Annotated in this window: 99 protein-coding genes and 1 tRNA gene (2 of these 100 only partly in view); 68 read left to right on the top strand and 32 right to left on the bottom strand. The window is 41.5% G+C overall.

What is annotated here, in order from left to right; genetic code table 11:
* From SALWKB2_RS04480 to SALWKB2_RS04470, 3 genes are all read left to right on the top strand, one after another.
* Window positions 1-596, top strand: the 3' portion of a protein-coding gene (locus tag SALWKB2_RS04480) for a basic amino acid ABC transporter substrate-binding protein (RefSeq protein ID WP_025330484.1). It extends 208 nt beyond the left edge of the window; only the last 596 of its 804 coding nucleotides appear in the window; its start codon lies off the left edge, out of view; the stop codon is at window positions 594-596.
* 184 nt (window positions 597-780) lie between these two features.
* The gene (locus SALWKB2_RS04475; RefSeq protein WP_025330483.1) at window positions 781-1782 is read left to right on the top strand and encodes a 2Fe-2S iron-sulfur cluster-binding protein; all 1002 of its coding nucleotides are present in this window, start codon (window positions 781-783) and stop codon (window positions 1780-1782) included.
* 7 nt (window positions 1783-1789) lie between these two features.
* Window positions 1790-3373 carry a phosphoethanolamine transferase gene (locus tag SALWKB2_RS04470; RefSeq protein ID WP_025330482.1) on the top strand — a complete coding sequence of 528 codons (1584 nt, stop codon included), beginning with the start codon at window positions 1790-1792 and terminating at the stop codon, window positions 3371-3373.
* Between the two features lie 222 nt (window positions 3374-3595).
* On the opposite strand, the gene clpA is transcribed toward SALWKB2_RS04470, so the two are convergent.
* Together clpA and clpS are read right to left on the bottom strand one after the other, a co-directional pair.
* Window positions 3596-5890, bottom strand: coding sequence for an ATP-dependent Clp protease ATP-binding subunit ClpA (clpA, locus tag SALWKB2_RS04465; RefSeq protein WP_025330481.1), 2295 nt, complete (start codon window positions 5888-5890; stop codon window positions 3596-3598).
* Window positions 5891-6035: 145 nt separating this feature from the next.
* Window positions 6036-6341, bottom strand: a complete 306-nt coding sequence (gene clpS / locus SALWKB2_RS04460; protein ID WP_025330480.1) for an ATP-dependent Clp protease adapter ClpS — start codon at window positions 6339-6341, stop codon at window positions 6036-6038.
* A gap of 226 nt (window positions 6342-6567) precedes the next feature.
* Between clpS and SALWKB2_RS04455 the strand changes: the two genes are divergently transcribed.
* On the top strand, window positions 6568-6771 hold the full coding sequence (locus SALWKB2_RS04455; protein WP_025330479.1) for a cold-shock protein: 204 nt from the start codon (window positions 6568-6570) through the stop codon (window positions 6769-6771).
* A 308-nt stretch (window positions 6772-7079) separates the two neighbouring features.
* On the opposite strand, the gene SALWKB2_RS04450 is transcribed toward SALWKB2_RS04455, so the two are convergent.
* The gene (locus tag SALWKB2_RS04450; RefSeq protein WP_038648796.1) at window positions 7080-8300 is read right to left on the bottom strand and encodes a uracil-xanthine permease family protein; all 1221 of its coding nucleotides are present in this window, start codon (window positions 8298-8300) and stop codon (window positions 7080-7082) included.
* A 201-nt stretch (window positions 8301-8501) separates the two neighbouring features.
* Here SALWKB2_RS04450 and SALWKB2_RS04445 point away from each other — a divergent pair.
* The 6 genes from SALWKB2_RS04445 to SALWKB2_RS04420 all read left to right on the top strand — a co-directional run bounded on the left by SALWKB2_RS04445 (window position 8502) and on the right by SALWKB2_RS04420 (window position 14931).
* Window positions 8502-8577, top strand: a tRNA-Thr gene (locus SALWKB2_RS04445).
* A 442-nt stretch (window positions 8578-9019) separates the two neighbouring features.
* Window positions 9020-10753, top strand: coding sequence for an MFS transporter (locus SALWKB2_RS04440; RefSeq protein WP_025330477.1), 1734 nt, complete (start codon window positions 9020-9022; stop codon window positions 10751-10753).
* Between the two features lie 17 nt (window positions 10754-10770).
* Window positions 10771-12030 carry an HlyD family secretion protein gene (locus tag SALWKB2_RS04435; RefSeq protein WP_025330476.1) on the top strand — a complete coding sequence of 420 codons (1260 nt, stop codon included), beginning with the start codon at window positions 10771-10773 and terminating at the stop codon, window positions 12028-12030.
* Window positions 12027-13421 carry an efflux transporter outer membrane subunit gene (locus SALWKB2_RS04430; RefSeq protein ID WP_025330475.1) on the top strand — a complete coding sequence of 465 codons (1395 nt, stop codon included), beginning with the start codon at window positions 12027-12029 and terminating at the stop codon, window positions 13419-13421. The genes SALWKB2_RS04435 and SALWKB2_RS04430 overlap by 4 nt, the downstream gene beginning before the upstream one ends.
* Before the next feature lie 145 nt (window positions 13422-13566).
* A complete protein-coding gene (locus SALWKB2_RS04425) occupies window positions 13567-14406 on the top strand; it encodes an RnfABCDGE type electron transport complex subunit B (protein WP_038648793.1) in 840 nt (279 codons plus the stop codon).
* A 90-nt stretch (window positions 14407-14496) separates the two neighbouring features.
* Window positions 14497-14931, top strand: a complete 435-nt coding sequence (locus SALWKB2_RS04420; protein WP_080690442.1) for an META domain-containing protein — start codon at window positions 14497-14499, stop codon at window positions 14929-14931.
* Window positions 14932-15066: 135 nt separating this feature from the next.
* Here the strand turns inward: SALWKB2_RS04420 and fumC are convergent, their stop codons facing one another.
* On the bottom strand, window positions 15067-16455 hold the full coding sequence (gene fumC / locus SALWKB2_RS04415; protein ID WP_025330473.1) for a class II fumarate hydratase: 1389 nt from the start codon (window positions 16453-16455) through the stop codon (window positions 15067-15069).
* 371 nt (window positions 16456-16826) lie between these two features.
* Between fumC and SALWKB2_RS04410 the strand changes: the two genes are divergently transcribed.
* Window positions 16827-18596 (top strand): cation:proton antiporter, encoded by a 1770-nt coding sequence (locus tag SALWKB2_RS04410; protein ID WP_038648789.1) that lies wholly within the window; start codon window positions 16827-16829, stop codon window positions 18594-18596.
* A 205-nt stretch (window positions 18597-18801) separates the two neighbouring features.
* Here SALWKB2_RS04410 and sbmA read toward each other — a convergent pair whose 3' ends face one another.
* From sbmA to SALWKB2_RS04385, 5 genes are all read right to left on the bottom strand, one after another.
* Complete coding sequence (sbmA, locus tag SALWKB2_RS04405) at window positions 18802-20004, bottom strand: peptide antibiotic transporter SbmA (protein WP_025330472.1); 1203 nt, start codon at window positions 20002-20004, stop codon at window positions 18802-18804.
* 483 nt (window positions 20005-20487) lie between these two features.
* Complete coding sequence (locus SALWKB2_RS04400) at window positions 20488-21216, bottom strand: 5'-methylthioadenosine/adenosylhomocysteine nucleosidase (protein WP_025330471.1); 729 nt, start codon at window positions 21214-21216, stop codon at window positions 20488-20490.
* A 146-nt stretch (window positions 21217-21362) separates the two neighbouring features.
* The gene (recD, locus tag SALWKB2_RS04395) at window positions 21363-23144 is read right to left on the bottom strand and encodes an exodeoxyribonuclease V subunit alpha (RefSeq protein WP_025330470.1); all 1782 of its coding nucleotides are present in this window, start codon (window positions 23142-23144) and stop codon (window positions 21363-21365) included.
* Between the two features lie 35 nt (window positions 23145-23179).
* Window positions 23180-23875: a lipoprotein-releasing ABC transporter ATP-binding protein LolD gene (gene lolD, locus SALWKB2_RS04390; protein ID WP_025330469.1), complete on the bottom strand. Its 696-nt coding sequence runs from the start codon at window positions 23873-23875 to the stop codon at window positions 23180-23182.
* Complete coding sequence (locus SALWKB2_RS04385; RefSeq protein ID WP_025330468.1) at window positions 23868-25118, bottom strand: lipoprotein-releasing ABC transporter permease subunit; 1251 nt, start codon at window positions 25116-25118, stop codon at window positions 23868-23870. The genes lolD and SALWKB2_RS04385 overlap by 8 nt, the downstream gene beginning before the upstream one ends.
* 470 nt (window positions 25119-25588) lie before the next feature.
* Here SALWKB2_RS04385 and SALWKB2_RS04380 point away from each other — a divergent pair, with 470 nt between their 5' ends.
* Window positions 25589-28366 (top strand): flavocytochrome c, encoded by a 2778-nt coding sequence (locus SALWKB2_RS04380; protein WP_025330467.1) that lies wholly within the window; start codon window positions 25589-25591, stop codon window positions 28364-28366.
* A 24-nt stretch (window positions 28367-28390) separates the two neighbouring features.
* The gene (locus SALWKB2_RS04375; protein ID WP_025330466.1) at window positions 28391-29359 is read left to right on the top strand and encodes an FAD:protein FMN transferase; all 969 of its coding nucleotides are present in this window, start codon (window positions 28391-28393) and stop codon (window positions 29357-29359) included.
* Between the two features lie 75 nt (window positions 29360-29434).
* Here the strand turns inward: SALWKB2_RS04375 and hisC are convergent, their stop codons facing one another.
* The 5 genes from hisC to SALWKB2_RS04350 all read right to left on the bottom strand — a co-directional run bounded on the left by hisC (window position 29435) and on the right by SALWKB2_RS04350 (window position 35374).
* Window positions 29435-30493, bottom strand: coding sequence for a histidinol-phosphate transaminase (gene hisC, locus SALWKB2_RS04370; RefSeq protein WP_025330465.1), 1059 nt, complete (start codon window positions 30491-30493; stop codon window positions 29435-29437).
* Window positions 30494-30574: 81 nt separating this feature from the next.
* Window positions 30575-32110 carry a SulP family inorganic anion transporter gene (locus SALWKB2_RS04365; protein ID WP_100126285.1) on the bottom strand — a complete coding sequence of 512 codons (1536 nt, stop codon included), beginning with the start codon at window positions 32108-32110 and terminating at the stop codon, window positions 30575-30577.
* A gap of 29 nt (window positions 32111-32139) precedes the next feature.
* Window positions 32140-33327 (bottom strand): 5-(carboxyamino)imidazole ribonucleotide synthase, encoded by a 1188-nt coding sequence (locus tag SALWKB2_RS04360; RefSeq protein WP_025330463.1) that lies wholly within the window; start codon window positions 33325-33327, stop codon window positions 32140-32142.
* Window positions 33328-33807: 480 nt separating this feature from the next.
* Window positions 33808-34398: a ricin-type beta-trefoil lectin domain protein gene (locus tag SALWKB2_RS12700; protein ID WP_038648785.1), complete on the bottom strand. Its 591-nt coding sequence runs from the start codon at window positions 34396-34398 to the stop codon at window positions 33808-33810.
* A gap of 28 nt (window positions 34399-34426) precedes the next feature.
* Window positions 34427-35374: a class I SAM-dependent methyltransferase gene (locus SALWKB2_RS04350; protein ID WP_025330461.1), complete on the bottom strand. Its 948-nt coding sequence runs from the start codon at window positions 35372-35374 to the stop codon at window positions 34427-34429.
* Window positions 35375-35799: 425 nt separating this feature from the next.
* Between SALWKB2_RS04350 and SALWKB2_RS04345 the strand changes: the two genes are divergently transcribed.
* The 8 genes from SALWKB2_RS04345 (at window position 35800) to SALWKB2_RS04315 (ending at window position 46239) form a co-directional block, all read left to right on the top strand.
* On the top strand, window positions 35800-37131 hold the full coding sequence (locus tag SALWKB2_RS04345) for a DEAD/DEAH box helicase (protein WP_025330460.1): 1332 nt from the start codon (window positions 35800-35802) through the stop codon (window positions 37129-37131).
* A gap of 296 nt (window positions 37132-37427) precedes the next feature.
* Complete coding sequence (locus SALWKB2_RS12265) at window positions 37428-37568, top strand: hypothetical protein (RefSeq protein WP_157785008.1); 141 nt, start codon at window positions 37428-37430, stop codon at window positions 37566-37568.
* Between the two features lie 1187 nt (window positions 37569-38755).
* The gene (locus SALWKB2_RS04340) at window positions 38756-39295 is read left to right on the top strand and encodes an RNA pyrophosphohydrolase (RefSeq protein ID WP_025330459.1); all 540 of its coding nucleotides are present in this window, start codon (window positions 38756-38758) and stop codon (window positions 39293-39295) included.
* 127 nt (window positions 39296-39422) lie between these two features.
* The gene (locus SALWKB2_RS04335) at window positions 39423-41399 is read left to right on the top strand and encodes a DNA topoisomerase IV subunit B (protein WP_025330458.1); all 1977 of its coding nucleotides are present in this window, start codon (window positions 39423-39425) and stop codon (window positions 41397-41399) included.
* 608 nt (window positions 41400-42007) lie between these two features.
* On the top strand, window positions 42008-42370 hold the full coding sequence (locus SALWKB2_RS04330) for a roadblock/LC7 domain-containing protein (RefSeq protein ID WP_025330457.1): 363 nt from the start codon (window positions 42008-42010) through the stop codon (window positions 42368-42370).
* A gap of 446 nt (window positions 42371-42816) precedes the next feature.
* Window positions 42817-43314 carry a PAS domain-containing protein gene (locus SALWKB2_RS04325; protein WP_025330456.1) on the top strand — a complete coding sequence of 166 codons (498 nt, stop codon included), beginning with the start codon at window positions 42817-42819 and terminating at the stop codon, window positions 43312-43314.
* Between the two features lies 1 nt (window position 43315).
* Window positions 43316-44062, top strand: coding sequence for a phosphate/phosphite/phosphonate ABC transporter substrate-binding protein (locus tag SALWKB2_RS04320; RefSeq protein WP_025330455.1), 747 nt, complete (start codon window positions 43316-43318; stop codon window positions 44060-44062).
* A gap of 776 nt (window positions 44063-44838) precedes the next feature.
* On the top strand, window positions 44839-46239 hold the full coding sequence (locus SALWKB2_RS04315) for a DHA2 family efflux MFS transporter permease subunit (RefSeq protein WP_025330454.1): 1401 nt from the start codon (window positions 44839-44841) through the stop codon (window positions 46237-46239).
* A gap of 253 nt (window positions 46240-46492) precedes the next feature.
* Here SALWKB2_RS04315 and SALWKB2_RS04310 read toward each other — a convergent pair whose 3' ends face one another.
* On the bottom strand, window positions 46493-47887 hold the full coding sequence (locus SALWKB2_RS04310) for a nucleobase:cation symporter-2 family protein (RefSeq protein WP_025330453.1): 1395 nt from the start codon (window positions 47885-47887) through the stop codon (window positions 46493-46495).
* Window positions 47888-48111: 224 nt separating this feature from the next.
* Here SALWKB2_RS04310 and dapA point away from each other — a divergent pair, with 224 nt between their 5' ends.
* From dapA to SALWKB2_RS04250, 12 genes are all read left to right on the top strand, one after another.
* A complete protein-coding gene (gene dapA / locus SALWKB2_RS04305) occupies window positions 48112-48987 on the top strand; it encodes a 4-hydroxy-tetrahydrodipicolinate synthase (RefSeq protein ID WP_025330452.1) in 876 nt (291 codons plus the stop codon).
* Between the two features lie 46 nt (window positions 48988-49033).
* Window positions 49034-50182 (top strand): outer membrane protein assembly factor BamC, encoded by a 1149-nt coding sequence (bamC, locus tag SALWKB2_RS04300; protein WP_025330451.1) that lies wholly within the window; start codon window positions 49034-49036, stop codon window positions 50180-50182.
* A gap of 746 nt (window positions 50183-50928) precedes the next feature.
* A complete protein-coding gene (locus SALWKB2_RS04295) occupies window positions 50929-51171 on the top strand; it encodes a hypothetical protein (RefSeq protein ID WP_025330450.1) in 243 nt (80 codons plus the stop codon).
* A 193-nt stretch (window positions 51172-51364) separates the two neighbouring features.
* Complete coding sequence (locus SALWKB2_RS04290; protein ID WP_025330449.1) at window positions 51365-51604, top strand: NGO_0222 family membrane protein; 240 nt, start codon at window positions 51365-51367, stop codon at window positions 51602-51604.
* Window positions 51597-52208 (top strand): RdgB/HAM1 family non-canonical purine NTP pyrophosphatase, encoded by a 612-nt coding sequence (gene rdgB, locus SALWKB2_RS04285; RefSeq protein WP_025330448.1) that lies wholly within the window; start codon window positions 51597-51599, stop codon window positions 52206-52208. The genes SALWKB2_RS04290 and rdgB overlap by 8 nt, the downstream gene beginning before the upstream one ends.
* A complete protein-coding gene (gene hemW, locus SALWKB2_RS04280; RefSeq protein ID WP_025330447.1) occupies window positions 52201-53400 on the top strand; it encodes a radical SAM family heme chaperone HemW in 1200 nt (399 codons plus the stop codon). Before rdgB ends, hemW begins: the two co-directional genes overlap by 8 nt.
* Window positions 53401-53430: 30 nt before the next feature.
* Window positions 53431-53817: a RidA family protein gene (locus SALWKB2_RS04275; protein WP_025330446.1), complete on the top strand. Its 387-nt coding sequence runs from the start codon at window positions 53431-53433 to the stop codon at window positions 53815-53817.
* Between the two features lie 60 nt (window positions 53818-53877).
* Entirely contained in the window at window positions 53878-54696 is an 819-nt protein-coding gene (locus SALWKB2_RS04270; RefSeq protein ID WP_025330445.1) for a symmetrical bis(5'-nucleosyl)-tetraphosphatase, read from the top strand.
* 257 nt (window positions 54697-54953) lie between these two features.
* The gene (locus SALWKB2_RS04265; RefSeq protein ID WP_025330444.1) at window positions 54954-55502 is read left to right on the top strand and encodes a hypothetical protein; all 549 of its coding nucleotides are present in this window, start codon (window positions 54954-54956) and stop codon (window positions 55500-55502) included.
* Between the two features lie 231 nt (window positions 55503-55733).
* Window positions 55734-56267, top strand: a complete 534-nt coding sequence (gene hslV, locus SALWKB2_RS04260) for an ATP-dependent protease subunit HslV (RefSeq protein WP_025330443.1) — start codon at window positions 55734-55736, stop codon at window positions 56265-56267.
* Between the two features lie 57 nt (window positions 56268-56324).
* Window positions 56325-57662: an ATP-dependent protease ATPase subunit HslU gene (gene hslU / locus SALWKB2_RS04255; RefSeq protein ID WP_025330442.1), complete on the top strand. Its 1338-nt coding sequence runs from the start codon at window positions 56325-56327 to the stop codon at window positions 57660-57662.
* An 86-nt stretch (window positions 57663-57748) separates the two neighbouring features.
* Window positions 57749-58336, top strand: a complete 588-nt coding sequence (locus SALWKB2_RS04250; RefSeq protein ID WP_025330441.1) for a biotin transporter BioY — start codon at window positions 57749-57751, stop codon at window positions 58334-58336.
* Between the two features lie 103 nt (window positions 58337-58439).
* Here the strand turns inward: SALWKB2_RS04250 and SALWKB2_RS04245 are convergent, their stop codons facing one another.
* Window positions 58440-58778, bottom strand: a complete 339-nt coding sequence (locus SALWKB2_RS04245; RefSeq protein WP_025330440.1) for a P-II family nitrogen regulator — start codon at window positions 58776-58778, stop codon at window positions 58440-58442.
* A gap of 166 nt (window positions 58779-58944) precedes the next feature.
* Here SALWKB2_RS04245 and purL point away from each other — a divergent pair, with 166 nt between their 5' ends.
* From purL to SALWKB2_RS04165, 16 genes are all read left to right on the top strand, one after another.
* Window positions 58945-62880: a phosphoribosylformylglycinamidine synthase gene (gene purL / locus SALWKB2_RS04240; protein ID WP_025330439.1), complete on the top strand. Its 3936-nt coding sequence runs from the start codon at window positions 58945-58947 to the stop codon at window positions 62878-62880.
* A 19-nt stretch (window positions 62881-62899) separates the two neighbouring features.
* Entirely contained in the window at window positions 62900-63406 is a 507-nt protein-coding gene (gene luxS / locus SALWKB2_RS04235) for an S-ribosylhomocysteine lyase (RefSeq protein ID WP_025330438.1), read from the top strand.
* 386 nt (window positions 63407-63792) lie between these two features.
* Window positions 63793-66072 (top strand): class 1a ribonucleoside-diphosphate reductase subunit alpha, encoded by a 2280-nt coding sequence (gene nrdA, locus SALWKB2_RS04230; protein ID WP_025330437.1) that lies wholly within the window; start codon window positions 63793-63795, stop codon window positions 66070-66072.
* An 86-nt stretch (window positions 66073-66158) separates the two neighbouring features.
* A complete protein-coding gene (nrdB, locus tag SALWKB2_RS04225) occupies window positions 66159-67292 on the top strand; it encodes a class Ia ribonucleoside-diphosphate reductase subunit beta (protein WP_025330436.1) in 1134 nt (377 codons plus the stop codon).
* Window positions 67293-67347: 55 nt separating this feature from the next.
* Window positions 67348-67659: a class I ribonucleotide reductase maintenance protein YfaE gene (gene yfaE, locus SALWKB2_RS04220; protein ID WP_025330435.1), complete on the top strand. Its 312-nt coding sequence runs from the start codon at window positions 67348-67350 to the stop codon at window positions 67657-67659.
* Window positions 67660-67738: 79 nt separating this feature from the next.
* Window positions 67739-68470, top strand: a complete 732-nt coding sequence (pdxJ, locus tag SALWKB2_RS04215; protein WP_025330434.1) for a pyridoxine 5'-phosphate synthase — start codon at window positions 67739-67741, stop codon at window positions 68468-68470.
* A 29-nt stretch (window positions 68471-68499) separates the two neighbouring features.
* Complete coding sequence (gene acpS, locus SALWKB2_RS04210) at window positions 68500-68886, top strand: holo-ACP synthase (RefSeq protein ID WP_025330433.1); 387 nt, start codon at window positions 68500-68502, stop codon at window positions 68884-68886.
* Window positions 68883-69674, top strand: coding sequence for an NUDIX domain-containing protein (locus tag SALWKB2_RS04205; protein WP_025330432.1), 792 nt, complete (start codon window positions 68883-68885; stop codon window positions 69672-69674). Before acpS ends, SALWKB2_RS04205 begins: the two co-directional genes overlap by 4 nt.
* A gap of 87 nt (window positions 69675-69761) precedes the next feature.
* A complete protein-coding gene (locus tag SALWKB2_RS04200; protein WP_025330431.1) occupies window positions 69762-70202 on the top strand; it encodes a hypothetical protein in 441 nt (146 codons plus the stop codon).
* Window positions 70203-70292: 90 nt separating this feature from the next.
* Window positions 70293-70598 carry an accessory factor UbiK family protein gene (locus SALWKB2_RS04195; protein ID WP_025330430.1) on the top strand — a complete coding sequence of 102 codons (306 nt, stop codon included), beginning with the start codon at window positions 70293-70295 and terminating at the stop codon, window positions 70596-70598.
* Between the two features lie 11 nt (window positions 70599-70609).
* Window positions 70610-72106, top strand: a complete 1497-nt coding sequence (locus SALWKB2_RS04190; RefSeq protein ID WP_025330429.1) for a YifB family Mg chelatase-like AAA ATPase — start codon at window positions 70610-70612, stop codon at window positions 72104-72106.
* A gap of 104 nt (window positions 72107-72210) precedes the next feature.
* Window positions 72211-72915, top strand: coding sequence for an SPOR domain-containing protein (locus tag SALWKB2_RS04185; protein ID WP_144353283.1), 705 nt, complete (start codon window positions 72211-72213; stop codon window positions 72913-72915).
* A 29-nt stretch (window positions 72916-72944) separates the two neighbouring features.
* A complete protein-coding gene (locus SALWKB2_RS04180) occupies window positions 72945-73640 on the top strand; it encodes a thiol:disulfide interchange protein DsbA/DsbL (RefSeq protein ID WP_025330427.1) in 696 nt (231 codons plus the stop codon).
* 98 nt (window positions 73641-73738) lie between these two features.
* The gene (locus SALWKB2_RS04175; RefSeq protein ID WP_038648776.1) at window positions 73739-74557 is read left to right on the top strand and encodes an undecaprenyl-diphosphate phosphatase; all 819 of its coding nucleotides are present in this window, start codon (window positions 73739-73741) and stop codon (window positions 74555-74557) included.
* Between the two features lie 151 nt (window positions 74558-74708).
* Window positions 74709-75860, top strand: coding sequence for an ATP phosphoribosyltransferase regulatory subunit (locus SALWKB2_RS04170; protein WP_025330426.1), 1152 nt, complete (start codon window positions 74709-74711; stop codon window positions 75858-75860).
* Between the two features lie 36 nt (window positions 75861-75896).
* Window positions 75897-77189, top strand: a complete 1293-nt coding sequence (locus SALWKB2_RS04165; RefSeq protein WP_025330425.1) for an adenylosuccinate synthase — start codon at window positions 75897-75899, stop codon at window positions 77187-77189.
* Window positions 77190-77324: 135 nt separating this feature from the next.
* Here SALWKB2_RS04165 and SALWKB2_RS04160 read toward each other — a convergent pair whose 3' ends face one another.
* Complete coding sequence (locus SALWKB2_RS04160; protein WP_232616984.1) at window positions 77325-78467, bottom strand: D-alanyl-D-alanine carboxypeptidase family protein; 1143 nt, start codon at window positions 78465-78467, stop codon at window positions 77325-77327.
* Between the two features lie 199 nt (window positions 78468-78666).
* On the opposite strand from SALWKB2_RS04160, the gene ilvA reads away from it, so the two are divergent.
* Window positions 78667-80199, top strand: coding sequence for a threonine ammonia-lyase, biosynthetic (ilvA, locus tag SALWKB2_RS04155; RefSeq protein ID WP_025330423.1), 1533 nt, complete (start codon window positions 78667-78669; stop codon window positions 80197-80199).
* Between the two features lie 161 nt (window positions 80200-80360).
* Here ilvA and recR read toward each other — a convergent pair whose 3' ends face one another.
* From recR to dnaX, 3 genes are all read right to left on the bottom strand, one after another.
* A complete protein-coding gene (recR, locus tag SALWKB2_RS04150) occupies window positions 80361-80966 on the bottom strand; it encodes a recombination mediator RecR (RefSeq protein ID WP_025330422.1) in 606 nt (201 codons plus the stop codon).
* A 386-nt stretch (window positions 80967-81352) separates the two neighbouring features.
* Window positions 81353-81694: a YbaB/EbfC family nucleoid-associated protein gene (locus SALWKB2_RS04145; RefSeq protein WP_025330421.1), complete on the bottom strand. Its 342-nt coding sequence runs from the start codon at window positions 81692-81694 to the stop codon at window positions 81353-81355.
* A gap of 57 nt (window positions 81695-81751) precedes the next feature.
* A complete protein-coding gene (gene dnaX, locus SALWKB2_RS04140) occupies window positions 81752-83710 on the bottom strand; it encodes a DNA polymerase III subunit gamma/tau (protein ID WP_025330420.1) in 1959 nt (652 codons plus the stop codon).
* 675 nt (window positions 83711-84385) lie between these two features.
* Between dnaX and SALWKB2_RS04135 the strand changes: the two genes are divergently transcribed.
* Window positions 84386-85543: a hypothetical protein gene (locus SALWKB2_RS04135; RefSeq protein WP_025330419.1), complete on the top strand. Its 1158-nt coding sequence runs from the start codon at window positions 84386-84388 to the stop codon at window positions 85541-85543.
* Between the two features lie 348 nt (window positions 85544-85891).
* Here the strand turns inward: SALWKB2_RS04135 and mltB are convergent, their stop codons facing one another.
* The 5 genes from mltB to rpsF form a co-directional block, all read right to left on the bottom strand.
* On the bottom strand, window positions 85892-86971 hold the full coding sequence (gene mltB / locus SALWKB2_RS04130) for a lytic murein transglycosylase B (protein WP_025330418.1): 1080 nt from the start codon (window positions 86969-86971) through the stop codon (window positions 85892-85894).
* A gap of 116 nt (window positions 86972-87087) precedes the next feature.
* Window positions 87088-87543, bottom strand: coding sequence for a 50S ribosomal protein L9 (gene rplI / locus SALWKB2_RS04125; RefSeq protein ID WP_025330417.1), 456 nt, complete (start codon window positions 87541-87543; stop codon window positions 87088-87090).
* Between the two features lie 15 nt (window positions 87544-87558).
* Complete coding sequence (gene rpsR, locus SALWKB2_RS04120) at window positions 87559-87789, bottom strand: 30S ribosomal protein S18 (protein ID WP_025330416.1); 231 nt, start codon at window positions 87787-87789, stop codon at window positions 87559-87561.
* Window positions 87790-87794: 5 nt separating this feature from the next.
* Window positions 87795-88091 (bottom strand): primosomal replication protein N, encoded by a 297-nt coding sequence (priB, locus tag SALWKB2_RS04115; RefSeq protein ID WP_025330415.1) that lies wholly within the window; start codon window positions 88089-88091, stop codon window positions 87795-87797.
* A gap of 19 nt (window positions 88092-88110) precedes the next feature.
* On the bottom strand, window positions 88111-88494 hold the full coding sequence (gene rpsF, locus SALWKB2_RS04110; RefSeq protein ID WP_025330414.1) for a 30S ribosomal protein S6: 384 nt from the start codon (window positions 88492-88494) through the stop codon (window positions 88111-88113).
* A gap of 318 nt (window positions 88495-88812) precedes the next feature.
* Between rpsF and SALWKB2_RS04105 the strand changes: the two genes are divergently transcribed.
* The 11 genes from SALWKB2_RS04105 (at window position 88813) to SALWKB2_RS04055 (ending at window position 100902) form a co-directional block, all read left to right on the top strand.
* A complete protein-coding gene (locus tag SALWKB2_RS04105; RefSeq protein ID WP_051506413.1) occupies window positions 88813-90252 on the top strand; it encodes a mechanosensitive ion channel family protein in 1440 nt (479 codons plus the stop codon).
* Window positions 90239-90682, top strand: a complete 444-nt coding sequence (nudB, locus tag SALWKB2_RS04100) for a dihydroneopterin triphosphate diphosphatase (protein WP_038648771.1) — start codon at window positions 90239-90241, stop codon at window positions 90680-90682. The genes SALWKB2_RS04105 and nudB overlap by 14 nt, the downstream gene beginning before the upstream one ends.
* Window positions 90683-90704: 22 nt before the next feature.
* Window positions 90705-91460, top strand: coding sequence for an endonuclease/exonuclease/phosphatase family protein (locus SALWKB2_RS04095; protein ID WP_038648768.1), 756 nt, complete (start codon window positions 90705-90707; stop codon window positions 91458-91460).
* 232 nt (window positions 91461-91692) lie between these two features.
* The gene (locus SALWKB2_RS04090; RefSeq protein ID WP_025330410.1) at window positions 91693-92295 is read left to right on the top strand and encodes a LysE/ArgO family amino acid transporter; all 603 of its coding nucleotides are present in this window, start codon (window positions 91693-91695) and stop codon (window positions 92293-92295) included.
* A gap of 361 nt (window positions 92296-92656) precedes the next feature.
* Window positions 92657-93664 (top strand): porphobilinogen synthase, encoded by a 1008-nt coding sequence (gene hemB / locus SALWKB2_RS04085; RefSeq protein ID WP_025330409.1) that lies wholly within the window; start codon window positions 92657-92659, stop codon window positions 93662-93664.
* Window positions 93665-94685: 1021 nt separating this feature from the next.
* Window positions 94686-95576, top strand: coding sequence for a ubiquinol oxidase subunit II (gene cyoA, locus SALWKB2_RS04080; RefSeq protein WP_025330408.1), 891 nt, complete (start codon window positions 94686-94688; stop codon window positions 95574-95576).
* Window positions 95577-95595: 19 nt separating this feature from the next.
* A complete protein-coding gene (gene cyoB / locus SALWKB2_RS04075; RefSeq protein WP_025330407.1) occupies window positions 95596-97581 on the top strand; it encodes a cytochrome o ubiquinol oxidase subunit I in 1986 nt (661 codons plus the stop codon).
* Window positions 97581-98192, top strand: a complete 612-nt coding sequence (locus SALWKB2_RS04070) for a cytochrome o ubiquinol oxidase subunit III (protein ID WP_025330406.1) — start codon at window positions 97581-97583, stop codon at window positions 98190-98192. The genes cyoB and SALWKB2_RS04070 overlap by 1 nt, the downstream gene beginning before the upstream one ends.
* Window positions 98189-98521, top strand: a complete 333-nt coding sequence (cyoD, locus tag SALWKB2_RS04065; RefSeq protein ID WP_025330405.1) for a cytochrome o ubiquinol oxidase subunit IV — start codon at window positions 98189-98191, stop codon at window positions 98519-98521. The genes SALWKB2_RS04070 and cyoD overlap by 4 nt, the downstream gene beginning before the upstream one ends.
* Window positions 98522-98530: 9 nt before the next feature.
* Window positions 98531-99421 carry a heme o synthase gene (gene cyoE, locus SALWKB2_RS04060; protein ID WP_025330404.1) on the top strand — a complete coding sequence of 297 codons (891 nt, stop codon included), beginning with the start codon at window positions 98531-98533 and terminating at the stop codon, window positions 99419-99421.
* A gap of 95 nt (window positions 99422-99516) precedes the next feature.
* Complete coding sequence (locus tag SALWKB2_RS04055; RefSeq protein ID WP_202806260.1) at window positions 99517-100902, top strand: MFS transporter; 1386 nt, start codon at window positions 99517-99519, stop codon at window positions 100900-100902.
* A gap of 136 nt (window positions 100903-101038) precedes the next feature.
* On the opposite strand, the gene SALWKB2_RS04050 is transcribed toward SALWKB2_RS04055, so the two are convergent.
* The gene (locus SALWKB2_RS04050) at window positions 101039-102769 is read right to left on the bottom strand and encodes a cation:proton antiporter domain-containing protein (RefSeq protein WP_025330402.1); all 1731 of its coding nucleotides are present in this window, start codon (window positions 102767-102769) and stop codon (window positions 101039-101041) included.
* Window positions 102770-103100: 331 nt separating this feature from the next.
* On the opposite strand from SALWKB2_RS04050, the gene SALWKB2_RS04045 reads away from it, so the two are divergent.
* Entirely contained in the window at window positions 103101-104039 is a 939-nt protein-coding gene (locus SALWKB2_RS04045; protein WP_025330401.1) for a Dyp-type peroxidase, read from the top strand.
* Between the two features lie 104 nt (window positions 104040-104143).
* Window positions 104144-105646 carry a cation:proton antiporter gene (locus tag SALWKB2_RS04040; protein WP_025330400.1) on the top strand — a complete coding sequence of 501 codons (1503 nt, stop codon included), beginning with the start codon at window positions 104144-104146 and terminating at the stop codon, window positions 105644-105646.
* Window positions 105647-105711: 65 nt separating this feature from the next.
* On the opposite strand, the gene thrC is transcribed toward SALWKB2_RS04040, so the two are convergent.
* Together thrC and SALWKB2_RS04030 are read right to left on the bottom strand one after the other, a co-directional pair.
* Complete coding sequence (thrC, locus tag SALWKB2_RS04035; protein WP_025330399.1) at window positions 105712-107127, bottom strand: threonine synthase; 1416 nt, start codon at window positions 107125-107127, stop codon at window positions 105712-105714.
* 38 nt (window positions 107128-107165) lie between these two features.
* Entirely contained in the window at window positions 107166-107513 is a 348-nt protein-coding gene (locus SALWKB2_RS04030; protein ID WP_025330398.1) for a hypothetical protein, read from the bottom strand.
* Window positions 107514-107681: 168 nt separating this feature from the next.
* On the opposite strand from SALWKB2_RS04030, the gene SALWKB2_RS04025 reads away from it, so the two are divergent.
* The 4 genes from SALWKB2_RS04025 (at window position 107682) to recX (ending at window position 111384) form a co-directional block, all read left to right on the top strand.
* Window positions 107682-108995, top strand: a complete 1314-nt coding sequence (locus tag SALWKB2_RS04025) for a replication-associated recombination protein A (RefSeq protein WP_025330397.1) — start codon at window positions 107682-107684, stop codon at window positions 108993-108995.
* Window positions 108982-110052: an aldose epimerase family protein gene (locus tag SALWKB2_RS04020; protein WP_025330396.1), complete on the top strand. Its 1071-nt coding sequence runs from the start codon at window positions 108982-108984 to the stop codon at window positions 110050-110052. The genes SALWKB2_RS04025 and SALWKB2_RS04020 overlap by 14 nt, the downstream gene beginning before the upstream one ends.
* Before the next feature lie 157 nt (window positions 110053-110209).
* Window positions 110210-110917 carry a phosphoglycolate phosphatase gene (locus SALWKB2_RS04015; protein WP_038648761.1) on the top strand — a complete coding sequence of 236 codons (708 nt, stop codon included), beginning with the start codon at window positions 110210-110212 and terminating at the stop codon, window positions 110915-110917.
* Window positions 110914-111384, top strand: a complete 471-nt coding sequence (recX, locus tag SALWKB2_RS04010) for a recombination regulator RecX (RefSeq protein ID WP_025330394.1) — start codon at window positions 110914-110916, stop codon at window positions 111382-111384. Before SALWKB2_RS04015 ends, recX begins: the two co-directional genes overlap by 4 nt.
* Window positions 111385-111533: 149 nt before the next feature.
* Here the strand turns inward: recX and panS are convergent, their stop codons facing one another.
* The 4 genes from panS to lpdA form a co-directional block, all read right to left on the bottom strand.
* Window positions 111534-112487: a ketopantoate/pantoate/pantothenate transporter PanS gene (gene panS, locus SALWKB2_RS04005; RefSeq protein WP_025330393.1), complete on the bottom strand. Its 954-nt coding sequence runs from the start codon at window positions 112485-112487 to the stop codon at window positions 111534-111536.
* 32 nt (window positions 112488-112519) lie between these two features.
* A complete protein-coding gene (rpsT, locus tag SALWKB2_RS04000) occupies window positions 112520-112786 on the bottom strand; it encodes a 30S ribosomal protein S20 (RefSeq protein ID WP_025330392.1) in 267 nt (88 codons plus the stop codon).
* Between the two features lie 121 nt (window positions 112787-112907).
* Window positions 112908-114035 carry an AI-2E family transporter gene (locus SALWKB2_RS03995; RefSeq protein WP_025330391.1) on the bottom strand — a complete coding sequence of 376 codons (1128 nt, stop codon included), beginning with the start codon at window positions 114033-114035 and terminating at the stop codon, window positions 112908-112910.
* Window positions 114036-114311: 276 nt separating this feature from the next.
* On the bottom strand, window positions 114312-115343 hold the 3' portion of the coding sequence (lpdA, locus tag SALWKB2_RS03990; protein WP_025330390.1) for a dihydrolipoyl dehydrogenase. The gene runs 720 nt beyond the window's last position; 1032 of the gene's 1752 nt are visible here — the last part of the coding sequence; its start codon lies beyond the right edge, outside the window; it ends in the stop codon at window positions 114312-114314.

Genomic DNA, 115343 nt, shown 5'->3' with positions numbered 1-115343 from the left:
TTGACTTGCTTACAGCAATGGCTAAAGCCGGTAATTTCAAAATACAGTTTAAAGACCAGCCCTGGGATGGTCTGTTTGCCAGCTTGAATAATGGCGATTTAGATATAGTAGCTTCCGGGGTAACCATCACTGATGAACGTAAACAAAGTATGACTTTCAGCGATCCGTACTTTGATATTTCTATGATGGTACTGACACCAAAAGCAAAAACCTTTCATTCTCTGGCTGAATTAAATAATATGCAACGCGTAGCTGTTGCAAGTGGTCAGACCGGTGATCTGGCAGTTCAGAAGATACTTGGTGCCCAAAGTACCAAAATTGCCCGTTTTGACAGTGTACCTTTAGCCATTAAAGAGCTGGAAAATGGCGGAGTTGAGGCCATGGTATCAGATGGTGCTGTTATCAGTAATTATGTTAAAGCCAACGGTGCTGATAAATTTACTATTAATAAGGTACCGGAATTCGGTGTAGACCATTATGGATTCGTGGTACGCAAAGGTGATACAGCCACAGTAGAAAAACTGAATGATGCATTGAAAAAAATTCGTGCCAGTGGCGAGTACGACAAAATTTACGCCAAATACTTTTCCAACTAAATCTTTCCCTGCCTTTTCAGGCAGTATTCATGATAAGCCTGTTATTTAGCATAACAGGCTTTTTTCATTAAACAATAATGTAATCTGCTCTGCGGTATTTATTATCACTTTTTACCTCCTGATTTGGCTTTTATCTGGCAAGGTTCTAAAATAATCGTTTCCTTTAAAATAATACAAAACAGATATGAGTTATCGGATAACTGTTTTACCGGCAAGTGAAACTTTTTACGCAAAACAAGGGGAATCACTGCTTAATGCGGCTATTGAAAACGGTATTATGCTGCCGCATGCCTGTAAAAGTGGCTGTTGTGGTGCCTGCAAGGCGCAACTGACCGAGGGCAAAACTACTGAAATCAATTCACAGGCGGCCTTGAACAGTAAAGACAGCACTCAGCAGGATATTTTATTATGCTGTCAGAGTGCTGAAAGTGATATAACACTTTATCTACCCAATTATCAGGGTAAAAATAATCAGCCGGTTCAAACGCTGAATGCGCGGATTGATGATATTCGCTACTGTGCCAATGTAGCCATTGTTACCCTGAAACTGCCGCTAAAAAAACAGTTTAACTTTACAGCCGGACAATATGTCGATATTGTTCTCGCTGATAATTTACGCCGCAGTTACTCTATCGCCGGTTTTAATACCGATACTCGTCAACTGGTTATTCATGTCCGCCGCCATACGGGTGGTGTTTTTTCTGAACAATTATTTGACGGACGGCTTCAGCAAAAAGATATTATTCACATTCACGGACCTTTAGGCAGCTTTCAACTGAGTAAACAGCAAAAACCATTAATTATGCTGGCTTCTGGTACTGGTATTGCGCCAATTGAAGCTATGCTGAATACTTTGGCTGAACAGCAATACCGGCAGGCTATCCATGTATACTGGGGAGTAGCCGCAGAAGAAAATTTGTACGATGCTGCCTTATTGGACAATCTCTGCGCCGAATTGGTACAGGCAAAGTGGACTGCGGTACTGTCCCGTCCAGAATCAGCCTGGAAAGGAGCTCGAGGGTATGTACAGGATATTGCTTTAAATGATTATCCTGACATGAGCAACCATGAAGTATATGCATGCGGACATCCGCAAATGATTGCCAGCGCACAATCCTTATTCCTCAAACAGACTGCTCTGGCAGAAACAGCTTTCTTTGCCGATAATTTTACTCCTGCATCCTGAGTTATTTATGAAACTGACACCTCGTAAACATTATCTGCTGATGATTGTGTTATTACTTATTTACAGTCTGGTAATGATTTATGCGCTGGCTTATCCGCCGAATCCTAACCGGATTATTGAAACCTGGCTGCTTATGCTGCTTTTACAGCGTTTCTTCCCGAGTATATGGCGCTGGCTGATGTGGTTAAGTGCGATTATTATTCTCTTATACCACCCTACTGCTACTCTGTATGGCCGGCCAAGTTTCGGCATTGTTGCTTCGTTATTAAGCACAACCGCCAGTGAAGCAAGTGAATATATTGGTGCTATTCCATGGCACACTTATCTTGCTACTATTTTACTGGCTGCCGTTCCGCTGTTTATTGTTCGTTTCAATCATCAAGCCGCAGCACCTCGCTGGCGTTTTTACTGGAGTATTCCGCTGGTACTGATTCTGATGGTAATGACAGTACAGACAGCACGTAAGGGCTATACAACCGGTGGTTTTGCGTTGCGCGCACAGCCGGTGGAATTTTTAGCAGATGCCTATCTGAAACCACGAGCCTATTTTGCTGAACTGGCAAAAATGAAGCAGGATTTAGCCAAACCTGACAACTGGCAAATCAGCAGTAGCCATCAGATTTATCGTAACTATGTACTGATTATCGGCGAAAGTGTACGTGCAGACTATATGCATCTGTATGGCTTTAAATATGCAGATACACCATTTCTGGATAAACATGCCAATATTGTTATGGATAATATGCTGTCTGCCGGACCCAACACACCTATTTCATTATTACACGGCTTAACGCTAAGCCATGGCAAACCTTTCAGCATTCAGAATAATATTATTACTCTGGCTAAAAAAGCCGGTATGGATACTGTCTGGTTATCTAATCAGGGGGCTCTCGGACAATACGATACATCAATTTCCACTATTGCTCATCAGGCAAATCAGGTGACTTTTCTGAAAACAACCGGATACGATTTTGGTATACGCAGCTTTGATGATCAGCTTATTGCACCGCTGCAAAAAGTTTTAAATCAGCCACTGCCTGCGAATCGGTCACGGCTGATTGCGCTGCATATCATAGGTTCTCATCCTAATCCGTGCGACCGTCTTCCACAACCAGCGCATCACTATGTCGATAATAACAACAGTAACTGCTATATTGACACTATCCGGCAGACAGACAATTTACTAAGTCAGATATATAGTGCATTACAGCACAGCGGTCAGCCATTCAGTATGTTGTATTTCAGCGATCACGGTTTAAGTCACGATAAAAACAGTTATGAAAAAAACAGCCTCGTGCGTTCTGAAAGTATTCTTCGTCATAATGATCACTTCTATCAGAACTACCACGTACCATTAGTGATTATCAGCAGCAATGAAACCGGACAATTACGTAACAAAGCACGGCGCAGCGGTTTAGAATTGCTGGATGGAGTTGCACAATGGCTGGGAATCAGCACCCCGCAACTGCCGTATAGTAAACAATTTTTCAGTGAAACGGACAGTACTCAGCTAGAGGTTCTGGATCTCAATCAGCGGTTACAACCTGTAGATAAGCTGCAAAACGATCCTCTCCCTGCACAATTGCAGTGACAATTACATAAAAAAACAATCTCTCTGTTTTTTTACAAAGCAGAGAGATTAAATTTTTCAAATAATTTCAGATTAAAGCTTTACATTTGATATGAATCAAAACACTTCTGAACAAAAACATTATAATGAATTTACTTTGATTGGTTTCCTCTTGATGTGTGTGTTTAAGTGTGGCTCTTCGCCACACTTTTTTTTATCTTAATTTTGACATTCTTAACATAATTATTCAATTGTTACTGATTCAAATTTGTTCTGATCAGCTTCCTGAGAATCCGCAAAATCCAGTACTACTTCATCTGACTGCGGAAGATAATCTATAAGCACAGCACCGCCCTCACTTAACCTTCCGAACAGCAATTCATCTGCCAGCAATTTACGGATACGTTCCTGTATCAGACGATGCATCGGACGCGCACCCATTGCTGCATCAAAACCATTTTTAGCCAGAAAAACACGCAGAGCCGGTGTAAATTCTGCCACAACCTGTTTAGACAATAACTGCTGTTCCAGAGCCAGCAAGAACTTATCAACCACTTTCGCAATAATTTGTTCATCCAATGCCTTAAATGGAACAATAGCATCCAGGCGATTGCGAAATTCAGGAGTAAAAGTATTCTTAATAGCAATCAAACTGTCAGACTGTTCACGCTGACCGGTAAATCCAAGATTCGGTCTGGCAAGCTCGGCAGCACCTGCATTAGTGGTCATAATGACAATTACATTACGAAAATCCGCACTACGTCCATTATTATCTGTGAGTTTGGCATAATCCATCACTTGTAACAGCACATTAAATACATCAGGATGGGCTTTTTCAATTTCATCCAGCAGTAACACACAATACGGCTGTTTATTCACCGCGTCAGTTAACAATCCACCCTGCTCGTATCCAACATAGCCCGGCGGTGAACCAATCAAACGCGAAACTGCATGCCGTTCCATATATTCAGACATATCAAAGCGTAGTAATGGTAAATCCAGCAACTGCGCCAGCTGTCTGGCAACCTCAGTTTTACCGACGCCGGTAGGCCCGGCAAACAGAAAACTGCCAATCGGCTTATCAGCCGGTTTCAAACCGGAACGAGCCATTTTTATTGATGCAGCCAGTACATCAATAGCCTGATCCTGTCCAAAAACTTTTGCTTTCAGGTTATCGGCCAGAAAACGCAATACCTGCTTATCATCATGAGAAACAGCAGTTTCCGGAATACGTGCCACCTTAGCGACAATAGCCTCAATCTCAGCCCGTCCGATAACTTTACGCTGTCTGGATTTCGGCTGAATTTTTTGTGCAGCAGCTGCCTCATCAATGATATCAATCGCCTTATCAGGCAGAAATCGCTCGTTTATATAGCGTGCGGATAACTCAGCAGCAGCCTGTAATGCTGCACGGGTATAACGTACCTGATGAAAGTGCTCAAATGCCGGACGTAAGCCCTGCAATATCTGTACCGTTTCCGGTACGGAAGGTTCTACTACATCTATTTTCTGAAAACGCCGGCTTAATGCATGATCCTTATCAAAAATAGTACGGTATTCCTGATACGTAGTGGCACCAATACAGCGCATACTTCCTTTAGCTAACGCGGGCTTAAGCAGATTGGATGCATCCATTGTCCCGCCGGACACACTGCCAGCTCCGATGATGGTATGAATTTCATCAACAAACAACACAGCTTTATCCAGCTCACTTAATTCTTTGATTACTGCTTTCAGGCGTGCTTCGAAATCACCACGATATTTGGTACCGGCCAGCAGTGCGCCCATATCCAGAGAAAAAACTACTGACCCCTTAATAGATTCAGGTACCTTTTCATTCACCAGCAGATAGGCCAGTCCTTCTGCCAGAGCAGTTTTACCTACACCAGCCTCACCTACCAGTAATGGATTGTTTTTGCGCCGTCGACACAATGTCTGAATCAGACGCTGCATTTCTTCATTGCGTCCGATTAACGGATCAATACGTCCGGCCATTACCTCCATATTAAGATTCACTGTATACAGTTCGAGTGCTTTTGCCTCTGCTTTGGCTGCTTCTGTTTCATTATTCTGCTCGGTATTTTTATCCTGAGAAAAACGATGATTACCCAGTGTCAGATATCGCAGCACATCCAGACGGGTTACTGATTGCGATTCAATAAAATAGACAGCATGACTGTCTTTTTCCGACATTATCGCAACCAATACATCAACCGGCGTTACCTCTCCTTTTGCCTGAGCCGCACGTACATGCACGATAGCCTGCTGTAAAACCCGCTGAAAACCCAGTGTAGGCTGTAATTCAGACTGTTCCAGCTCATTATCCGGCAAAACCGGAGTGTTTTCATAAATACTCTGTTGTAACTGTTTAGCCAGCAAATGATTGTCTACACCCACAGCCTGTAATACTTCACTAACATCTTCACTTTGTTGCAACAGGCCGAGCAATAAATGTTCCACTCCAATAAATTCGAAGGCACGGCTACGAGCCTCGGCATAAACATATTGCAGAATTTTTTCAAGCTGTGCCGAAATCATATCCGACCTCCTGACAAAGTAACGTTATCAATAGCGACTGCAACCAATTTTATTCACTTGTATAAACAACATGAAGCATACACGATAAAATTCAAGTAGCGCCCGCAGAACTAATATTTCACCCGTAATTACCCAAACAGGCAATTCAGGCCTCTTCTACCAAACACTGTAAAGGAAAACCGGCTGCTTCCGAGCGTGACAAAACCTGATTACATTTTGTTTCTGCAATATCTTTTTGAAACACACCGCATATCCCGCTGCCTGATTCATGCACCATCAGCATAATAGCTATGGCCTGCGTATGTGGTAAATGAAACACATCCATTAAAATTGCAATTACAAAGTCCATTGTCGTGTAATCATCATTCAGCAAAACCACTTTATAGCGCTTTGGCGGCATTATCATGGATTTCTGGCTCTGGCTAACAATTTGTATCTTCGAATTTGACATTGTCTATTAATCTACATGTATCTGTGGGTTTTTAGTAACGGTTTTAATAATTTTATCATTTTTCGGTAAGCTTGCTTGACGTTAGTTCTTAACCTATGTAAAAAGACTACTTAACAAGTCAGACATAGACTGCCAGACAAACTGTTGTACAGTCGTTCACTATTTTTTTGGCCTTTTTGTGTCGTAAACTTGTTCTTTATTTTGTTTTTTATGTATAGGAAGTTTCATGGCAACTGGTATTGTTAAGTGGTTTAACGACGCTAAAGGTTTTGGTTTTATTACCCCAGATGAAGGTGGCGAAGATTTGTTTGCACATTTCTCTGCAATCAACATGAATGGTTTCAAAACCTTGAAAGAAGGTCAACGTGTATCTTTTGATGTGACCACCGGTCCAAAAGGTAAACAAGCGGCTAATATTCAGGCAGCTTAATCTTAGCCGGTTGTCCGGTTAGTCTAAAATAGCGGCAAAAGCCGCTATTTTCTGTTTGAAATTGAAGAAATTGTCTTTTGCAGGATAATGATCTAAATATTTATCTGTATCATTAATCTCTATTTAACTGGCCGTTGATATTCAGACAGTTAATATTCCTGCACGTAATTTGTCCTGAAATTCCTGTATCTGAATTGATATATTTCTTACTGAAACTATCTTAGAAGACAGAATTAATATCCAAATACAAAAACCGCAGCAATAAACAAGCTGCGGTTTTTTACAGGATAAATCGTTTAAATAATCTATCAGGACTGAACAGATGATTTAGCCGGTAACAGCAAATTAAGCACAATCGCCAGTAAAGCGCACAGACCCACACCAGCAAAAGCCATCGTACCAATCTTCACAACCATACCACCGATACCGACAGTTAGTACGGAACTGACAATCACCAGATTACGCGGTTCCATCAAATCCACTTTGGCATCAATCAGCGTTTTCAAGCCTAATGAAGCAATAGTACCAAACAGCAACAACATAATCCCGCCCATTACCGGCAACGGAATAGAGCTGAGAAAAGCATTAAACTTACCAAAAAAAGCCATAAAAATTGCAAAAACGGCTGCCCAGGTCATAATTACCGGATTACTGTTTTTAGTAATCATCACCGCGCCGGTAACCTCTCCATAAGTAGTAACCGGAGGGCCGCCAATCAGACCGGCCACACATACACCCAAACCATCACCCAGCAAAGTCCGATGCAAACCGGGGTCTTTGACATAATCGTGGCCTGTTACCTTACCAATCGCCATGATTCCGCCAATATGCTCAATAGCTGGTGCGATAGCTACGGGCAGCATAAACAGTGCAGCCTGCCAGTTAACCTCAGGTGTAGCGAAATGCGGCACAGCAAACCAGGGTGCCGCTGCCATGGCACTGGTATCTACCATACCGGTAAATAAGGCCATAATATAACCGGCAGCCACACCGATCAGAATCGGAATCAGCCGCATCATTTTGCTGCCGAATACTGTAACAATAACCGTTACAGCAAATGTGAAACCGGACAAAAATAATGAATGAGCGTAATCAACCACCTGCTTATCACCGGATCTGCCCATAGCCATACTGCTCGCTACCACAGCCACCGATAAACCTATCACCATAATCACCGGACCAATGACCACTGGTGGCAGTAAACGATGTACTGAAGCCAGACCGCGCCATTTAATTAATGCGGCAAAAACAAAATACATAAAGCCGGCAGCAAACAGACCAAACATAGTTGAACTAAGTCCCCATTCCTGCATGGCATAAATAATCGGTGCAATAAACGCAAAAGAGGAACCAAGATAAATCGGTACTTTACGTTTAGTACAAAGTTGAAATAATAAAGTACCTATACCTGCACCCATTAATGCCAGTGCCGGATTCAGCCCTGTCAGCAACGGTACCAGAACCATAGCACCAAATGCTACAAACAGAATTTGCGCGCCGGCAAGCGCGAGTTTCAAATGGTGTCCCACCCTGACACTCCCGATAAATAAACAAAACCCTGTATTATAATATAGGACGTTATAAAAAATAGTTATAGTTTGTCGCCGTCAGGCTAAAACTTGAATATTTTAATTAATCGTTAAAACAGCAGTTTAATTGTAAATTTAAAAAATAATCACTAAAAGGGCTTGCACGATTTAATTTTATTGCGCATAATGCGCTCCTCTTTCGCCGGCATAGCTCAGTTGGTAGAGCAGCTGACTTGTAATCAGAAGGTCCCGAGTTCGACTCTTGGTGCCGGCACCAGTTAAAAACAAAAAAGCATAATCTCAGGATTATGCTTTTTTGTTTTTAACGACCATCTACTCTTCTGAATTTTTATTAACAAAATAAGTTAATACTTATGAGTGATTATCACTCATGTCTGCCTCTAAAAAATCAATCAGTAATTACTGAACTTTCGTCCTATCCTGCATTAAACTAATATGCGGTCTTGTCTGTTTTAATTATCGTATATTTATGTAATCGTAATTTATCTCAATCACTTGAGATTTATTTACAGACACAATGGTTTTATATTTATACAATGATAAATAATTTTAAAAATTAACAATTTATATCCGTTATTCTAAAGCAGAGTTATTATCACAGATATTAAAATATTGTTAGCAGAAACCAAAAATTTGTTTTAGAATACTTACACGCTGAACGTTTTCGCCCATCCATCTGAGTTAATCAGGATTACTGGATGGCATTTTTAATTGTAGCGGCATCAGCATATGTATATTGCAGTAAAAAATCCATGTCTCAAAATACCTATCAGTTAAAACCGCATGAACGCCCCATGATGGCGGGCTCACCGTCATTTCCCGACCATCCGTGGAAAAGGCGATTATGCTACGGCATCATTGGAACAATCGTTGGCTTAACTGCCGGATTTACCAATGGCATGATGCTGGCCAACATTCCCCAAATTCAGGGCTACTTGGGACTGACACCTGAACAGGGCGGCTGGATACAGGTATCCTATTACATGTTCAGCGCCATTATCAGTGTATTACTTTTTAAAATCCGCCAGAATTTCGGGTTGCCGCGTTATGTAGGCTATATCATTCTTGGGCTGATACTGACTAATTGTCTCCAATTTTTCTTTCATGACTATCATATGGAATTATTCGCCCGTGGCATGAGCGGGCTGGTAGGCGGCAGTTTAAACAGTATGGCCATGTATTACATGATGCAGGCAATGCCTGCTATCCATCGTGGTAAAGGCATGATATTCGGGCTGGGGCTTACTCAGCTCAGCCAGCCACTGGCCAGATTTATTTCTCCCCTGCTATTACAGCATGAACAGTTCCAGCTTGTATTCAGCTTTCAGTTAGGTATGGCATTGCTGGTTTGCGGTGCAGTATGGCTGTTACCTATTCCCTCTGGCTATCTGGAAAAATCTTTCGAAAAAATTGATCTGATAAGCTTCCCTTTGCTGGCTGCCGGAATTGCCTTTATTTCTGCAGGAGCGGTACAAGGCAGAATTGTCTGGTGGGACAAAGACTGGATTGGCTGGCTGTTTGTAGCCGGCGTCGTATGCTGTATGCTTTCCGTGATTATTGAATACAACCGCAAACGCCCGATGCTGGATATCAAATGGATGATGCATACCAACGGTATGCTCCAGATACTGATTTTCGGTTCACTGATACGGGTTGCCTTATCTGAACAAAATATGGGTGCGGCCGGTCTGATGACAGCTTTAGGCCTGAGTAATGACCAGATGATACATTTTTATGCGGTTGTTTCCTGTGGTGCTGCACTCGGATTACTTACTAGTGTATTAACATTCAACCCTCTTGATATTAAATTACCTTTGGTCATTTCATTTGCCATTATTGCCATGGCCAGTTTTATGGAAGTTGGACAGAATCAGTGGTCACGACCGGTTAACTTCTATATTCCCGAGTTTATGATTGCCTTTGCTTCGCTGTTTTTCTTCGGACCGGTTATGATGGAAGGACTGATACGAGCTCTTTCCAAAGACCCTGTATATATCATGAGTTTCTCGGCAGTATTCGGTTTTTCACAAACTGTCGGCGGGCTAATCGGTTCAGCGTTACTTAATGCTTTCATTACGATCAGAACACGCATTCATCTGATTAACAGCGCAGACAGTGCATACCTGACAGACCCGTTAGTCAATCAGGCAATTCAGAAGAATGCTCTGGCCAGCCAGCGTTTTAGTTTTGATAGCAGCTGGAATCATGCCTATGGTGTCAGTAAACTGATTCAACAGGACACCATGCTGGCACAAGTGGCTGCTTACAATGATTTATTTGTTTTGGTGGGAATCGGTTCGTTAATCTGCTTTCTGGTTGTCGGCGCACATCGCTGGTGGCATCAGATACACGGTACCAACCCAATCGGGCGTGAACTGAGAAACTATGCGGCTGCCCGCCAGCGTGCAATGCAAGAACCGCCAAAACAATAAAATAAAGAAGGACAATAATGACTGACACACAACAAAACAATCCGGATCAAAATCAGAAAACAACCGGCAATCAAACCGCACAGTCTGCTCCGGTAGCAAGCAAAACCGCTAATGAACAGACATCAGTACAGCCAAATACGAATCAGGCGGGCACAAATCAGCAAAGCAGCTCATCCGCTTCTGCCAGTAAGGCCAATCCCTCACCTGCCCAGCCGGCAGCCAGCCAGTGGCAGCCTCCTAAACGCAAATGGTTTGTAACAGCCATTCTGGTGCTGGTATTAATGCTTGGTGTCCTGATGATTTTACGTGCATGGAAATTACCGCCATTCCGCAACTCAATGGTATCAACTGATAATGCATATGTACGTGGTCAGACTACCATAATTAGTCCTCAAGTAACTGGTTACGTTACTAAGGTATATGTTCAGGATTTTGACGACGTTAAGGCTGGACAGCCACTCATACAGATTGATGACCGGATATACAAACAAAAAGTTGCAGCCGCTGAAGCCGGAATTGGTTTACAGGATAGCTCTTTAGCCAATTACGAACAGAATCGCCGCAGTAAAGAAGCAACTCTGGCAGCCCGTGAGGCAGATATTGCCAATGCTCAGGCGCAACTGGAAAAAGCTCAGGCTGATATGTCCCGGGTAAATATTCTGGTTGCTGATGGTTCGCTTTCCTTACGTGAACGCGACCAGACAAGAGCTGCATTAAAACAGGCTCAAACCGGAGTTGCGGAAGCTAAAGCACAATATCGGGTTGCTCAGGAAGATTTGAAAAGCACTCATGTTAACAAGAGCGGCCTGAAAGCAAACGTTGATAATGCACATGCACAGCTCGGACTGGCTCAGATTGATTTATCCAATACCGTTGTCCGGGCTCCTGAAAGTGGCCGGTTAAGTGAAATCAGCGTCAAAAATGGTCAGCTGGTAAATGCCGGAACACAATTAATGTTTCTGGTACCTGCTCGCAAATGGGTAGTCGCTAACTTTAAAGAGGCACAGACAGCCAATATCCGTGTTGGTCAGCCAGCATGGTTTACAGTGGATGCCCTGAACGGAGCCAGAGTCAAAGGTATCGTAGAAAAAATTTCTCCGGCTGCGGGCAGTGAGTTTTCTGCAATCAAACCAGATACCACTACAGGTAATTTCGTTAAAGTACCACAGCGTATCGCTGTCCGCATACGCATTGATACCAGTAATGATCTTTTTGAACGTCTGCGCCCGGGCATGTCTGTGGTAGTAAGTATAGATACAACCAAAGTGAAAGCATGAAAACACCTTTAATCAGACTATTTACCCTGATTGCTCTATCAGTCAGTGCCAGTGGTTGTATTCCCAGAATTCCGAACATTCCGGCAGCTGCGCGGGTCGATGTTCCGGTACAGTGGCATGAACAGTATCATCACTCCGCTCAAAATGCAGATGCACAATGGTGGACTCAGCTTAATGATCCGGTTTTAAACCGGCTTATCAGTGAAGCACTTGCTAATAACATTGATATCGCTCTGGCACAAACACGAATACAGGAAGCACTCGCTCAGGAACATGCTTCGCGCGCATCCTTACTACCCAGTCTGGAAGCCAGCGGCGGTACTTCACGGCAAAAAAGCCTGAATGCTTTTGGTATTGCTACCATTAACCGGGTAGAACAGCCAACATTTCAGGCTGCATACGAACTGGATGTTTTTGGTCAGAACCGTAATGCATGGAAAGCACGTCGTCTGAACCGGCAAGCCAGTGAAATTGCCGAAGAAGCGACCCGTCTAAGTGTCATTACAACTACGGTTAAATCTTATGTCACTTTACGTGCACTTGATGAAAAGCTGAATTTACTGCAAAAAACTCTGGAAGCGCGTCAGCGAGAGCTAAAAATTGCTCAATCTAAAGCTAATGTCGGCTATACATCCAAACTGGAACTGAATCAGGCACAGGCTGAATATGCAGCCACACTGCAACAGATTCCGATAGTTCAATCCAGTATCAGCCAGCAGGAACATGCTCTGAGTATGCTCACAGGCAGTAGCAGCCGTACCATTGAACGCGGTTTATCCTTATCGGAACTGCATGCACCGGCTATACCTGACATACTGCCTTCTGATTTGATGAAAAATCGTCCGGATATAGTTCAGTCAGCACTATTAATAGCTGCCAGTGATGCCAGTCTGGCTTCGGCTCAGGCACAATTTTTACCTTCCGTGAAAATCAGCGCTACATTCGGCCGTCTGTTTACCACATCACCAATTAAAGAACCGGTTAATTTATGGAGTATAGGCGGCAGTATTCTGGCACCTGTATTCGAAGGCGGACAATTAAAAGCAAATTTTGATCTGAATGTCGCTAAACGTAATGAAGCTGTCTGGAACTATCGTAAAACTGTTCTGACTGCTCTGAAGGAAGTTGAAGACCAATTATCCAGCAGCTATCGCCTGCAGGAACAGGAACAAGCTTTGGAAATGGAAAGAGATGCACTGGCGAATGCCCTGCATCATGCAACAAATCGTTATCGTGCAGGTTATTCTCCTTATCTTGATGTTCTGGACAGCCAGCGCAATTTACTGAGCGTACAAAGTCAGCTGATTCAGAGTAAAGCAGATTATCTGAATTCACAGGTTTCACTTTATCAGGCTCTTGGCGGAGGCTGGACAGCACCTGCAGGTAAATAATTTCAGCAACAACCGCACAGGATTGAATACAAAGCAGAATAAACAGACTATAATATTTAATAAAGTCTGCTTATATGTATAAATTTGCTGTTTTAGCTTTATGTTAGAATAGTTCTTTAAGTATTAAAAACTACGTAGTTTTATCATGTCTATTGCTTCTGAACACATTGACCGGCTTTTACCTCAGACGCAGTGCAGGCAATGTGGATATCAGGGTTGTTTGCCGTATGCTCAGGCATTGAGTCGCGGCGAAGCTGAAATTAACCTCTGTACACCGGGCGGTACTGCTGTCATCAATGATCTGGCTAAACTGTTAAATGTGCAGATTCTACCTCCGGCTGATACACTTAAAGCTGCCCTCCCTAAAGCAATAGCTGTAATTGATGAAACCGAGTGTATCGGTTGTACGGCATGTATTAAAGCCTGTCCGGTAGATGCGATTATGGGCGCAACCAAACAAATGCATACAGTAATCAGCGCTGAATGCAGCGGTTGTGAATTATGTATTGCCCCCTGCCCGGTTGATTGTATCGATATGCAGCCGGTACTTGAACACTGGTTACCACAGGCAAGAACATTGACCGATGAGCAGGAAAGTGACCGTTTTGCCGCTGCTACTCAGGCCAGTCTGCGATTTCAGCATCGTACCGAACGTCTGCAACGCTTGCAGCGTTTAAAAGAGGAGCAACAGTATTCACGTAAACTTAAAGAAGCCAGCACAATACCTTCTGCAACAAAGTCTGCCGGCAAAATTAATCCGGCTGCCCTGATTGCAAAAGCAATGGCTAAAGCACAAACGCAACAGATACACAGAAGAGTGCCTGATAATCAGGACTCTTTTCAGCAGCAACAAATTGCCAAGGCACAGGAGCAGGCTGGTTACCGCCGCGCCATGCGAGATTTACAATATGGGAATGATCAGCAAAAAGCAGAAGCTCTTGAATGGTTACGTTTGTATAAACAACAACGCGAATCCGAACAATAATGCGCAAAATCTGACAAAATTGAATAAAAATGCTAAAATCCTAAAATATGTCAAAATTAATTGGCTATATAAGTAAATGAAATTTAAAAGATGAAGAAACTAACATTCTTTCTGGGCTGTATGGCTGTTTTGCTTATAACTAATGCCTGTGCTTTTGCAGATAAGCCTAATACCAGATTTTTATCCGGTAACTGGGAAATCCGTTCTCTGAATGGTGAACCCACACCAGATACTTCTTCTCGCATTCGTTTTGATCCGAATACACACCAGTATTTTGCTTATTTCGGCTGTAATCATATAAATGGAACCTATCGCGACTATCGTCATACATTGCGATTAAGTCAGCCTTTCGGCATCACTAAACTATGTGCCAATATAGAAGATGAACGGACTGGTACCGGTACATTAGGTTTTGTTAAATCATGGCGTATAATCAATGACACTACTGGTGTACGTCTGCAATTACTGGACAAACACCGCTATGTAAGGTTAGAAGCGCGTTTAATTAAAAATACAGCAAACTAACTAAATTAAACAAAAAATTTATTATCAGATTGTAATCAATTTCAATAGTTTAATCAGACACCTGATAATACTGAGTTTAATATCAAAAAAGCCGCATGGAATTAATTCGATGCGGCTTTTAATCAGATTACACCATTAGTGTGGTGCAATCATATCTTCAGGAATAACCCATTTATCAAACTCTTCTGCTGTCAGAAATCCAAGCTCTATTGCTGCCTGTTTCAAGCTTGTATTCTGTGCATAAGCAGTTTTAGCAATTTTGGCTGCTTTTTCATAACCAATATGACGATTCAGCGCAGTAACCAGCATCAGTGAATGATGTAAATTGGCATCAATTTTCTCTTTTACAGGCTCAATTCCCTGTGCACAACGCAGATTGAAACTATTGCATGCATCAGCCAGTAAACGTACTGATTGCAGAATATTAAACACCAGTACCGGCATAAATACGTTCAGTTCAAAATTACCCGAAGCACCCGCTACTGTAATAGTTGTATCATTACCCATTACCTGAGCAGCTACCATAGTCATAGCTTCGCACTGTGTCGGATTCACTTTACCCGGCATAATACTTGAACCCGGTTCATTTGCCGGAATAGTAATTTCCCCGATACCGCAGCGAGGTCCGCTGGCCAGCCAGCGAATATCATTGGCAATCTTGTTCAGGCTAACTGCCAGAGTTTTCAGGCTTCCAGAAGCGAATACCACTGCATCACGTCCTGCAAGTGCTTCAAATTTATTAGGTGCACTAACAAACGGTAAACCGGTTAACTCAGCCAGTTTAGCTGCTGATTTTTCTGCATACTGTGGATGACTATTCAAACCAGTGCCTACAGCCGTACCACCCAATGGCAATTCATATAACCAGTGTAATGCCTGCTGCAAACGCTCTAATCCATGATCCAGCTGGCTGACATAGCCACTGAATTCCTGACCCAGTGTCAGCGGTGTCGCATCCTGCAGGTGTGTACGACCAATTTTAACAATATCTTTAAAGGCTTCTGCTTTAGAAGCCAGTGTGTCACGTAAAGCCTGTACAGCGGGAATCAAATGCTTATTAATCTGAATTGCTGTAGCGACATGAATAGCAGTCGGAAATGAGTCATTGGTAGACTGAGCATGGTTAACATGATCATTCGGATGTACCGGTTTATAACTGCCACGTGGCTGACCGGCTATTTCATTGGCCACATTAGCCAGAACCTCATTCATGTTCATATTACTCTGCGTACCAGAGCCGGTTTGCCATACTACCAATGGAAACTGGTCTGCCAGTTCACCAGCCAGAACACGTTCAGCAGCCTGTACTATTAAACCGGCACATTCTCCGCTGATACGTTCAAGCTGCTGGTTGGTTAAAGCTGCTGCTTTTTTCACCAAAGCCATTGCCTGTATCATTGCCGGAGGCAAAGTTTCGCCGCCAATATCAAAATTCTGCAGACTGCGCTGCGTCTGCGCACCCCAGTAAACATTTTCAGATACAGCGATTTCACCCATGCTGTCATGTTCAATACGTGTATTCATATCGTCTCCATGATTGTGTGCTTGTATTATTGATGAAAAACAATAATTTGTGCACAAGGCAGGCATTAATTACATTCACAGAAATCCGGAATATACTTAATTCCCATTATAAACATGCATAATTGTGCAGCGATTCAGCCAATTTAGCTACAAATTAATTGTATTTATAAACATAAATTAATATAACCTAAAGATATACATGTTAATTTCCATTAACATGTATTTGCCTGCCAAACAATCAGTCTAAGTTTGATAATCTGTCAATACAAATATCATTTACTTAATACATAATCGTCACTTCATCGAAAATAATAATAGCGAAACAAGTTTGTGGCAGAATAGCAATTCTGAGAACTACACAAATATAAGCAATGGATATCGCTTTTCAGTTATCGATATTACTGGCTCTGGGCATGGGCGCTCAATGGCTGGCATGGTATTTAAAACAACCGTCCGTACTCTTTTTGTTGTTTACCGGAATCATGATTGGTCCGGTTCTGGGCTGGTTTCATCCTGATACTGTGCTGGGAAGTTTACTTTTTCCTTCTATTTCACTTGGCGTTGCCATTATTTTGTTTGAAGGCGCACTGACCCTGCAATTTCATGAAATCAGCCAACACGGACGTGTTGTGCAGAATCTGGTAACGCTTGGAGCAGTGATAACTATTATCGTATTATCGCTGGCGGCATACTGGCTGTTTAATCTGGATTTTCGGGTAGCTCTATTATTTGGCGCACTTGTCTGTGTAACTGGCCCTACTGTTATTGCACCCATGCTGCGCAGTGTGCGTCCTCGTTCGAAAATTGCCAATATTCTGCGCTGGGAAGGGATTATTATTGATCCAGTAGGTGCCATTGCAGTTGTACTGGTATACGAATATATCGTTTCTGACGGACATGAAAATTCTCTATTGCTTTTTAGCAAAATTGTACTGGTAGCATTTATTTGCGGAGGTCTAGGTGCAGTATTTCTTGCCAATGCCATCAAACGCTACTGGCTGCCTGAATATATGCGCAACGTCGTAACATTTGCTTTTGTTTTAATTTTGTTTTCCGTATCCAATTATCTCGAAAGCCAGTCTGGTTTGTTAACCGTTACTATTTTAGGACTCGCTCTGGCAAACTGGCCGCAATTTCCTCGTCAAAGTATTCTTGCATTTAATGAATCTTTAACTTTATTATTTATACCTACGCTGTTCATTATTCTTGCTGCCCGTATGGACGTTACTGCGTTACTGGGTTTAGGCTGGCGTGGGCTGGCTTTGCTGTTTATCGCAATGTTTATTGCACGCCCTCTGGCTGTATGGTTCTCTTCTTTTAATTCCGGCCTAAGTATCCAGGAAAAAATAATGATTAGCTGGATAGGTCCGCGCGGTATCGTCGCTGCATCCATTGCTTCATTGTTTGCATTACGCCTGCAAAATCAACATTTATCCGGAACTGAGCTACTGGCACCAATGGTTTTTCTGATTATTATCGGCACTGTCCTGATACAGGGACTTGGTGCCAAAACCGTTGCCGGTATACTAAAAGTCCGTGAACCCGGTAATAACGGTGTACTGATTGTAGGCAGTAATGAAGTAGCCCTGATGCTGGCTACAACACTTAAGCAGCTTAATATTGATGTTTTAGTTGCCGATTATCACTATGTACAAATTGCCCGTGCGCGCATGAAGGGTTTGCGTACATATTTTGGCAACCCTGTTTCAGAAAATGCACAAACTGAGCTTGACCTGATAGGTATTGGCTATCTGTTTGCTGTTAGCCGAGATAAAGAACTGAATACATTATGTGAACTGCAATTTCGGCATGATTTTGGCGAACAGAATATATATCGCATCCGTTTTAATGAAGAACAGGATTTAACTTCGCGTGCACAAAAACAGTATCAATATGTTTCCCGCCAGCTTTTTGGCAAAGATGTGACTTTCAGAAGGCTGGAAAATATGCTTGGTAAGCAGACAAAAATTAAAATTACCAATATTACCGCTACCTATGATTATCACCAGTATTGTCATGATCATCCGCAGGCTATTCCGCTTTTTTTACAGGATAAAAATAACATTTTGTATATCATCAGCTCTGAATTTCAGCCAGCAACAGCTATTGATAAAAAATTGATTGCACTGGATTATCAATAAAAAAACTCTGCAAATATAATCAAGATTTATTTTGCTTAATTACAACTTGTAAATTTAAATTTGAGAAATATCCAATAAAAATTTCATGTAACTCTTGGTTACATTATCACTAATCTTTCTCTATCGGAATCGGAGCAAAATGATAAAATTCTATGGGTATCCGGTCAGAGCCGGATACCCATAGAATTTTCTAAACAATCAGATATCAATTTTTGTCATTCAGTATAGATTCAAAAGCCTTCAAACGTTTATGAATTGACAGCAATTCAATAATGGTTTTCCATGAATTAATAAGATACTGAAATGATTCACGAACATTATTAAATACGTTAAGAATTTGATTGATTAAGCCCAGAGTCATGGTACCCGCTGCAATGGATGGAAATAACATAACAAGCCCATATATACCATCCAGCTGTAAATACCATATACTCACCATATTGAAATAGGCATAGTGAAAATACAGTCTGTAGTAATTAACCTTTACCCGTTCGAAAAGCTCTTTCAATGTCGCCGGCTGAGCACGTTCACCATCATCTTCCCCATATACCAGCTCTTTACGATATGCAGCTTCTACTTTTTGAATATTAAACTGAAGTCCGGGTAATTTAATACCGACCGCAACTAATAAAACTGTACCAAACAAGGACCAGCCCAGTGCTGCCCAAACCAGTGAATATTTTACTTCACCAATTATTGGTAATGCCGGCACATGGCTGGATAACTGAAACAGTAAAGGTAAAAATGCAATCAATACCATAACCGCCCGCACCAGACTGACACTCAACTCTTCTACAATAGTGGCAAAGCGCATTGTATCTTCCTGAACACGCTGAGAAGCCCCTTCAACAGTACGCAGTTTCGACCAGTTTTCAATATAGTAATAATTCATGGCTGTACGCCAGCGAAATACATAATGACTGACAAAAAAAGTATTTAATACAAATACTGTTACTGCAACCATCGCAATCTGCAAAAATGTTAGTATATTCTGATACAAATCACTGATCGCCCCCCCCCCACTACTGAGCATCTTCTGAATCATATCCCAGAAAGGACCATACCAGGCATTAATCGTTACATTTATCTGTACACTAAACCAGATATTAAAAAGAATTAAAGCAGAACCCCATATTGACCAGCGCTGCCACGGATGTTTTGCTACTACTGACCAGAAAACAGCAAAAATGATTGTAGCCAGCAAAAACCAGAGATAAAACCACAAAAATGCCGGCGACCAGAAACGCGAAAGACCAATAGTCAGAGGTTTGTCCGCATAGCCTTGCGGCCAGCCAAACCACTCTCCGGCACCCTCCCCACCACAATACCAGAGGGCAATATTCAGACCTATCCACAATATGGCAGATGGAAAAAACCAACGTGGCTTTGGAAAAAATGAATGGAACACAATCTCATCCTGATGAAATAAATGCCGGTTAAAAATAAGCTATTATTAGTCTTAATTTTCTATAGCTGCGGGCAGCACAGTAAATACAGTTATTACATAACCAGCTATATTGTAAAGAAGCTATTAAATAGTGGCTTGTCTACAAAGTCAATTAATAATATTTAAATTGTTTATAATCAGATTTTTTTCAGACAATAACTTAATATAATCACATAGTACCCCATATCAAATTCAATTTCTGAGGAACCGGCAAAATTGAATTTTAGCAATGTCATGCTTGTAAGAAAATTTACTGTATAGCACGCTCAATCACAGATAATCCAAATTATTTATTATTTTCTGCCAAGACTAATAAATGTCTAAAGATTAACAGTACTCAACATTATATTAAGACAATTCAGAGCAAAAAATAAAAAAACAGAGCAGTATCAGAATATTTACTTATCTGAATATCTACTCTGTTTTCAGTATCACTACTCTAATTTACTTGTTTTCAAAGGCAGATTTATTCAATCCTGAAGTAATTAAGTTGATTACCATTTGCGCAGAATTACCGGCTGCCTGTTGCAGAAACTGATCAAAGCTGACAGAAGCATTTGCATCACCGTTATCTGAAATAGCACGAATAATGACAAAAGGGATATTAAGCTGATAGCAAGTTTGCGCAATGGCAGCGGCTTCCATTTCTACCGCCACAACATCAGAAAATTTTTCTTTAATCAATCGATTTTGTTCAGCAGTACCAACAAACTGATCACCACTGACAATTAAACCAGTATAGATTTCTGCACCTGTAAATACGTGTGCGGCTTTTCTGGCTGCATCAGCAAGATACTGGTTAGCGTTAAATCGTGCCGGTAATTGTGGTACCTGACCCGGCACATAACCAAAAACGGTTACATCAACATCATGATGAGTTATTTCGCAACCAACAACAACGTCGCCAATCTGAATACCGGCTTTCAAACCACCGGCACTACCAGTATTGATAACATAATCAGGTGCAAATCTTTCAATTATTACTGCTGTTGTCAACGCCGCATTGACTTTACCAATACCACTCAGTGCAAGTATCACTGGTACGCCCTTAATTTCACCACGATGAAAATAAACAGCACCAGCCTGACTATCCTGCCGGTTATCCAGTTGTTCAAGCAGGTAATCCAGCTCAGGCTGCATCGCCGCAATAATGGCAATTAAAGGTTTTTGCATAATTGAAACTTTATTCTGTAATAGAATAAACAGAATAGCATAATCTTATTTTATTCACCACGCGGATGTAATGACACAAAAATTTAATGTTTAACAAATAGATTATTTGAACAAAACAACCAATCAGCGACGCAAATTCCGCCAATTCAGAATAAAGACAATTGTGTCTGTTTCCTCAATAATTGAGCCAGAGCTGCACCTAATCCGCTATGCCGCTGCTGGTTATTTTTTATACCTTGTACTAGCTGTTTGGCCGTACCGCAAAAAGTAAACTGTTTTCTGGCTCTGGTTAATGCGGTATACAAAAGAGAACGGTTAAACAACGAATCATCAGCCGCTGCGCGCAACTGCGGGGCCAGCAACCAGACATCATCATATTCTGATCCCTGACTTTTATGTACCGTTATGGCAAAGGCTGACTCATGCTGTGGTAAGCGGCTGAGAGAAATTGAGCGATAATTTGTCCCTTCAGCAAAATAAGCGAGTAAATGCCCGCTATTATTCTGTTCAGGAAGAATCACGCCGATATCACCATTAAACAGACCCACACCATAATCATTCTGAGTAATCAGAATCGGCATACCAGCAAACCAGCTATCTGTATTCTGATGTAACTGAGTCCGTAAATAGCTGCGGTATTGCTGATTAAATGCTTCAGCATCAGTACGCCATGCAGTCAGCACCATAATATCGGTAAGATGGCTGAATACTTGAGTAATATTATTTGCGGCCACTGCCTGCCACCATAGCTGTTGCTGTGAATATAATTTGCGACACAGTACTTGTATATCAAATTGGTGCAGTTGTAACTGCTCCGGAAAACTGTTTACTGCATTAAGTGCAGCCGTCGCGTCACCATTAATACAAGCGGAGGCCAGAGCGCCAATACCCTGTGTCGCATCAAACCGGTAACTGTGAGTTAACGTAGCAACATATTGAGCCATACCGGCATTATCGCTGACAGGAGGCAAAGACTGTTCGGGCAATAAAGCCGTAAGCTGTTTTTTCAGCTCAGGAGACAGTACTGTCGGCTGGGATAATTCAGCCAGCACATTTCCTGCACCTACAGCAGGCAGCTGATTAGCATCTCCCAGCAAAATAATACGAATATCAGGCTTTAAAGCACGCAACAGTGCACGAAACAGAGACAAATCCAGCATCGAGGATTCATCCACCACTAGGATATCAACCGGTAAAGGATGTTCTGCATCATATGGCCCTGTTAACAATGGAGGTTGTAACTGTAATAGGCGGTGAACTGTCTGACCTGATAAATCTGCCAGCAATTGTCTACTGTCATCAGATAATGGCAGTTTATCCAATGCACGTTGTAAAGCACTGGCCATATGTGCCGCAGCTTTACCAGTTGGTGCTACCAGTGCAATTTGCGGCGGACGCGATAAATGCCAGGTATGTTTCAGCAATAAACTCAGTATTTTGGCTACAGTAGTCGTTTTACCAGTTCCGGGCCCGCCATTAATCACTACAAAATGCTGAATAAGAGCCAGTGCCGCAGCAAAACGTTGTTGGGTACTGTCGGCATCAGGAAACCAGTCCGCCAGATCAGTGGCTACATCCATATTCAAATGAACAGGCGGAATACTGGCCAATGCCAGCATAGACTCGGCTATATCCTGCTCAAGCTGCCACATTCTTCCTAAAAATAAATGATTGCTTTGCAAAATAAATGGCGTATAAGTACCAGCAGCTCCAACAAGAATTCTGCATTTACGAAGCGTCTCCGAATATTGTCGGGGAACAATAATATAACTGTCGCCACGATTCAGCGCCCATAACAGCTTATCTGCCCATGGCTGAATAATTTCCCACTCATTCTGGGCAACCCCACGAAGCACATGCTCAATTGCAGCAAGTGCCGGATGTGCAGACTGTTCCTGAGTTTCTGCCGGATTGATAGCTTCAGCCATATTTAATCAATCAATACAACCTATACATTCATACATCAACGAACATTGAATGGTAATAATTTGCCATCTGCTACCGTCAATACTTCATCAAAACGCTGAGCAAGCTCATCATCATGGGTAACAACTACCAGACTTGTATTCAGTTCATGTTGTAAATCCAGCATCATATCCAGTACATTGCCGGCATTTTTCCGATCTAGATTGCCCGTAGGTTCATCAGCCAATATACAGGCGGGATGAGTAACCAGCGCACGTGCAATAGCAGCCCGTTGCCGCTCACCACCAGACAATTCGCCGGGGCGGTGAATCATACGCTGCTTAAGCCCTACTTTATCCAGCATTTTCTTAGCACGTTCTTCTGCCTGAGCCTTCGGTATACGTCCAATCAGTAAAGGCATCATTACATTTTCCAGCGCAGTAAACTCTGGCAACAAATGGTGGAATTGATAAACAAAGCCCAGATACTGGTTACGCAACTGACCTATGGCTTTCTGCCCAAGACGAGTAATATCTTGTCCCATCAGACGTATAGTACCGCTACTGGGTGTATCTAGTCCGCCAAGTAAATGCAGCAAAGTAGATTTTCCGCTTCCGGACGCACCAACTATACTCACACTTTGACCGCATCTGACTTTGAAATCTAAATCCTCCAGTACAGATACCTGTAAATGTCCGTCATCATAAGTTTTGCTGACATGCTCACACTCAAGAACATATTCTGGTTTATTCATAGCGAAGAGCCTCCGCCGGCTGAGTTTTGGCGGCACGCCAGCTTGGATATAAAGTAGCAACGAAAGCCAGTAATAATGAAATAACAGCAATCATACAAACATCAGAAAATTCCACATCTGAAGGCAGATAGCTTACAAAATACACTTGCGAAGGAATCAGGTGCTTACCCGTCAGATGTTCAAAAAAGGCAACGATCCGGCCAATGTTCAGCCCGAGTGTTACACCAAAAAATACACCAAAAAAAGTACCGAAGAATCCGGCTATGGCACCCTGAATCATAAAAATACGCATGATACCGCCCGGCGAAAGACCGAGTGTACGCAATATAGCAATATCAGCCTGTTTTTCGGTAACAGCCATGACTAAAGAAGAAACCAGATTAAAGGCAGCTACAGCAATGATTAATAACAGAATAATAAACATCATCCGTTTTTCCATCTGCACTGCATCAAAATAACTGCGATTTTGAAAAGTCCAGTCGCGAATCCAGATTTCATTGTGAAGCTTTGCCGGCACAATATTTTGAATGACAGACGGGGCATTCTGCGGATCTGCCAGTTTTAAACGCAATCCACTTACATTATTTCCCAGCCGGTACAATTTCTGTGCATCCGTAATATGAGTTAAAGCAAGTGTATTATCCACTTCATAGATTTTGGTTTTAACTACACCTACTAATGTAAACTGCTTCAGCCGTGGCACCATACCAGCCGGCGTAACATTGCCATCAGGGGTAATAACAGTTATCTTATCTCCGATATTAGCACCCAGTGCATCGGCCAAATCTTTTCCCAGAAGAATACTAAACTCACCCGCCTTTAGATCAGCAAACCCATTTTTGGGCATACCCTGACCATAATCTGCAACTTTACCCTCCAGTGCCGGATCTATTCCGCGTATTTGCACACCACGAACTTCGCCGGCATTAGCAAGCAAAGCCTGATCAGCCACATAAGGAGCTGAGCCCAGTACTTGCGGATTACCTTTAACAAGCTTCTGCAAATCCTGCCAGTGCTGGTCCAGACTATTTTCATAAAATCCCATTTCAGCATGAGGAGCAACACTCAAGAGCTGATTGCGGATTTCTTTTTGGAAACCATTCATAACAGATAAAACAACAATTAATGTTGTCACCCCTAATGCAATACCAACTATTGATACTGCTGTAATGAATGACATAAACCCATTACGTTTTCTGGCACGTAAATAACGTAAACCAATCCATGTTTCCAGAGATGCCATGAGTACTGTATTTCAATAGAAAAAACAGATTGTACCTGAGCGCAGCAGACAAAGTCATGCTTATACAGCAAATACCTGATTATTAATATTTGTAAAAAATTAATTTTTATCTTTTCAGCACGTTAAATAATATTCAGAACCAATACTAATTTTGCTCTGCTGATAATATCTAGTTCAATAATGAAAACTGCAAAGCCGGATGTGGCTTGTATGAATCAGCATACAGTACAAACTGTTTAATATAAGAGTGGTAGTGAACAATCTCACTCATAGTCAAAGAAGTATTTAAAACTGACCCAAAACAAATTATTTACCCGATTTAACCCGCTTAATTTGATAAACATCAATGCAATATATTATATATATGTCATTGTAATATATAACCCTTTTGCTTAATAGATGATTATTAGCGTTTACGCTACCATATATTTAAGTCTTTTTATCCCGTTCTGATGAACTCGTATCAAAATATGAACAAGCTATCTTCGCCCCTTTTCAATCCGCTGACGTTACCAAATGGTAATGTATTAAAAAACCGTTTAGTTATGGCTCCAATGACAACCTGCTGTGGTTTTTATGATGGAACTGTAACAGATAATCTGATTGATTATTATCGTGAACGTGCCGGCAGTATTGGCACAGTAATTGTTGAATGCGCGTATGTTGATACTTTAGGACCGGCTTTTCCGGGAGCAATAGGCATTCATAATGATGATTGTATCGAAGGTCTGAGCCTGTTAGCCACAGCCATAAAAGAGCGTGGTTCCAAAGCTGTTATACAAATCTATCATGGCGGACGAATGGTTGAGCCGCAATTAATCGGCGGTCAGACACCTGTCGGCCCCAGTGCGATTGCTATTCCTCGTCCGAATGCAACGGTTCCTGTAGCAATGACAGCCGGCGAAGTTGAAGATATGATTGAGAAATTCGGCGAAGCTGTCAGGCGCGCAATTGCCGCGGGTTTTGACGGAATCGAAATACATGGCGCCAATACTTATCTTATCCAGCAGTTTTTTTCACCACACGCCAATCAGCGCCAGGATAAATGGGGCGGCAGCCGCGAAAACCGCGCCCGCTTCCCGCTCGCCATACTTGAAATCAACCGGCAAATGGCTAAAAAATATGCTTCTAATGAATTTATTATCGGTTACCGGTTTTCACCGGAAGAACTCGAAGTGCCGGGCATTACTTTTGACGATTCATTGTTCCTGCTAGACAAGCTCGCTCAAATTGGTCTGGACTATATACATTTTTCAATGGCTGCCACACTGCGGCCATCCATCATTGACAGCAATGATGAAACACCATTAATTGATAAATACATACAATTACGTTCTGCCGTACTGGCTAAGATACCGGTTATCGGCGTCGGTAATGTCGTGAATAAAACTGACGCAGAAACAGCAATGGCACATGGCTATGATCTCATCGCTGCAGGGCGCGCCTGTGTGGCCTATCCTGACTGGGCTGAACGCATTCAGAAACATAATGATTTACAGCTATCCATGAACAGCGATCAGCGTACTAACCTGAACATTCCCGAACCATTATGGCGCTTTCCGCTTATTCATAGCATGGTAAGAGAAATCAATACCAAAAAATTCCATGCCGGTACCTATCAGCAAACTGTCAGCGACGATTTTGATAACCAATTTGTCATAAATGTAGAACTGGGGCAAGACTTTATCAAAGATTTGTCTTTAGCCAATGCCGAAAAACTGGATCATGTTTCTGTACGTAATTTCAATGAAATTAAAGAACGGATTCTGGCAGCCAACAGCCCTTATGTAGATGCAATCAGTGGCGCTACATCACAATGTGATGCATTTAAAAAAGCTGTAACCAAAGCCATATCAACCTCATATAAAGTAGCGACAATTGTAGAAGGCGGTGATGCTGATGATAAATCCTGTGACGTAGTCGTCGTCGGAAGCGGCGGTGCCGGACTGGCCGCAGCTATTGAAGCACATGATAAAGGGGCTTCAGTCATTATTATTGAAAAAATGCCGGTTATCGGCGGCAATACCAACAAAGCATCCGCAGGTATGAATGCGGCTGAAACCCGCTTTCAGCAGCAGGCAGGAATTACCGACCATAAAGAATGGTTTTATAACGAAACCCTGAAAGGCGGTAAAAATAAAAACAACCCGCAATTATTACATTACTTTGTCGAACATGCTCCGGCTGCAATAGACTGGCTGGATGAAAAAGGAATCCGGTTAAATAACCTGACTACCACAGGCGGTATGAGTGTAGACCGCACTCATCGTCCCGATAATGGTGCCGCAGTCGGCGGTTTTCTGATTAGCGGTCTGCTGAAAAATATTAATGACCGCGGGATAGAGGTAATGCTGGAAACCTCTGTAACGGATATTGAAATGAAGGACGGGCGCATTAACGCAGTAATCGTGCGCGACGAAGAAGGAAATGAACAACGCATCAGCACCAAAGCAATCATTATCGCAACCGGTGGCTTTGGAGCCAATGCACAAATGGTCACCCATTACCGCCCTGATTTAGCTGATTTTGTCACCACCAATCATAAAGGAGCAACCGGTTCAGGCATTGCTTTATTACAAAAAATTGGTGCCGGCACTGTTGATATGAACGAAATACAGATTCATCCCACAGTAGAGCAAAATACCGCTTATCTGATATCAGAATCCATTCGTGGCGGAGGTGCTATTCTGATATCGCAAAAAGGCAAACGCTTTGTCAATGAACTGGATACCCGTGACAAAGTATCCAACAGCATCATTGCTCTTTCTGAACATTATGCCTATATATTATTTGATGAACAGATTTGTGCTGAAAATAAAGCAGCAGAAACCTACATAAGCAAAGGACTAGCGGTAAAAGCCGGCTCACTGACTGAACTTGCAGAAAAGCTGAATATTAATCCGGATTCTCTCATTACCACAGTAGAGCGCTACAATCATTTTGTAAAACAACAGCATGATGAAGATTTCGGACGTACTACCGGCATGCGTCACCAGTTGAACCAGCCATTCTTTTACGCTATCCGCATTGCACCAGGCATTCACCATACTATGGGTGGTGTAACCATTAATACGAAAACAGAAGTTCTTGATACTCATGCAGAGATTATTAAAGGTGCTTATGCCGCAGGTGAAGTTGCCGGTGGTGTACATGGGGGCAACCGCATTGGAGGGAACGCCATTGCCGATATCATTATTTTTGGTATTCAGGCCGGTGATCAGGCTGCTGCATATGCTAAAAATCATTAATTACAGATAAATACCTCATCACTTATGTCTGGTACAAGTTACACCTATAGCCAACAGTTAATGGGGACAACGGTTTCCCTGAAACTGTTCGTTGAAAACCTAACCGCAGTTTCTGCCGTTTTTAACGCTATAGAGCAACTGGAAGCTCAGTTAACGGTAAACCGCTACCATTCAGAAGTGATGGGCATTAACCATGCTGCCGGCAAACAGCCGGTAGCAGTAAGCAAACTGGTTTTTGATTTAATCAGTCAGGCTAAAGCAGCCAGCCTGTTACCTGACAGCAAGTTTAATCTGGCAATTGGTCCGTTGGTGAAATTATGGAAAATAGGTTTTAACGGACGCAGTATTCCGGAAAAGGATGAAATAGCCCGTAGATTAACACTGACTAACCCGAATCATATTGATCTGAACCGGACAAATCAAACTGTATATCTGGCTAAAGCTGGTATGGAAATTGATTTAGGAGCCATTGCCAAAGGCTATATTGCGGACATTATCAAATTGCTCTTAGCTCAATATAACATTTTTCAGGCAATTATCAATTGCGGAGGTAATGTGCTAACAATCGGCTACTCACCAATTACTGCTGATAAGCAATGGCATATTGGTTTGAAACGCCCTTTTGCCGAGGCAAACAATCTGCTCGGAATCATACATGTCGAAGACAAATCAGTAGTCACTTCGGGCATTTATGAACGCTATTTTATTTTTAACAACCAGCTATATCATCACATCCTCGATCCGCACACCGGCTATCCTCTGAATAATGAGTTGCACAGTGTAAGCATCATATCTGATAACTCATTAACCGGAGATATTTATTCAACTATTTTTTATGGCTTAGGTATCAGACAAGGGTTGAGTGAACTGAAAAAAAAGCAAAATATCGGAGTCATATTCGTAACACGGGATAAAAAAATAATCATTCAATCCAATCAGCATTTCACATTTGAATTAACAGCAGATGATTATCAGCTCATCAGCTATTCTTAACTGCATCAATCAAACAAATACATCTAGATGATAATTTGCATCTTCCAGACCAGCAAAATCAAAATGTATATTTGTCTATGGATTCAGCAATTCTTTTAATACTTCAATCAGCCTTTGCTGCTGTTGCTGTGTTCCGACACTGATTCGTAAAAAATTATTGATTCTTTCCTGAGGAAAATGCCGAACCACTACACCATGCCGGCGTAACTCAGCAGCAATTTCCACAGCTGTTTTATTTTTATGACTTGCAAAGACAAAATTGGCCTGCGAAGGTAAAACCTCAAATCCGAGCTGAGACAGATGTTTAGTCAGCCAGATACGGTTTTCGATAACTTTGGCACAAGTTGAGCGAAAATAATTTTTATCTTCGAATGCTGCAATAGCGCCAGCTTGTGCTAAACGATCAAGCGGATAAGAATTAAAACTGTTTTTAACCCGCTCAAGTCCTTCAATCAGCTCTGCCTGCCCTAGTGCAAGACCAATCCGCATACCGGCAAGCGAACGAGATTTTGAAAGTGTCTGCACCACAAGCAGATTAGGATAATCAGCAATCAATGCCACCGCAGACTCACCGCCAAAATCAATATAGGCCTCATCTACCAGTACCACACCGTCCGGATTGGCTTGTAATATCTGCTCAACCTGAGCCAAAGGCAAAATACATCCGGTAGGTGCATTCGGATTAGGAAAAACAACTCCGGCCTGAGCACCATAATAATCAACCGGATTAATAGCGAAGTGCTCATCAAGCCGGATATAACGGGCCTCAACATCATATAACTGACAATAGACCGGATAAAAACTATAACTGATATCAGGTAATAATAATTGTTGTTTTCCCTGAAAAAAAGCAGCAAATGCCTGAGCCAGTACTTCGTCCGAACCATTACCCACAAAAATCTGCTCTCTGGACAAACCATAATAATCAGCAATGGTCTGTTTTAATCTATCTGCATTCGGATCAGGATATAAACGCAAATCTTCAGTAGCAGCCTGCATTGCTTTTAATACCAATGGAGAAGGCGGAAATGGATTTTCATTAGTATTCAGTTTAACCAGATTAGCTATTTTGGGCTGCTCTCCGGGTACATAAGGTTGCAGCTGTCTGGTTTTCTCACTCCAGAATTTACTCATTCTCTCTCCAGCCTGAATAAAATATTCAGTATTAAAATCTCAGAACTGACATTCATATCAACAATTATCATATTGAGCAAATCATGCTATTACAGGACCATTATTATACTTATGACATATTAACAAAGATTCAGCACTGAGGGTACTGAATTGCTCGGCTGATAAATAATCCAGCTTTTTAGCAATAAGTATACGGTATGTTTTTTCATTCAGACCACATACAAATAACATTTTTTCCTGCTGATGCAATCTACGGGCAAGAGCTTGTAAATGAAAAAATACAGTCACATCAGCATGACAGCCTGCACTCATATCCAGATATATTTTTTTAATATCCAGCGTATTAATAAGAAGATAGCTTTTATTCAGCAGCGTGCTGACATTAGCAAACAATAATATCTGCGGTAAAATGATAACCGCTTCTTGCGCAATAATCTGAACTTCAGGCAATAAAACCGGCCAGGCATGCATCCGGAGTGAATACCAGCACATTACTATCAGAGCAAAAGAAATCACCAGCCACAAACCCGTACAGACACCAAACAGAATAATCAGTATGGCAGATATACACAGCCACAATAAATCGCTCCATTGCCAGCAATATAAACGTAATTCACACCAGTTAATCTGAACACAAATAACATATAACGCAATTACTGCCAGCACAGGTAATGGTACATATGCCAGCCATGACCAGCAAAAAATCAGTGCCATAAGCAATAACATTGCTATCAGCGTATTACGCTTAATCCTGAGAACCTCATCAGCTATGTAGCCTAAACTGATTACCATACCTCCGGTGAATGCTGTCAGAATATTACTAAAACCAACCAGGCCAACATTACGCCTGAACTGATTAGATAAATACTGACAACTTTCCATATATATTAATAGTGCTATTGTGGCACTTAAAAAAAACAATAATGGCCAGTCAGCATGTACGGGATTCATAAATGGCCAGAGCTGCACATTTTGCTGAACCGGAGTAGCAATTCCGACTAGCGCAAACGGCCATATATAACTGAGAATCCATACCAGTAATAATACCCATAAAGCCTTGGGCTGAGTTTTACTTCTCCATAATACCAGCAAGGCAAATGATAAACCGGCCAAAACCACACTTGGCCAGTTCCAGCCTTGCCAATCAATCAGCAGTTCCCACATTCCCTGCCATGAACTATTATTGGCCTGCACACCTAAAACGACCGGAAAAAGCATGACAATCAGAGTCAGCGTCATACCCAAACCAATACCATGCCAGACTGGCCGTGCAATCCAGTTCAGACAATGTTTGGGTAATATCAGTGACATCAATAATAACCAGCCACCGGTAAACAGCGTAAGTAAACTGGCCACAGCAATACGTTCACTGACTACACCTGCATAATAGGCTATTGCCGCCATCAGCATTAGTGCGGAAAAAGGTGATGGTGTTAATAATATTTTTTTACTACCGCCCAAAAGCAGACTGCATAACAAAGCACACATCACACCTGCAATTGCCATAGAAACAGGTAAACCGGCAATACCAGCACAGGCTAGGGCCATTGGCAGGACATATCCCAATAATTTCCAGCCAGAAGAAAACCACGCCAATGGAGACAGTTTTGTGCTCATCAGTTTCAAGGTATTATCCTTTGTCCATGTCAACAGGATTTATCTAAAGCAGTCGAGCAAGAATTTTGAGCTGAGTTTTGCAAGTGAAGATGAAGATTGCGTGCTGTCTGCCATGCCTGATCAGGGTTATCAGCCAGAACAGTAAAATGTCCCATTTTACGGCCGGGCCTCACCTGTTTTTTTCCATACAGATGTAAACAGGCAGTTTTATGATTCAGAACAGCATTCCAGTCCGGTTCGCCGTTTTCAGGCCAGACATCACCAAGAATATTCGCCATACAGCAGGGCTTTAATAAATCTGAGGCTGCCGGAGGCAAACCACACATTAATCTTACCTGCTGCTGAAACTGATCAGCAATACAGGCATCTAAAGTGTAATGACCTGAATTATGCGGCCGGGGAGCAATTTCATTAACAATCAACTGCATATCATTGCCTACAACAAACATCTCAACTGCCAGTACCCCTTGATAATTCATGGCCTGAGCCAGCTTAAAAGCCATATTTTCAGCCTGCTTTAATATAGCCTGAGGTAGCCTTGCCGGTACTAATGAGTACGCCAGAATACCATTCTTATGCTGATTTTCTGCAGGCGGAAAACATACTGCATACTGATTATTCAGACGGGCAACCACTACTGATATTTCAGCACGTAAATCTACTTTTTTTTCCAGCACACAGCGCACATGCTGCAATTGAGTAAAAGCTTTACGCAATTCAGCGATTGAATCAACTGTTTTCTGTCCTTTTCCGTCATAACCCAGAGTAGCTGTTTTCAGAATACCCGGTAACAATTTTTTCAGAGAATCATTAATATCAGATTCCGTGCTGATAACAGCATAAGGCACGGTAACCAGACCGGCGCGGTCAATCCATTCTTTTTCCTGTTGCCTGTCCTGAGCAATTGCAACACAATCACCCGAGGGCGATACAACCGTATATTGTGCCAGCCAGCGCATTGAATCAGCACTTACATTTTCAAATTCAGTCGTAACAGCAGCACATTTGGCCATATGCTGCAAAGCATCAGCATCATCGAATACAGAACATAAATGTCTGTCAGCAAACTGTGCTGCGGGCGCATTCGGATCAGGATCCAGAACCGTTACCTGATAACCCATTGTTTTAGCAGCTACCGTAAACATTGCACCCAGCTGGCCGCCGCCCAGAATACCCAGCATCGCCGGCGGCAGAATACAGGAAGAAAAACGAGACATAGTGGTATTAAATTACCTTACCAAGAATATAAATAAAATTAGCTGAAATCAAAAATTCCTGCAATGAAAGTCATCAGTATGAAATCGCCTTTTCTCATACATATTCGTTATATTTCTACCTGATAAATCAGATTAATAGCTTAATTACTACTTATTTAACAGCTATTATTCCACCAGTGAAAACACTGAAACAGGCAAAGTTTACACAGGTAAAACATAAATAAAACTAATGTCCGTATTTATGATTATGAATATAAAAACAAATTTTTCCAAAAATTTAAAGCAATTTCATCAAGCATTATCTTAACATAATAAAATATAACATTACATAAACATGCAGAATTATATTTAAGTCAAAATTGTTTACTTTTACTAAACTTATCAATTAAACAAAAGATTACAAACATAGATTCGCATTATAAAATATAACAATAATTTTTATTGGATATATTTATTATATTAACAAATCTGTAAATAGATTTAATGAAACTGCTGACTTTTATCATTACTGCAAGGCCGCAATTGTAAATGTCCTTGTGAACCATCTACACATAAATTACTGTTTCTGTCACGAATCTGTCTGCCTGTAAGCAACCAATTATTGTTCCCGTCCGGTTCACAGAAAACTGTCCCTACTGAATGATTTTTCACCGCAAGACAACGATTATTCAGCCACACTTGCCCCTGATGAAAATAAAAAGCCTCGCTGATTTCACCGCCGACACAGGAATCGAGTGCTACCGACTGCCAGACCGAAGACATGCCATCATTACGCAGACAGCCATGGCTTACCGGCCGTAAACTAATACTGGATGCAATAGGATAAACCGGAGGATACGGAAGTGCAGCAGGATAAACCGGCGTATCCGTATAAATCACTGTTGCACCGGCAGGAGCATTAATATGTACTGTTTTATTAATGGTTGTAGTTGATGAAACGGGTAAATCGACATAAACATGACGTTCGCCACGACCTGAATGGTAGATAACAGCGGCCTCAGCTACAGCAAATAACCACTCTGACAAACTCAATACACCAAAAACTAAAAATAATTGTATAGCCCGAATCATTTTTATCTCCCGCAAATTGACCTTTTGATTAACGATGCCGGATTTCCCAGCATTGATGAATACGAGTATTGCGAAAATCTTCAGGTATTGTTTTTCTGGAAATATTATTTACATCATAACGTTGCTCCAGAACCGGATTTAAAGTAAAACTACGCAGATTATTTGAAAAATACAAACTACCCTGTTTCGATAATAAACGCATTGCACCATCTATCAGTTTTTCCTGATCCCGCTGAATATCCAGAATATCCAGCATTTTCTTACTATTTGAGAAACTTGGCGGATCCATTACAATCAAATCAAACTGTTTGTGATCTTCAACAGCTTTCTGCAAATATTGAAATACATCAGCACGAACAATCTGATGAGCCTGCATATCCAGCCCGTTCAATTCAAAATTTCGTTGTGCCCATTGCAGATAAGTATTCGAGAGATCTACAGTTTCGCTGAATAAAGCACCGCCAGTTGCAGCATATACTGAAAAACTGCCTGTATAAGCAAATAAATTCAAAAATCGTTTTCCTGCCGCTATATTGCCTATTTTCTGGCGAGTATTACGATGATCAAGAAATAAACCTGTATCCAGATATTTATCCAGATTCACCCAGAATGCACGCCCATGCTCATGAATGACAAAATCCGTACCCGTAACACCAGTTTTTTCATACTGATCTTTACCTTTTTGCCTTTGTCTTTTTTTCACATGAATATGTTCTTTAGGCAGACCAGTCACAAATAAAACAGCCTCCACTACTTCAGCCAACCATTTTTCATAGTCTGTCTTATGCATCAACCAGCCCGTATCATATTCTTGTAAATGTACATGATCGGCATAAATGTCAGCAGCAAATGGATACTGTGGAATATCCCGGTCATACATACGCCATGCCTCTATATCCTGACGTTGTGCCCATTTACGTAAATGCTTAATATTTTTGCCCAGACGATTGACAAAAGCACCAATATCTTCACTCATAAATAAAATTTTACATTTCTGCAATAAATACACTAACAGTCACATTGTAACGGAAAAAACCACAGAAACCTTCGCACATTTACATATATAGATATAATAGCGCTCTTGCTTAAAAAGACCATATCTCTTATAATTAAAAAGATAATATTTGAAACCATCGTTTGCAACCTTATTAAATACGGCGAATTCATTATTACTTTAATAGTTATGTAATGCCGCTCTCCCAACACTCGCAGCAATGCGTACGTTGTCTGGTTGTTGTCGATGTATAAAATACCTGAACACACACACTTACGACAACCAATTGCTATCTTTCCTTTTTTATTTTCTTTTTGGCTTAAGCTAGCAACAGTTCCCTGTAATCTAATTTCACATCAATAAACTAGATTATCACGTTTGGTTGCTCGTTTAACCAAAGGAAAATCATGACATTGTCTTTTTCAGATTTAAAACTAGACAAACAGCTTACCAATGCACTCACTGCTGCCGGCTACGAAAATCCAACACCAGTACAACTTGAATCTATTCCGGCAGTTCTGGATAACCAGGATTTAATGGTTTCCGCCCAAACCGGTTCTGGAAAAACAGCCGCATTTTTATTACCAACACTGCAAAAACTGCTCAAACGCAGTGAAAAATCAGGCAAAGGCCCGCGGGCTCTGGTATTAACACCCACACGCGAACTCGCGCAACAGGTAGAAAAAAACGCTCAGATTTATGGTAAAAACATGCCTTGGCTGCGCACAGTAACGTTGGTAGGCGGCACAGCTTTCGGTCAGCAAATCCGTGCATTATCCCGTCCGATTGATCTTATCGTAGCTACTCCGGGACGTCTGATGGATCACATGCGTCAGGGACGCATTGATTTTGGCCGGCTGGAAGTACTTATTCTGGATGAAGCAGACAGAATGCTGGATATGGGTTTTATTGATGATATTGAGACCATAGTTGCCGCAACTCCTACTGAACGTCAGACCCTGTTATTTTCAGCTACCTGGGATGGTATGGTAGGTAAACTTGCCGAAAAATTAACACATCAGCCGCAAAAAATCGATATTGCCCGGGAAGAAAAACAAGGCAAAATTGATGAAAAACTGTATTACTGTGATGACATCCGGCATAAAAACCGTCTGCTTGATCATCTGTTGCGTGATACCAGTATTGATCAGGCAGTAATATTTACTGCCACCAAAGCTATGTCTGAACAGCTGGCTGATGAACTTTATGAAAAAGGCTTTTCGGCTAACTGTCTGCATGGCGATATGCCACAAGGCTGGCGTAACCGTACATTAATGGATTTACGCAAAGGCCGGATTAAAATACTAGTGGCTACTGATGTTGCCGCACGTGGTATTGATGTACCAACCATTACACATGTCATTAATTATGATTTACCTAAGCAGGCTGAAGACTATGTACATCGTATCGGTCGTACAGGCCGTGCTGGCCGAACCGGTCTGGCCATTACTTTTGCTGAAGTAAACGAGTATATTAAAGTACATAAAATTGAACGCTACCTAAACCGCAAATTACCTGAGCAAACTATTGCCGGTATGGAACCGACACGTAAACGTGCTGGTAAAATAGCGAATAAAGGTCGCCGCTCCTATGGTAATCACAACAAAAATGGCAACTGGAATGCAAACCGCCGTCAGTCTGGCGAACAGCAACCAAACCGTTCCCGCCAGAACATTCCGGCTGCCCGTCAGAGAAACAGTCAGCCAAACAGACGTAGTAATAGCCAACCCAAGCAATAAGCTCCTCACTTTATCGTAATAAAAGGTCAGGCTACTGATTCAGACCTGACCTTTTAACAATTCTGCGGTTTTCTATTTATCATTTCCTCTCAATTTAAAGACAGACATACATCACTGTCTTGCAATATTCTGTTATATCTTATATATTGTTTAATGAACTAATAAATTATTACGTTAAAAACAATATCCGAACTGATAACTGATCTGCATTATTAATTTATCAGTAAACTTATACTTCCAAGTTATAAATGACAACAGTTGGTGCCCCACACCAGCAAGCGAGAAAGGATTTAACTATGCAACATCGTCGTAGATTACAAATTTTTCAGGCAGCTAAACGCGCTGCTTTTTATCAACATACTCAGGCTGTAAATGGCAAAGAGCAAACTCCTGAAAATGAAAAAGCCATTCACAATTTCGAACCTGTTCATCAATAAAATTTTTGCTAATAAAGAGCCCTATCTGCAGAGATAGGGCTCTTTTTAAATATGCTCTCTTTAATAAAAACTATAAATAATATTTTCGGAAAAGTTATTACCAGTAACAAATACCTATAAACTCATTACATCTTATTTATAATAAAATTTCAAATACAAAAAGATTGCAGTAATGTGGATTTTTTTCAGCTGAATTTGTTTTAATTCAATTATTGAGTACAGATTCAATTATTATCAATCGGTATGAAAATATTTTTTAATCAGTTATTCCTTAGTATATTTGACCACACTAAATTAAATAAAATTTTTTATAAATCAAACGATTGACAATACAATAAATATCAAGATATCCTAGTCCAAAAATTAAATATCTTTGCGCTAAAATAAAAATATTAAATTTTTCTGCATCTGCATTCATTTTGTAAATGACTTTAGTTTGACCAGATAGACATTTTTATCTTTTATATACCGTCCCACAATTTCAACCTTTTCAGGATTAAGCCCCAAGGGCGATATTAATTATCATCAGCTATACCAGTCACTATAGTATAGATTCAACTATCCTCACTACAATATTGCTTTTCTTTTGACAATTAATTTTATGATAATTGCTTAATATTAATAATTTTTTCAATTTAATATATACCCTTACCAACTGTTCAATCATTCATAGATTTAACAGAATTGTCTTTTTTAAAATATCAAAATGAAAATAAGCAGAATATTAGAAATAATAATTTACCTGTTTATCAGCATAAAGTTTATCTTTCGTCTAAAATATTGGAAATGAGAAAATATTTGGAAAAATAATTTTCGTATATCGTTTATTCCAAACGACCACATAATCCCAATGATATTCTATTGATAGATAAAGAAAGATACGTTTTTTTACGCTTTTAACTGATTTAATATTTATACAATTATCTGGTTTATGAAAACCATAAATAAAATATAAATTAAATATCCAACTTGAATGATTAAAACTCATCCAGATATTTAATTAATCATTGATATTAGACTTCTCCAATATTATTCATAGCTAAATCCAGATTTTTAACTGAAAACTTCATACATGCCAATATAATATAAAAATTTACTTAATTAAATTTGATATTGCACACTTAATCCTTACTAGTCTCACTGCCTGATTTGTGCGAAAATTCAATTTATTTATTGGGCGAACTACCATGTTAGACAGAGAAGGTTATCGCCCCAATGTCGGGATAATCATTACTAACGACCATAACGAGGTTTTTTGGGGCAAGCGTGTACATGAACACTCTTGGCAGTTTCCGCAAGGCGGTATTAAGCCGGGTGAAAGCCCGGAAGCCGCCATGTATCGTGAACTCATGGAAGAAGTCGGCCTGCTGCCGCATCATGTCAAAATAATCGGACGCACCCGGGACTGGTTACGTTATGATGTACCTACACATTGGATCAAACGCGAATGGCGGGGTTCTTATAAAGGCCAAAAACAGATCTGGTATTTGCTGCGCCTGACCGGACGGGAAAGTGATGTTCATCTGCGAGCAACCCATCATCCTGAATTTGATGCATGGCGCTGGCACCAATACTGGGCCCCTGTTGATGAAGTTATTGAATTCAAAAGAAATGTCTATCTGAATGCATTACACGAGCTTTCACGCTTTTTACACGAACTGCCCAGCTGGACTGAATTTGTTCAAACTCGACAAAATCATGATGATAAATACTCACTGGCAGAATGATGGCCTGTGAATAGTTCTGTATTGAAGATTCCGCCAAAATTCTGAATCTGAAACAAATTACCGAAAAAATAAATTTTTTACGGTAATTTGTTTTATATTGCGATTAATACTTATCTAAAAATAAATTATGAGCAAATCCACAACTTATGATGAATCCAGTGTCACCGTTCTGAAAGGACTGGCACCGGTTAAAGAACGCCCTGGTATGTATACCAGAACGGATAGCCCTACTCATATCATTCAGGAAGTAATTGATAATGCCGCAGACGAAGCTCTGGGCGGCTATGCACAAAATATCGATGTTACTCTGAATCCCGATGGATCCGTTACCGTCAGAGACAATGGTCGCGGCATTCCCACCGGATTACACCCAACCGAAAAAGTACCCGTAGTTGAACTGGTTTTCACCCAACTTCATGCTGGTGGTAAATTCAATAAAAAAAGCGGCGACGGTGCTTATGCTTTTTCAGGTGGCTTACATGGTGTAGGCGTTTCCGTGACCAATGCACTGTCTTCCCGGCTTGAAGTTACTGTTAAAAGAGCCGGAAATATTTACCATATTGCCTTTGCTGGTGGTGACGTCATTAAACCTTTGGCTGTAACCGGCAAATGCGCCGTTAAAGACAGTGGTACCGAAGTTCGTATCTGGCCTGACGGACATTACTTCGATAATCCGCAATACAATCTGCCGGAACTGGAACGCAATTTACGTGCCAAAGCAGTTTTATTACCCGGCGTGAATGTTACCCTTACCCGCTACCAGAATGCTACGGATGAAGCTCAGACACAAAACTGGCATTATCCGAATGGCCTGAAAAGCTATTTACTTGACTTACTCTCAGACAGCCAGACTGCCACGCCCATTTTCTCCAGTGAAAATTATTTAAACTCAAATCATGGAACTGATTTTAATCAGGGTGAAGGTGCAGCTTTCGCTCTGACATGGCTGGAAGACGGACATACACCAAGTGAAAGCTACGTTAATCTGATCCCTACCGCGTTAGGCGGCACTCATGAAGCCGGGCTGAAACAGGCAGTTTTTCACGCTGTAAACAACTTTATCAATCATCATAATTTACTTCCGCGCGGCGTAAAACTACAGTCAGACGATGTTTTTTCACGCGTTGCCTTTGTTCTCTCAGCACGGCTGCTCGACCCTCAGTTTCAAGGGCAGACAAAAGACAAATTAACCAGTCGTGATGCACTCAAACTGGTAGCGGCAGTATGTAGTGATCCATTAGAACTTTGGTTAAACCAGAATATAGATACAGGTAAAAAAATAGCTGAACTGGCTATTAGTCAGGCTCAGGCGCGAATGCGTTCAACTAAAAAAATTGAAAAGAAAAAAGGTTCTGGCGTAGCTGTTTTACCAGGCAAACTTACTGACTGCGAAAGTGAAGACATCCGAGAAAATGAATTGTTTCTGGTAGAAGGTGATTCAGCCGGCGGCTCAGCCAAACTGGCACGGGATAAAAATACTCAGGCAATTCTTCCATTGCGCGGTAAAGTTTTAAACAGTTTTGAAATTCATCGTGACCAATTGTTTGGTAATGCAGAAATACATGATATTTCTGTTGCCATCGGAGTAGACCCCCACGGGAAAAACGATAATCCTGATTTATCTGGCTTACGCTATGGAAAAATAGCCATCTTATCAGATGCCGATGTTGATGGTGCTCATATACAGGTTCTATTACTTACCTTATTTTATACCCATTTCCCGCGACTGATAGAGGCCGGACACATTTATGTTGCCCAACCACCACTTTTTCGTATAGATGTAAATGCACAGGGTAAAAGCAAACCTGCACGCAAAATTTATGCTCAGGATGAGGCAGAACTGGAAAGCATTAAAGACAGACTGCAACTAGAAAAAAGTACTTATCACATAAATCGCTTTAAAGGTTTAGGCGAAATGAATCCTGATCAGCTCAAGGATACTACCATGAATCCGGATACACGCCGTCTGTTGCAAGTACATATTCCCGATGAAGAAAACAGTGAAACCCGAAATATTTTTATCAAATTAATGGGAAAAGGTGAAGCAGCTTCCAGAAGAGTATGGATGGAAGCTGAAGGAGATAAAGTAGAAGCCGATATTTGAAATTAACCTAACAAACAGGTTGTTTATCATATTGAGAACAACCTGTTTAAATTAATTTATATATTAAACAACAAAATAAACATAATTAACATTATAAAACTATAAAGTCACTAATTTCACTTAATTGTCTTTTTAATAAATAACATTAATTTAAATTTGTAAAATATATAAGCAAACTTACAACACACCATTAATTTATATATTAATATACACTAAAAAAGTAAGATTTTATTATTTAAAACAATTCATTTACCATTAAGTTAAGCATAGAATTAAACATATAGTCGCAGTCTCAATAGCATATAAAATATAAAAAATGAGATAACATTTGATAAATATCAAACTTTAGCTAAGTAGACCGGATTATATTACGCAATCTCCTATTCAAAATGCTATAATTTCATTTGCATTTCAATAGAATTCAATAAACTGTAACAATAGTTTTCATTGCTCTGAATAATTATAGATAAGCAAGAAAACTAAAGAAATGTAAATAAAATAGAAAACTTAAATAAAGATAATTAATAAAATTTAATAACATTTTTTTGCAAAAAAATTCACCCATCTTTATAATTGACAAAGTTACAGTCAATTTAAGAGGAATTTTCATGAAATATGATTTCATCGAAGGCGTATTGAAAACCCTGAACAGTACACCCGACATTACATCTTCAGCAGTTATCTCAACCGATGGTTTGCCAATTGCTTCTGCTTTGCAGAGTGGCATGGATGAAGACCGTATCGGTGCAATGGCTGCAGCATTACTGTCTCTGGGTAATCGTTCTGCAAAAGAAGTATTAAAAGGTACTCTGGACAATACCATTATTCACACTGATAAAGGCTACATGCTGCTGTTTCAGGCCTCTGAAGCTATTCTGTTAACCATTACTACCACTCATGAAGCCAAATTAGGTCTGATTCTGTTTGAAGCTAAACGGGCATTGAAAGAATTAGCTGACCATTTTGGTTAATAATCAATTTGCTTGATCTGAAATATGCAATGCTATTTAAATACCCGCTCATGCAAATTTGAAATTAACACGTTTTATTACAGTTTATAATACTGTAAAAATAAGCTTTAAAATCAGGCACTACCCTTATATCTGGATATTTTCTGAATTCTGACTAAATTGCTGTTAGTCAAACCTAAAGAAAACTAAAGCTAAAACTGAGTTTATTGCATGAAAGGGCGTTTAAATGTTTTATAACTATATTGAAACGCATCGCATATATGTATTGGGTAATATTTAAAAATCCCGATTGTATGCATTTCCAGAAATTTATATTAGCAGTAAATTTATTAAAGCAGAAAGAATAAACTACTGTAAAAACATAAAAAATCTGAAATGCATTTCTATTAAGCACACTCATTCTTTATTCAGATTAAACCAAAATTGAAGGACAGATAAATATGGATATGAGTCGTTGGATTCAGCCAAAGCCTGAAGGTGAATTTTCAGAGTATAAAATTAAGCATTATCAGCAAGACGGAGAATCAACAGTATATGTAACTCATCAGGAATTTCCTTATCCTGATGGTGCTTTAATTGTATCACGTACAGATCTTAACGGTATTATCACGCATGCCAATGACGTCTTTGTTGATATCAGTGGCTGGACACGTGATGAAATTATTGGTGCTCCACACTGTTTGTTACGTCATCCTGACATGCCCAAAGCTCCATTTGCCGATATGTGGGAAACCTTGCAAAGAGGCGAACGCTGGTACGGTTATGTTAAAAATTTACGAAAAGATGGCGGCCATTACTGGGTATACGCCACTGTAATTCCGAACTTACGTCAAGGCAAAGTGATTGGCTATAGCTCAATTCGTCGTAAACCAAGCCGTGAACGCGTTAACGAAATGAGTGCCAAGTATGTAGAAATGCTGAAAACTGAACAGGAAGGAAAATAATATGCTGAGTTTAATGGTTGTACCCGATTATTTGCCTGATCAGTTCAGCACCTGGTATTTGCTGAATAATTACCTGCAAAAGAAAAGCGATCAGAATATTTCTCTGATTATGCCTCCTTCATTTGATGAAGTAAAAGCTCAGCAAGATAAAGAAAAAGTCTCTATGCTTTTTGTTAATCCGTTTGCTGCCGGTAATTATGTACGTGAACAAGGTTATTTACCACTAGTTAAACCTAAAAATCAACCAGATGAGATTGTAATTGTTACTGCTGCTGATTCAGAAATTAATGCTATTGAAGAGCTCAAAGGTACTGTTGAACTGGCTCTTTCCAATAATGAAGATGCCAACTTTATTGGTTTGCGTTTGCTTGAACCTGCTAATCTGAGCGATGATGAGCTGGTTATCAATCGTAAAGATAACTTCCTCATGGTAGCTTCCAGCGTTATCCGCCAGCAGGCAAAAATTGGCATTATTCAAGCTGAAGTATATGACAGCTTTAACTCTGTAACCAAAGATCAGTTAAAAGTATTACTGAAAAGCCGGATTAATGAAGTATCTCATGTCATGTTATATCATAAAGATATAGCTGATAAAGTAGAGCCATTGAGAGAGATATTATGCAAAATGGCAGACGATTCTGATGGCGCTACTATTGTTAAAGCATTGAGTTTTCCAGAAGGCTTTATCGGATTATCTGAAGAAGATATGGAATTCATGATTGATGTTGTAGACACATTACGTATGTAAGTCTATAACTGCATTCTAGGCCGTGTTAGCTTTATTAAACTAACACGGTTTATTTTATGTCTAACCTTTTTCTTTTATATAAACAGAGTAGATATTATCCAAGTACAACATATATCAATTTTTTTGAGATTTATTCATTACTTTCTCATTTTTAAATTATCCGCCTTTATCTAAAAATTTTTTTATAAACTGGATACTAAAAGCAAGCTTGTACTAACCAGCATTTGCAATAATAAATTTATCTAATATTCATAATGATATATACACAATGAATATTATTTAAAACATCTAAATATTTTGTTTTTACACTAAATTTATAATGATTACTTTGTATGTTTGTTAGCTTTTTCCATTGTAGTGAAACAATGTCTTTTATGATAAAAAAATTTAATAAATGTAAATAATAGTTATACCGTAAGTTATCCATATACTGGCATTTTTCACCAGACTTACATACAAGCTTAAATAGAATTCAGAAAAATAAAATAATTATCTATCTATACAATTATCCGAATATTATAAACAAACTCAACAAACCTATGTTTTATAAAATTACTTATCAGAATTTGATAATGCATGCCTGCTCCGTATTATTAATCTGCCATAATAAAACATATATCAAACCTAGAACATAAACACTTTTTATATACATTTATTATCTTAAAATTATGAATATAAGAAATATATTTTCATAGATTTATGCTTTTATATTAACAAAATGATGCATCACATGAGTCTGTTATAATAAATGAATCCATTATTGATAAACAGCAATTATGGCTACTATTAACGACAGTAAACCCTCACGTTTTTTGCCCATTTTGTTGGCAATAGCCATTTTTATGCAGCAGCTGGATGCTACTATCCTGAATACTGCTCTGCCCTCAATGGCTGCCGATCTGGGGCAGTCGCCGCTTAATATGCAATCTGCAATTATTGCCTATGCGCTAACTCTAGCAATAATGATGCCTCTGTCTGGTTTTCTATCGGATAAATTAGGAACACGTAAACTTTTTATGGGTTCTATGGTCATATTTATTATCGGATCTGTACTGTGTGCTGCAAGTAATAATCTGGCTTTGCTAGTACTGGCCAGAATCATTCAGGGTTTGGGTGGCGCAATGTTAACACCTGTAGCCCGTTTAACCATGATGCAGGCCTACGACCGCTCTAAACTCATAACTGTTATGAACTATGCCATCATGCCGGCACTGATCGGACCAGTACTGGGGCCGATTATTGGTGGCTATCTTGTGGTATATACCAGCTGGCACTGGATATTTTTGCTTAATGTACCGATAGGGTTATTAGGATTACTGGTTACCTGGTATATCATGCCCAATTTTAACCGTCCGGCAAATTACTTTGATGGATTAGGTTTCTTTCTGTTTTCGGCATCTGCTTTTTGCATGACGCTTACTTTTGAAACCATGTCACATGCTAACAATATTTTATTTGGCTGTATGATGGCTATTGCAGGTATTGGCGCTTTATTTGCCTATCTTGCTCATGCACGTCAGAACAACCGTGCTTTGTATCCTCCGCATTTAATTCTGGTGCGTACATTTCGTCTGGGGCTGGCAGGTAATTTAGTAAGCCGCCTTGGCATGAGTGCCCTGCCTTTATTATTGCCTTTATTATTTCAGGTTGCTTTTAACTATGATGCGGTAAATTCAGGCTGGCTGCTGATGCCTCTTGCTTTGGCAGCTATATTTGCCAAACCCTTTCTGAAGCCTTTAATGAATCATTTTGGTTATCGTAATACACTTGCCTGGAACACACGTATTATCGGTATACTGATTATGTCACTCGCTTTAATCAGTGCCAGTACACCGCAATGGTTGATATTATTACATCTGTGTATTTTGGGCGCCTGCAATTCTTTGCAATTTACTGGTATGAATACCATTACACTGGCTGATTTACGTCCTAATCAAGTTAGTAGCGGCACCAGTCTGATGGCTGTTAACCAGCAACTGGCATTAAGTTTCGGTATAGCAATTGGCGCATTACTTTTGCAATCTTTCAGTCGTGCCAGCTTTATCAATCACAATATTACTACCGCCTTTCGCATTACTTTTATTATTCTCGGCGTGTTCACTCTGCTTTCAAGCTGGATATTTGCCCGTCTGCATTCAACTGACGGTGCTAATCTGCTTTCAAAGGAAAATGCATAGATTAACAATTTTCTGAATTCTGACAAAACAAGCTACTTACCTGCCTGATATTGTTATTAAATCAAAGGATAATATCAAACTAAAAGTAATTTTTAATACAAAACTAATACCATTCAGAATTACAAATAATTAAATTTTTCCATGTAATTTATAGTACTCATTAATTAAAATAGAGCTTACTATTTAAAATTATTATTTTAAATTTATAAAAAAAAGCTGCCAATATTTTTGGCAGCCTTTTTTCAGATATTAATTAATGTGGAATATCGTCACTTAAATAAACAGCAGGTTCACTTTTATCATGTGGCAACACTATATTTAGAATAATCGCTACAATTCCGCCCATACAAATCGGATTTTGAAACAATATTGGTAACTGAGCAAACACTTCCGGTTCAAAAGCCACACCCAGACCAAGCCCCAGTGATGTAGCACAGATAACTGCTTCACGGCGTCGGATACCAGCAGTAATAATAATTCTGATACCGGCGGTGACAATCAAACCGAACATAACCACCATTGCCCCACCTAAAACCGGACTGGGAATAGTAGTAAAAATAGCACCAACCCATGGAAATAAGCCAAGTATAATCAGAATAGCAGCAATATATTTACCGACATACCGGGAAGCAACTCCCGTCATCTGAATAACGCCATTATTCTGGGCAAAAGTGGTTAACGGCAATGAACCCAGTGCTGTAGCAATCACCGACACCAGACCATCAGCCATTACCCCGCCGCGTAAACGGTTTGTGTACGACGGACCATCTACCGGCTGATTAGAAATCATGGCGGTAGCAGTTAAATCACCTACTGCTTCAAACACACTTAAAAGATAAATGGTACCGGCCACCATAAAAGCATGCCAGTCAAAAGCAAAGCCGTATTTAAAGGGAATCGGTATTGTAATTAAGGGTAAATCGTGCAGATTGGAAAAATCTACAATTCCCATAAAAATCGCAATTACATAACCTGATATCAAACCTACCGCAATGCCGGCCATACGCCACCATGCATTTTTAAAGCAGTTAAATAACAATACAGTAAACAGTACAAATGTGGACAGAGCCAGATTAGACCATGAACCGAAAGTATGATTTGCTTTTGCAGCAAGACCACCGCCAAAGTCAGTAATACCGACATGAATAAGACTCAGGCCTATCATCAATACCACAACTCCGCTTACAGTAGGTGTGATGATTTTTTTCAGAAAAGGTAACAGCCATGATGCCCCGATTACTAAAAAGGCGCCCACGAATGAGACGCCCAGTAAAGTTGAAATCATAGTATTTTCATTCATCCCGCTTTCTTTCATGCCCAGCCCCAGCGCAATCATGACAGTGACAAATGAAAAATTAACTGATTGAATTGATAACAGCCCTGAACCAATAACACCAAAGCGGTGTACCTGAATATAAGTACCTATACCTGAAGCCACCATAGACATTGAGACCAGATAAGCAGTCATGTCAGCCGGCAGTTTCAGCGCACCGCCCACCACAAGAGCCGGTGCCACCATAGGGACAAAAAGAGCGAGTAAATGGGTTAATGCACTGAGCAAACCATTTAAAACAGGAGGTTTTTCCTCCAGACCATAGACCAGATCAGAGTGTTCATTCTGCTTACGAACAGAGGAATTATCGGCCATGTCATCCTTCCTTATTTGCTTTATGCATGTGTGAAATGTATATAAAGCAGCGTATTTTAAGCGATACGGCGCTGTTTAATCCAGAGCAAACTATTGAGGAATAGAATCTTTAACACAAGCAAACTACTTTTATCAAAAGTGGTTCAAATACCGGCAGTTTTCCATGTAAGCAAAAAATACGCTACAATCATCACATTTTTAGCTCACCTGTAAAGGGTAGAATTATGTTGACAGGCAGCCTGGTTGCCATCGTAACGCCTATGCATGAAGATGGCAGTATTGATTATGAACAATACAAACAGCTTATTGACTGGCATATCGAGTCCGGAACCGATGCCATTGTCGCCGTGGGAACAACCGGTGAATCAGCCACACTCAGCGTGGATGAGCATTTGAATGTCATCAAAACTGCTGTAGAACATGTAGCCGGACGTGTGAAAGTAATTGCCGGTACTGGCGCCAACAATACTCACGAAGCAATTTATCTGGCTCAGGAGGCTCAGCAGGCTGGTGCAGATATGACTTTGTCTGTAGTACCCTACTACAACAAACCGAATCAGGAAGGTATCTACCGCCACTTTAAAACTATTGCCGAAGCAACCAGTATCCCCATGATTTTGTATAATGTCCCGGGTCGCACTGTTGCCGATATGCAACCAGACACTGCCTTACGTCTGGCAGAAATTGACAATATTGTTGGTATTAAAGAAGCCACTGGAAACATTGGCCGTGCATGTTATCTGTTTAAGCACGTACCTGAAAATTTTGCAGTTTATTCCGGTGATGATCCTACTGCCCTGGCATTTTTACTGTGCGGTGGTCATGGTGTGATCAGCGTTACTGCTAACGTTGCTCCGAAATTGTTTGCAGATATGTGTCATGCAGCTTTGCGCGGAGATATTACCGGTGCACGCGCTTTAAATGATAAATTACAGCGTCTGCATGGTGATCTTTTCTGTGAACCAAGCCCTGCACCAACGAAATGGGCACTGTCTAAACTGGGTAAAATCAATCCGGTTTGCCGACTGCCTATTACTGAATTAACTCCTGCCGGACAGGCTGTCGTGTTAGCCGCCATGCAGGAAGCCGAATTAATTTAAACACAAGCCTACATTGTCATTGTAATGCACACTGAAAGTGGCCGATATGAATATAAGTAAAACCGTTGCACTAACCCTGCTGGCAGCCAGTCTTGCCGCCTGTGCCAGCAAAAAAGATAACCTGCCTAAACTGGATTATCAGTCTGACAATAAAAAAATTGTTCAGCTGGATGTACCTCCTGATTTGACTGATCCGAATCAGGGGAACCGCTTTAGTGCACCTGGCAGTACACTGATTAATGGGGCTGTACGTGCCAGTGACATGAACAAGAAAGCAGGCAAAACTCAGAATAATGCGAATGCACAGGTACTGACTCAGGTACCGAATATTCATTTACAACGTGATGGCAGTATTCGCTGGCTGACTATCGATAACAAGCAAGCTGCTGAATTATGGCCGCTGCTCAGAGCATTCTGGCAGGAACAGGGCTTTACCATCGAGCGTGAAGAACCATCCATTGGTCTGATGCAAACCAACTGGGCGGAAAACCGTGCCAAACTGCCATCTGATGTGATTCGCGGTATATTCGAAAAAGTAGGTCTGGGTGGTGTTTACTCCAGCGGCGAGCGGGATATGTTTACTATCCGTCTGGAACGTAACAGCAAAGGCGGTACAGATGTATTCTTCAGCCAGAAAGGTATGAAAGAAGTCTATACCAGCAAAGATGGTGACAGCACTGCATGGCAGCCAAGACCAAATGAGCCTGAGCTGGAAGCAGCATTTCTTGCGCGCTTTATGCAATATCTTGGTGCAGACGCCAAACAGGTACAGCAACAGATAGCTGCCCAAAAACAAAACCCGAATGAATACAATTTAGCCAAAATTGATGGCAATAGTATTTACCTGCTTGGGCCTCAGGAACGTAACTGGCGTCGTGTTGCACTGGCTTTGGATCGTGTTGGTCTGAATGTAATTGGAGAAAACCAGAGTCAATATGCTTATCTGGTTGAAGTAGCTGCTGCAGAAGCCTCTTCTGTTTCTCATAAAAAACCAGGATTATTCGGACGTATGTTCGGGCGCAGCAAAAAAGCTGAACAACAGCAACAGCCAAAACAGCAACCTCGTCTGATGGTACTGGCAATACCTCTCAAAGATGGCGGAACACGTGTCACTCTGGCCAATGAAGATGGCACAATATATACCGGAAAAGATGCCACAAAATGGCTTCAGCAACTGGATCAGCAATTACGCTAACTTTAACAGCCTGCTTATGCAGGCTTTTTTAAACCAAACAACTACTCAGACTTTTATTTCAGGTCGCCTAATTAAATAATTAGAATCAATTTGGATTAAATGGATTGTTTGATTTCTAATCAGAGCTAATTAATTACTTTAAGATTAACTTAACTGGCACCGGATTTTTGTTTTATGCTGTTTTCAGGATTCGATTAAATTACTTATCAAATACTTTTTTAAATTACATACTAACGATTTAATATTTATATCTTTTAAAAATAAAATTATTTTTATACAATCTTTTTTACTGTTCAATCTGTTTATTATAAAACCGGTTTTCTTGTCTATTAGACAGATAAACAGATTCTAAAGATAGAAAATAAAAAATTCTGAAGTGTCAAATATGAAAAAATTAATTGTTAGTTATTGTGTTCTTTCAATGACCGTAATTGGAGCTTTAGTTATCGGTACAATATTCTTTGCGGATATACGCTTTCCATTATGGTACAGTATCACCTGCTTTGTTATTGCTGCTTTCGGCTTAATAATACTAACGCCATTTACCATTAAAATAATTAAAATTAATCGAAACTTAAATTAATTCAATATCCATTTTCAATAATATTAATTTATTTTATATGCATATTTTTAACTATAAGTTGTAAATATTTATTATTTAAATATTTACAATAGTTTTCATTTAACAGATTTTCTGTATATAATTGGCTGGAATTTCTTCTTTAACCTTTTATAATGTCAGACTAATGAAAAAATTAATTATAATGCATATTTGCACAAGCCTTATGTTTGTAATCTTTCTCGGTATCGGATTTTTTCTCTATAATAAAGATCAGCAACTGACAATTTATAGTAAAACATTTTTTATCCTAGGTGCAATTATGGCCATCGGAGAAATGCCTTTGACCTTTAAATTAACCAAAATGAAACAAGAGAATCAGCAGAAATCTGAAACAACTACAGATTTTACTTCATTGGGAAAAAAATAAAATTTTTCAGTTTATGAAATCACTATAATTAATATTAATCTGTATTTTATAAATAACTCATATTTTTTTACTTAAAATTGATTTATAAACTGATTTATTTTATTTCGGCTGTAAGTAATAATCGTAAATAGCTGTATCTTTCTTAATTAACCAATCTGTCCAGCCAATTTATATCTTTTTAAAGCATTTACGAATGACGAAACTCAAACTTTTATTACTCATTCTGGCTTCATGTACATTTATGTTTATTGGCTGGGTTGTGCTGGGCTGTTATTATTGGGTACATCAACAGCACACTATTGCGATAATCTGCTGTTTACTCGCTTTCATTAGTGTACTGGGGCAATTTGCTGCGCTGGCATTTACTTTGCGTGAACGTGCATACCGGCAAATTAATCAAGTGTTATCCTCAAATGATGTAAACCATGAATAAAATTGTTCTTGCCAGTAATAATCAGGGCAAGCTGGCTGAATTCAGCCGCCTGTTTAATTCTTTAAATATCGAAGTTGTTCCGCAGTCTGAATTTAATATTCCTGAGTGCCCTGAACCTTATGTCACATTTGTTGAAAATGCACTTGCTAAAGCACGTCATGCCAGCCGTTATAGTGGCTTACCGGCATTAGCCGATGATTCTGGTATTTGTGCCAATGCACTGCATGGCAAACCTGGCGTCCATTCAGCACGTTATGCAGGTACAGAACCAAAATCAGATACAGCCAACAATGCCAAGCTGGATGATGAATTACGCAATTGTGATGACAAAAGTGTGTTTTATGTATGCGTACTGGTTTTAGTGCGTCATCCTGATGATCCACAGCCATTAATTGCTGAAGCCAATTGGTCTGGGCTGTGGCAATCCTCTGCTGCAGGAAGCAATGGTTTTGGATACGATCCGCATTTTTATGTTCCAGACCAGAAACTGACTGCTGCACAAATGAGTCAGGAAGAAAAAAACCGGATAAGTCATCGTGCTCAGGCATTAAATATTTTAATGGATAAACTGCGTCAGCAGTATGGTCTGAATACTCATGTCTGAGTTTCCCGTTTCTCTGCAAATACCGCATTCTGTTACGCCAGCTTTGACCAGTTTACCGCCACTATCTCTGTATATTCATATTCCATGGTGTGTTCGCAAATGTCCGTATTGCGACTTCAATTCGCATCAGCTTAAGCAGGAACTGGATGAGCAGAAGTATATTGCTGCCTTATTAACTGATCTGGAAACTGAACTGCCTTATTTCTGGGGTAGGTCTGTTCACACAATTTTTATCGGCGGAGGGACACCCAGTCTGTTTTCCGCATCTGCATTTGAAAAGCTCTTAAGCGGCATTCGTGCACGGGTTAATCTGATACCCACAGCAGAAATTACCCTTGAAGCCAATCCGGGCACATTTGAACGCGATCGTTTTGCAGACTATGCAGCAGCTGGTATAAACCGGCTTTCCATCGGAGTACAAAGTTTTGCCAATGACAAACTGGCTGCACTGGGTAGAATTCATAACCGCAAAGAAGCACTAAATGCCATTGAATCAGGCTTAATCCTGTTTCCTAAACTCAATATTGATTTGATGTATGCCTTACCAGGACAAACTGTCGCACAGGCAAAGGAAGATATTAATACAGCAATTGCAACCGGAGTAAGGCACATTAGTGCTTATCAGCTTACACTGGAACCCAATACACCTTTTGCCCATTCACCTCCTCCGAAGCTACCAGATGATGACCATATTGCTGATATAGAAGAAGCTGTACATACATCACTGTCACAGGCAGGTTTTCATCATTATGAAACGTCTGCCTTCGCCCACCCTCAGCAACAATGCCGGCATAATCTGAACTACTGGCAATTTGGCGATTATATCGGTATCGGAGCTGGCGCTCATGGTAAGATATCCAGTGCTCAGGCAATTGAGCGCACTACTCGGTGCAGGCATCCGAAAGATTATCTGCAAGCGATGCAGCAGCAACCTCAGTGTGCTATTGTCCGCCGGCAAATTTCTGCACAGGATTTACCTTTTGAATTTATGCTGAATGCTCTGAGATTAACTGATGGAGTTCCTACTACATGGTTTAGCGAGCGTACCGGCTTGCCTGTTACCTCCATTCAATATGCGATTACTCAGGCCGTAGAGCGAGGTTTAATGGACGCAGATCCGTTAAACTTACGTCCGACTGCACTCGGACGTACTTTTCTGAATGATTTACTGGCTTTATTTTTGAAAGACTGATAACCCCTTTTCATACCAAGGAGTAAAAACATGGGAAAAAATATTATTCATACTGAGAAAGCACCGGCCGCTATCGGTGCTTATTCACAAGCAGTACGTGCTGGCAATACAGTATATCTTTCCGGTCAGATTCCGTTAGTAGCTGAAACAATGCAAATCGTTGATGGTGGTTTTGCTGAACAGGCACATCAGGTGTTTAAAAATCTCCGGGCGGTTGCAGAAGCTGCCGGAGGCAGTCTGAATGACTTGGTAAAAGTAAATGCCTATCTGACTGATTTGAGTAATTTTGCTACGTTTAATGAGATTATGGCGCAATACTTTACAACTCCTTATCCAGCTCGTGCTGCTGTTGAAGTTTCTGCTTTACCTAAAGGTGCTCTGGTTGAAGCTGAAGCCATTCTGGTACTGGACAAGTAAACAGACAAATCGGGACAAACCAGTTTGATTAGGTTTATCCCGATTTCTCAGGAGATGAATATGGCACAGTATGTGATTGGTGATTTACAGGGATGTCTGACAGAGTTTAAAAAACTACTGGATAAACTGAATTTTAATCCCGGTACTGATACCTTATGGCTTACCGGAGATCTGGTAAACCGGGGCCCGCAATCACTTGCCACATTGCGTCTGGTAAAACAGCATGATGGCTGTATGCAGACTATTCTGGGAAATCATGACTTACATTTACTTGCACTGCATTATGGTTATGGCAAACTCAAACGTGCAGATACAATCAGTGACATTCTGAATGCGCCCGACAGAAAACAATTAATTGACTGGTTACTCCGACAGCCTTTATATCGCCAGCAGGACAATTATGTCATGGTCCATGCAGGTATCTGGCCAGAATGGACATGCGATCAGGCACAGCTACTGGCTCAGGAAGTGGAAACCGTATTGCAAAATACTCCGGAACATTTTTTTTCCCAAATGTATGGCAATAAACCTGTTCGCTGGAACAATAATCTCAGTGGCGATGAGAGATTGCGTTTTATCACTAACAGCTTTACCCGGATGCGTGCACTGACTGATGATGGAGCAATGGATTTTGATTATAAAGGGACGCTCATTAATATACCAGTACATCATATTCCATGGTTTAAGGCGCCGCACCGACAAAATATCGATAAAACCATTCTATTCGGTCATTGGTCGACATTAGGTTTTTATCAGGCCGATCATGTTGTGTGTGTGGATACCGGTGCTTTATGGGGGGGTAGCCTAACAGCATTTAATCTGAATGACAGAAGCGTGGTACAGATACCAAGTGAAATAAAGTTAAATATTGAAAATTAAATACAGTTAAAATAATGACCTTCACATACTGATAGTTGGCCTTGAAAACAAATATTTCACTTGAAACATGATGTTGTGAAGAATTTTTTATTCATGTACTATTAATACAGTAACGATAACGTTTAAACTGTATTATTTAATACTACCCTACATTAGCTAAAAAAGACTAAGATACAGCTATTGCATCTTTACCTAAGCCAAGTATGATGGTTTATGTTATCAGAAGATTTATTCATAAATGCTTATAAGGAGTTGTCATGAAAAAAGTTCTTGTCCCGGCTGTATTGTTGATGCTGGCTGTTACCGGTTGTGCATCAAAACATCATCATAAAGCACCTTCTACACAGGTAGCCGTACCTGCAGCAACTACAGCGAATGTACAGATTGATGCGCGTAAAGAAGTAGCTTATTTGTGCGGTACTGGTGCAGCTAAAAACCGTTTGACTGTAATGTATGGATTGCAAGGTCAGAATGTCGTGGCAGCTCAGGTAAATTATCAGGGCAGACTTTCTCCTGTAATGATGCGTGATGCACGTGATGTTAACTACAATACTTTTGTTTCTCCAGAAGGCATTACTTGGAAAACCGCTATTGCCAACAGCGATACTGTAGATAAAGTTGGTGCTCTGGGTCTGTTACAGCCAAGCAAACAGGTAATTAACGGTCAGGAAAAAATTGTTCCGCAAATCGTTACCCAGAACTGCGTAATAGATAATGGTACAGTGGCAGTAGCTCCGGCTAAAACCAAAACTGTTAAAACCACCAAAACTGTTACTACCAAAAAAGTATACAAACACAAAAAATAATTGCTTGTGCTTTGAACAACGGCAACCTTTCAGGTTGCCGTTTTTATTTTATATATGAATAAAGAACTCTCCTACTTCGTATCTGTACTAGCCAGCCGGAGTGACAGACAAATTCTAATAAATCAGAATAAATCATGGTTTAACTTGAAAGCGGTAATAACTGCCCTTATTTAAATGCAGTTATTTTCTCCGGCAGCTATCCGGCTGCTGGTCAGCAAAGGATCACGAGACATGCAACAATTCGACGGTACAACCATTATTTCCGTTCGCCGCGGTGAAAACGTCGCCATCGGTGGAGATGGTCAAGTGACACTGGGTAATACCATTATTAAAGGGACTGCACGCAAAGTACGCAAACTGTATAACAATCAGGTGCTGGCCGGTTTTGCCGGGGGTACCGCTGATGCATTTACCCTGATAGAACTATTTGAAAGTAAATTGCAAAAACATCAGGGTAAACTGATGCTGGCTGCAATTGAGCTGGCTAAAGAATGGCGTACCGATCGCGCATTACGCCGTCTGGAAGCAATGTTAATTGTGGCAGATAAAAAAAATACACTGGTAATTACCGGAAATGGTGATGTGCTCGAACCGGAACAAAGCATTGCAGCTATTGGTTCCGGTGGTGCTTTTGCCCAGTCGGCAGCACGTGCATTAATGGAAAATACCGAGCTTGAACCGGCTGAAGTAGTTAAAAAGTCCCTCGAGATTGCCGGTGACATCTGCATTTACACAAATCAGAGCCACACTATTGAAACCTTGTAATTTTATTGGCCGTTTAATTTGTATTTAAAAACGGTCATATCTCAAGATTGGAACAAGATGAGTACATCTGTAATGACCCCGAGCGAAATCGTTCATGAATTAGATAATCATATTATCGGGCAGACTCAGGCCAAACGTGCAGTAGCAGTAGCGCTGAGAAACCGGTATCGCCGCAGTCGCGTTGCCGAACCCTTACAAAGCGAAATCGTTCCGAAAAATATTCTGATGATCGGGCCTACTGGTGTAGGTAAAACTGAAATAGCCCGCAGACTTGCCCGTCTGGCCAACGCACCTTTTATTAAGGTAGAAGCTACCAAATTTACTGAAGTAGGCTATGTAGGCCGTGATGTTGACAGTATTATTCGCGATTTGATTGAAATTGCCCTGAAAAACATTCGTAACCAGACAATCGCTAAAAATCGCGACCGTGCTCAGGATGCCGCAGAAAACCGCATTCTGGATGCCCTGCTGCCTCCGCCACGCAGTGTCGGTTTTGCCGGTGAGCCACAGGAAGCTCAACCGGAAAATCATACCCGGCAGAAATTCCGTCAGATGCTGCGTAAAGGCGAGCTTGACGATAAGGAAATCGAGATTGAGGTTGCCGCTAATCCTTCTCCGACCATGTCTGTTATGGGTCCTCCGGGAATGGAAGACTTCACGAATCAGTTGCAAGATATGTTCAGCAGCATGGGACAGGGTAAAACCAAAGCTCAGAAAATGAAAGTAAGCGCTGCTATGAAATTACTGCTGGATGAAGAAGCAGCTAAACTGGTAAGCGAAGAAGAGTTACGTGAACAGGCAATTAAGTCAGTTGAACAAAATGGCATCGTATTTTTGGATGAAATTGATAAAATTGCTACTGACAGCAGTCGCCATGGCGGAGATGTTTCACGTCAGGGTGTGCAGCGTGATTTACTGCCTCTGGTTGAAGGGACAACGGTACAGACTAAGTATGGCATGATTAAAACTGATCATGTTTTATTTATTGCATCTGGCGCATTTCATCTTAATCGACCCAGTGATCTAATCCCCGAATTACAGGGGCGCTTTCCGATTCGTGTTGAGCTGGATAATCTGAGTGTAGATGACTTTAAAGCCATTCTGACAACGACCCATGCTAATTTGACTGAACAGTATTCTGCTTTACTGGCTACTGATGATGTCAATCTGCAATTTACTGATGACGGCATTGCCCGTATTGCTGAAATCGCTTTTCAGGTTAATGAAAAAACCGAAAATATTGGAGCACGCCGATTGCATACAGTTATGGAAAAATTACTTGAAGAAGTTTCCTTTGATGCGCCTGCCGGCGATATAACCATTGACGCAGCTTACGTTGATGCGCGTTTACAGGATATAGCTGAACGTGAGGATCTGGCTCGTTACGTATTGTAATTCTATATTCAAGCGGCTTCGGCCGCTTTTTATTAATTGCGAACCTCTTTTTTTCTCCCTGATATTCAACTAAATATAACCAATCCATGACCTCAATTTTATCGCAAACCTATCAGCCTTATCTTTTGCAGCACTATAGGTTAACCCAGTGGTCGCACCAATTACTTGCAACTACATTAGCAGCATTATTAATGGCTATATCAGCCAATATAAGCATTCCTCTGCACCCCGTCCCTTTATCGCTGCAATCACTGGCAGTTTTACTGCTCGGTGCATTTTTAGGGCGAAAGCTTGCTGTATTAGCCATACTTGAATATTTGCTGCTCGGCGCCTGCGGTCTGCCCTTTTTTGCGGGCGGGCATGGCGGAATAAATGTATTGGTATCAGCCTCTGCCGGTTATCTGTACGGTTTCATATTCAGTGCGTATATCGCCGGCTGGGCTGCTGAAAGAGGCTATGACCGACATTTTTTCAGCGGATTATGCGCCTTTGCACTTGCTCATCAGATTATATTTGTCTTTGGTGTTTTTTATCTGGCTTTTTATTTGCATACCAGTATTTATCATGCATTGCAATTAGGCTATCTGCCATTTGCCGGTTTTGATTTACTTAAATTTTTTATTGCTGCGGCTATTATGTTCACTCTGTGGCAATTTGGTAAAAAGCCAAGCTAATATCTTCAAGATAAGAAAACCGTACGAAAGCAATGTATTAACATACTTGAGTCATATTATCACTGCTATTCTCAGACGGTTTTCTATTTATTCTGACTATTTTTTAAATTGCCGTATCATCCCGCTCTCCGGTTCGAATACGAATAGCGCTTTCTACCGGCAATACAAAAATTTTACCATCTCCGATTTTGCCGGAATGAGCAGCGGTAATAATTACCTCAATCGCCTGTTCTACTCTGTCATCCGGTAATACCAGCTCAATTTTTACCTTGGGTAAAAAATCTACTGCATATTCAGCGCCGCGATAAATTTCTGTATGTCCTTTCTGCCGACCAAAACCTTTGACCTCAGATACAGTCATTCCGCTGAAACCTACATCAGACAAAGCTTCACGTACATCATCCAGCTTAAACGGTTTAACAATTGCTTCAATTTTTTTCATGCCGCCATGTTCCTTTTTACTGTATCCACAGTGCTAAAAACTACCATATCCTTATCTGAAACTCAAACTACCATGATTTAATAACATAAATTTAAGCAAAGCACTTATTTTTCGCGTAAAATTGCGTTTCAGCCAAAACCCACTACTAAAGTGAGCTACTCTCATCATGTCAGTTGTTCTGTCACTGTGCGGCGAGGCCGCACTATCCCCGTTTCGTATCGAAAAATTGTTACAGCAGGCAGCCAGATTACAACTGGATTGTAATATTCAGATAAACAGCGAATATCGCTATTTTGTGGCTTCAGCCACCGAACTTGATTCTGGTCAACAGCAAAAACTGCTTCAACTTTTACGTGCTACTCATCAGAACAGCAATACTCTGACAGGCACGCAATTATTGGTTACACCCCGTCTGGGCACTATTTCACCGTGGGCATCCAAAGCAACCGATATTGCACACAATTGCGCACTAAACGTAATTGAGCGCATTGAGCGCGGCATCCTGTATTCATTTTCGCGCGAGCTTAGTCAGCAGGAACAGGATAGCTGGCAAACCATACTGCATGACCGCATGACAGAAAGTGTACTAACTGCTGTAGCAGATGCTGCACAACTGTTTCACACAACTGCGGCAAAAAGTTTTACCAGTATTGACATACTGGCAAATGGCAAAACAGCTCTGCAAGCAGCTAACCAGCAAATGGGGCTGGCATTATCCGCAGATGAAATAGATTATCTGGTTGAAAATTATCAGCAACTGCAACGTAATCCTACCGATGTAGAACTGATGATGTTTGCTCAGGCAAACTCAGAACATTGTCGACACAAAATATTTAATGCCAAATTTATTGTTGATGATGAAGCCAAACCTGAATCTCTGTTTGGCATGATTCGGGCTACGCATCAGGCACATCCTGAAGGTACACTGGTCGCTTACAAAGACAATTCATCAATCATTGCCGGTGCCAGTATTGAACGCTTTTACCCACAAGCAAATCAACAGCAGAAATATCAGTTCAGCACTGAAGAAACACATATTCTGATGAAGGTGGAAACCCATAACCACCCTACTGCTATCGCACCATTTGCCGGTGCTGCAACCGGTTCCGGCGGGGAAATCCGTGATGAAGGCGCTACAGGAAAAGGCGCACGTCCTAAAGCAGGTTTAAGCGGTTTCAGTGTTTCTAATCTTTGTATTCCCGAATTTATCCAGCCATGGGAACAATATACAACTACACGTAATCAGTATGGTAAGCCAGCCCATATCAGCAGTGCGCTGGATATCATGCTGGATGGCCCGATCGGTAGCGCAGCCTTTAATAATGAATTTGGTCGTCCTAATTTGCTCGGCTATTTCCGTACATTTGAAGAATTATTCAGTGGTACTATGCGCGGCTTTCATAAACCTATTATGATTGCAGGCGGGCTGGGTAATATACAGGCACAGCAGGTTTTCAAAGACAATATTCCCGCAGGTGCATTACTTATTCAGCTGGGCGGACCGGGCTTACTGATTGGTTTGGGTGGCGGAGCAGCCTCCAGCATGAGTACCGGAGCAAATCATGCTGATCTGGATTTCGACTCAGTACAGCGTGGCAATCCTGAAATTGAGCGGCGTGCACAGGAAGTTATTGACCGCTGCTGGCAACTTGGCTCAGAAAATCCGATTATATCCATCCATGATGTTGGTGCAGGTGGCTTATCCAACGCTTTTCCGGAGCTGGTCAACGATGCCGGCCGCGGGGCAATCTTTCAGTTACGTCGCATACCACTTGAAGAACACGGCCTTAATCCGTTGCAGATTTGGTGTAATGAAGCTCAGGAACGCTATGTTTTGGCAGTACAGCCTGAAAATCTGGAAATATTTCAGTCCATATGCCAGCGTGAACGTTGTCCGTTTGCTGTTGTCGGCACAGCTACTGATGAGGGCCAGCTGCAATTACATGATGAATTATTCAATAACAATCCGGTAGATATTCCTCTGGACGTGTTACTGGGCAAACCACCTAAAGTGACTCGCACTGATTCTGCTGTTAATGAAGAGATTCCTCCTTTTGACGGAAGTAAACTGGATATTCGTGAAAGCCTGTACAGAGTATTAGGTCTGCCTGCTGTAGCCAGCAAACAATTTCTGATTACCATTGGTGACCGCAGTGTTGGTGGTCTTACGCATCGCGATCAGATGATTGGAAGATATCAGACACCGGTTGCAGACGTTGCTGTAACCAAAATGGGCTTTAATACCTTACGTGGCGAAGCCATGAGTATGGGTGAAAAATCACCTGTAGCTTTATTTTCCGGTGCAGCCTCAGGGCGTATGGCAGTTGGTGAAGCATTAACCAATATTGCTGCCACAGACATCGGAGAAATGGGCAAAATTAAACTTTCTGCCAACTGGATGGCTGCCTGTGGTTTTGCCGGAGAAGATGCCCGTCTGTATGAGACTGTCAAAGCCGTATCCGAACTGTGCCAGAAACTGCAAATCAGTATACCTGTAGGCAAAGATTCATTATCAATGCAAACACGCTGGCATGATGCCGGTGAAGAAAAAAGGGTAGTTTCGCCTTTATCTGCTGTCATCACAGCCTTTGCACCGGTTCAGAATGTGCTCAACACTGTGACACCTGAGCTACAGAATATTGCAGATACTACCCTGCTGGCCATTGACCTCGGTCAGGGATACAGCCGAATGGGTGGCAGTGCCTTGCAGCAGGTATGGAAAAATCTATGCGGCTTAGCTCCGGATATCAGCAATCCCGAAATTATTTCTAAATTTTTCACACTTATTCAGTCATTGATTCAGGAAAATAAAATTCTGGCCTATCATGACCGCAGTGATGGCGGATTGGTAGTAACACTGGCTGAAATGATGTTTGCTGCCCATATCGGGGTGACTATTGATATTGCATCTCTCATCCGGCAAACCAATAAGCACAGCCAGAATCAGAAGCTGCAAGATGCCGCTGTACGCAGTCTGTTTACAGAAGAGCTTGGTGCGGTTATTCAGATACACAATGATGACCTTGCCGGCATTCAGAATGCTTTTGCCTCTGCCGGTATGGCTGAAACTTTACATGTGCTTGGTCACATCAATACAACTGACCGGTTAATGGTTCAGCATGGTAATACTGTTTTACTCAATGAAAACCGGGTTGAATTGCAAAAGAGGTGGAGTGAAACCAGTTATCAAATGCAACGCTTACGCGATAATCCTTGCTGTGCAGACAGTGAATTTGCCTTACTGGAGCAGGAACAGCTGTCAGAATTATTTGCCAGCCTGAGTTTTAACCCGGCAGAAGATATTGCTTTACCTTATATTCATCGGCATCAGCAGCCTAAAGTTGCCATTCTTCGTGAACAGGGCGTTAACGGACAATTAGAAATGGCGGCCGCATTTACCCGCGCTAATTTCGAAACTTACGATGTTCACATGAGTGATTTACTAAGCGGACGGGTTAAATTAAGTGATTTTCAACTGCTGGCTGCCTGTGGCGGATTCAGCTATGGTGATGTACTGGGCGCCGGAGAAGGATGGGCAAAAAGTATCCTATTTAATGAACAACTGCGACAACAGTTTGCAGAATTCTTTGACAGACAGGATACCCTGACACTAGGCGTGTGTAACGGCTGTCAGATGCTCAGCAATCTGGCTGAAATTATCCCAGGTGCAGATAACTGGCCACGCTTTCGGCGCAATATTTCCGAACAGTTTGAAGCTCGCCTGAGCATGGTCACTATTCCGGCTTCCTCATCATTAATTCTGGCTGATATGGTCGGAAGTAGTTTACCGGTAGTAGTGAGTCATGGTGAAGGACGTGCAGATTTTGCTCACCTGACCAATGACGCCATACCGGCAGATCTTTCTGTTGCACTCCAGTATATTGATGGTCAGAATCAGGTAACGGATATATATCCGCTCAATCCGAATGGCTCTCCGGCCGGTATTGCCGGTGTCAGCAGTACGGACGGCCGCGTCACCATTATGATGCCGCATCCTGAACGGGTATTCCAGACAGCGCAAATGAGCTGGGCTCCGCGTGACTGGCCGGAAATGTCCGGCTGGTACCGGCTGTTTGCCAATGCACGAAAAATTTTAAACTGATAATTGCGAGGGAATCATCATGCCATTACTCGACAGTTTTACTGTAGACCATACCCGTATGCATGCTCCGGCAGTACGTGTGGCTAAGAATATGACCACACCCAAAGGAGATGACATTACTGTATTTGATTTACGCTTCTGCAAACCGAATCAGACTATACTGCCTGAAAAAGGCATGCATACTATTGAACATTTGTTTGCCGGATTCATGCGCGACCATCTTAACAGTGATCAAGTGGAAATTATTGATATCTCACCAATGGGCTGCCGCACTGGCTTTTATATGAGTCTGATCGGAACACCAGATGAAGCAACTGTGGCCAAAGCCTGGGCGGAATCTATGCAGGATGTGCTTGCGGTAACTGATCAGAGCCGCATACCTGAACTTAACCGCTACCAGTGTGGCAGCTATACCATGCATTCACTTGAAGAAGCCAAGTCCATTGCCCGAACAGTTCTTGAAAATCAAATTAGTATCAATTATAACAATGATTTAAAACTAGATGAGTCACTATTGCAACACTAGATATTAATCGTTGTCATTGCTGCCTGAAATTAAACGAAGCTGTGCTGAGCTTATATTTTAGGCAGTTTTTCTTTTTTCCTGTAAATGTAGATATATACAGCATAAACTTATCCCCTGATATAAAAAAACTAATAAAACAAAAAAATTAATAATTTTTTTTACAATTTTATTCAAATTGAGACAAATCAAAGCAAACTACTTGTCAATCAACAAAAATCATTACTTCACTTAACCCAACCATTATCAAGAAGCGGATATAGTCAGTTTTGACAAGTCTTTTTTTTAAAGCAAAAAACCAGTATATTGTGTCTGGAATAACAGTTGACCACTACATTTTGTGTTGGCACTGTTTTTTTCTGCGTTAATTATGCTAGAAAGAATAACTCATGAATGCGGTTGCCAACCTTAAAGTAACCAAACGTAATGGTAGTTTGGAAGACATCAATCTGGATAAAATTCATCAGGTCGTTACCTGGGCTGCAGAAGGCCTGGATAATGTATCCGTATCTCAGGTCGAAATGCGCTCACACATTCAATTTTATAATGGTATTCGTACTGACGATATTCACGAGACCATTATTAAAGCAGCAGCCGACCTGATTTCCACAGAAACACCGGATTATCAGTATTTGGCAGCCCGCTTAGCTATCTTTCATCTGCGTAAAATTGCTTTCGGCCAGTTTGAGCCGCCTCATCTGTATGATCATGTGAGTAAGCTGACAGAATCAGGTAAGTACGATAAACATATTTTAGAAGATTATTCTCGTACAGAATTTGATGAACTGAATGACTGCATCGAACATAACCGTGATTTAACTTTCTCATATGCTGCAGTTAAACAGCTGGAAGGCAAATATCTGGTTCAGAACCGTGTTACCAAACAAATTTTTGAAAGTCCGCAGTTTTTATACATGCTGGTAGCAATGTGCCTGTTCGCCCGTTACCCCCAGGCTACAAGACTGACTTATGTAAAAAAATTCTATCATGCCATCAGTACTTTTAAAATTTCCCTGCCAACACCAATTATGTCAGGTGTTCGCACCCCGACCCGTCAGTTTTCTTCATGCGTACTGATTGAATGTGATGATAGTCTTGATAGCATCAATGCAACTACCAGTGCAATTGTGAAGTATGTATCTCAGCGCGCAGGCATTGGCATTAATGCTGGCCGGATCCGTGCACTGGGCAGCGAAATCCGTGGCGGAGAGGCACAGCATACAGGCTGTATTCCATTTTATAAGATGTTTCAGGCAGCTGTGAAATCCTGCTCACAAGGCGGTGTCCGCGGTGGTGCTGCTACCCTGTTCTATCCTTTGTGGCATCTGGAAGTAGAAAATCTGCTGGTACTGAAAAACAACCGCGGAGTTGAAGAAAACCGCGTACGACATCTTGACTACGGTGTACAAATTAATCGCCTGCTGTATACCCGCCTAATTAAAGGTGAAAATATCAGTCTGTTTTCGCCTTCAGATGTCCCGGGGTTATATGATGCATTTTTTGCAGATCAGGACGAATTCGAACGTCTTTATGTTTTATACGAAAAAGACAACAGCATCAACCGCCGCAGTATTCCGGCAGTAGATTTATTTTCATTATTAATGCAGGAACGTGCCGGTACCGGACGTATTTACATTCAGAATGTCGACCATTGTAATACCCACAGCCCGTTTGACCCCAAACTGGCTCCGGTTCGTCAGTCAAATCTGTGTCTGGAAATTGCTTTACCTACCCGTCCGTTGAATGACATTAAAGACCCTGAGGGAGAAATAGCTCTCTGTACCCTTTCAGCATTTAATCTGGGTGCACTGGAAAGTCTGGAAGAACTCGAAGAACTGGCCGAGCTGGCTACCCGTGCTCTGGACGCTTTGCTGGATTATCAGAACTACCCTATCAAAGCAGCTGAACTGGCTACCATGAACCGGCGGACATTAGGTATCGGTGTCATTAACTTTGCATACTATCTGGCTAAAAATGGCGTTAAATACAGTGATGGTTCTGCCATAAACCTTACCCACCGGACTTTTGAAGCCATTCAGTATTATCTGCTGAAAGCTTCTGTCAAACTGGCACAGGAACTGGGAGCATGCCCAAAATTCAGCGATACTACTTATGCTCAGGGTTTATTACCGATTGATACTTACAAAAAAGATCTGGATAAAATCTGTCAGGAACCTCTGCATCTGGACTGGGAATCATTGCGTGCCGATATAGTTAAACACGGCCTGCGTAATTCCACCCTGACGGCACTCATGCCATCAGAAACATCCAGCCAGATTGCCAATGCTACAAACGGTATTGAACCACCGCGCGGGCTGGTATCGGTGAAGGCATCCAAAGATGGTATTCTTAAACAGGTAGTACCGGAATTCGAACGTCTGCACAACCAGTATGAATTGCTCTGGGATATGCCGAATAATGAAGGTTATCTGCATTTAGTCGGTATTATGCAGAAATTTATCGACCAGTCGATATCCGCCAATACCAATTACGATCCGCAGCGTTTTGAAGGACAAAAAGTCCCGATGAAGCAATTAATCAAAGATTTGCTGACAGCCTATAAATTTGGTCTGAAAACTTTGTATTACCAGAATACCCGTGATGGTGCCGATGATATGCAAACCAGTATTCAGGATGACGGTTGCGCCAGCGGTGCTTGCAAAATCTGATTAAACAAGGGTGCATCAGCACCCTTATCTCCTTTTTCTACATTAATTAAATAAAGAGTATCGCCATGGCCTGTGAACATCTGTCTATGAATTACAGTACATTCTGTCAAAAACCGAATAATGCCCTGACAGAACCGATGTTCTTCGGACAACCGGTTAATGTAGCCCGTTATGACCAGCAGAAATTTGATATATTCGAAAAACTGATTGAAAAACAGCTTTCATTCTTCTGGCGCCCTGAAGAAGTAGATGTATCGCGTGATCGCATCGATTATGCCAATTTACCAGAGCATGAAAAGCATATTTTTATCAGTAATCTGAAATATCAGACCCTGCTTGATTCCATTCAGGGGCGCAGTCCTAATGTTGCCTTACTGCCTCTGGTATCTATTCCTGAGTTGGAAACATGGATTGAAACATGGTCTTTTTCTGAAACCATTCATTCACGCAGTTACACTCACATTATCCGCAATATCGTGAATGATCCTTCGGTTGTGTTTGATGATATTGTACAAAACAAGCACATTATTGCCCGTGCTGAAGAAATTGCCTGTTACTACGACGATTTAATCGAATATACCCAGTACTACAACTTACTGGGCGTAGGTGAACATGAGATTAACGGTAAAACCATTGTAATCAATTTACATGAACTAAAGAAAAAGCTGTATTTATGCCTGATGTGTGTCAATGTACTGGAAGCAATCCGCTTTTATGTTTCATTTGCATGCTCCTTTGCTTTTGCTGAGCGCGAACTGATGGAAGGCAATGCCAAAATCATCAAACTGATTGCCCGTGATGAAGCTTTACACCTCACAGGTACCCAGCAAATGCTTAACCTGATGCGTACCGGCGCAGATGATCCGGAAATGGCGGTGATAGCGGCTGAAACAGAAGAAGAATGTTTCCGGCTTTTCCGTCGTGCTGCCATACAGGAAAAAGACTGGGCAGAATATTTATTTAAAGACGGATCCATGATTGGTCTGAACAAAGATATTCTTGGTCAGTATGTCGAATATATCACCAACCTGCGTATGCAGGCTGTAGGCTTACCGCCGGCTTTTGAACATGCCAAACAAAATCCCATTCCGTGGATTAATGCATGGTTATCTTCCGACAATGTTCAGGTAGCACCACAGGAAGTAGAAGTCAGCTCATATCTGGTTGGTCAGATTGATGCCGAACTTAATGAAGACGACTTAAGCGATTTTGAACTTTAAAACTTCTGTCTGAACCCAGTTTTCAACAAAATCTACCGGAGCAGCTTCAGCTAAAATGAGCTTAATCACCACCTGCGACAAAACATTCACTCTTCAGCAGGATGAAACCCTGCTGGAAGGTCTGGAACGTACCGGACATGAAGTTGAATATCAGTGTCGCAGCGGTTACTGTGGTTCATGCCGGCTCAAACTGCTATCCGGGCAGGTCAGTTATGCAGAACAGCCGCTGGCCTTTATCGCCCCGGGAGAGATACTTCCCTGCTGCTGTCAGGTAAAAACCGATTTGCATCTGGTCTGCCATCTTCGAACCGATACACCGGAACACAATCCAGACCTTTTTGACAACGATTTATTTGCAGATAAATAAAGTTAAACCGGTTATCTTTACCGCCGGAAAAAGGTAAAGTATCGTGACATCCATTTAACTCAGCACTAGGTAAAAACTTATGTTACTTGGCGTAAACATAGATCATGTGGCAACAGTACGTAACGCTCGCGGCAGTATCTATCCCAGCCCGCTGGAAGCAGCACTGCTTGCCGAAACACATGGTGCCGATCTGATTACCATGCATTTACGTGAAGATCGCCGCCATATTCATGATGCTGATGTATTTGCCGTAAAAAATGCCATCAGCACCCGTCTTAATCTGGAAATGGCACTTACCCCGGAAATGCTTGACAACGCTCTGGCTGTTCAGCCTGCCGACGTATGTATCGTACCGGAAAAAAGACAGGAAATCACCACAGAAGGCGGACTGGATGTTCTGTCACAACAGGATAAAGTAGCAGAATATGTCCAGAAACTGACAGCTGCGGGGATACGGGTATCACTGTTTATTGATGCAGATAGCCGGCAGATACAGGCCTGTCAGGAAGTCGGTGCTCCAGTTATTGAGCTGCATACCGGTGCTTATGCAGATGCACCTGAAATGCATCAGCGCCGGCAGCAGCTGGCACGAATCGAAGAAGCAGCTCATCAGGCCAGTGAAATGGGCATAACTGTTAATGCAGGCCATGGTCTGAATATTCACAATGTCACCCCTATTGCTAAAATTCTGGCTATAAACGAACTGAATATTGGTCATGCCCTGATTGCTCAGGCTATTTTCATCGGCTTACCACAAGCCATTGAACAAATGAAGACCACTATTTTCCGTGCACGCAGCCTTCCTTATTAACCTAACCTTTTACCAGCAAAAGGAACAACATGATTTACGGCATAGGTACAGATTTAGTTAAAATTGAACGTATTGCCAAAATGTGTAAAACCTATGGTGCCAATGCCGTAGCAGCAAAAATGCTGTCACGGATTGAAGCACTAGAGTGGCCTTCAGCCAATCATCCTGTACAGTTTCTGGCCAAACGCTTTGCCGCTAAAGAAGCTTTTGCCAAAGCCGTCCATACCGGTCTGCGCAGTCCGGTGACCTTACGCAATATCGGAATCGGTCATAATGAACTCGGCCGGCCTGAATTTATTGTTGAAAAGCCATTAGCACAATGGCTCAAACAAAAAAACATTGGCCGTATCCATCTGAGTCTCACAGATGAAGACGACTACATAGTGGCTTTTGCTGTAGCAGAGTATGCTAAATGACGCAGGATAATCTCATCGAAGTAGTTGCCGGTGTCCTTTATAACCAGCGCGGTGAATTTCTGCTTAGTTCACGTCCGGCAGGTAAAGCATATGCAGGGTACTGGGAATTTGCCGGCGGTAAAGTAGAATCAGGGGAAAGTCTGCTGGCGGCATTGCAGCGGGAATTTGCCGAAGAACTAGGCATAACCGTTAATTCAGCTACACCATGGATAAGCAAAACTCATCGTTACGAACATGCCCACGTACATTTACAATTTTATCGCATTGCAGCCGATCAGTGGCAGGGACAACTAACTGCACGAGAACAGCAAAGCTGGAGCTGGCAGCAGCCAGGTTGTCTTACTGTTACCCCCATATTACCTGCTAATGCACCTATTCTGGCCGCATTAGCCATTCCTGCTCATATGAGCGGAAATTTAAATACAGGTTTTCATACCGCGGCAAAGCAGGAACCTGCCTTAAAAATATACCCTTACCACTCAGGAATAGCAGCAGGATCAATTATTTACACACCAGCAGATCAGCTGCAGCAACTGGCGAATCTGCATCCTGTCAGCGCTATCTGGACTATATGTCATAACAGTGAAGAGTGGCTACAGGCACAAGCAGCTGCGGCGATAATCTGGCCGGTTGGCCAGCATGAAGATATTCAGCTGCTGCTTCATCTGCTGCATAATCAGCCTTCCTCTGTACCCGTTATGGTTTTACAGCAAACAAACGCTCAGCTCATTGCACAGCCAGACTGGATGACACTGGGTGTTCATGGCATCATACTGGAACAACAATAATAAATAATACAACCTCTGTGTATTCACGACCACCTGTACTGCAATTACCGGATAATTTTTCTTAATTTATATTGGTCTGCCAATCTCATGAATCAGCCCGCAAAAAAATCAACTGCTGTTATCATCGGACTACTTATTTTTATCATAGCTGTTCCGCTTATTATTGGCATAGTTTTCTGGCATAACACCCGTACCGATGCTTTGAGCACCCTCAGTAACTGTAATGTCCGCACCGGCTGTATATTACCCGGAGGAGCTGTCATTCAGTTTACGCCTCCGGCAGATATCACCAAACCTTTTGATATCAGCATGCGTAAAGTACCTGCTTCTGTAAAACGAATCAGCATACATTTCACCATGCGCAATATGAGTCTGGGTTTTAATCGTACTGACTTCAAACCGCAGGGACAGGGGGTATGGGCAGCTTACCGTGCCGTATTGCCTGTATGTGTTGACGAACGTAATGACTTTCTTGGTGATTTAACTGTTGACGGCAAGCATTACAATATTGTATTCACTGCACCGTAAACAGCACAAGCATATAAGCATTGCATCTCAGACTGTTTCACCCGTACAATCACAGACATTGATTACCTTGCCATTAAAAGGATTCAGGTCATGATCAGCAAAAAATTTTTTGAAGACATCAGCGATAAACTCGGCGATACCATCAGTAACAGTCCCATCAAAGATATGGAAAGAAATGTTAAATCCATGCTTGGCAGTGCTTTTAACCGGATGGATTTGATTACACGTGAAGAATTCGATATTCAGCAACAGGTTTTACTAAAAACCCGGGAAAAACTGGCTGAACTGGAAAGCAGAGTGATCGCGCTGGAAGCGTTGTTAGCACAAAATAATAACAACCATGAAACCACCGATCCGGTTGCTCCGACAGATAATCATACTGATTTGTCTGACTAAGGAATTACGCCATGTCATGGGCAGTTGTTTATAGTCGTGCTCTGGCTGGCATGGCAGCACCACTTGTAGAGGTAGAAGCTCATCTGGCCAACGGCTTACCTGCATTCAGCATTGTTGGTCTGCCGGATACAGAAGTTAAAGAAAGCAGAGATCGGGTAAGAGCGGCTATTATTCAGTCCGGTTTTGACTTTCCGGCTAAAAAAATTACCGTTAATCTGGCACCCGCTGATTTACCCAAAGAATCAGGCCGGTTTGATTTACCGATAGCTATCGGCATACTGGCAGCATCCGGTCAGATTGATGGTACCAATCTACATCAGTATGAACTGGCCGGAGAACTTGGCCTGTCCGGTCAGATCAGGCCTATCCGCGGGGCTATCGCCATGGCAGAAGCAGCCAGACAGCACCAGCGTTCATTTATTCTGCCCTCAGATAATGCTTTTCAAACTGCCCTGTTACCTGATGCGCATGTTTATGGCGCTGATACATTATTGGCAGTAGCAGCTCATCTTAATCAGGACCAACCACTTTCCCCTGTTGATGTACAACATATACAACAACAGCCTGATGAAACAAACTATCCTGATATGGCCGATGTACGCGGGCAACAAACAGCCAGACTAGCACTGGAGATCGCCGCAGCCGGCGGTCACAGTATCCTCATGTCCGGACCGCCAGGAACCGGTAAATCTATGCTAGCACAGCGTCTACCCGGTATCTTACCGCCACTTACAGCCAAAGAACTCGTCAGCGTCTGGTCATTACAGTCATTGTTGCCTCACGGACAGCAAAAATACCGCCTGAACCGGCCATTTCGCTCGCCCCATCATAGTACTTCGGCTGTTGCACTAGTAGGTGGTGGCTCCGATCCCCGACCTGGTGAAATTTCACTGGCACATCATGGTATTTTATTTTTGGACGAACTGCCGGAATTCGACCGAAAAGTTCTTGAAGTTTTACGAGAACCACTGGAAAGCGGAGAAATTCATATCTCACGCGCAGCACGTCAGGCTACTTATCCGGCTAAATTCCAGCTGATAGCAGCAATGAACCCCTGCCCTTGCGGTTATCTCGGACATCCAGTTAAACCATGTCGCTGTACACCCGAAGCCATAACCCGTTACCGTGATAAAATTTCCGGTCCGCTGCTTGACCGTATAGACCTGATCATTGAAGTGCCCAGTTTACCTGCCAGTGATTTGTTACAGCAGGCAAACGGTGAAAACAGCAGCAGTATTCGTGAGCGTGTCAAAACAGCACGCTCGCGCCAGTATCAGCGTCAGGGTAAAATCAATGCTCAACTGAGCAACCGTGAACTGGATGATATAGCCCGAATCACCCCTGAAGCCAAACAAACCCTGGCCAGTGTGATGGAAAAATTGTCGCTGTCAGCACGCAGTTTTCATCGTATTTTACGTATTGCACGTACATTAGCAGATATGAATGATATACATGATGTTGAAACCAGCCACATTTTACGCGCCATAAGCTTCCGCCGTGCTTTATAATATCAGCAGAACTGAAATTGATAATGTTATCTATACAGATAACTTCCAGTTCTGAACAGAATTTGCCGTATATAATGCCAAACATAAAGGCTTTTAACATGCATATGTACACACCACTTCGTCAGGCAGGTAAGGGGCTTGTCAGCTTTATAATAGGTTTGCTTCTTGCAACCTTAATCATTGCCTGTATCCTATTCTTCCTGAATAAAAGCAAATCAGATTTTAAAATTCCTGATAATCCCGCTGCTTCTGTTCCGCCACAACCCGAAATACTTACTCCGGCCAATAGTACAACAGCATCTTCTCAAATCTTTACTCCTGATACTCCTGCGTCTTCAGGAACCACCGTTGAAACCCCGGAGACTATACCAGCTTCACAACCGGTCAATATGGGAGGGATTGAAAATGACATTACTATTGAACACACACCGACAACACAACCACCCATACCACATAAAACACCAGAAAAAACACCCAGAAAAGCACCCCCAGTCAGTCATACAGATATAACTCCGGAACAAATTCTGAATAACGGTAGTATTGAAAAAGCTCAGCGTGCAGCAGCAAAGCAGCATAGTGAAGACAAAGTTTTTTTACAAATCGGTTCATATAACAACCGTACTGATGCTGATGCCCAGCGTGCCAAACTAGTGATGCTGGGAATTAACAGCAGCGTACATAGTGCTAAAGTGAACGGTACAATCAAATATCGTGTTCAGACTGATAATCTGAGTCAGAATCAGGCAAAACAGATTAAACAAACTTTACAGCAGCATAATATCGACAGCCTGACCAGAACAGCATCCTGAGTCAGCCAGTTTCATAACAGGAAATTAACATGCTAAAAAAAATCATTACTACCATGGTGACAGCAATGGCTTTTGTCACTGGCATAGCACAGGCAGCAATAGTAAAAATAGATTATGATGTACTGGATAAACCCATTCCGCAACTGCATAAAGACAAAGTAGAAGTTCTGGAATTTTTCTCCTACAGCTGTATCCACTGCTCTCATCTTGAGCCCTTTATGCTTAAAGAAATGAAATCTTTTGCGCCTGATACCTATCTGCGTCCCGTTCATGTTGTCTGGGATGATGACGTTTATTTCAATCTTGCCCGTGTTGCTGCCGCAGTAAACAGTACCGGAATGAAATTACAGGCAGACCCGCTAATCTTTGACGCTATTTTTAATAAACACATCGAATTATGGCAACCTGATGTATTTAACAAGTGGGCTATAAAACAAACTGCTTTTGACGGTCAGAAACTGGTAAAAGCCTATAATAGTCTGGAAAATTCAGCTACGGCTACCAGCATGCGTAAAATGGGCGAAAAATACAACATTACGTCAACACCTACTGTTATTGTAGGCGGTAAATACGTACTTAAATTTCCGAAAGGATTTGCAGCAGGAATGAAAACAATGAATGAACTAATTGAAAAAGTACGCAATGAGAATAGCGCGCATGCTGCAAGCACACGTAAACTACCCAAAAGCATAGGTGCTTCACTAGCAGCCTCTGCCAATCGATAGACTCTGGTCTTCGATCAAAACAATAGTGTGTTTAGCCTTAAACACACTATTGTTTTGTATAAATTTCATGGCTTAAATACACAAATACAGTAAATAAAATGGATATTGTCTTGTTTTTAAAAGCCCTGATTCTGGGCATTGTAGAAGGTTTGACCGAATTTCTGCCTGTTTCCAGTACCGGACATCTGATAGTAGTCGGTAATCTGCTGAAATTTGAGACTACAGGTGAAGTATTCGACATTACGATACAGCTTGGTGCAATTCTTGCCATTGTTTTTGAATATAAACACCGATTTGCTCATATCATTACCCATATTGGTAAAGAACCGGCTACCAACCGCTTTGTTCTCAATCTGGCTATAGCCTTTATTCCCGCTGCCATCATGGGCTTACTGTTCAGTGAACAAATCAAGCATTATCTGTTTAATCCAATTACTGTTGCTACGGCACTTGTAATAGGCGGTTTACTGATTCTCTGGATTGAAAAACGTCAGAGCCGTACCGAACCGAAAGTTAAAACTGTTGAGGACATGCGGCCTCGCGATGCACTTATCGTCGGACTGGCGCAAATTCTGGCACTGATTCCCGGTACATCTCGTTCTGGAAGTACGATTATGGGCGGCATGCTTTGGGGGATTGAGCGCAAAGCAGCAACAGAGTTTTCTTTTTTTCTGGCCGTACCAGTAATGATTGCTGCCACCGGTTACGACATGCTTAAGCATCTGCATGAGTTTACCCGAGATGATTTATTGTTGATTGCTATTGGTTTTGTTGCCGCATTTCTTTCTGCCCTGGTAGCAGTGAAGGCTTTACTGCGCTTTGTTGCTCATAAAAATTATATCCCTTTTGCGTGGTACCGAATTATATTTGGCGGTATCATTTTAGTAACATGGGCTACAGGCTGGGTAAAATGGTAATCAGAATCTAATTGTCTCTGGTATAAAAACGTTAAATTGTGATAAAGTGATATTTTAAAAGACCTCAGGCACAACATTCTGCTGCCTTTCCACGTCCACGTCACACTGTTCCGTCAGGGTCAGTGTGGCTTGTATTTTGTGAGGAATCCCAATGCAGTCTTGGCAATTGCCCGAATATATTGCCGACATTCTACCTTCAGCGGCGCGCCAGCTTGAAAGCGCCAAAGAACAGCTGTTAGCACTTTATCGCGTCCATGGCTACGAACTTGTCAGCCCCCCTTTACTTGAATACAGTCAGTCCTTACTTACCCGTATTGATGAAGGGCTGTCACTAAAAACCATCCGTGTTGTCGATCAGCTTAGTGGCCGGCAGCTTGGCCTGCGCGCAGATATCACACCCCAGGTTGCCCGTATAGATGCTCATCTGCTGTCAGCCAATAGCGGGATTAACCGACTGTGTTATGCCGGTCCGGTTTTACATGCACGGCCTGACGGCTTTTTAAGTACCCGGGAACCTTTACAGATCGGCGCTGAATTATATGGGTATGCGGGTATCGAAGCCGACATCGAACTTATTGATTTAATGCTCAAAAGCCTGACCATTGTCAATGTACCCAAACCAACACTGTCACTTGGGCATATCGGTATTTTTCATACACTGGCTAATGCTGCCAGCCTGACTACACAACAGGCGGCAACTTTATTACAGCTGATGCAGGCTAAAGATGCTGCCGCAGTTCAGCAGTGTGTACAACAATGGCAGCTTCCTGAGCAATGGATTAAAGCTTTCGTCGCTTTACCTGCATTATATGGAACCCAGACAGTATTGCAGACTGCCGCAGACTGTCTGCCAGACCTGCCGGAAATAAGTGAAGCATTACAGCAGCTCCGGCAAATCTGCACAGCATTTGCAAACCATAATATATTTATTGATTTAAGTGAATTGCGAGTAGACAACTACCATACCGGGTTGCTGTTTGCTGCCTATAGCGAAGACTGGCCGGACGCACTGGCACGAGGCGGACGTTATAATGGTCTGGGTAAATATTTTGGTCGTAACCGCCCTGCTTCCGGTTTTAGTTTTGATTTACGTGATTTAATCGGGCATCTGCCTCCGGTAGAAAAACTGCGCGGCATAAAAGTCAGCGTACAAGATGCCACTGCTGCAAAAACCGAAATAGAGCAACTGCGTTCAGCCGGTGAGTGTGTCATTATTGATTATACTCCCGAATGTAACGATATCAGAGGATGCGACCGCCAGCTGGTATGGCAAAACCAGCAATGGCAGCTGATTCCTTTGTAGCAATAATTAACCCTTAGTATGAGCAGGTAAAACCATATGGCAAAAAACGTCGTTGTTGTCGGCACCCAGTGGGGTGATGAAGGCAAAGGTAAAATTGTAGACTGGCTGACTGAACGTGCCTCCGGCGTGGTACGTTATCAGGGCGGACATAATGCAGGGCATACTCTGGTGGTCAATGGCAAAAAAACTGTTTTGCGCCTGATTCCCAGTGGTATTTTACATACAGGTAAACGTTGTTTTATCGGTTCTGGTGTTGTCGTATCACCAGAAGCTTTGCTTAGCGAAATGGCTGAATTACAGCAGGCAGGTATTGATGTAATCAAACAATTAACCATTGCACCGACCTGTCCCTTAATTCTTCCCTATCATATCGCTCTGGATCATGCTCGTGAAGCAGCCAAGGGGGATAAGAAAATCGGCACGACCGGTCGTGGTATCGGACCTGCATATGAAGACAAGATTGCCCGGCGTGCAGTTCGTATTATGGATTTATTCCAGCCTGATGTTTTACAGCAGAAAATTAAAGATGCAGTAGCCATTTATAACTGCCAGCTTACCGGCCTGTATGGTCAGGAAGCACTTGATGCTGAAAAAATTTACCAGCAGACTCTGGAACTGGCCGATCAGATAAAACCAATGGTCGGAGATGTTTCCCGTGAACTGAACGATATGAATGCCCGTGGTGAATCCTTGCTGTTTGAAGGTGCTCAGGGTACTTTCCTTGATATTGATTACGGTACCTATCCTTTCGTTACCTCCTCTAACTGCATTGCCGGAGCGGCAGCTGTCGGTTCTGGTGTAGGACCGACTAAACTTGATTACGTACTGGGTATTGTCAAAGCTTACACAACACGAGTTGGTTCCGGACCATTCCCGACCGAACTTTTCGATAGCGTGGGTGAAGGTCTGGCAGAACGCGGCAATGAATTTGGTGCAGTAACCGGACGTCCGCGCCGCTGCGGCTGGTTTGATGCTGCTCTGATGAAACGGTCTATCCAGGTAAATGGTATTTCCGGCTTATGTTTAACTAAACTGGACGTTATGGACGGCATGGATAGCATTAATATTTGTGTCGGTTATGATTATAACGGGCAAAAAATAGATATTTTGCCTTGTGGTTCCGACGCCGTTTCTGCCTGTACGCCTATTTATGAAACAATGCCGGGCTGGCAGGAAAGCACTTTTGGTCTGAAATCATACGACGCACTACCAGACAATGCTAAAGCCTATCTGAAACGTATTGAAGAAATTTGCGGTGCTCCGATTGCCATGATTTCTACCGGTCCTGATCGAGAAGAAACTATTCTGCTCCGTCATCCATATGAATAACTGAAATTAAAAATAAACCCATCAGCTGATGGGTTTATTTTTAAAACAAATCAATCAATTCAGCACATATTACCTTTAAACTGATTAATTAGCCGCTTAGATAAATGCTTATCTCTCAAAAAGCAGCCGGCTTTATCAGTTAAAAAGATTATGCCACCACATAGCAATACCATCCAGCCAACGACCAAAACCGCTTGCTTCGCCCACATTATCCAGTGCCACAACATTCTGTCGGGCAATTTCCTGTTTACCTGAGAGCAATTTTAAAGTTCCGATATTCTGGCCTTTGTACACCGGAGCTACCACTGGTTGAACAGCCTCCAGCTCTACAGATAATTGTTTAGCACTACCAGAAGGCAAAGTGACATAAGCATCACCTAAAAAACCTGCTGCTACTTTCCTGTGTGCACCTTTATAAACAGTAATATCACTTACTTTATGTCCGGCCGGATATAATCTAACCGTATTAAAATTAGTCAGAGCCCAGCTTAATAATTTACTTCCCTCTGCTGCTCTGGCCTCACTACTGTCAGCTCCTACCAGCACAGCTACAATTTTGCGTTCATTGCGTTTACTGCTTACAACCAGATTGTAACCACCATGTATAGTATAGCCGACTGCCAGACCATCTACCTGATCATCTCTGAATAGGAGCAAATTACGGTTTAACTGAGTAACACCATTATAAGCAAAAGATTTTTTAGCAAACCAGCTCTGATATTGCGGAAAATCGCGCACCAAAGCCTGAGCCAGCAGCAGCAGATCCTCCACACTGCTATATTGTCCCTCTGCCGGTAATCCGGTGCAATTAACAAAATTGGTATTTGTCAGTCCCATTTTTCGCGCCTCAGCATTCATCTTGCGCACAAATGCTTTTTCGTTTCCGCTCACAGCCTCAGCCAGCGTAATTGCTGCATCGTTAGCTGAGATAACCAGCATACCCTGCACAACGGTTTCCACATTTACCGGAACACCCTGCTGTAAAAACATCCGGCTACCATCTGCCTGCCAGCCGGTAGCGGAAACTTTTAGCGGTTGCTGCGCTTTCAGTTTACCCGTATGCAAAGCATCTAATACCAGATAAGCTGTCATTAGCTTTGTCAGTGCAGCAGGTTCAATCCGGGCATCTTTATCACGGCTGGCCAGAACTGTACCACTTTGCTGATCTGCCACTGCATATGCAGCAGCATTAATTTCAGGCATAGTTACAGCATGTGCCGGTAATAAAATGCACATCAGTAAAGCTGTAACGAGCCAGCGAAAAAAATTTCTCATCATTTCTATTATCTAATTTAAATCTGAATTAACCGCAATTAATCATTTCCATAACCGCTTATTATAAACAGTAGTCTGCACAAGAGAAGCAATATTGGCAAATTTACTTGCATAAAAAAAACAGCCGCGTTATCGTTAATTTTTGATTAATTCAGTTAAGCAGATAATCTGCAAAATAAAATCAGTTATTTCATTCTACATTATGAACAATCACACAAACTACCTTACCCGCATTCTTACTGCCGCAGTATATGATGTGGCCATTGAAACACCCTTGGATTATGCTGCTAATCTGTCAGATCGACTCAACAATCACATCTGGCTGAAACGGGAGGATTTACAACCAGTATTCTCTTTCAAAATCCGCGGGGCCTATAACAAAATGGCCAAGCTGGATAAAAATGCCCTGGAAAAAGGTGTCATCACGGCCTCGGCTGGCAATCATGCTCAGGGCGTAGCGCTTTCAGCACAAAAACTGGGTTGTGAAGCAACTATCGTTATGCCTCAGACCACACCACAAATTAAAATCGATGCTGTAAAAAAACGCGGTGGCAAAGTAGTACTGGCCGGTGAGTCCTACAATGATGCCTACAACCATGCCATGCAGCTGGTTGCCCAAAGTGGCCTCACATATATTCCACCATTTGATGATCCGGATGTCATTGCCGGACAGGGTACCATCGGTATGGAAATATTACGCCAGCACCCAAAACCTATTGATGCTGTATTTGTTGCTATTGGCGGCGGCGGGCTGGCTGCAGGAGTGGCAGCGTACATTAAAAATGTACGTCCGGAGGTCAAAGTAATCGGCGTAGAAACTGAAGATGCCTGTGCTATGAAGCAATCTATTGCTGCTGGCAAACGCATAGAACTTAAAGAAGTAGGTTTGTTTGCGGATGGTACTGCAGTTAAACTGGTAGGTGAAGAAACATTCACACTATGCAAAGACTTACTGGATGACATTATTATTGTAGATACCGATAGTATTTGTGCAGCAATTAAAGACATTTTCGATGATACCCGCAGTATTACTGAAACCTCCGGTGCACTGGCTCTTGCCGGATTAAAAGCCTATATTGCCCGGAATCAATGTCAGCATCAAAATCTAATCGCAGTAACCAGCGGTGCAAATATGAATTTCCATCAACTGCGCCACGTCTCTGAACGCTGTGAACTGACAGAGGGACATGAAGGAATTTTTGCGGTAACCATCCCGGAAAAACCCGGTAGCTTTCGTTTTTTCATTGATTTAATCGGTAACAGAAATATTACCGAATTCAATTATCGCTATGGTGATGACCAGAAAGCCCATATATTTGTTGGTATTCAAAGCAATGATACTGCTGATTTACAGACTATCGTACAGGAACTGAACAACAATGGTTTACCGGCTCTAGATCTCACCCATAACGAAATGGCCAAACTGCATATCCGATATATGGTAGGTGGTCGTACCAGCAAAGTTGCTAATGAGCGTCTGATTAGTTTTGAATTTCCTGAGCGACCGGGTGCTCTGAGACGTTTTCTGATACATATGCAATCCGACTGGAACATTACTTTGTTCCATTATCGCAATCATGGAGCCGATTTCGGTCGCGTACTGGTTGGTTTGAATATTCCACCGGCTGATGCAGTAAAATTCTATGCATTTCTGGATAATGTGGGTTATATCTATCAGGAACAAACTCACAATGCCGCTTATCAGCTATTTCTAAGCGAATCCGCCACCGCCTGATAAATAAATCAGAAATACAACCACAAAACAACAGACAGAGTAATTGCTAAAATTACTCTGTCTAATTTTTTAAATGAATCTGTAACGGGCTTAATCTTTCCTAGTGATATTTTTATTCTCCATTCTGCCATTAAGCCGATTTTATCTGTAAATTATACTGTTTACTTTACATTACGGCGTTCATAAACAGCCTGAGCCAGAGTACCCGCATCTATGTATTCCAGTTCTGCTCCGAGTGGCATACCTCGCGCCAGACGCGTAACTTTTGCCGGAAACTCAGCCAGTAATTGTGCCAACACATACGCAGTAGCATCTCCTTCAGCAGTAAAATTGGTAGCAATAATAATCTCATCTACTTCATGATGCTGTAATCGCGTTACCAGTTTATCCAAAGCAATGGCCTGCAAATCTGCTCCCTGAGCCGGACTAACCTGTCCCATCAATACAAAATACATACCATCATGGCAATGTGCTGATTCCATACTGGCTACATCTACCGGCATTTGTACTATCATTAATCGCCTGGTGTCACGCTGCTCATCAGAACAAATTGCACACAATTCACCTTCACAAAAAGTATTACATAAACGACAATGCTGTACCTGTAATAAAGCAGCTTGAATTGCTTCCACCAGCTCTTCTGCGCCCTGACGCTGGTGCTGTAATAATTCATAAGCCATGCGCTGCGCTGTTTTAGGACCAACATTAGGCAATACTTTTAATGCATTGGTTAAGCGGCTAAATGCGTCCACTTGTTTTGTACTCATTATTTACCTGTAACAAACTCTTAAGTCATATATAAAACCAGCCCGTTTTCACTGATTGACTGCCCGAATCTATTCCATAAAAACTATAGATTATTTTATATATAGTTCTCATGTATTTAAGCTCTCATCAGGCCGGAAGAAACGGAACTGGCTTTACCAACTCAGACCAAATATCTTCACCTTACCCAACCTGACATTTGTATACCATGTAAGATTACCATCAGACTAATCCGGATCACTTATCATACTGACTTCTGAACTTTAATATAACATTTTATCTGCTTAGTTTCATTACTAAGCAGATAACAAAGGTTTTAATGATAACAACTTAAACTAAAAACAATAAAAAAGGGTAACGTAACCGTTACCCTTTTTTATTGGCGTAATTATTTAAATAAATCTCCCATACCTGCTGGTAAATTCATACCCTGAGTAAACTGACTCATACGTTCTGAAGAAGTTGATTCAGCTTTACGTACGGCATCATTAACCGCAGCTGCAATCAAATCTTCCAGCATCTCTTTGTCATCAGCAGCATCTGCAAGCAAACTGTCATCAATATGGATACGTTTTACTCCATAGTGACAATTCATGGTTACCTTAACCATACCAGCCCCAGATTCACCTTCCACCTCTACATTAGCCAGATCAGCCTGCGCCTTTTTCATACGTTCCTGCATCTGTTGCGCCTGCTTCATCAAACCACCCAAACCTGCTTTTCCAAACATAATATCTTCCTTACACGTCAATTAAATAGAGAGAAAAAATTAAACAAATAATGGCAATTATTCTTTATCCAGATGTAAACTTTCCGGTATCCATTCTGCATTAAAAGTTTCCATCAGCATTTTTACAGCGGGCTGGGCTTCTAACACTGTCTTTGCCTGCTGCTGTTGTTCTGCATGTAATCGCTGCTGACGCATTTGCGGTGTTTCCGGCATACTCTGTTCCTGCCAGCTACAGGTATGCAGATGTATCGGCCGTTGATAAACTTCTGACAACGATTCAGCCAGCCGGTTTAGTAACTCACGATTGGCTGTCGGCTCACCCTGCTCAGCCAGAGCAATAGTTAAATCACCACTATTTTCATCATAAGCAACAATCGCCGTATGCTGACTGAACAACTGTACTGCACCGAGACGATGTGCCAGCATAGTTAAAATTTCCGGCCAGTTCTCTGCCGTCAATGGCGGAAAAGCCTTTTTTACCAGAGATAAATTCTGATCATCTCTGGGCTTTTCTGCGGATATATCCGTATTTTCATCATACTTTTCTACCGCATTTGCATTGACTGATTCTATAGACTCAAACACACTCACAGCCCTGCAGGATATGTCATCAACACCTGTTTCCCAGGGTGGCGGAGGCTCATCGCTAATCGTTACAGACTGAGATTCCTGCAAAGCAGGTGAAGAATCATTTAATATCTTGCTATCAGCAACTGTTATCGACGAAGATTTTTTTTCGATTATTTCAGTTTCTAATGTTACCGGTACTTCAGTAGTTGCATCAGATGCTGTCTCTGACAGTGCTTCAGATACTGAAACTGGACTATTTTCTTCAGAAACAGTTGGTATATTATCCATCTGCTTATTATTTACTGACACATTATGCAACTGTGTACCGTCGATTTGTCCATGCAAACGTTGTGCATTCAGTGCAGCCAGAGGTGCAAATGCAAGCATCCGCAATAAGGTCATGACAAACCCGGCTTTCTCATCCGGAGCAAGCGGCAAATCTGCCTTACCTCGTAATACACACTGATAATATAATTGAATCTGCTCTCCTGAAAACAAACCCGCAAAACGGGTTAAAGCCGCATACCCAGGATCATCAGCGCCGACTGACGGAACAGATTGCAGTATTGTTAAACGCTGTAATAACAGAGCCAGCTCAGTTAACGCACTATCAAATCCTACCGCGCAACTGGCCATTTCCTCCGCTTTAGCCAGTAATGCCTGACCATCCCGTACAGCCAAGGCTTCCAAAAGCGCATACAAATAACTTTTATCAACCGCACCAATCATATTCCGCACATCAGATTCAGTCACCTTTCCTGAACCAATGGCAATAGCCTGATCAAGCAAACTGAGTGCATCACGCATTGAGCCGGCAGCAGCCCGGCCTAACAGCCATAATGCCGGATCTTCATAAGCAATTTGTTCCTGCTGTAATACATAAACCAGATGATCATGTACCTGAGTACTATTCAGATTGCGCAAGACAAATTGCAGACACCGGCTTAAAACCGTAATCGGTACTTTCTGCGGATCTGTCGTCGCCAGAATAAATTTCACATGTTCAGGCGGCTCTTCTAAAGTTTTGAGCATGGCATTAAAAGCACTTTTCGACAACATGTGCACTTCGTCGATGATATAGACTTTATACTGCCCCATCGTTGGCGCATATTGTGCGTTTTCGAGTACTTCGCGGATATTATCAATTCCTGTATTGGAAGCAGCATCAATTTCCAGCACATCAACAAAACGGCCGGCATCAATCTGGCGACAAGAATCACATTGGTTACATGGCTCACCATGTTCAGTATGCTGGCAATTCAGGCTTTTGGCCAGAATACGGGCAATGGTGGTTTTACCTACACCCCGAGTCCCCGTAAGCATATAAGCATGATGCAAACGTCCTTTATCAAGCGCATTTAACAACGCCCTGACTACATGCTCCTGTCCTACTAAATCGGCAAACTTTTTTGGTCGCCATTTTCGTGCCAATACTTGATAAGTCATAACCATCCGCAACTGCCAGCCACAGCAAAACTTAAAGGCAAAATAAATCTTGTTCAGTGCAATCTAAACAAGCACTTTATTGTAACTAAAAACCAGCATAAAAGGTTATACCAAAGCCACAAACCAGGTGAAACAATCAGATGAAACAACCTCAACTTGCTTTAACATCTGTTGTTATTACTTTAAATAGTTAAAATTACAGAATATATATTTAATATGCTTAAATCATCAATAATAAATTAAAGTACAAATATTTTACACAAATCGCTCTTAGTAAATATAACTACGCGAAAATAAAAACAAAAAGAAATAAAAAGTCATTTGCTACATGAAAAACTATCTGAATACATGTAACCACGCACTTAGTCTGTATGCTTAATTATAAATCAATCTTAATTTATGAAATATATAACATTACTTGAGCAGCTGCGTTTAACAATCACATTATTCCAATATTAAATATTTTTACTCTTAATCTAAGCATCTGGATGAGTAAAAAAATTACCAGAAATTTATTTATCCTTGTCAAAAGAGTTCATATTTACAAATTAACCTACCAATAATTTGATATAAATACACAATATATCAATATTATTTGTTTTAAATAAAATAATTAATTTATATTAATAACAGGGTCAATATAATTTTAAAAAGATATTTTTAGTGAGCCTGTACATGGATCATCCTTATTATCACACTGATAGTTATGTTTTTGTATGGATATTTATACTGCCTTTTTTCTACATCGTTTTTCTTCCTACCCTGATAATTGTTTATGGAAAAATTTATAAATTTATCAAAATAGGCTTTGCCATTATTATTGCCGGATGGTTAGTTTTCAGCCTGATATTTGCTGACTTCTATGTTTTTTTATTTTCAATAACAGGAGCACTTTTTCCAGTTATTCTTCGCTACTGTCAGTCCTTCACGGCTCATTTTCAAGGCATTAAGCAAAAATTTTATTCTGTTATTGTTTATATTGTTTTGCCATTCTTATGTACCTTTTTCTGGCCAGCCTATCTTGTTGCTCCGGCGTTAATAGAATACTGGCAAAACCGTCCAGACAGTGAATGCAAACAAAATGGCCGATTAGTGGCTTTATCAGAAGATATTAACTTACGTATTTACCCGATCTCCAAATATCCATCATTTTGGATTAGAAGCCTTGCTCCTAAGTTAGAAGATTATATTTTTAATATTGCTGAAAAGAATTTTTGCAGGCAATTTTCAGCTTCTCAACCAACTTTAATCGACTCCATTGGTAAAATAAATATTGATTTAAATACTTTATGCCAACATCCGGTTTCAAAAAAAATGGCCAGCTATTGCGAAAATCCGGCAACCAGACAAATAAAATTTGAATGGCTTGAATTCGAACTGATAAAAAAAGATAAGAATACTAAAAGTCCATGGCAACAATTTCAAGACGATCTGAATAATAAATATATTTATACTAAAGAAGAAAAATTAAATTATGAAATAGTGAATCATCACACTGAATTGATTGAAAATTTAAAATTTGATAATCAAGTACAAATGTTTAAGTTTTTTGATCACTACTATAATGTCATAACCGTTCCCAATCCCGGTTGGTTACCATCTGTAACGGAACCTCTTGTTATTAATTGCCCGACTGATTATGATTTAAAATGCTATATAACTCATGATTTTACTAATAATTGGAAAGTTTCCTACTTATACTCTTTTACAATTAATTATAAGAATAATCCTGATAATGATGATCAAAATTCTATCAATCAAAAATTAGATGCAGCTAAACTGGCTTATCAGATTATAGAAAGTGTTATCGAGGAAATGCAGGTAAATCACTAGATTACTCATTATCTAATAAACACGAATAGCCATACTTAGATAAATTTTAAATCGGAGTTATCTGCAATGAAAGATAAAAACTTATTTGAACACATAAATTAATATTAATATCTTCTATTATAACTAATTTAATAATAATTAATCAGACATTCATCTTCATTTCAATGATAAATCTGACTATGGTTTAATTGAATATCCTGCAATATTAATGTAGGTAAGAATTACACCAGATTAGTTTCATCTTTATTTAAATTTTTTAATAATTATTTTAATCAATCACTACTTACCATAGCAAGATAAAAGCCATCTGTATAACAAGATGGCTGATGATTGCAAATGAATACTCATTTATAAATTAGCATTGGCATCTGCCAGATTATTCGCAATCTGACGAACGGCTGCCACATAATGCCGGCTATGATTATATTGCCAGATAGTGTAGAAATTATTCAGACCAAACCAGTAATCATATTCGCCGGGAGATCTTTCCAGACGATATAAAATACCCTTTTCCTGATCTTTAATCTGCACGGGAATGATTACGCCTAACTGACGCAACTGACCTGCGGTGTATTTAAGCGAAGTAGGTTCATCAATGATTTGCTGTAATCGCGGTGTTGGCTGCATATTTACCGGAACGGCAATCGGCGCTCCGGACTGCCAGCCATGCTGTTTCATATAATTGGCCACTGAGGCCAGTGTATCACCGGAATTACGCCAGATATCCCGATGTCCGTCACCATCCCAGTCAACGGCAAACTGGCGAAAACTGGATGGCATGAACTGTGGCATACCCATTGCCCCGGCAAAGCTGCCCTTAAAGCTTAATGGATCCTGCTTTTCTTCATAAGCCAGTTGCAAAAATTCAGATAGCTCACGCTGAAAATATTCAGCCCGCCGTGGATAGTGATAGCCCAATGTTGTCAGTGCATCAGCAACCCGATATGAGCCCATAGTATTGCCGTAATTGGTTTCAATCCCAACAATCGCCACCAGCAATTGCGGCGCTACTCCATAACGTTTTGATACTGCCTGAATTATTCCGGTGTTATTTTTCCAGAAGATATTTCCGGTATTAATACGAACATTATTGGCATTATTCTGTACAAATGTATACCACGGTAAGGATGTTCCCGGTTTATCCATACCACGAACAATACTTGGCCGGTAGCTTACCTGCCGGAAAAAATTTTCCAATTGAGCCCTGCTATATTGTCCCCGCTTAACTTCAAAATCAATAAAACGATTTACATCATTACGTTTCAGTAAATCTATTCCACTGTCCGTCAAAGCAAACACTTTATTATCAGCTGGTGACGATACACTGGTTGTAGCAGTAGGCTGAAGTGGTTTTTCCTGAATTGGATGGGTACTTTGACAAGCAGACAGAAACAAAGCTGCACTTATCATCCTGACTAATTTCATTATTATGGTTCCTAGCATATGCTTCATGCACAGTTTAAACTAATTTTACCATCAATAACAAAAAAGCTGTCCGGATTAACCCGAACAGCTTACGCTTTCCTGATGTGTGTCAGTTATATTTATTCTGCAGCAGCTACAACAGTTACTGTGATAGCAGCAACAGCATCACTGTGCAGAGCTACTTCGATTTCATATTCACCAATGGCTTTCAAAGGACCATTAGGCAAACGCACATTAGCTTTAACTACTTCAACACCAATAGCAGTTTTAATAGCTTCTGCAATATCATGAGTCGTTACAGAACCAAACAGACGACCATCAACACCAGCTTTTTGCGCTACACTGATGTTCTGACCATCCAGTTTCAGTTTACGTGCTTCAGCATCAGCAAGAACAGCAGCCTGATGTGCTTCATATTCAGCACGTTTTTCTTCAAATGCAGCCAGATTGGCAGCATTAGCACGCTGAGCCTTACCCTGAGGAATCAAAAAGTTACGGGCATAGCCATTTTTTACATTAACCAGATCACCCAGATTGCCCAGGCCACCGACTTTTTCTAACAAAATAATCTGCATAATAACTCTTCCTTATTATTTATGTTGATCGGTGTAAGGCAGCAAAGCCAGAAAACGGGCACGTTTTACCGCTGTAGACAGCTGACGCTGGTAATGTGCTTTGGTTCCGGTAATGCGTGCCGGAATGATTTTACCATTTTCAGTAATAAAATCTTTTAACAAATCAACTGCTTTATAGTCTACTTGTTTGATACCTTCCGCAGTAAAGCGGCAAAATTTTCTACGTTTGAATGATTGACGAGCCATGTCGTTTAACCTTTATATTCACGAATTTGTTGGATATGCAGTACCGGACGGGAGTGGTATATACCTTTCTGGCTGAGAAATCCGCTGACTTCGACCATATTTCCCGGCTGATACGACCAGTTTTCAGCTAAATCACCCAGTGCTTTCGCCTGAATTTCTACTTTTGCCAGATACTGCTGTTGCAGTTCCGTTTGCCATGACTCATGGGTAAGCCACATGGTCAGAACCGGCAAACCGGCTGGCGTATAGCGTAAATTGTCCAGACTTTTAATCTGTGCACACAGGCATATTTGATTCAGCAAACCGGCCTCAGTAAATTAATCAGGCTTCAGCTGCTTCTTCTGAAGCAGTTTCAGTGCTGTTACCTGCTAACAGATTTTTAGACTTCTCGTCTTTCATCATTGGAGAAGCTTCAGTCACTGCTGCGTCCATTTTTACAGTCAGATGACGCAATACAGCATCATTAAAGCGGAATGCTGTTTCAATTTCGTCAATCACTTCAGGTGTGGTTTCAATATTCATTAACACGTAGTGTGCTTTATGAATTTTATTGATCGGGTAAGCCAGCTGACGGCGACCCCAGTCTTCCAGACGGTGAATTTTACCATTAGCTTCGGTAATCATGGTTTTGTAACGTTCAACCATAGCACCGACCTGTTCGCTTTGATCCGGATGGACAATGAACACGATTTCATAATGACGCATGAGTACTCCTTGTGGCTAATCGATCCCTTTACCATGCGAAAGTGCAAAGGGCAAGGTTGGAAAACCGACTATTATAAGCATCTTTGTATTCAGAATCAAATAATAAGTTGCCTGCTTAAGCTGATTTATTAAAATCACAACAAAAATATGTTTTTATGAACAATTTTAAATAAACCATCATTCTTAGAAGTATTATTCACCACTATCATATGCACAGCTTAGTTATCTATATTTGATAATTTTAATAACGACAGTTTACAGAAACCTATTAAAACGCCTACTATTAGGTCAATTTTAAAATTTTTTCTTTGCCCTACCATGAATAACTACTTTGACTCCATGTTTGCCCGCAAAGAATTCCTGGCACGCCTGATAGTACATAGTTTAAAAACCACTACCGGCTGGCTGGAACTGGCCTGTGCAGTGGTGATTATGATTGGTACTTATTGGCTCAGCCTGCAAATGCTGTCGGCCGTATCCAAACGTACTGAAAACCAGAACAACATTAAATTTCCGTTTCTGTACCACCTGTTTACACGCCTGCTATGGCCTGTATTGCTATTTATCTGCACCATTATCGCAATGATTATCTGGAGGGCCAGTACAGGCGAATCAGTATTATGGCTGCAAATAACCACATTTACCGCGCGCTGGTTACTGATGATTCGCATCATTATGGCCGTATTGCACAACGCAATCCCGAATAACCGTTTTAATGAGCATTATGAGCGCTCACTATCCACATTCCTATGGGTATGTTTTATTCTATGGCTCACCAGTCTGGATACCTTTATTGTCCGCCTGCTCAAGTCACTGGCTCTGCCCATAGGCTCAACCAGTCTGAGCCTGTATACCGTCATTACCGGCAGTATTATTGTCGGGATTGCCATCATTATTGCCATGTGGCTGTCCCGATTTACCGAAAGACGCATTCTTAAAGCAGAAAAACTCGACGTCAATCTGCGTTATGTACTGGTAAAAATTGTCAAAACATTACTGGTTGTAGTTGCCGTACTGATTGCCCTGCCAATGGTAGGAATTAACTTAACTATTCTCTCTGTTTTTGGTGGTGCTCTGGGTGTTGGTCTTGGCTTGGGCTTACAGAAAATTGCCAGCAACTATGTATCCGGTTTTATCATTCTGGCAGACCATTCCGTGCGTCCTGGTGACAGACTGAATATTAATAATTTCACCGGCTATGTAACCAAGATAACTGCCCGCTTTGTAGTACTACGCAGCAGTGACGGCTCAGAAGCCCTGATTCCGAATGATACTTTTGTTTCCAATACAGTTATCAATGATTCTTATTCCAGTAAAATCATGTCCAACAACCTGACCTTACAGGTAGCCTACAATACTGATCTGCCTCAGGCTCTGGAAATACTAAAAGAGGCAGCAGCCAAACAGGCAAGAGTATGCGATGATCCTAAACCAAACAGTTATGTTACCGGCTTTGCTGATTCCGGCATTAATCTGTATGTTAATTACTGGATTCGTGATCCGGAAAATGGTTTTCTAAGTATCAATTCTGCAATTTTGCTGGAAATCTGGAATCGTTTTAAAGAAGTTGGTATAGAATTTCCATTTCCGCAGCAGGAAATACGTATTCTCAATGATAAAGCAGATCCGATTGCCTGCGATACCATAACCAGTTCAGTAAAAACAGAAACTGCTTCAGCTTATCCGGAGCCTTTACCCACAGCATTAAGCGTTTCATCTTATCGCTCAGCTCATCAACAGCATCATGATCAGCAATAAACCATATAAACAACCTGTATCTGTACTGGTTGTTATTTATAATAACAACCGGCAGATACTGCTACTGGAACGCGCAGATAAGCCGGGTTTCTGGCAATCTGTAACCGGCAGTCTGGAACCGGGAGAAACAATTGAGCAGACTGCAAAACGAGAACTGGCAGAAGAAACCGGCATTTACAGCAATGATATTCTTAACTGGCAGCAATCCAGTATCTACGAAATTTATCCGCACTGGCGTCATCGCTATGCTCCCGGAGTTACTCATAATACCGAGCATATTTTTTCCCTGTGTATTACAGCAGAAACTCCTATTCTTCTGTCACCACGCGAACATTTAGACTATATATGGTGTTCGCCTGAACAGGCTGCGGAAAAAGTATTTTCGCCATCAAACCGTTCAGCAATACTGGAACTAACCCACCACTGGTAATTTAAAAGCACCGGCCATTTTCATGAATAAAATTACTATTGCCTCCTATAACATACATAAAGGCATGTCAGCACTTAATAAAAAAGTACAGCTTCCTCAAATGGCGGCAGCACTGCATCAGCTGGCACCAGACATACTGTTTTTACAGGAAGTACAAGGAATCAATAGTAAACGGGCAGAAAATATGCCGGATTTTCCCAAAAAACCCCATTACCAGGTACTCGGCGAACAACTAGCCTATAATGTCAGTTATGGTCGCAATGCTCGTTATAAATTTCGTGATCATGGTAATGCTATTTTAAGTCAGCTACCGATCGTAACCTGCCATAATCTGGACATCAGTGTTAACAGTTTTGAGCAGCGCGGACTGCTACATTGTGAAATTCAGCCCCCGCACTGGACACGACCATTGGTATGCCTGTGTGCCCATTTAAACTTACGTGAACCAGATCGAATAAAACAGTATCAGACTATTTATGACTATATCCAAAGTGAAATAGATCCGGCCAATCCATTAATTTTAGCCGGTGATTTCAACGACTGGCGCCAGCGTTCCCACAATACTTTAGGCTTAAAATTAAATTTGCATGATGCATTTTATGCTTATCGCCATGCGCCGAAAACATTTCCAGCCCGCCTGCCTATTTTAAGTCTCGACAGAATCTTTACCCGCCATCTGGAAATACATGAAGCAAAACCATTAACAGGTCTGCCATGGCAAAAACTTTCCGACCATCTGCCTTTGTACGCAGTTGTCAGCCCTCTGAGTAAAACTTAATAACCTGTTTTCAAATGAATCTAAATCATTATTCCTAAGCTGGATTTCATCTAAGCTATTTTTATCCAGACATTTTCCGAATAATTTTAAAAACCGTCGTATCTATTGAATTAATAAAGCTTTCAGCAAAATTATTAATAAAATAAACTTGTTATAAATATACTTTAATATAACAAGTAATAGAAATTGCGTTAATTATTTTACATTTCAATAGGTTAATAGGTTAAATTCAATGTTTGCTTTACTATCAGGACTAGGCCTTGGCTTTTCATTAATTATAGCCATTGGTGCCCAAAATGCATTTGTTTTAAAGCAAGGTTTAAAGCAGCAATATATTTTCTGGGTATGCCTGATCTGCTCAGTATCAGATACTATTCTGATTTATTTAGGGGTAGCCGGATTTGCTAAAGTACTTAACCGCTATCCGGAAATCATTATTTATGCTAAATATTTTGGTGCTACTTTTTTATTTATTTATGGCATACGAAGTTTTTATTCTGCATTGAATCAAAATTCAGCGCTGAAACCAAGCCTGATTGAAAAAAGTTCCTTAATGAAAGTTATTGGAGTATGTCTGACTTTTACATGGTTAAATCCACATGTGTATCTGGATACAGTGATTTTAGTTGGTTCGATATCGGTATCATTCAAAGATAATCTTCATCTATTTACACTTGGAGTTATGCTTGCCTCATGGCTGTTCTTTTTTTCATTAGGCTATGGTGCAAAATTTTTATCTCCTTTATTTAATCAAAATCTTTCATGGAAGATATTAGACTTAGTTATAAGCGTTATTATGTGGAGTATAAGTTTTAGCCTGATTTTCACTAAATAATCGCATTGAACGCTAAATTCATTAAAAAATCACTTTTCTTTTCTATCAGCAAAAAATTATTCTATTAATTAACTCAGTCAGACTTTGTTTCAAACATTTACTGCTTATCAATTTTAAATAAATACTAAACAGAAGGAATTTTAAAAGCAATTATGCTTTTTCCTAATTACATCTTATAAATACACTTTTAATTACAAACCAAAATTTAATAGTTTTTATTAATAATCAGTACAGAATTATGTCATTAGAAGTCCTGCCTGAAAGGGTTTAGAATAACAATCCAAATTTCACTAAGCTTTACAGAACGTGATTTTAGCCAGCTTATAGGTGGCTGTAATTATTAAAAATCAGGATTACTATTATGAACTTTCCTCCTCGAATTATGCCCAATACACGTATGCGGCGTATGCGACGTGATGATTTTTCACGGCGAATGATGCGTGAAACCATACTGACAGCCAATGATTTTATTTTGCCGGTATTTGTGCATGAACAAACTGGGCGTATGCCTGTTGACAGCATGCCCGGAGTAGAACGTTTATCTATTGATGAATTATTAAAAGTTGCGGAACAGGCTTTAAAACTGGGCGTACCGGTTCTGGATTTATTTGGTGTTCCCAATCCTGATAGCAAAACCGCTGACGGACGGGCGGCATGGGATGAAAACGGTATCATTCAGCGTGCTATCCGTGCTCTGAAATCCCGTTTTCCTGAGCTGGGTGTAATGGCAGATCAGGCTCTCGATCCTTATACAACCCACGGACAGGATGGCCTGCCGGATGAAAATGGTTATATTAAAAATGATGAAACGATAGAAGCGCTTATCAAACAATCACTTTCACATGCAGCAGCCGGTGCGGATATTCTTTCTCCAAGCGATATGATGGATGGACGTATCGGAGCTATCCGCGAAGAATTGGAAGAAAATAGTTTTATTCATACCCGGATTATGTCTTATGCTGCCAAATATGCTTCAGCTTTTTACGGTCCGTTTCGCAGTGCGGTAGGCAGTGCCGGTAATCTGGGTAAAGGTAATAAATATACTTATCAGATGGATCCTGCTAACAGCAATGAAGCACTGCATGAAGTAGCACTTGATATAGCTGAAGGAGCAGATATGGTAATGATTAAACCGGGTATGCCTTATCTGGATGTAATCAGACGGGTTAAAGATGAATTTGGCGTTCCTACATACGCCTATCAGGTATCTGGTGAGTACGCCATGCTGCAGGCAGCCATCAGTAATGGCTGGCTCGAGGCTGATAAAGTAATTTTAGAAAGCCTGCTTGCATTTAAACGAGCCGGTGCAGATGGTATTCTGACCTATTTTGCCTTGCAAGCAGCGCAGCAATTACAACAAAATAGCTAGAATAAAAAGATATATAGCCATCAGGAATGCATCAGTTTGCAAACAACCCAGCCGGTATGAAAGCAAACTGATGCATTTATATATTTATATTTGAATGCATGCTGATTTATTTTGAATTTGATCACTGATTCTTCTATACCATCATACAAATATCATTAACAATATAGATAATCAGATAGTTAAAACACTTAATGATTATTTTGAGAAATTACAATAAATATGAATTCAATACAGAAAATATGCAAAATGGTATGAAAATTGCTAAACATTTACTCAAATGTTAACAAGTAAGGAAAATAAGCATAAAAACAATAAAGATAATAATTATCTAATTTGAATTAGATTGTTTACTTTAGTTATATTATTTAAACCATGTTGCAAAAAGAAATCAATCAATATTTTATTTCAGTCGATACCTTTACAACACCCGAATATTTGTTTATTTCAAAACGAGTTCATAAAAAAACCATATAATACAAAATTTTAAATACAACAATTAGACGATCTGGCTTTTAATTATTGTTGAAATTATTTTAAAAAAATTATTTTTTAAAATAATTCACACAAAATTGATACAGATTAACCTTTTTATAATCTTAACATTTATCTTCTTTTTTTTCAGAAAAAAAGCTTGCTGTTTTTTTCTTAAAACATACACCCTATATTTATCTATATAAATCAGCATTTTATATTTAATAAAAATTTAAGTTTATTCATGATAAATTTAAATATTAAACTAATTTTCAAGATGACATTTATGTGTTAATAAACGGATTTTATCGGAAATCAAAGCAGTATTCTTATCTTCACGACAAAGAAATATAAAGTAATTTTTTAATATACATATTTGTTTTATATAATAAATAATAAAAAATATTTTAAAAATTTTTTATTTATTCCGCTATGTTTTTTAATAATGTGTTGAATACTGCAATATACAGTTCAGCTACATTGTCTTAAAATAGTAGCACCCGTTTTTTACAAACGTTAATCGTGTTTCCCGTAATGTTGAGGTCGTTACATGAAATTAAGTAAGCTCTCAGGGATAGTATTGACGATGCTGATCGGTTCGCTTTTTTTAAGCGGCTGTGATGCAGCTCTGCTAAACCCTAAAGGCCATATAGGTCAGGAAGAACGCACACTGATACTGACAGCCTTAGGCTTGATGTTGATAGTCGTAATTCCGGTGATTATCATGGCAGTTTTATTTTCTCTGAAATTCAGAGAGGGTAGTAATGCCAAATATTCACCGAAATGGGCGCATTCCAACAAACTCGAAGCCGTAGTTTGGGGTATTCCTATCCTGATTATTCTCATTCTGGGAACAATCACATGGAAAACCACTCACTCTCTGGATCCCTATCGTCCGCTGGAAAGTGATAAAAAACCGGTGGTAATCGAAGTAATTTCATTAGACTGGAAATGGCTGTTTATTTATCCTGAACAGGGTATTGCCACTGTTAATGAAATTGCTTTTCCGAAAGATACCCCGGTGGAATTCAGAATCACTTCCAATACAGTGATGAATTCATTCTTTATTCCGCAGCTGGGTAGCCAGATTTATGCTATGGCTGGTATGCAAACCAAATTACATCTGGTTGCTGATACAGCAGGTGAATACAAAGGTATTTCATCCAGCTACAGCGGTGCCGGTTTCTCTGGCATGAAATTTACTGCCATTGCGACACCGGATGAAGCCAGCTTCAATCAGTGGGTGGATAAGGTGAAACAGTCGCCCAATACACTTAATGACATGGCTTCATTCAACAAACTGGCTGCGCCTAGTCAATTCCATAAAGTGGAATATTTCTCCAGCGCAAATCCGGGTTTGTACGGCAACGTGATTGCTAAATTTGCCAATCACAATATGCCTGCTGCTCTACAGGCCAGTGCAGCCAGCAGTGCTGAGTAAGCTTGCGAGGAAATAAACAATGTTCGGAAAATTATCTTTAGATGCGATACCGTTCCATGAACCGATTGTCATGGTAACGATTACAGCTATCATCGTCATTGGTCTGGCGCTGGTAGGTGCAATTACGTATTTTCATAAATGGGGCTATCTGTGGAAAGAATGGTTTACTACAGTTGACCACAAACGCATCGGTATCATGTATATCATTGTCGCTATTGTGATGCTGGTTCGTGGTTTTGCCGATGCAGTGATGATGCGTAGTCAGCAGGTTTTAGCCTCATCAGGCACCAGTGACGGCTTTTTGCCACCACATCACTACGATCAGATTTTCACCGCTCACGGTGTAATCATGATTTTCTTTGTTGCCATGCCTTTTGTAATCGGCCTGATGAACTTTGTCATCCCGCTGCAACTGGGTGCGCGCGATGTGGCCTACCCATTCCTGAATAATCTGGGTTTCTGGTTTACTGCTGTAAGTGTGGTACTGGTTAACTTATCACTGGGAATCGGTGAATTTGCACAAACCGGCTGGTTGTCCTATCCGCCGCTGTCTGGTCTGGAATTCAGTCCGGGGGTAGGTGTTGATTACTGGATATGGAGTTTGCAGATATCAGGTATCGGGACAACAGTTAGTGCTGTTAACTTTATTGCTACTATCCTGAAAATGCGTGCCCCGGGCATGACTATGATGAAAATGCCTATTTTCTGCTGGGCATCTTTCTGTAGCAATATTCTGATTCTGACTTCCTTCCCTATCCTGACAGCCTCTGTTGCCATGCTGACATTAGACCGTTACCTCGGCACCCACTTCTTTACTAATGAACTGGGCGGTAACATGATGATGTACATCAACCTGATCTGGGCATGGGGTCATCCGGAAGTATATATTCTGATACTGCCAATCTTTGGTGTGTATTCAGAAGTTACAGCTACATTCTCACGCAAGACCATGTTTGGCTATACTTCAATGGTATGGGCAACTGTGTGTATCACCATATTGTCTTTTATCGTATGGCTGCACCACTTCTTTACCATGGGTTCAGGTGCCAATGTCAACGCATTCTTCGGTATCGCAACCATGATTATTTCTATCCCGACCGGGGTAAAAATCTTCAACTGGCTGTTTACCATGTATGAAGGTCGTATTTCCTTCCATGTGCCGATGCTGTGGACTGTAGGCTTTATCATTACATTCTCTGTAGGTGGTATGACCGGTGTACTGCTTGCTGTGCCGGGTGCGGACTTTGTACTGCATGGCAGTCTGTTCTTAGTCGCTCACTTCCATAACACCATTATCGGTGGTGTAGTGTTTGGATTGTTTGCAGCACTTAACTACTGGTTCCCGAAAGCATTCGGCTTTAAGCTGGATGAAAAATGGGGCAAACGGGCTTTCTGGTGCTGGTTTATCGGCTTCTTTGTAGCATTCATGCCTTTATATGCACTGGGCTTCATGGGTATGACCCGCCGTCTGAGTCAGCACATTGATCCGGCTTACCATAATTTGCTGTGCGTTGCTGCCAGTGGTGCTGCCATTATCGCTCTGGGCGTAGTATGCATGGTGATTCAAGTTGTAGTTTCCTGCCTGCATCGTAAGGAAAACCTTGATGTTACGGGTGATCCGTGGGATGGTCGTACTCTGGAATGGTCTACTTCTTCCCCTGTACCTTTCTATAATTTCGCTGTGCAGCCACAGGTTGAAAGCCGTGATGCATTCTGGGATGAGAAAGAAAAAGGTATTGCTTACAAGAAACCAGCCAAATATGAAGAAATTCATATGCCGAAAAATACTGCTGCCGGTCTGGTGATTGCAGTGTTCTCAATGATTTGCGGCTTTGCCCTGATCTGGCATATCTGGTGGATGGCTATCGTTGGCTTTGCCGGCATGATTATCAGCATTATTGTCAAGAGCTTTGACACGGATGTGGATTACTACGTTCCGGTTGCTGAAATCGAAGCTATTGAAAGCAAACGTTTTAATGAATTAACTAAAGCAGGACTGAAATAATGTCAACTGAAACCTTGATTCACGGTAGTGCGCATGAGCACGCTCACCACGACAACGGTTCACTGAAGGTATTCGGGTTCTGGATTTACCTGATGAGTGACTTGATTTTGTTCTCCTGTCTGTTTGCCACCTATATCGTGCTCCTGCCGGGCACAGCAGGTGGTCCAAGCGGCAAAGACATTTTCGAGCTGCCTTTTGTGCTGGTAGAAACTTTTGCTCTTTTATTGAGTTCCATTACTTACGGCTTTGCCGTGCTGGCAATGAATCGCAATAATCAGAGTCAGGTTTTATTATGGCTGGTGATTACTTTTGTATTCGGTGCATGCTTCATCGGGATGGAACTGTATGAATTTCATCACCTGATTACAAGTGGTATGGGTCCTGACCGCAGTGGTTATCTTTCTGGCTTTTTTGCTCTGGTCGGCACCCACGGTCTGCACGTTACTGCCGGTTTAATCTGGATGGCTGTAATGATGATTCAGGTAGCTTCACGCGGTCTTACCAGTGTTAACCGCATGCGCATCAACTGCCTGAGCCTGTTCTGGCACTTTCTGGACATCGTGTGGATTTGCGTGTTCTCAATTGTATATCTGATGGGGGTAGCGTTATGAGTCAGTCAAACCATCAAGACCATATCCCACAACATGGCAGTGCTAAAAACTACATTATCGGGTTTATCCTGTCTGTAGTTTTAACTCTGATTCCATTTATGATGGTAATGAATCAGTCCGCTGACAAACAAACTCTGTTTGCTGTGATTGTCATTACTGCCGTTTTGCAGCTTATTGTTCAGCTGGTATGCTTTTTGCATCTAGGCAGTAACCCTGAAGAACGCTGGAATCTGATTTCATTTATCTTCACTGCTATTGTGATTGTATTGCTGGTAGGTCTTTCCATCTGGATTATGTGGAGCCTCAACGCAAACATGGTGTTAGGTTAAAGGCAGTTCATGATTAAGCCATACCTGCAAGTAACAAAACCAGGTATTATCGTCGGCAACCTGATTTCGGTTGTCGGCGGGTTTTTGCTGGCGTCAAAAGGCAGCATAAACGGCTACCTGCTAATCCTTACCCTGCTGGGCGTGTCTTTGGTAGTAGCCTCCGGCTGTGCGTTTAATAATCTGATTGACCGTGATATTGATCCGAAAATGGAGCGTACTAAGAATCGTGTGCTTGTGCGGGGCTTAGCATCTGCCCGTGTAACATTTGCACTGGCCACGATACTGGGTATTGCCGGATTTATTGTGCTTTATTTTGGCGCAAATCCCTTAGCCATGTGGTTATCTGTAATGGGCTTTGTGGTTTATGTAGGGATTTACAGTCTCTATATGAAACGGCATTCTGTTTACGGAACTTTAATTGGCAGTCTGTCAGGTGCCGCACCACCAGTAATCGGTTATTGCGCTGTAAGCAATAATTTTGATGCAGGTGCACTTATTCTGCTGGCGATTTTCAGTCTCTGGCAGATGCCGCATTCCTATGCAATCGCGATTTACCGCTTTAAGGATTATCAGGCGGCTAATATTCCGGTTTTACCGGTAGTAAAAGGCATTGCTGTAGCAAAACACCATATCACGTTTTATATTATTGCCTTTATGTTTGCAACATTGATGCTGTCAATAGGCGGCTACGCCGGCTACAAATATCTGGTCGTTGCTGCTGCTGTCAGCGTGTGGTGGCTGTGTATGGCATTATCCGGCTATAAAGCACAGAATAATGATCGTATATGGGCACGCAAACTGTTTGTGTTTTCGATTATTGCTATCACTACCTTAAGCATAATGATGTCGGTAGATTTTATGACTCCGGCCTCACAAACTGTATTAAGCTTTGCTGGCTGATACCGTGACATAAATATATAACAATACGCAAACCAACCCAACCTGCCTTTGTTTCTTTTACAATAGGCAGGTTTTTCTTTTAAGCAGTATTAAACATGAATTCCAAGAACAACACCGATACACACATGAATCTTGCCGAAAGGCGTGCAACTTGGGGGTTAGGGGCAGTCTTTTCGCTGCGCATGCTGGGCATGTTTATGGTTCTTCCTGTTCTGACTACTTATGGTATGAAATTAGAGGGAGCAAGTGAAAGCCTAATCGGACTGGCAATCGGAATTTATGGTCTGATGCAGGCTATATTGCAAATTCCTTTTGGTTTGTGGTCTGACCGTTTCGGGCGTAAACCTTTAATTGTAGGCGGCTTGCTGATTTTCACTCTGGGCAGCATTATTGCTGCTTTAACATCCTCTATCTGGGGAATCATACTGGGACGTGCATTACAAGGCAGTGGTGCTATCGCAGCAGCTGTAATGGCATTGTTATCTGACCTGACGCGCGAACAAAACCGCACCAAAGCCATGGCTTTTATTGGTATTAGCTTTGGTATCACTTTTGCAATTGCCATGGTCTGCGGCCCTATCATTACACATGCAATAGGTTTACACGGATTATTCTGGGTTATTGCGATACTGGCACTGGCTGCTATCGGCCTGACATTGTTTTTTGTACCCGACAGTACTGTTCATGTACTTAACCGTGAATCAGGCATTGTACGCGGCAGTTTTGGTACTGTACTGCGCAACCCTGCCCTGTTTAAGCTGAACATCGGTATTTTCTGCATGCATTTTCTGCTTATGTCGACTTTTGTCGCGCTGCCTATACAACTGGAACAGGCAGGCTTTCCGGCAGCAAGACATTGGCAGATTTATTTATACACGATGCTGATTGCTTTCATTACTGTTCTGCCACCAATTATTTACGCTGAAAGCAAACGGCAAATGAAGCAAGTGTTTATCTTGTGTGTAGCCGGACTGTTGATTGCTGAAAGTGTATTATGGCTGGCTAATATTTCTTTCTGGCCGCTTGTCACAGGTGTTTTATTATTCTTTATTGCTTTTAATCTGATGGAAGCACTCTTGCCTTCATGGGTAAGTAAAGAAGCACCGGCAGGTTATAAAGGCACTGCAATGGGCATCTATGCAACCGGACAGTTTCTGGGCGTAGCCTGCGGAGGAACAATCGGAGGCTGGCTGGCTGCACATACCGGTGCACATAGTGTTTTTATCTTCGGCACAGGATTAACTTTTATCTGGCTTCTACTGAGCCTGACAATGCACGAACCACCCTATTTGGCCAGTCTGCGCATTATCCTGAAACAGGGTCGTGTTTTACCTGACAATGCCCGAGAACAATTACTTGAACAGGCTGGTGTACATCAGGTACTAATTATTCCTGAAGAACACAGTATATATATCAAAATAGACAGCAAAATTACTAACCGTGAACAACTGGAAGTATTCATCGATACTATAAGTAATTAAACCAAAACAGGCGCAAACCAATATTAGATAATTATTGATTTACGCCTGTTTCAGAAAATATCATTCTCAGGATACTGGATTATTTTTAAAAACTAATAAAAAAATTATATTTTTCTATGGGAATCAATGCCAGTTTTCAGACCTGTCCGAATGCTTGCATAATTTCATTGGCCAGTACGAGCTGACTGTCAACAACTTTGGTTGCCCCTGCCTGAATAAACAACTGTTTGTCTTGTTCATATCTGCTGAATGTGACTATGTGCAGTTGCGGATTAAGTGCAATGGCAGCCTTTATAATTGATATCACTTCAGTTTTATTCTGAATAGTAATAATCAGATTTTTAGCCTGAGCAACAAATACAGCGTCCAGCATCCCATCTGATAATGCATGCCCATAGGCAACGGGTATCTGACGTGCACGCAACTCGGTAACAGCTTCTAAACGATTTTCCTGTACATAGACTGTTTCATTACGTGCGTGCAAATGTCTGATTATTTCTTGTCCGACCGGGCCTGCACCCACCAACACTGTATGATCGCTCACCGCAGGAGCAATAGCCATATCTTCATCTACAAAATAGATTGAAACCGGCTTAATCGGTGCAGCTACTTTGGCATGAGGTTTATCTGATAATCGATTACTCTCGGACACAATGGTTGTAGCAGAAGTTTTTTGCTGTGACTGTTTTTCCAGATAGCTGTTGAGCCAGACAAATAAAAACGGGTTACAGATTATGGATATTAGTGCACTACCCAGAATCAGATCACTGGCTAATTGCGGCAAAATATTGTATACCGCGCCCAGACTGGCAATCATGAAAGAAAACTCACCGATCTGAGCCAGCGCAACAGCAATTGTTAGTGCAGTTTGATGCGGATAGCCGAATACACGCACAATCAAAAATGCTCCTGCACTTTTACCTATTACCACCACTAATAAAGTGGCTAAGAGTAATAATGGATTACGGATAATAATACTAGGATCAAACAGCATACCCACAGAAACAAAAAACAGTACGGTAAAAAAATCACGTAAGCCGCCGGATGCTTCTTCAGCAGTGTGATTCATACTGGTTTCGCTGATGATGGCTCCGGCAAAAAAAGCACCTAGAGCAAACGACACACCGAATAAGTAATTGGCCAGTATGGCACAGCCTAAAGCAATAGCAATGACAGCCAGACGAAACAACTCAGGACTTCCGGTGCTCACTACACGCTGTAAAGACCATGGAATTATTCTGCGACCAAGAAAAAGCATAACCAGTATAAATGCAATGATTTGTACTCCGGTTTTACCCAGCAAATAAAGCAAATTTGCACTGGAAACAGCTCCCTCTCCTGATAAAACCGGTGCCAGAGCCGGAATCATCACCAGCACAAACACCATGGCAATATCTTCAACAATCAGCCAGCCGGTGGCAATTCGCCCCTGTGTAGAATCCCCCAAATGCCAGCGCTGTAAAGCCGCTATTAAGACAACAGTTGAAGCACAAGATAGAGCCAATCCGAAGACAATACCCGCACCTGTTGTCCAGCCGGCCAGACAGGCAAGCAACCAGCCAAGTAAAGTAGCCAGAACAATCTGGATAAGTGCGCCCGGTATCGCTACCCGCTTAACCGCCAGCAAATCGCGAATGGAAAAATGCAGCCCCACTCCAAACATCAGCAAAATCACGCCCAGTTCGGCCAGTTGCTGTGATAAATGCATATCAGCAGTAAATCCTTTGGTATACGGTCCGACAATTATGCCGGCCAGCAGATAGCCGACCAGCGGAGGCATACGCAGCTTATGTGCGATATAACCGAGCACAAAGGCGAAAAATAAACCACCTACGATGGTTTCAACCAATGGAAATGAGTGATGCATTGCTTTCTCAGGGTAATAGTAAATAATAGTAAGTAATCTATACTAGCGGAAAAATATCAGCAAATAAAAGCTTTTGTACGCTTTTAGGTTATAATTATCATATTTTATCGATAATTTTCATATCTTATGTATAAGTATCCCCATTTATTAATTGCGTTACTAATACAGGCAGTGAGAAAAGCCGGATTTATTACTCGGTTCGGTTTACAGTGCTGAACATATTTACAGGCGATTTTTATGACATAGTTAAAAATATTTAAATTCATGTCAGTTTGTACTTAATAACGTACGTTGATTTCATTATAATAATGGTTTAGGAAAGTATTTATTAATGACAATATACAGAACACCTTCAGTATTAGCTTATCCGGGTAAAAGTGCTTTATTTATTACGTTAGGGATACAGAATAATCAGGCAGCGATTACCAAGGTACTCGAATTTATTACTGGTTTTTCAGCGTTAGTACGCAGCATGCATGGCCGGTTTCATGATGAAAATTTTAATGCATTAATGGGGATTGGTTCGGAAGCCTGGGACAAGCTGAGGCCGGGTAAACCAAAGCCTAAGGAACTGGTTCCTTTTACTGCTATTAAAGGCGAAAAACATACTGCCGTAGCGACAGCAGGCGATCTTTTCTTTCATATCCGTGCCGATCGTCAGGACATTTGTTATGAAATGGCCGCAATGATTGATGAATTACTGGCTGATGCGACTTATTCCATTGATGAAGTAAGTGGTTTCCGTTATCTGGATGGTCGCGCTATCATCGGTTTCGTTGATGGTACTGAAAATCCGGAAGATGTATCCAAAGCAGAATATGCTCTGGTGGGTGATGAAGATCCGTTATTCCGCAACGGCAGTTATGCTTTTACTCAGAAATATCTGCATAACATGCAGGCATGGCGGCAATTATCAGTAGAAGAACAGGAAAAAGTCATTGGCCGGCGCCGTTTTAATGACATTGAGCTTTCTGATGAAGAAAAGCCGAAAACTGCGCATAGTAACGTGAGTAAGGCTTATGATGCACAAGGCAATGAACTGAAAATTATTCGTGCCAATGTAGCATTTGCTCATCCGTCAAAAAATGAGTACGGTACGTTTTTTATCGGTTATGCACGTTCATTTGCAGTAACACGCCAAATGCTGCAGCATATGTTTACCGGAAATGACGAAGGTCACGTAGACCGTCTGCTGGATTTCAGTACACCGGTAAGCGGCAGTCTCTATTTTATTCCAGCACCTGATTTACTGGATGAATTTGATTCGTAAGTTATTATTGCAAGTTTTGATTCAAGGGGAACCTGCTACAAACTGCGACAGATTCGATTCATCAGCAACTTATTACAATACTTAAATAAAGGAAAACTGTTTGCATGGGTAGTGTACTTTTTTTACAGGCAATAACGGTTATTTTTTCACTGTCTATTGTCACCACATTATTAAATAAACGCTTATTTGATATGCCGCAGGCCATTGGCGTACCGATTGTTTCAGCCATTCTGGTATTTGCACTGCAATGGGGCATGAATTTATTCGGACGCAATCATTTTATCCATGTAGATATCATGGCGTTAAAGGCAGCCGTAAGTCATATTAATTTTTATGATTTTCTGGTAAACGGCGTAATCTGCTTTATCCTGACCTCCTCTGCTCTTAAATTTAAGATTTCTGATTTAAAGCGTTACTGGAGACAAATTCTGATTCTGGCCACTCTGGGATTATTGCTGTGCTCAGTGTTGTTTGGCGGTCTGCTATATGGGTTTCAGTTTTTGGTCGGCGATCATGTTCCTTTACTGGTTCTGCTGTTACTGGGCTCTGCTCTGGGCGCAACAGACCCTATCGGTATTAAAGGCGTTCTGAGCTCAGTACGTACCCCGCGCCATTTAATGGTTAAACTGGAAGGTGAATCATTATTCAATGATGCCATGTGTATCGTAGTATTCATGACCATTCTTACCCTGATTAATGGTCAGCACGTATCTCCTTTAGGTGTTATTGAAAATTTCTTCTATGAAATTGTTGTTGCCGTTATTATCGGGTTTATTTTCGGCATTGGCGCATTGCGCCTGTTGCATGGCAAACATGAAAATGAATCACTGATTCTGACAACAGCTTTGCTGGCTTCCGGTTCTTATCTGGTGGCTTATTTTGCTCATGCGTCCGGCCCAATTGCCTGTGTAGTCGGCGGTTTGATCGTTGGAAATAAATGGCAGGAAGTTTTACAGAAAAAAGAAATAGATGATGTTAATAACTTCTGGCACGCTGTAGAAGGCATCATCAATTCATTTCTGTTTACCTTAATCGGTCTGGAACTCTTTATCGTTGATATGAGCAAAACTCTGGTTATCGGCGGTATTATAGCTTTCGTATTACTGCATCTGAGCCGTTTTGTCGGAAACATACTGGCATTTATGTTGTTCCCGAAAGTATATAAGAAAAGCTACCATGGCAGCCTTACCATTTTGTCTTGGGGCGGTGTACGTGGTGGTATCTCTCTCGCCCTGATACTGGCTGTAGCCAATATGCCAGCATTGGCTAAATACAGCGATATTCTGGTTGGTTATACATTTATCTGTGTATTGCTTTCCGGTGTGGTATGCGGCCTTGGCTTACCGGAAATACTCAACGCATTCTATTACAACCCGAATGAACCTAAAACTGGGTTCAGAGGCTGGTATCAGCGCCAGTGCCACCGTTTCAACCGCAGCGGAGTGATGTACACTATTGAGGATCGTTCTGACGGATCAGAATACATTTCTGTCTATAATCCTGTTGCAGTAGCCACTGCAGCGGCTAATCCAAGTGAAGAAATTGCACTGACTCCTGAAGAATTAAAACAGAAAGTAGATAAACTGGAAAATCCGGATAATTTCTAATTTGAAAAACTAAGGCCGGCATAACCATGCCGGCCTTTAAAATTTGAAAAAACTTACATCTACTTTTATTTATCCAATTGTGTTTCCACAAACCGTTTAACCGCAGCCGCATCATTATCCATCACGGTAACATGCTGTGGTAAATCTTCCAGTCCGTCTAGATTATCAGGGCGCGGTATGGTTACATCACTTCCAACTGCCTCATGAATAGTCTGTGCAAATTTAGCTGCCAGAGCAGTTTCCAGACACACAATGATTTCGCCGGCTTCGCGCAACTGTCGCGCTACCTTTACGCCATCTGCTGTATGCGGATCAATCAGTTCATTGTCCTCCTGATACACCTGAGCAATGGTTTGCAAACGATCAGCATGAGTACTTTTACCAGCAGCAAAACCATACTGATGCTGAATTTTATTCAGCATATGGCTTAAATCAAATCCATTGCCTGCTGCAACCTGCTGCCAGAGTTTTTGCACATGAGAACCATCATGGTCAAGCAAATCATAAACAAAGCGTTCAAAATTAGAAGCTTTGGAAATATCCATAGACGGGCTTGAAGTAACAAATGTATGTGCCGCATCACGAGGACGATAATGGCCGGTATTGAAAAATTCATTCAACACATCATTTTCATTTGTAGCAACAATCAGGCGATGAATAGGCAGCCCCATGCTTCGGGCAATATGTCCTGCGAGCACATTACCAAAATTACCACTGGGTACGCAGAATGAAATCTTCTGTTCATTTGTGCTGGTAGCTGCAAAATAGCCCTTAAAGTAATACACCACCTGCGCAACAATACGCCCCCAGTTGATAGAATTAACTGTACTTAAATGATAGTGTGCCTTAAAAGCATGATCATTCTGCAGCGCTTTTACAATATCCTGGCAATCATCGAACATGCCTTTAACAGCAATATTAAAAATGTTACTGTCTTTCAGGCTATACATCTGAGCACGCTGGAAATCACTCATTTTTCCATATGGCGACAACATAAATACATTTACCCGCTTTTTGCCGCGCAGAGCATACTCAGCAGCAGAACCGGTATCGCCACTGGTGGCGCCGATAATATTCAGAAAGCGGTTTTCACGTTCCAGCACATACTCAAACAAATTACCCAATAATTGCATGGCCATATCTTTAAATGCCAGCGTCGGACCATTTGAAAGTCCTTCAATCAGAATTCCATCATGCAAAGTTCTGACCGGAGTAATCTCATTACTTCCGAATATTTCTTTTGTATATGTCTTATTAACTATCGTCTGTAAATCTGCTTTAGGAATATCAGTAGCAAACAGACTGATAATCTGCATAGCCAGTTCAGCATAACTTAATGACCGCCACTCATGAAGAGTAAATGTATCAATATGCGGATAGCTTTGTGGTAATAATAAACCACCGTCATCTGCCAGACCTGCCATTAATGCCTGACTAAAACTTTTTGGCGCGGTCTGCCCTCTGGTACTAATGTATTTCATTGTTTCTCCCGTATGATTTAATCATATTTGAGCTATAGTTAATAACGCTGGAATCTTATCCTGCATACTCTGGCCTGAGATACAGTAAATTCACGCACTCTTTGCTGACGAACCTGCGGATCGACCATTTTTGCAATTTCTTTAATGCTGAGTTTTCGACTTGCATGTACTGCAATACAGTTACAATCCTTTTGACTGATTCTTTTGATGATAAATAATTCTGTCAACTGTTTATTTACCGACTGACCAAACTGACGCTGACATTCCTGATCGATCATATATCTGCCAATACCAGATATCAGCCCGTATTCTGATTTTCGGTCATAATTTATATAAGCCCCTATCACTACAACTACAAAAACCAGAAAAAACAATATTTTACTCATACAATTTCTTCAGTTGGATTAAATTTAAGTCTAGAATACAACTTTTCTTATTTATACAATATATAACCATACTGATTATACCCATAATCCAATGGTTATCAGCCCTGCAAAGTTTACATAATCAGGTACAATATATTACACGAATTATCGTGTACTGAATGACACGTTATGGATTTATTTAATCAGAAACCTTTACCACCACTGGCAGAACAGTTACGCCCGAAAAATCTGGACGAAGTAATCGGGCAGCAACACCTGATTGGTACCGGTAAACCTCTGCGTGTTGCTGTAGAAACCGGACATCTACATTCCATGCTGTTATGGGGTCCTCCCGGCGTGGGTAAAACCACTCTGGCACGGATTCTGGCACAAAGCTTTAATGCTCTGTTTATTCCTTTATCAGCGGTTTTTTCCGGAGTAAAAGAAATCCGTACAGCGGTTGAAAAAGCTCAGCTGGCTTTACAACAGGGACAACGCACCATACTTTTTGTCGATGAAGTACATCGCTTTAATAAATCACAGCAGGATGCATTTTTACCTTATGTCGAAAACGGCTTATTTACTTTTATAGGCGCTACAACAGAAAATCCTTCTTTTGAGGTTAATCCGGCACTACTAAGCCGATCACAGGTGTATACCCTGCACTCACTCAGCATTGAAGAACTGAAACAATTGCAAAATAAAGTTTTCAGCCTGCCTGAGTTTCAATCATTCAGTATCAGTTCGGATGCACAGACATTAATCCTTAACAGCGCTGATGGTGATGGCCGGCGTTTTCTGAATTTACTCGAACAACTGATTCATACCGCACAAGCACAGCAGCAAACTGAAATCAGCGCAGAGTTAACTGCCGGCAGTCTTGGCACGCAATTACGCCGTTTTGATAAAGGCGGCGACAGCTTCTACGAACAGATTTCTGCACTGCATAAATCAGTACGCGGATCTCATCCGAATGCCGCTCTGTACTGGTTTACCCGGATGCTGGATGGTGGTGCTGATCCCCGCTATCTGGCAAGACGTATAATTCGTATGGCATGGGAAGATATTGGTCTGGCTGATCCGAGAGCGATGCAAATAGCCAATGATGCAGCGCAGACTTTTGAACGACTCGGCAGCCCTGAAGGGGAACTGGCTCTGGCGCAGGCAGTGCTGTATCTGGCGTGTGCGGCAAAAAGCAATGCCGGTTATCTTGCGTATAACGAAGCCTGTGCTTTTGTCAAAAAACACCCGTCCAATGAAGTACCGGTTCATTTACGCAATGCACCGACTAAGTTAATGAAAGAGCTGGGCTACGGGCGTGAATACCGCTATGCCCATGATGAACCTAATGCCTATGCGGCCGGAGAAACCTACATGCCTGAAGGGATGGATGAACCGGCATTCTATCAGCCGGTAGCTCGCGGGCTGGAAATTAAAATCGCCGAAAAACTGGCGTTCTTACATAATCTTGATGAAGAGGCCGGACAGAATGAAATCAAATGAACATTCATTATGTACGATTAGTACCCAGCCATTCGGTTTGGTAGACGGTGAAAGTGCCACATTGTGGACACTGACAAACAGTCAGGGGATGCAGGTATCTGTTATGGATTTCGGTGCCATAGTTACCTCGATCATCATGCCTGACAGAGATTGCAATCCTGTGCAATGTGTTCTGGGTTTCAATAATGCTGAGGATTATGCCAGCACCAGTTATCGTGCCAGCAATCCCCATCTGGGCGCTGTAATCGGACGGCATGCCGGACGCATCAGCTTTGCACATGCACCGCTCAACCATGAACTGCTCCACCTGACTGCTAATCAGGGAGAACATCATATGCATGGCGGATATACTGGTTTTGATCAGAAGTGGTGGAAAGTATGTGCTACCCATAATGATGAACATTGCGCTTCGGTTACCATGCAGCTTTTTAGTGCCGATGGTGAAGAAGGCTATCCGGGTAACCTGAATGTACAGGTATGCTATACCCTGACAGTAAATAACGAACTGAATATTGATTTCAGCGCTGAATCAGATCGTGATACTTTAATTAATCTGACTCAGCATAGTTATTTTAATCTGGCTCTGAGAGAAAGCACGATCAGCGAACATCAGTTATGGCTGTTACCACAAGAAGTCATTGTGACTGATAAAGATATGATACCAACTGGTGATATTCATAAGGCACCGGCAACGCTTGATTTTCATTCAGCACGTCCCATAGGCAGCAGTATTATTGATACTGCGTATGTATTACCTCCAAATTCAGCAAACAACATTGTTGCGCGCTTAAGTGCTCCGGATACCGGTTTGTCCATAGCGGTAAAAACAGATGCACCTGTAATGGTGGTCTATAATGCTCAAAATCTGCCTGAGCAGCAGATACCGGCACGTAAATCACTTCTGCCATTTGCAGCAATCTGTTTTGAACCGCAAGGCTATACGGATGCTCCGAATCACCATGCATTTCCGAATAATATTCTGCATGCCGGTACAAAGTTTAAACAGCATATAGCTTATATATTCAGCCGTGATCCCATTCAGCCAGTTATAAACTAACTACAACGGATTAATTGCCTGTAGTTTTATCCTGCTATGTCTGAACCTAAATAATTCCGAATTGCTAAACAGAGTAAATATACTGCTACCGGCAGCCTTACTAGTTATTTGAACATGATAAAATAAGCATGTCTTTTACCCAATCAATAAGCCAATCATGAAATGGAATGATATTCATGCCATAGCATTCGATCTGGATGGTACCCTGGTCGATTCAATCGCCGATTTATGTGCTGCTGCCAATCATATGCGCGCGGAACTAGGACTGTCATCACTGCCAGAATCTGAACTGACTACCTATGTAGGTGACGGTTTATCCAGCCTTGTACACCGGGCTCTCAGTGGTAATCGGGACGGTCTGGTGGATGAAACAATCTGGACACAGGGATTTACTGCTTTTATTTCCTATTACCGTACTCATTTGAGTGTTCACACCCGCCCCTATCCTGAAGTAGAAACCGCACTGGCATTATTCCGTGCCCGTGGTTTGCCTTTAGCAGTAATCACAAATAAAAATGAAATTCTGGCAGTGGAATTATTATGTGAGCTTGGATTGGCTGATTCATTCAGTTTGGTTGTGGGTGGTGATACACTGGCTGAAAAAAAACCCTTTCCTATGCCTTTATTGCACACAGCAGAAGTATTAGGCGTACCCGTCGGAAATTTACTGATGGTTGGTGACTCTGCTAATGATATTCTGGCAGCTAAAGCAGCCGGAGCTTTAAGCTGTGGCGTCACATGGGGTTATGCAGATATGGCACAGCTGGCAAAAAACACACAGACTAAACCGGACATTATTGTTGATCATCTGCCTCAGATTGATGATGGCATACGTCATCATGCTAACAGCGAAATCCGCGCATGAAGCAAAAAATCAGTTTACGTGCCCGTGCCATTGCCCTACTGGCACGGCGGGAAATCAGCAGAGCTGAGCTGGCACGTAAACTGCATCCTTATGCAGATGAAAACGACAATCTTGAAGCATTACTGGATGAACTGGCACAAAAGCACTGGCAATCAGATGAACGATATACGGAAACTTATATCAATAGTAAAAGCCGGCTGCATGGTAATCTGCGTTTAGAGCAAAGCCTGAAGCAAAAAGGTGTTGATGCAGCTCTGATTGCAGATTATTTACCGGACAGAGAACAACAGACAATTAATGCTATAGCTGTTTTGCAAAAAAAATATCGCCAGCCTCCCGCTGACTTAAAAGAAAAACATAAATGTATGCATTTTCTTGCTTACCGCGGTTTTAGTATGGATATTATTCACTCAGCTATCCGTCAGGCGTGGGCTGATACTTCGCTGCCTGACGAAGATGAATACTGATTATAATGTCAGGTGTTGACAGCACATCCTGAAAATACAAAATTTCGTATATACATACAAAATCAATACCTGTACATTTAATTCAGCAAAGCATTATTCAATAAAAAAGCCCGGACTAATAACCGGGCTTTTTTGGTATATCAAATTAATCAATGTAAACTAACATCTTCACGTTTCACATGGTCGTTACTTGTACCTGTAGGCTTTCCCGACCAGTAGCTGGCGAGAAATGAACCGGAAATATTATGCCATAATGAAAATATTGCGCCCGGTAAAGCAGCCATCGAACCAAAAAATTCAGATCCCAATACTGCTGCCAGACCAGAATTCTGCATCCCTACTTCCAGAGATAGTGTGCGACAGATGGATTTATCAAAACCAAATAACCGTCCACCCCAGTAACCGCCAATCAGCCCTAAAGCATTATGCAAAATCACACCAACAACAACAATTACCGTCTTTATTCCGATCTTATCGCTGCTTAATGACACCACAGTTGATAGCACAATAATAATCATACACATCGTTATCAGTGGTAGTGAAGGTATAATTTTTTTTACCAGTTTCGGCACAAAATAATTAATGCTTACCCCTATAGCAATAGGTAAGGCAACAATCAGCAAAATTTCCCTGAGCATAGTTACGACAGGTACTTCGATTGATGCAGCTATATAAAGTTTTGCCAATAGTGGTGTAGCAAAAATACCCACTACAGTAGACAAGGCACTGATTGTGACAGACAGTGCAACATCACCTTTGGATAAAAACACCATCACATTCGAAGCAGTACCACTGGCCACACACCCTACCAGCACCATTCCTGCCTGCAATTCTGGCGACATGTTCAGCAATCTGGCAATCAACCATGCCGCCAGTGGCATAATCAGATAATGCAGACCAATACCTGCCGCAATAGGCGCCGGACGCTTCAATACCCGGGTAAAATCCTCAATTCTCAGCGTCATGCCCATGGATAGCATCACCAGCATCAGCATTTCAGAGATATAAGATTTCAGAGGAATAAAAACGGCAGGATTATAATAGGCAAAAATAGAACATAAGGCTGCCCACAATGGGAACAGCCTTGTGATAATAGCAATCATGAGAATCGTCTCATGCAATGACAAAAATCAGCTTAAGCAGCCATAGCCTTGATTTTGGCAGCCAGACGGCTTTTATGACGTGCAGCTTTATTTTTATGGAAAACACCTTTATCAGCAATGCGATCAATCACTTTAACGCTCTCGCTGTAGGTAACCTGAGCAGCTGCTTTGTCACCAGCTTCAACGGCTTTCAATACTTTTTTAACTGCAGTGCGAAAAGCGGTACGCAAGCTAGCGTTATGAGCACGTTGTTTCAGTGCCTGACGGGCGCGCTTACGAGATTGTGCACTATTGGCCATCAATATCTCCTAACATACATATACAAATCATGAAACGCAGAATTTTAATGACTTCACAGCATAAATGCAAGTACCGGTGTTGTTTTTTCAGCAGGCAACATATAAAAATAAGAAGCTAGGATTACCTGTCCTGCTGTGTTTTTTCATCCTTGATTATGCTATTTTCCGGCAATTTGCGGAAATAATCACTTCTCCAGTACGCCTGAGTTCCTTCCCGAATCAATACCAGACATATTGCAGCCAGTGGTAACGCCAGCAGCATACCGACAAAACCAAGTAACTGCCCGAATGCCATCAATGAGAAAATAACCCAGAACGGCGACAGACCAATTCTATCGCCCACAATTTTCGGAGTGACAAAGAAACTTTCCAGAAACTGACCAATGGCAAATACACCCCAGACAAGTAATAGTCCTGTCCAGCCATCAAACTGCAATAATGCTGCCAGCGTGGCCAGCAGCAGACCGGTAAAAGCACCCAGATAAGGCACAAACACCAGCAAACCGGCAACCATACCTATAGCAAATCCTGATTCCAGCCCTACCAATGCCAGCCCCAGACCATAAACCATACCCATAATTACCATTACCAGCAGTTCACCACGAAGAAATTCACCCAGTACCGTATCCATATTGGTAGCGATACGATTATAAGTAGGTAAGGCACGGCGCGGAATCAGATGACGGATACCGGAGGTCCAGCGATTCCAGTCCAGCAGAAAATAATATAAAAGAAAAGGCAGTAACAGCAGATTGGTCACCCACTCTACCATACCACTGCTATGCTGCCATACTACAGGTAAAACTTTTGAAGCGGCATCTTTAATGCTGGCATTATGAGTTTGAATCCATTGTGCTACATACTTGGACATATAATCCGCATCCCAGCGGATACGGATATGAAATGTCTGATTAAGCCATGGAACAAGCCGGTGATGCACCCAATCAAGAAATGCAGGCAGTTTCTCATATATACTGTCCAGCAAATTAATCAGCATCGGTATCACAATCAGCAGCAAAATCACAATAACACTCAGTCCCAGAAACATCACCAACATTGCTGCCAGTGAACGGGAAAGTTTTAGACTGTGAAGTTTTACTACCAGCGGATTTAAAATGTAAGCCAGTACTCCGGCTGCGGCAAAAGGCATTAGAATCGGTTTTAGCCCTATAAACAGACTGATGGTTGCCAGCAGTACCAACCCGCCTATAATCCAGGAGGCAATACCAGAAGAGGTTTTGCTGTTCATATTCATTCAATTACACTCATACTGATTAATAAAAATATAAGCTCACAGCAATACACGGATAGTGATTTATCAGCATATTTATTTTGATAATAGCTGAATAAGCGCAGTACTGGAATGTCTAAATGTAACTTACGTATCAGATACTGATATTTTTTTGCAAATATTATTCAATTTAACCAGCTGATTTAATCAATTATTTCCGAATTTACCTTTTTTTGTCCAATAAAAAAGCTGTCCGGAAAAACCGGACAGCTTGTGACATAAGAATTTTAGTTCTTACTTTTTACGCTGTGGTGGCAGGTCAGTACACGTACCCATAGCGACTTCAGCCGCCATACCTATTGATTCACCCAGCGTCGGATGAGGATGGATGGTGCGACCAATATCATCTGCATCACAACCCATTTCAATAGCCAGACAGATTTCACCAATCATATCGCCAGCACTCGGACCAACAATTGCACCGCCGATTATCAGTCCGCTGTCAGCGTCAAAAATCAGCTTAGTAGCACCCTCACTGCAACCATTGGCTACAGCACGGCCGGAAGCAGCCCAGGGGAATACGGATTTAGTGATTTTCACCCCATCTTTTTTCGCCTGATCTTCTGTCATGCCTACCCATGCAACTTCCGGATTGGTATAAGCCACCCCAGGGATAACACGTGCATCAAAATACGCCTGATGACCGGCACAGTTTTCAGCAGCCACATGGGCTTCATGTACAGCCTTATGCGCTAACATCGGCTGACCCACAATATCACCTATGGCAAAAATATGCGGTACATTAGTACGCATCTGCTTATCTACATTAATAAATCCGCGTTCTGTAACGGCCACTCCGGCGTTTTCTGCGCCTATCAGTTTGCCATTGGGTGCACGACCGGCTGCAACCAGAACCAGATCATAGCGTTGCGGCTGTGTCGGAGCTTTAGCGCCTTCAAATGTCACGTAAATACCATCTTCTTTAGCTTCAACAGCTGTGGTTTTGGTATTCAGCATAATATTATCAAAACGATGTTCGTTTTTCTTCTGCCAAATTCTGACCATATCGCGGTCAGCACCCTGCATCAGACCATCCATCATTTCTACTACATCCAGACGTGCGCCCAGTGTACTGTACACTGTACCCATTTCCAGACCAATAATACCACCGCCGATTATCAGCATTTTTTCCGGCACGAATTTCAGTGCCAGAGCACCTGTTGAATCAACAATGCGCGGGTCTTCAGGAATAAATGGTAAATTAACTACGCGGCTACCGGCAGCAATAATGGTATTTTTAAAAGCCAGTGTTCTGGTTTCACCGGT

Source organism: Snodgrassella alvi wkB2 (assembly GCF_000600005.1).
GTDB lineage: Bacteria > Pseudomonadota > Gammaproteobacteria > Burkholderiales > Neisseriaceae > Snodgrassella > Snodgrassella alvi.
The sequence above is the reverse complement of the archived record's forward strand: the minus strand, read 5'-3'. Positions and strand labels throughout refer to the sequence as shown.

Excerpts from the sequence above, each read along its gene's own strand:
- SALWKB2_RS04205 (WP_025330432.1), top strand. The coding sequence starts at position 68,883 with ATGACGCAGGATAATCTCATCGAAGTAGTTGCCGGTGTCCTTTATAAC.
- clpS (WP_025330480.1), bottom strand. The coding sequence starts at position 6,341 with ATGTCAAATTCGAAGATACAAATTGTTAGCCAGAGCCAGAAATCCATG.
- clpA (WP_025330481.1), bottom strand. The coding sequence starts at position 5,890 with ATGATTTCGGCACAGCTTGAAAAAATTCTGCAATATGTTTATGCCGAG.
- hslV (WP_025330443.1), top strand. The coding sequence starts at position 55,734 with ATGCAACAATTCGACGGTACAACCATTATTTCCGTTCGCCGCGGTGAA.
- SALWKB2_RS04185 (WP_144353283.1), top strand. The coding sequence starts at position 72,211 with ATGTACACACCACTTCGTCAGGCAGGTAAGGGGCTTGTCAGCTTTATA.
- SALWKB2_RS04365 (WP_100126285.1), bottom strand. The coding sequence starts at position 32,110 with ATGAGCACAAAACTGTCTCCATTGGCGTGGTTTTCTTCTGGCTGGAAA.
- dnaX (WP_025330420.1), bottom strand. The coding sequence starts at position 83,710 with ATGACTTATCAAGTATTGGCACGAAAATGGCGACCAAAAAAGTTTGCC.
- SALWKB2_RS04145 (WP_025330421.1), bottom strand. The coding sequence starts at position 81,694 with ATGTTTGGAAAAGCAGGTTTGGGTGGTTTGATGAAGCAGGCGCAACAG.
- SALWKB2_RS04045 (WP_025330401.1), top strand. The coding sequence starts at position 103,101 with ATGACAATATACAGAACACCTTCAGTATTAGCTTATCCGGGTAAAAGT.
- SALWKB2_RS04335 (WP_025330458.1), top strand. The coding sequence starts at position 39,423 with ATGAGCAAATCCACAACTTATGATGAATCCAGTGTCACCGTTCTGAAA.
- cyoA (WP_025330408.1), top strand. The coding sequence starts at position 94,686 with ATGAAATTAAGTAAGCTCTCAGGGATAGTATTGACGATGCTGATCGGT.
- SALWKB2_RS04430 (WP_025330475.1), top strand. The coding sequence starts at position 12,027 with ATGAAAACACCTTTAATCAGACTATTTACCCTGATTGCTCTATCAGTC.
- SALWKB2_RS04275 (WP_025330446.1), top strand. The coding sequence starts at position 53,431 with ATGGGAAAAAATATTATTCATACTGAGAAAGCACCGGCCGCTATCGGT.
- SALWKB2_RS03995 (WP_025330391.1), bottom strand. The coding sequence starts at position 114,035 with ATGAACAGCAAAACCTCTTCTGGTATTGCCTCCTGGATTATAGGCGGG.
- SALWKB2_RS04340 (WP_025330459.1), top strand. The coding sequence starts at position 38,756 with ATGTTAGACAGAGAAGGTTATCGCCCCAATGTCGGGATAATCATTACT.
- rpsT (WP_025330392.1), bottom strand. The coding sequence starts at position 112,786 with ATGGCCAATAGTGCACAATCTCGTAAGCGCGCCCGTCAGGCACTGAAA.
- SALWKB2_RS04195 (WP_025330430.1), top strand. The coding sequence starts at position 70,293 with ATGATCAGCAAAAAATTTTTTGAAGACATCAGCGATAAACTCGGCGAT.
- fumC (WP_025330473.1), bottom strand. The coding sequence starts at position 16,455 with ATGAATACACGTATTGAACATGACAGCATGGGTGAAATCGCTGTATCT.
- cyoE (WP_025330404.1), top strand. The coding sequence starts at position 98,531 with ATGATTAAGCCATACCTGCAAGTAACAAAACCAGGTATTATCGTCGGC.
- SALWKB2_RS04160 (WP_232616984.1), bottom strand. The coding sequence starts at position 78,467 with ATGATGAGAAATTTTTTTCGCTGGCTCGTTACAGCTTTACTGATGTGC.
- SALWKB2_RS04270 (WP_025330445.1), top strand. The coding sequence starts at position 53,878 with ATGGCACAGTATGTGATTGGTGATTTACAGGGATGTCTGACAGAGTTT.
- recR (WP_025330422.1), bottom strand. The coding sequence starts at position 80,966 with ATGAGTACAAAACAAGTGGACGCATTTAGCCGCTTAACCAATGCATTA.
- hemW (WP_025330447.1), top strand. The coding sequence starts at position 52,201 with ATGTCTGAGTTTCCCGTTTCTCTGCAAATACCGCATTCTGTTACGCCA.
- dapA (WP_025330452.1), top strand. The coding sequence starts at position 48,112 with ATGTTGACAGGCAGCCTGGTTGCCATCGTAACGCCTATGCATGAAGAT.
- SALWKB2_RS04175 (WP_038648776.1), top strand. The coding sequence starts at position 73,739 with ATGGATATTGTCTTGTTTTTAAAAGCCCTGATTCTGGGCATTGTAGAA.
- SALWKB2_RS04345 (WP_025330460.1), top strand. The coding sequence starts at position 35,800 with ATGACATTGTCTTTTTCAGATTTAAAACTAGACAAACAGCTTACCAAT.
- SALWKB2_RS12700 (WP_038648785.1), bottom strand. The coding sequence starts at position 34,398 with ATGATTCGGGCTATACAATTATTTTTAGTTTTTGGTGTATTGAGTTTG.
- SALWKB2_RS04385 (WP_025330468.1), bottom strand. The coding sequence starts at position 25,118 with ATGGCATCTCTGGAAACATGGATTGGTTTACGTTATTTACGTGCCAGA.
- recX (WP_025330394.1), top strand. The coding sequence starts at position 110,914 with ATGAAGCAAAAAATCAGTTTACGTGCCCGTGCCATTGCCCTACTGGCA.
- rpsR (WP_025330416.1), bottom strand. The coding sequence starts at position 87,789 with ATGGCTCGTCAATCATTCAAACGTAGAAAATTTTGCCGCTTTACTGCG.
- SALWKB2_RS04400 (WP_025330471.1), bottom strand. The coding sequence starts at position 21,216 with ATGCAAAAACCTTTAATTGCCATTATTGCGGCGATGCAGCCTGAGCTG.
- nrdA (WP_025330437.1), top strand. The coding sequence starts at position 63,793 with ATGAATGCGGTTGCCAACCTTAAAGTAACCAAACGTAATGGTAGTTTG.
- SALWKB2_RS04265 (WP_025330444.1), top strand. The coding sequence starts at position 54,954 with ATGAAAAAAGTTCTTGTCCCGGCTGTATTGTTGATGCTGGCTGTTACC.
- cyoD (WP_025330405.1), top strand. The coding sequence starts at position 98,189 with ATGAGTCAGTCAAACCATCAAGACCATATCCCACAACATGGCAGTGCT.
- recD (WP_025330470.1), bottom strand. The coding sequence starts at position 23,144 with ATGGCTGAAGCTATCAATCCGGCAGAAACTCAGGAACAGTCTGCACAT.
- acpS (WP_025330433.1), top strand. The coding sequence starts at position 68,500 with ATGATTTACGGCATAGGTACAGATTTAGTTAAAATTGAACGTATTGCC.
- SALWKB2_RS04410 (WP_038648789.1), top strand. The coding sequence starts at position 16,827 with ATGGATATCGCTTTTCAGTTATCGATATTACTGGCTCTGGGCATGGGC.
- hisC (WP_025330465.1), bottom strand. The coding sequence starts at position 30,493 with ATGAGTAAATTCTGGAGTGAGAAAACCAGACAGCTGCAACCTTATGTA.
- ilvA (WP_025330423.1), top strand. The coding sequence starts at position 78,667 with ATGAACAATCACACAAACTACCTTACCCGCATTCTTACTGCCGCAGTA.
- thrC (WP_025330399.1), bottom strand. The coding sequence starts at position 107,127 with ATGAAATACATTAGTACCAGAGGGCAGACCGCGCCAAAAAGTTTTAGT.
- SALWKB2_RS04095 (WP_038648768.1), top strand. The coding sequence starts at position 90,705 with ATGAATAAAATTACTATTGCCTCCTATAACATACATAAAGGCATGTCA.
- SALWKB2_RS04040 (WP_025330400.1), top strand. The coding sequence starts at position 104,144 with ATGGGTAGTGTACTTTTTTTACAGGCAATAACGGTTATTTTTTCACTG.
- SALWKB2_RS04290 (WP_025330449.1), top strand. The coding sequence starts at position 51,365 with ATGACGAAACTCAAACTTTTATTACTCATTCTGGCTTCATGTACATTT.
- pdxJ (WP_025330434.1), top strand. The coding sequence starts at position 67,739 with ATGTTACTTGGCGTAAACATAGATCATGTGGCAACAGTACGTAACGCT.
- hemB (WP_025330409.1), top strand. The coding sequence starts at position 92,657 with ATGAACTTTCCTCCTCGAATTATGCCCAATACACGTATGCGGCGTATG.
- SALWKB2_RS04025 (WP_025330397.1), top strand. The coding sequence starts at position 107,682 with ATGGATTTATTTAATCAGAAACCTTTACCACCACTGGCAGAACAGTTA.
- panS (WP_025330393.1), bottom strand. The coding sequence starts at position 112,487 with ATGATTGCTATTATCACAAGGCTGTTCCCATTGTGGGCAGCCTTATGT.
- SALWKB2_RS04050 (WP_025330402.1), bottom strand. The coding sequence starts at position 102,769 with ATGCATCACTCATTTCCATTGGTTGAAACCATCGTAGGTGGTTTATTT.
- SALWKB2_RS04325 (WP_025330456.1), top strand. The coding sequence starts at position 42,817 with ATGAGTCGTTGGATTCAGCCAAAGCCTGAAGGTGAATTTTCAGAGTAT.
- SALWKB2_RS04250 (WP_025330441.1), top strand. The coding sequence starts at position 57,749 with ATGACCTCAATTTTATCGCAAACCTATCAGCCTTATCTTTTGCAGCAC.
- SALWKB2_RS04435 (WP_025330476.1), top strand. The coding sequence starts at position 10,771 with ATGACTGACACACAACAAAACAATCCGGATCAAAATCAGAAAACAACC.
- bamC (WP_025330451.1), top strand. The coding sequence starts at position 49,034 with ATGAATATAAGTAAAACCGTTGCACTAACCCTGCTGGCAGCCAGTCTT.
- SALWKB2_RS04245 (WP_025330440.1), bottom strand. The coding sequence starts at position 58,778 with ATGAAAAAAATTGAAGCAATTGTTAAACCGTTTAAGCTGGATGATGTA.
- SALWKB2_RS04310 (WP_025330453.1), bottom strand. The coding sequence starts at position 47,887 with ATGGCCGATAATTCCTCTGTTCGTAAGCAGAATGAACACTCTGATCTG.
- SALWKB2_RS04190 (WP_025330429.1), top strand. The coding sequence starts at position 70,610 with ATGTCATGGGCAGTTGTTTATAGTCGTGCTCTGGCTGGCATGGCAGCA.
- nrdB (WP_025330436.1), top strand. The coding sequence starts at position 66,159 with ATGAATTACAGTACATTCTGTCAAAAACCGAATAATGCCCTGACAGAA.
- SALWKB2_RS04030 (WP_025330398.1), bottom strand. The coding sequence starts at position 107,513 with ATGAGTAAAATATTGTTTTTTCTGGTTTTTGTAGTTGTAGTGATAGGG.
- SALWKB2_RS04425 (WP_038648793.1), top strand. The coding sequence starts at position 13,567 with ATGTCTATTGCTTCTGAACACATTGACCGGCTTTTACCTCAGACGCAG.
- SALWKB2_RS04200 (WP_025330431.1), top strand. The coding sequence starts at position 69,762 with ATGAATCAGCCCGCAAAAAAATCAACTGCTGTTATCATCGGACTACTT.
- SALWKB2_RS04350 (WP_025330461.1), bottom strand. The coding sequence starts at position 35,374 with ATGAGTGAAGATATTGGTGCTTTTGTCAATCGTCTGGGCAAAAATATT.
- SALWKB2_RS04375 (WP_025330466.1), top strand. The coding sequence starts at position 28,391 with ATGTCTGGTACAAGTTACACCTATAGCCAACAGTTAATGGGGACAACG.
- nudB (WP_038648771.1), top strand. The coding sequence starts at position 90,239 with ATGATCAGCAATAAACCATATAAACAACCTGTATCTGTACTGGTTGTT.
- lolD (WP_025330469.1), bottom strand. The coding sequence starts at position 23,875 with ATGAATAAACCAGAATATGTTCTTGAGTGTGAGCATGTCAGCAAAACT.
- cyoB (WP_025330407.1), top strand. The coding sequence starts at position 95,596 with ATGTTCGGAAAATTATCTTTAGATGCGATACCGTTCCATGAACCGATT.
- SALWKB2_RS04380 (WP_025330467.1), top strand. The coding sequence starts at position 25,589 with ATGAACAAGCTATCTTCGCCCCTTTTCAATCCGCTGACGTTACCAAAT.
- SALWKB2_RS04330 (WP_025330457.1), top strand. The coding sequence starts at position 42,008 with ATGAAATATGATTTCATCGAAGGCGTATTGAAAACCCTGAACAGTACA.
- SALWKB2_RS04090 (WP_025330410.1), top strand. The coding sequence starts at position 91,693 with ATGTTTGCTTTACTATCAGGACTAGGCCTTGGCTTTTCATTAATTATA.
- hslU (WP_025330442.1), top strand. The coding sequence starts at position 56,325 with ATGAGTACATCTGTAATGACCCCGAGCGAAATCGTTCATGAATTAGAT.
- SALWKB2_RS04070 (WP_025330406.1), top strand. The coding sequence starts at position 97,581 with ATGTCAACTGAAACCTTGATTCACGGTAGTGCGCATGAGCACGCTCAC.
- SALWKB2_RS04105 (WP_051506413.1), top strand. The coding sequence starts at position 88,813 with ATGAATAACTACTTTGACTCCATGTTTGCCCGCAAAGAATTCCTGGCA.
- SALWKB2_RS04055 (WP_202806260.1), top strand. The coding sequence starts at position 99,517 with ATGAATTCCAAGAACAACACCGATACACACATGAATCTTGCCGAAAGG.
- SALWKB2_RS04165 (WP_025330425.1), top strand. The coding sequence starts at position 75,897 with ATGGCAAAAAACGTCGTTGTTGTCGGCACCCAGTGGGGTGATGAAGGC.
- SALWKB2_RS04315 (WP_025330454.1), top strand. The coding sequence starts at position 44,839 with ATGGCTACTATTAACGACAGTAAACCCTCACGTTTTTTGCCCATTTTG.
- SALWKB2_RS04180 (WP_025330427.1), top strand. The coding sequence starts at position 72,945 with ATGCTAAAAAAAATCATTACTACCATGGTGACAGCAATGGCTTTTGTC.
- SALWKB2_RS04420 (WP_080690442.1), top strand. The coding sequence starts at position 14,497 with ATGAAGAAACTAACATTCTTTCTGGGCTGTATGGCTGTTTTGCTTATA.
- rdgB (WP_025330448.1), top strand. The coding sequence starts at position 51,597 with ATGAATAAAATTGTTCTTGCCAGTAATAATCAGGGCAAGCTGGCTGAA.
- luxS (WP_025330438.1), top strand. The coding sequence starts at position 62,900 with ATGCCATTACTCGACAGTTTTACTGTAGACCATACCCGTATGCATGCT.
- SALWKB2_RS04470 (WP_025330482.1), top strand. The coding sequence starts at position 1,790 with ATGAAACTGACACCTCGTAAACATTATCTGCTGATGATTGTGTTATTA.
- SALWKB2_RS04320 (WP_025330455.1), top strand. The coding sequence starts at position 43,316 with ATGCTGAGTTTAATGGTTGTACCCGATTATTTGCCTGATCAGTTCAGC.
- purL (WP_025330439.1), top strand. The coding sequence starts at position 58,945 with ATGTCAGTTGTTCTGTCACTGTGCGGCGAGGCCGCACTATCCCCGTTT.
- SALWKB2_RS04440 (WP_025330477.1), top strand. The coding sequence starts at position 9,020 with ATGGCATTTTTAATTGTAGCGGCATCAGCATATGTATATTGCAGTAAA.
- SALWKB2_RS04015 (WP_038648761.1), top strand. The coding sequence starts at position 110,210 with ATGAAATGGAATGATATTCATGCCATAGCATTCGATCTGGATGGTACC.
- SALWKB2_RS04170 (WP_025330426.1), top strand. The coding sequence starts at position 74,709 with ATGCAGTCTTGGCAATTGCCCGAATATATTGCCGACATTCTACCTTCA.
- SALWKB2_RS04135 (WP_025330419.1), top strand. The coding sequence starts at position 84,386 with ATGGATCATCCTTATTATCACACTGATAGTTATGTTTTTGTATGGATA.
- SALWKB2_RS04455 (WP_025330479.1), top strand. The coding sequence starts at position 6,568 with ATGGCAACTGGTATTGTTAAGTGGTTTAACGACGCTAAAGGTTTTGGT.
- yfaE (WP_025330435.1), top strand. The coding sequence starts at position 67,348 with ATGAGCTTAATCACCACCTGCGACAAAACATTCACTCTTCAGCAGGAT.
- SALWKB2_RS04360 (WP_025330463.1), bottom strand. The coding sequence starts at position 33,327 with ATGTCTCGTTTTTCTTCCTGTATTCTGCCGCCGGCGATGCTGGGTATT.
- SALWKB2_RS04295 (WP_025330450.1), top strand. The coding sequence starts at position 50,929 with ATGAAAAAATTAATTATAATGCATATTTGCACAAGCCTTATGTTTGTA.
- SALWKB2_RS04475 (WP_025330483.1), top strand. The coding sequence starts at position 781 with ATGAGTTATCGGATAACTGTTTTACCGGCAAGTGAAACTTTTTACGCA.
- rplI (WP_025330417.1), bottom strand. The coding sequence starts at position 87,543 with ATGCAGATTATTTTGTTAGAAAAAGTCGGTGGCCTGGGCAATCTGGGT.
- SALWKB2_RS04020 (WP_025330396.1), top strand. The coding sequence starts at position 108,982 with ATGAAATCAAATGAACATTCATTATGTACGATTAGTACCCAGCCATTC.
- rpsF (WP_025330414.1), bottom strand. The coding sequence starts at position 88,494 with ATGCGTCATTATGAAATCGTGTTCATTGTCCATCCGGATCAAAGCGAA.
- SALWKB2_RS12265 (WP_157785008.1), top strand. The coding sequence starts at position 37,428 with ATGCAACATCGTCGTAGATTACAAATTTTTCAGGCAGCTAAACGCGCT.